The sequence below is a fragment of the Buchnera aphidicola (Mindarus japonicus) genome (assembly GCF_039393905.1).
GTDB classification, from domain to species: domain Bacteria; phylum Pseudomonadota; class Gammaproteobacteria; order Enterobacterales; family Enterobacteriaceae; genus Buchnera_A; species Buchnera_A aphidicola_B.
On sequence record NZ_CP135030.1, the window covers coordinates 115,344 to 230,686 of the forward strand.

92 protein-coding genes, 1 tRNA gene, 1 rRNA gene and 1 other RNA gene (2 of these 95 cut by a window edge) are annotated in these 115,343 nt (G+C 23.5%); 58 read left to right on the plus strand and 37 right to left on the minus strand.

Annotation, left to right across the window (positions count from 1 at the left end):
• From RJT65_RS00570 to tgt, 9 genes are all read left to right on the plus strand, one after another.
• On the plus strand, window positions 1-1,032 hold the 3' portion of the coding sequence (locus RJT65_RS00570) for a 3-deoxy-7-phosphoheptulonate synthase (protein ID WP_343152926.1). The gene continues 15 nt to the left of window position 1, outside the view; the window shows 1,032 of its 1,047 coding nt (coding positions 16-1,047); its start codon lies off the left edge, out of view; it ends in the stop codon at window positions 1,030-1,032.
• A gap of 167 nt (window positions 1,033-1,199) precedes the next feature.
• Entirely contained in the window at window positions 1,200-3,125 is a 1,926-nt protein-coding gene (gene thrS, locus RJT65_RS00575) for a threonine--tRNA ligase (protein WP_343152928.1), read from the plus strand.
• A gap of 3 nt (window positions 3,126-3,128) precedes the next feature.
• Window positions 3,129-3,671 carry a translation initiation factor IF-3 gene (gene infC, locus RJT65_RS00580; protein WP_343153166.1) on the plus strand — a complete coding sequence of 181 codons (543 nt, stop codon included), beginning with the start codon at window positions 3,129-3,131 and terminating at the stop codon, window positions 3,669-3,671.
• 61 nt (window positions 3,672-3,732) lie between these two features.
• Window positions 3,733-3,930 carry a 50S ribosomal protein L35 gene (gene rpmI / locus RJT65_RS00585; RefSeq protein WP_343152929.1) on the plus strand — a complete coding sequence of 66 codons (198 nt, stop codon included), beginning with the start codon at window positions 3,733-3,735 and terminating at the stop codon, window positions 3,928-3,930.
• Between the two features lie 63 nt (window positions 3,931-3,993).
• Window positions 3,994-4,362, plus strand: coding sequence for a 50S ribosomal protein L20 (rplT, locus tag RJT65_RS00590; protein WP_343152931.1), 369 nt, complete (start codon window positions 3,994-3,996; stop codon window positions 4,360-4,362).
• 26 nt (window positions 4,363-4,388) lie between these two features.
• A complete protein-coding gene (pheS, locus tag RJT65_RS00595) occupies window positions 4,389-5,489 on the plus strand; it encodes a phenylalanine--tRNA ligase subunit alpha (protein ID WP_343152933.1) in 1,101 nt (366 codons plus the stop codon).
• Between the two features lie 19 nt (window positions 5,490-5,508).
• Window positions 5,509-7,911, plus strand: coding sequence for a phenylalanine--tRNA ligase subunit beta (gene pheT, locus RJT65_RS00600; RefSeq protein WP_343152934.1), 2,403 nt, complete (start codon window positions 5,509-5,511; stop codon window positions 7,909-7,911).
• 109 nt (window positions 7,912-8,020) lie between these two features.
• A complete protein-coding gene (gene queA, locus RJT65_RS00605; protein ID WP_343152936.1) occupies window positions 8,021-9,106 on the plus strand; it encodes a tRNA preQ1(34) S-adenosylmethionine ribosyltransferase-isomerase QueA in 1,086 nt (361 codons plus the stop codon).
• Window positions 9,107-9,152: 46 nt separating this feature from the next.
• Window positions 9,153-10,247: a tRNA guanosine(34) transglycosylase Tgt gene (gene tgt, locus RJT65_RS00610; protein WP_343152939.1), complete on the plus strand. Its 1,095-nt coding sequence runs from the start codon at window positions 9,153-9,155 to the stop codon at window positions 10,245-10,247.
• Window positions 10,248-10,562: 315 nt separating this feature from the next.
• On the opposite strand, the gene glyS is transcribed toward tgt, so the two are convergent.
• Both glyS and glyQ read right to left on the minus strand, forming a co-directional pair.
• Window positions 10,563-12,515 (minus strand): glycine--tRNA ligase subunit beta, encoded by a 1,953-nt coding sequence (gene glyS, locus RJT65_RS00615; protein WP_343152940.1) that lies wholly within the window; start codon window positions 12,513-12,515, stop codon window positions 10,563-10,565.
• Between the two features lie 18 nt (window positions 12,516-12,533).
• Window positions 12,534-13,409: a glycine--tRNA ligase subunit alpha gene (gene glyQ / locus RJT65_RS00620; RefSeq protein ID WP_343152941.1), complete on the minus strand. Its 876-nt coding sequence runs from the start codon at window positions 13,407-13,409 to the stop codon at window positions 12,534-12,536.
• A gap of 282 nt (window positions 13,410-13,691) precedes the next feature.
• Here glyQ and nfo point away from each other — a divergent pair, with 282 nt between their 5' ends.
• The 3 genes from nfo to RJT65_RS00635 all read left to right on the plus strand — a co-directional run bounded on the left by nfo (window position 13,692) and on the right by RJT65_RS00635 (window position 15,037).
• Window positions 13,692-14,528, plus strand: a complete 837-nt coding sequence (gene nfo / locus RJT65_RS00625; protein ID WP_343152943.1) for a deoxyribonuclease IV — start codon at window positions 13,692-13,694, stop codon at window positions 14,526-14,528.
• A gap of 79 nt (window positions 14,529-14,607) precedes the next feature.
• Complete coding sequence (gene rplY / locus RJT65_RS00630) at window positions 14,608-14,901, plus strand: 50S ribosomal protein L25 (RefSeq protein ID WP_343152946.1); 294 nt, start codon at window positions 14,608-14,610, stop codon at window positions 14,899-14,901.
• Window positions 14,902-14,963: 62 nt separating this feature from the next.
• Window positions 14,964-15,037 (plus strand) — tRNA-Pro (locus tag RJT65_RS00635).
• A 56-nt stretch (window positions 15,038-15,093) separates the two neighbouring features.
• On the opposite strand, the gene RJT65_RS00640 is transcribed toward RJT65_RS00635, so the two are convergent.
• Window positions 15,094-15,858, minus strand: coding sequence for a DedA family protein (locus RJT65_RS00640; protein ID WP_343153168.1), 765 nt, complete (start codon window positions 15,856-15,858; stop codon window positions 15,094-15,096).
• A gap of 157 nt (window positions 15,859-16,015) precedes the next feature.
• Between RJT65_RS00640 and rsmA the strand changes: the two genes are divergently transcribed.
• Entirely contained in the window at window positions 16,016-16,831 is an 816-nt protein-coding gene (gene rsmA / locus RJT65_RS00645) for a 16S rRNA (adenine(1518)-N(6)/adenine(1519)-N(6))-dimethyltransferase RsmA (protein ID WP_343152948.1), read from the plus strand.
• Window positions 16,832-16,928: 97 nt separating this feature from the next.
• Window positions 16,929-17,735 carry a symmetrical bis(5'-nucleosyl)-tetraphosphatase gene (locus RJT65_RS00650; protein WP_343152949.1) on the plus strand — a complete coding sequence of 269 codons (807 nt, stop codon included), beginning with the start codon at window positions 16,929-16,931 and terminating at the stop codon, window positions 17,733-17,735.
• A 14-nt stretch (window positions 17,736-17,749) separates the two neighbouring features.
• On the opposite strand, the gene RJT65_RS00655 is transcribed toward RJT65_RS00650, so the two are convergent.
• From RJT65_RS00655 to ileS, 5 genes are all read right to left on the minus strand, one after another.
• Window positions 17,750-18,247 (minus strand): dihydrofolate reductase, encoded by a 498-nt coding sequence (locus tag RJT65_RS00655; protein ID WP_343152950.1) that lies wholly within the window; start codon window positions 18,245-18,247, stop codon window positions 17,750-17,752.
• A complete protein-coding gene (gene carB, locus RJT65_RS00660) occupies window positions 18,237-21,470 on the minus strand; it encodes a carbamoyl-phosphate synthase large subunit (RefSeq protein WP_343152951.1) in 3,234 nt (1,077 codons plus the stop codon). Before carB ends, RJT65_RS00655 begins: the two co-directional genes overlap by 11 nt.
• Before the next feature lie 2 nt (window positions 21,471-21,472).
• Window positions 21,473-22,639, minus strand: coding sequence for a glutamine-hydrolyzing carbamoyl-phosphate synthase small subunit (carA, locus tag RJT65_RS00665; RefSeq protein WP_343152953.1), 1,167 nt, complete (start codon window positions 22,637-22,639; stop codon window positions 21,473-21,475).
• Window positions 22,640-22,743: 104 nt separating this feature from the next.
• Window positions 22,744-23,553 carry a 4-hydroxy-tetrahydrodipicolinate reductase gene (dapB, locus tag RJT65_RS00670; RefSeq protein ID WP_343152955.1) on the minus strand — a complete coding sequence of 270 codons (810 nt, stop codon included), beginning with the start codon at window positions 23,551-23,553 and terminating at the stop codon, window positions 22,744-22,746.
• 472 nt (window positions 23,554-24,025) lie between these two features.
• Window positions 24,026-26,857: an isoleucine--tRNA ligase gene (ileS, locus tag RJT65_RS00675; protein ID WP_343152957.1), complete on the minus strand. Its 2,832-nt coding sequence runs from the start codon at window positions 26,855-26,857 to the stop codon at window positions 24,026-24,028.
• Window positions 26,858-27,456: 599 nt separating this feature from the next.
• Between ileS and rpsT the strand changes: the two genes are divergently transcribed.
• On the plus strand, window positions 27,457-27,744 hold the full coding sequence (rpsT, locus tag RJT65_RS00680) for a 30S ribosomal protein S20 (RefSeq protein ID WP_343152959.1): 288 nt from the start codon (window positions 27,457-27,459) through the stop codon (window positions 27,742-27,744).
• Window positions 27,745-27,865: 121 nt separating this feature from the next.
• Here the strand turns inward: rpsT and dnaJ are convergent, their stop codons facing one another.
• A complete protein-coding gene (dnaJ, locus tag RJT65_RS00685; RefSeq protein WP_343152961.1) occupies window positions 27,866-29,002 on the minus strand; it encodes a molecular chaperone DnaJ in 1,137 nt (378 codons plus the stop codon).
• Window positions 29,003-29,117: 115 nt separating this feature from the next.
• Window positions 29,118-31,034, minus strand: a complete 1,917-nt coding sequence (gene dnaK, locus RJT65_RS00690; protein ID WP_343152963.1) for a molecular chaperone DnaK — start codon at window positions 31,032-31,034, stop codon at window positions 29,118-29,120.
• Between the two features lie 424 nt (window positions 31,035-31,458).
• Between dnaK and RJT65_RS00695 the strand changes: the two genes are divergently transcribed.
• From RJT65_RS00695 to folC, 14 genes are all read left to right on the plus strand, one after another.
• On the plus strand, window positions 31,459-31,830 hold the full coding sequence (locus RJT65_RS00695; protein WP_343152965.1) for an NADH-quinone oxidoreductase subunit A: 372 nt from the start codon (window positions 31,459-31,461) through the stop codon (window positions 31,828-31,830).
• Between the two features lie 98 nt (window positions 31,831-31,928).
• On the plus strand, window positions 31,929-32,546 hold the full coding sequence (locus tag RJT65_RS00700; protein ID WP_343152967.1) for an NADH-quinone oxidoreductase subunit B: 618 nt from the start codon (window positions 31,929-31,931) through the stop codon (window positions 32,544-32,546).
• Between the two features lie 104 nt (window positions 32,547-32,650).
• The gene (gene nuoC, locus RJT65_RS00705; RefSeq protein WP_343152968.1) at window positions 32,651-34,435 is read left to right on the plus strand and encodes an NADH-quinone oxidoreductase subunit C/D; all 1,785 of its coding nucleotides are present in this window, start codon (window positions 32,651-32,653) and stop codon (window positions 34,433-34,435) included.
• A 3-nt stretch (window positions 34,436-34,438) separates the two neighbouring features.
• On the plus strand, window positions 34,439-34,927 hold the full coding sequence (gene nuoE / locus RJT65_RS00710; protein ID WP_343152970.1) for an NADH-quinone oxidoreductase subunit NuoE: 489 nt from the start codon (window positions 34,439-34,441) through the stop codon (window positions 34,925-34,927).
• The gene (gene nuoF / locus RJT65_RS00715) at window positions 34,924-36,204 is read left to right on the plus strand and encodes an NADH-quinone oxidoreductase subunit NuoF (protein ID WP_343152973.1); all 1,281 of its coding nucleotides are present in this window, start codon (window positions 34,924-34,926) and stop codon (window positions 36,202-36,204) included. The genes nuoE and nuoF overlap by 4 nt, the downstream gene beginning before the upstream one ends.
• Before the next feature lie 144 nt (window positions 36,205-36,348).
• Window positions 36,349-39,063: an NADH-quinone oxidoreductase subunit NuoG gene (nuoG, locus tag RJT65_RS00720; protein WP_343152975.1), complete on the plus strand. Its 2,715-nt coding sequence runs from the start codon at window positions 36,349-36,351 to the stop codon at window positions 39,061-39,063.
• Window positions 39,064-39,100: 37 nt separating this feature from the next.
• The gene (gene nuoH, locus RJT65_RS00725; RefSeq protein ID WP_343152977.1) at window positions 39,101-40,027 is read left to right on the plus strand and encodes an NADH-quinone oxidoreductase subunit NuoH; all 927 of its coding nucleotides are present in this window, start codon (window positions 39,101-39,103) and stop codon (window positions 40,025-40,027) included.
• A 33-nt stretch (window positions 40,028-40,060) separates the two neighbouring features.
• Window positions 40,061-40,600, plus strand: a complete 540-nt coding sequence (gene nuoI / locus RJT65_RS00730; RefSeq protein ID WP_343152979.1) for an NADH-quinone oxidoreductase subunit NuoI — start codon at window positions 40,061-40,063, stop codon at window positions 40,598-40,600.
• Between the two features lie 24 nt (window positions 40,601-40,624).
• Window positions 40,625-41,137 carry an NADH-quinone oxidoreductase subunit J family protein gene (locus RJT65_RS00735; RefSeq protein ID WP_343152981.1) on the plus strand — a complete coding sequence of 171 codons (513 nt, stop codon included), beginning with the start codon at window positions 40,625-40,627 and terminating at the stop codon, window positions 41,135-41,137.
• 37 nt (window positions 41,138-41,174) lie between these two features.
• A complete protein-coding gene (gene nuoK, locus RJT65_RS00740; RefSeq protein WP_343152983.1) occupies window positions 41,175-41,477 on the plus strand; it encodes an NADH-quinone oxidoreductase subunit NuoK in 303 nt (100 codons plus the stop codon).
• Window positions 41,474-43,309 (plus strand): NADH-quinone oxidoreductase subunit L, encoded by a 1,836-nt coding sequence (nuoL, locus tag RJT65_RS00745; protein ID WP_343152984.1) that lies wholly within the window; start codon window positions 41,474-41,476, stop codon window positions 43,307-43,309. The genes nuoK and nuoL overlap by 4 nt, the downstream gene beginning before the upstream one ends.
• Before the next feature lie 91 nt (window positions 43,310-43,400).
• On the plus strand, window positions 43,401-44,897 hold the full coding sequence (locus RJT65_RS00750; RefSeq protein WP_343152986.1) for a complex I subunit 4 family protein: 1,497 nt from the start codon (window positions 43,401-43,403) through the stop codon (window positions 44,895-44,897).
• A gap of 44 nt (window positions 44,898-44,941) precedes the next feature.
• Complete coding sequence (locus RJT65_RS00755) at window positions 44,942-46,402, plus strand: NADH-quinone oxidoreductase subunit N (protein ID WP_343152988.1); 1,461 nt, start codon at window positions 44,942-44,944, stop codon at window positions 46,400-46,402.
• A gap of 21 nt (window positions 46,403-46,423) precedes the next feature.
• Window positions 46,424-47,692 (plus strand): bifunctional tetrahydrofolate synthase/dihydrofolate synthase, encoded by a 1,269-nt coding sequence (folC, locus tag RJT65_RS00760; RefSeq protein ID WP_343152991.1) that lies wholly within the window; start codon window positions 46,424-46,426, stop codon window positions 47,690-47,692.
• 20 nt (window positions 47,693-47,712) lie between these two features.
• Here the strand turns inward: folC and RJT65_RS00765 are convergent, their stop codons facing one another.
• Window positions 47,713-48,660, minus strand: a complete 948-nt coding sequence (locus tag RJT65_RS00765) for a ribose-phosphate pyrophosphokinase (RefSeq protein WP_343152993.1) — start codon at window positions 48,658-48,660, stop codon at window positions 47,713-47,715.
• 304 nt (window positions 48,661-48,964) lie between these two features.
• Between RJT65_RS00765 and prfA the strand changes: the two genes are divergently transcribed.
• From prfA to pta, 6 genes are all read left to right on the plus strand, one after another.
• A complete protein-coding gene (gene prfA / locus RJT65_RS00770; RefSeq protein ID WP_343152995.1) occupies window positions 48,965-50,056 on the plus strand; it encodes a peptide chain release factor 1 in 1,092 nt (363 codons plus the stop codon).
• A complete protein-coding gene (locus RJT65_RS00775; RefSeq protein WP_343152997.1) occupies window positions 50,046-50,210 on the plus strand; it encodes a hypothetical protein in 165 nt (54 codons plus the stop codon). Before prfA ends, RJT65_RS00775 begins: the two co-directional genes overlap by 11 nt.
• 5 nt (window positions 50,211-50,215) lie before the next feature.
• A complete protein-coding gene (gene prmC, locus RJT65_RS00780) occupies window positions 50,216-50,878 on the plus strand; it encodes a peptide chain release factor N(5)-glutamine methyltransferase (protein WP_343152999.1) in 663 nt (220 codons plus the stop codon).
• A gap of 202 nt (window positions 50,879-51,080) precedes the next feature.
• Window positions 51,081-51,890: an invasion regulator SirB1 gene (gene sirB1, locus RJT65_RS00785; protein ID WP_343153001.1), complete on the plus strand. Its 810-nt coding sequence runs from the start codon at window positions 51,081-51,083 to the stop codon at window positions 51,888-51,890.
• A 172-nt stretch (window positions 51,891-52,062) separates the two neighbouring features.
• Window positions 52,063-53,268, plus strand: a complete 1,206-nt coding sequence (locus tag RJT65_RS00790; RefSeq protein ID WP_343153003.1) for an acetate/propionate family kinase — start codon at window positions 52,063-52,065, stop codon at window positions 53,266-53,268.
• Window positions 53,269-53,301: 33 nt separating this feature from the next.
• The gene (pta, locus tag RJT65_RS00795; protein ID WP_343153005.1) at window positions 53,302-55,407 is read left to right on the plus strand and encodes a phosphate acetyltransferase; all 2,106 of its coding nucleotides are present in this window, start codon (window positions 53,302-53,304) and stop codon (window positions 55,405-55,407) included.
• Between the two features lie 32 nt (window positions 55,408-55,439).
• Here pta and yfaE read toward each other — a convergent pair whose 3' ends face one another.
• The 4 genes from yfaE to gyrA all read right to left on the minus strand — a co-directional run bounded on the left by yfaE (window position 55,440) and on the right by gyrA (window position 61,914).
• Window positions 55,440-55,703, minus strand: coding sequence for a class I ribonucleotide reductase maintenance protein YfaE (gene yfaE / locus RJT65_RS00800; RefSeq protein WP_343153007.1), 264 nt, complete (start codon window positions 55,701-55,703; stop codon window positions 55,440-55,442).
• Window positions 55,704-55,708: 5 nt separating this feature from the next.
• A complete protein-coding gene (gene nrdB, locus RJT65_RS00805; RefSeq protein WP_343153009.1) occupies window positions 55,709-56,839 on the minus strand; it encodes a class Ia ribonucleoside-diphosphate reductase subunit beta in 1,131 nt (376 codons plus the stop codon).
• A gap of 43 nt (window positions 56,840-56,882) precedes the next feature.
• On the minus strand, window positions 56,883-59,168 hold the full coding sequence (gene nrdA, locus RJT65_RS00810) for a class 1a ribonucleoside-diphosphate reductase subunit alpha (protein ID WP_343153011.1): 2,286 nt from the start codon (window positions 59,166-59,168) through the stop codon (window positions 56,883-56,885).
• A 214-nt stretch (window positions 59,169-59,382) separates the two neighbouring features.
• On the minus strand, window positions 59,383-61,914 hold the full coding sequence (gyrA, locus tag RJT65_RS00815; protein ID WP_343153013.1) for a DNA gyrase subunit A: 2,532 nt from the start codon (window positions 61,912-61,914) through the stop codon (window positions 59,383-59,385).
• Window positions 61,915-62,200: 286 nt separating this feature from the next.
• Here gyrA and RJT65_RS00820 point away from each other — a divergent pair, with 286 nt between their 5' ends.
• Window positions 62,201-62,986 (plus strand): DUF2076 domain-containing protein, encoded by a 786-nt coding sequence (locus RJT65_RS00820; RefSeq protein WP_343153015.1) that lies wholly within the window; start codon window positions 62,201-62,203, stop codon window positions 62,984-62,986.
• 148 nt (window positions 62,987-63,134) lie between these two features.
• On the opposite strand, the gene RJT65_RS00825 is transcribed toward RJT65_RS00820, so the two are convergent.
• Entirely contained in the window at window positions 63,135-63,737 is a 603-nt protein-coding gene (locus tag RJT65_RS00825) for a peroxiredoxin C (protein WP_343153017.1), read from the minus strand.
• Window positions 63,738-64,005: 268 nt separating this feature from the next.
• On the opposite strand from RJT65_RS00825, the gene ung reads away from it, so the two are divergent.
• Window positions 64,006-64,665 (plus strand): uracil-DNA glycosylase, encoded by a 660-nt coding sequence (gene ung / locus RJT65_RS00830; protein ID WP_343153019.1) that lies wholly within the window; start codon window positions 64,006-64,008, stop codon window positions 64,663-64,665.
• Between the two features lie 55 nt (window positions 64,666-64,720).
• Here ung and RJT65_RS00835 read toward each other — a convergent pair whose 3' ends face one another.
• Both RJT65_RS00835 and ssrA read right to left on the minus strand, forming a co-directional pair.
• Window positions 64,721-65,257, minus strand: a complete 537-nt coding sequence (locus RJT65_RS00835; RefSeq protein ID WP_343153021.1) for a nucleotide exchange factor GrpE — start codon at window positions 65,255-65,257, stop codon at window positions 64,721-64,723.
• Window positions 65,258-65,577: 320 nt separating this feature from the next.
• Window positions 65,578-65,943, minus strand: a transfer-messenger RNA (tmRNA) gene (gene ssrA, locus RJT65_RS00840).
• A gap of 154 nt (window positions 65,944-66,097) precedes the next feature.
• On the opposite strand from ssrA, the gene grxD reads away from it, so the two are divergent.
• Window positions 66,098-66,412, plus strand: coding sequence for a Grx4 family monothiol glutaredoxin (gene grxD, locus RJT65_RS00845; protein WP_343153170.1), 315 nt, complete (start codon window positions 66,098-66,100; stop codon window positions 66,410-66,412).
• A gap of 60 nt (window positions 66,413-66,472) precedes the next feature.
• Here grxD and rnt read toward each other — a convergent pair whose 3' ends face one another.
• Window positions 66,473-67,144: a ribonuclease T gene (gene rnt, locus RJT65_RS00850; protein WP_343153023.1), complete on the minus strand. Its 672-nt coding sequence runs from the start codon at window positions 67,142-67,144 to the stop codon at window positions 66,473-66,475.
• 243 nt (window positions 67,145-67,387) lie between these two features.
• Here rnt and RJT65_RS00855 point away from each other — a divergent pair, with 243 nt between their 5' ends.
• The 4 genes from RJT65_RS00855 to ychF all read left to right on the plus strand — a co-directional run bounded on the left by RJT65_RS00855 (window position 67,388) and on the right by ychF (window position 69,828).
• The gene (locus RJT65_RS00855) at window positions 67,388-68,008 is read left to right on the plus strand and encodes a Fe-Mn family superoxide dismutase (RefSeq protein ID WP_343153026.1); all 621 of its coding nucleotides are present in this window, start codon (window positions 67,388-67,390) and stop codon (window positions 68,006-68,008) included.
• Window positions 68,009-68,096: 88 nt separating this feature from the next.
• Window positions 68,097-68,243: a hypothetical protein gene (locus RJT65_RS00860; protein WP_343153028.1), complete on the plus strand. Its 147-nt coding sequence runs from the start codon at window positions 68,097-68,099 to the stop codon at window positions 68,241-68,243.
• A 14-nt stretch (window positions 68,244-68,257) separates the two neighbouring features.
• The gene (gene pth, locus RJT65_RS00865) at window positions 68,258-68,653 is read left to right on the plus strand and encodes an aminoacyl-tRNA hydrolase (protein ID WP_343153029.1); all 396 of its coding nucleotides are present in this window, start codon (window positions 68,258-68,260) and stop codon (window positions 68,651-68,653) included.
• Window positions 68,654-68,730: 77 nt separating this feature from the next.
• Window positions 68,731-69,828: a redox-regulated ATPase YchF gene (gene ychF / locus RJT65_RS00870; protein ID WP_343153031.1), complete on the plus strand. Its 1,098-nt coding sequence runs from the start codon at window positions 68,731-68,733 to the stop codon at window positions 69,826-69,828.
• Window positions 69,829-69,895: 67 nt separating this feature from the next.
• Here ychF and thrC read toward each other — a convergent pair whose 3' ends face one another.
• The 3 genes from thrC to thrA are packed head-to-tail and all read right to left on the minus strand — an operon-like array spanning window position 69,896 to window position 74,582.
• Complete coding sequence (gene thrC, locus RJT65_RS00875; protein WP_343153033.1) at window positions 69,896-71,185, minus strand: threonine synthase; 1,290 nt, start codon at window positions 71,183-71,185, stop codon at window positions 69,896-69,898.
• A 3-nt stretch (window positions 71,186-71,188) separates the two neighbouring features.
• The gene (thrB, locus tag RJT65_RS00880; RefSeq protein ID WP_343153036.1) at window positions 71,189-72,118 is read right to left on the minus strand and encodes a homoserine kinase; all 930 of its coding nucleotides are present in this window, start codon (window positions 72,116-72,118) and stop codon (window positions 71,189-71,191) included.
• A gap of 1 nt (window position 72,119) precedes the next feature.
• The gene (gene thrA, locus RJT65_RS00885) at window positions 72,120-74,582 is read right to left on the minus strand and encodes a bifunctional aspartate kinase/homoserine dehydrogenase I (RefSeq protein ID WP_343153038.1); all 2,463 of its coding nucleotides are present in this window, start codon (window positions 74,580-74,582) and stop codon (window positions 72,120-72,122) included.
• Window positions 74,583-74,990: 408 nt separating this feature from the next.
• Here thrA and hpt point away from each other — a divergent pair, with 408 nt between their 5' ends.
• Entirely contained in the window at window positions 74,991-75,521 is a 531-nt protein-coding gene (gene hpt / locus RJT65_RS00890) for a hypoxanthine phosphoribosyltransferase (protein WP_343153040.1), read from the plus strand.
• A gap of 89 nt (window positions 75,522-75,610) precedes the next feature.
• Here the strand turns inward: hpt and pcnB are convergent, their stop codons facing one another.
• Together pcnB and dksA are read right to left on the minus strand one after the other, a co-directional pair.
• Window positions 75,611-76,777 carry a polynucleotide adenylyltransferase PcnB gene (gene pcnB, locus RJT65_RS00895; RefSeq protein WP_343153042.1) on the minus strand — a complete coding sequence of 389 codons (1,167 nt, stop codon included), beginning with the start codon at window positions 76,775-76,777 and terminating at the stop codon, window positions 75,611-75,613.
• Between the two features lie 138 nt (window positions 76,778-76,915).
• Entirely contained in the window at window positions 76,916-77,368 is a 453-nt protein-coding gene (gene dksA / locus RJT65_RS00900) for an RNA polymerase-binding protein DksA (RefSeq protein ID WP_343153044.1), read from the minus strand.
• 276 nt (window positions 77,369-77,644) lie between these two features.
• On the opposite strand from dksA, the gene truA reads away from it, so the two are divergent.
• The 5 genes from truA (at window position 77,645) to lpdA (ending at window position 87,389) form a co-directional block, all read left to right on the plus strand.
• The gene (gene truA, locus RJT65_RS00905; protein ID WP_343153046.1) at window positions 77,645-78,463 is read left to right on the plus strand and encodes a tRNA pseudouridine(38-40) synthase TruA; all 819 of its coding nucleotides are present in this window, start codon (window positions 77,645-77,647) and stop codon (window positions 78,461-78,463) included.
• A gap of 554 nt (window positions 78,464-79,017) precedes the next feature.
• A complete protein-coding gene (gene secA, locus RJT65_RS00910) occupies window positions 79,018-81,501 on the plus strand; it encodes a preprotein translocase subunit SecA (protein ID WP_343153048.1) in 2,484 nt (827 codons plus the stop codon).
• Window positions 81,502-81,913: 412 nt separating this feature from the next.
• Window positions 81,914-84,577, plus strand: a complete 2,664-nt coding sequence (aceE, locus tag RJT65_RS00915; protein ID WP_343153050.1) for a pyruvate dehydrogenase (acetyl-transferring), homodimeric type — start codon at window positions 81,914-81,916, stop codon at window positions 84,575-84,577.
• 23 nt (window positions 84,578-84,600) lie between these two features.
• On the plus strand, window positions 84,601-85,836 hold the full coding sequence (locus RJT65_RS00920; protein ID WP_343153053.1) for a 2-oxo acid dehydrogenase subunit E2: 1,236 nt from the start codon (window positions 84,601-84,603) through the stop codon (window positions 85,834-85,836).
• Between the two features lie 143 nt (window positions 85,837-85,979).
• Window positions 85,980-87,389 carry a dihydrolipoyl dehydrogenase gene (lpdA, locus tag RJT65_RS00925; protein ID WP_343153055.1) on the plus strand — a complete coding sequence of 470 codons (1,410 nt, stop codon included), beginning with the start codon at window positions 85,980-85,982 and terminating at the stop codon, window positions 87,387-87,389.
• Window positions 87,390-87,547: 158 nt separating this feature from the next.
• On the opposite strand, the gene RJT65_RS00930 is transcribed toward lpdA, so the two are convergent.
• The 9 genes from RJT65_RS00930 to RJT65_RS00970 all read right to left on the minus strand — a co-directional run bounded on the left by RJT65_RS00930 (window position 87,548) and on the right by RJT65_RS00970 (window position 96,398).
• On the minus strand, window positions 87,548-87,880 hold the full coding sequence (locus tag RJT65_RS00930; RefSeq protein ID WP_343153173.1) for a hypothetical protein: 333 nt from the start codon (window positions 87,878-87,880) through the stop codon (window positions 87,548-87,550).
• A gap of 5 nt (window positions 87,881-87,885) precedes the next feature.
• The gene (gene mtnN / locus RJT65_RS00935) at window positions 87,886-88,263 is read right to left on the minus strand and encodes a 5'-methylthioadenosine/S-adenosylhomocysteine nucleosidase (RefSeq protein ID WP_343153057.1); all 378 of its coding nucleotides are present in this window, start codon (window positions 88,261-88,263) and stop codon (window positions 87,886-87,888) included.
• Window positions 88,264-88,367: 104 nt separating this feature from the next.
• Window positions 88,368-88,712: an iron-sulfur cluster insertion protein ErpA gene (gene erpA / locus RJT65_RS00940; protein ID WP_343153059.1), complete on the minus strand. Its 345-nt coding sequence runs from the start codon at window positions 88,710-88,712 to the stop codon at window positions 88,368-88,370.
• Window positions 88,713-88,919: 207 nt separating this feature from the next.
• Entirely contained in the window at window positions 88,920-90,071 is a 1,152-nt protein-coding gene (gene ftsZ, locus RJT65_RS00945) for a cell division protein FtsZ (protein ID WP_343153060.1), read from the minus strand.
• Window positions 90,072-90,130: 59 nt separating this feature from the next.
• Window positions 90,131-91,387, minus strand: coding sequence for a cell division protein FtsA (gene ftsA, locus RJT65_RS00950; RefSeq protein ID WP_343153062.1), 1,257 nt, complete (start codon window positions 91,385-91,387; stop codon window positions 90,131-90,133).
• 682 nt (window positions 91,388-92,069) lie between these two features.
• The gene (gene rsmH, locus RJT65_RS00955; RefSeq protein WP_343153175.1) at window positions 92,070-93,011 is read right to left on the minus strand and encodes a 16S rRNA (cytosine(1402)-N(4))-methyltransferase RsmH; all 942 of its coding nucleotides are present in this window, start codon (window positions 93,009-93,011) and stop codon (window positions 92,070-92,072) included.
• 59 nt (window positions 93,012-93,070) lie between these two features.
• Window positions 93,071-93,547 (minus strand): acetolactate synthase small subunit, encoded by a 477-nt coding sequence (gene ilvN / locus RJT65_RS00960; RefSeq protein WP_343153064.1) that lies wholly within the window; start codon window positions 93,545-93,547, stop codon window positions 93,071-93,073.
• A gap of 1 nt (window position 93,548) precedes the next feature.
• Entirely contained in the window at window positions 93,549-95,276 is a 1,728-nt protein-coding gene (gene ilvB, locus RJT65_RS00965; protein WP_343153066.1) for a biosynthetic-type acetolactate synthase large subunit, read from the minus strand.
• 171 nt (window positions 95,277-95,447) lie between these two features.
• Window positions 95,448-96,398 carry an FAD:protein FMN transferase gene (locus RJT65_RS00970; RefSeq protein ID WP_343153068.1) on the minus strand — a complete coding sequence of 317 codons (951 nt, stop codon included), beginning with the start codon at window positions 96,396-96,398 and terminating at the stop codon, window positions 95,448-95,450.
• Between the two features lie 438 nt (window positions 96,399-96,836).
• Between RJT65_RS00970 and RJT65_RS00975 the strand changes: the two genes are divergently transcribed.
• Window positions 96,837-98,261, plus strand: a complete 1,425-nt coding sequence (locus RJT65_RS00975) for a Do family serine endopeptidase (RefSeq protein WP_343153070.1) — start codon at window positions 96,837-96,839, stop codon at window positions 98,259-98,261.
• A 90-nt stretch (window positions 98,262-98,351) separates the two neighbouring features.
• Here the strand turns inward: RJT65_RS00975 and dapD are convergent, their stop codons facing one another.
• Both dapD and map read right to left on the minus strand, forming a co-directional pair.
• Window positions 98,352-99,176, minus strand: a complete 825-nt coding sequence (gene dapD, locus RJT65_RS00980; protein WP_343153072.1) for a 2,3,4,5-tetrahydropyridine-2,6-dicarboxylate N-succinyltransferase — start codon at window positions 99,174-99,176, stop codon at window positions 98,352-98,354.
• A 141-nt stretch (window positions 99,177-99,317) separates the two neighbouring features.
• Complete coding sequence (gene map, locus RJT65_RS00985) at window positions 99,318-100,073, minus strand: type I methionyl aminopeptidase (protein ID WP_343153075.1); 756 nt, start codon at window positions 100,071-100,073, stop codon at window positions 99,318-99,320.
• Between the two features lie 259 nt (window positions 100,074-100,332).
• On the opposite strand from map, the gene rpsB reads away from it, so the two are divergent.
• The 6 genes from rpsB (at window position 100,333) to dnaE (ending at window position 107,762) form a co-directional block, all read left to right on the plus strand.
• Window positions 100,333-101,052 carry a 30S ribosomal protein S2 gene (rpsB, locus tag RJT65_RS00990; RefSeq protein ID WP_343153077.1) on the plus strand — a complete coding sequence of 240 codons (720 nt, stop codon included), beginning with the start codon at window positions 100,333-100,335 and terminating at the stop codon, window positions 101,050-101,052.
• A gap of 106 nt (window positions 101,053-101,158) precedes the next feature.
• A complete protein-coding gene (gene tsf / locus RJT65_RS00995; protein WP_343153078.1) occupies window positions 101,159-101,965 on the plus strand; it encodes a translation elongation factor Ts in 807 nt (268 codons plus the stop codon).
• A 199-nt stretch (window positions 101,966-102,164) separates the two neighbouring features.
• Window positions 102,165-102,722 (plus strand): ribosome recycling factor, encoded by a 558-nt coding sequence (gene frr, locus RJT65_RS01000; protein WP_343153080.1) that lies wholly within the window; start codon window positions 102,165-102,167, stop codon window positions 102,720-102,722.
• Between the two features lie 123 nt (window positions 102,723-102,845).
• A complete protein-coding gene (uppS, locus tag RJT65_RS01005; RefSeq protein ID WP_343153082.1) occupies window positions 102,846-103,556 on the plus strand; it encodes a polyprenyl diphosphate synthase in 711 nt (236 codons plus the stop codon).
• A gap of 70 nt (window positions 103,557-103,626) precedes the next feature.
• Window positions 103,627-104,088 carry a 3-hydroxyacyl-ACP dehydratase FabZ gene (gene fabZ / locus RJT65_RS01010; protein ID WP_343153084.1) on the plus strand — a complete coding sequence of 154 codons (462 nt, stop codon included), beginning with the start codon at window positions 103,627-103,629 and terminating at the stop codon, window positions 104,086-104,088.
• Window positions 104,089-104,237: 149 nt separating this feature from the next.
• Window positions 104,238-107,762 (plus strand): DNA polymerase III subunit alpha, encoded by a 3,525-nt coding sequence (gene dnaE / locus RJT65_RS01015; protein ID WP_343153086.1) that lies wholly within the window; start codon window positions 104,238-104,240, stop codon window positions 107,760-107,762.
• A gap of 79 nt (window positions 107,763-107,841) precedes the next feature.
• Here the strand turns inward: dnaE and RJT65_RS01020 are convergent, their stop codons facing one another.
• Window positions 107,842-109,563 (minus strand): proline--tRNA ligase, encoded by a 1,722-nt coding sequence (locus RJT65_RS01020; RefSeq protein WP_343153088.1) that lies wholly within the window; start codon window positions 109,561-109,563, stop codon window positions 107,842-107,844.
• Between the two features lie 185 nt (window positions 109,564-109,748).
• Here RJT65_RS01020 and RJT65_RS01025 point away from each other — a divergent pair, with 185 nt between their 5' ends.
• Entirely contained in the window at window positions 109,749-110,870 is a 1,122-nt protein-coding gene (locus RJT65_RS01025; protein ID WP_343153090.1) for an EscU/YscU/HrcU family type III secretion system export apparatus switch protein, read from the plus strand.
• A gap of 26 nt (window positions 110,871-110,896) precedes the next feature.
• Window positions 110,897-112,975 (plus strand): flagellar biosynthesis protein FlhA, encoded by a 2,079-nt coding sequence (gene flhA, locus RJT65_RS01030; protein WP_428994325.1) that lies wholly within the window; start codon window positions 110,897-110,899, stop codon window positions 112,973-112,975.
• A 29-nt stretch (window positions 112,976-113,004) separates the two neighbouring features.
• Here the strand turns inward: flhA and argS are convergent, their stop codons facing one another.
• Window positions 113,005-114,738 (minus strand): arginine--tRNA ligase, encoded by a 1,734-nt coding sequence (argS, locus tag RJT65_RS01035; RefSeq protein WP_343153094.1) that lies wholly within the window; start codon window positions 114,736-114,738, stop codon window positions 113,005-113,007.
• A 320-nt stretch (window positions 114,739-115,058) separates the two neighbouring features.
• Between argS and RJT65_RS01040 the strand changes: the two genes are divergently transcribed.
• Window positions 115,059-115,343, plus strand: a 16S ribosomal RNA gene (locus RJT65_RS01040); it runs 1,266 nt beyond the window's last position.

Sequence of the window (115,343 nt, forward strand, 5' to 3'; positions counted from 1 at the left end):
GAATTACGTACAATAAGAATTGATCCATTAATTACTCCTTCGGAATTAGCTAAACGTCATTCTATTACTTCTGAAATTATGGATAATGTTATTAATGCTAGAAAAAATGTTTCTAATATTATTACCGGTAAGGACTTACGGTTATTAGTAATTGTAGGACCATGTTCAGTACATGATCCTATAGCAGCAGTTGAATATGCTAATAGGTTAAATGTCTTAAGAAAGAAATATTCTTCTACTCTTGAAATTATTATGAGAACTTATTTTGAAAAACCTAGAACAGTAGTAGGTTGGAAAGGATTAATTTCAGATCCTAATTTAGATAGTTCTTTTGATGTAAATTATGGATTGTCAATAGCTAGAAAACTATTACTGGATATTAATAAATTAGGTATGCCCGCAGCAACTGAATTTTTAGATATGGTTATAGGTCAGTTTATAGCAGATCTTATTAGTTGGGGAGCAATTGGAGCGAGAACAACAGAAAGCCAAATCCATAGAGAAATGGCTTCTGCTTTATCTTGCCCTGTTGGATTTAAAAACGGAACAGATGGAAATATTAGAATAGCAATAGATGCAATTCGAGCTGCTCAAGCAAGACATTTGTTTTTAGCACCTAATAAACATGGAAAAATGACAATTAATCATACCAGTGGAAATCCTTTTTCTCATGTTATTATGAGAGGAGGTAAATCTCCCAATTATCATTCAGAAGATATTAGATCTGCAGTTAAACATCTAAAAGAGTTCAATCTTTTAGAATATTTGATGGTTGATTTTAGTCATGGAAATTGTTTAAAAGAACATAAGCGTCAATGTTTAGTATCAGATTCAATTTGCAAACAAATAAAAGATGGAACTAAAGCTATCTCTGGAGTTATGATTGAAAGTTTTTTAAAAGAAGGATCACAAGAGGTTATAGAAGGTCAAATTTTAAATTATGGTCAATCTATTACTGATCCTTGCTTAGGTTGGGATGATACTATAATTATATTAAAAAATTTATCTAAAGCGGTAAGTAGTAGATTTTAATTTTTTAATGCTAGTCAAAAAAATAGACTAGCATTTTTTAGTTTAATTTATATAAGTTAATAATTAACTTATTATTTTAACCTAATTTAATATTTTAAATATTTATTTAAGATATTTTTTTAAAAAAAAATTTCTTTTAATAAAAAAATAAAATTAAGGATTTTAAGATGCCCATTATCACGTTTTTTGATGGTCGTCATCAAGTTTATGATAAATCTGTTTCACTGTTAGAAATTGCTAATGATATTAGATTTAATGTTTCTGAAACTATTATAGCAGCTGTTGTTAACAATAATTTTGTAGATATAGAAACAATAATTAAAAAAGATAGCAAAGTAAAATTTATAACAGTTGTAGATAAATTGGCTTTGAATCTTATTCGATTTTCTAGCATGCAGCTTTTGGCCTACGCTGTAAAAAAAATTTGGCCAGATGTAAAAATAGCAACTGGATCTATTACAGAAAACGGTTTTTATTATGACTTTGATTTAAATCGATCTTTAACATTACAAGATATGCTATTGATTCAAAAAAAAATGAAGGAATTATGTAAAAAAAAATATAAAATAATAAAAAAGAAAGTTCAATGGAATGAAGCTTATAAATTATATAAGAAAAATGAGGAATGGTATAAAGTTGAAGAACTTAAAAAAAAGTTTAAAAATATAGAAACATTATTTCTATATAATCATGAAAAAAACATTGATTTTTATGGCCCTCAAGTATCAAATATTAGGTTTTGTAAATTTTTTAGTTTATTGAATATTTCCGGAGCTTATTGGAAAAAAAATAAAAATAATAAAATGTTACAACGTGTTTATGGTACTGCATGGGTTAGTGAAAAAGAACTAAAAAAATATTTGTTAGAGCGTAAAGAAGCAGAAGAACGTGATCATAGAAAAATTTCTAAAAAATTAAATTTATTTCATATTCAAAAAGATTCTCCAGGAATGGTTTTTTGGCATAATAATGGATGGATTATTTTTAGGGAGTTAGAAGATTTAATTCGATCAAAATTAATTAGTTATAAATATGAAGAAGTAAAAAGTCCATTAATGATGGATAGAAATTTATGGGAAAAAAGTGGACATTTAGAAAATTATTTTGAAAATATATTTAGTACAACTTCCGAAAATAAAATATACTGTATTAAGCCTATGAATTGTCCTGGACATATACAAATATTTAATACTGGAATAAAATCGTATAAAGATCTTCCAATTAGAATGGCGGAATTCGGAGTTTGTCATAGAAACGAATCATCTGGTTCTTTACATGGTTTAATGAGAGTTAGGTCATTTACACAAGATGATGGACATGTATTTTGTACATCCAGTCAAGTTCGTAGTGAAATTACTTATTGTATAAAAATGATATATGAAATATATCATTTTTTTGGATTTAAAAAAATTCAAGTCAAGTTATCTACTCGACCAAAACAAAGAATTGGTAGTAATATTATTTGGGATCAAGCGGAGTTAGATTTATCAGAAGTATTAAGAAAAAGTAATATAAAATTTACGTATCAAGTAGGAGAAGGAGCATTTTATGGGCCAAAAATAGAATTTTCTTTTCTTGATAATTTAAAGCGAATTTGGCAATGTGGAACTATTCAGTTGGATTTTTATTTACCAGAAAGATTAAATGCTTTTTATATAGATGAAAAAAATAAAAAAAAACCTGTGGTATTAATTCATAGAGCAATTTTAGGTTCAATGGAAAGATTTATTGGAATTTTAATAGAAGAATATAAAGGAAAATTTCCTACTTGGTTATCTCCTATACAAGTAGTAATAATAAATGTTAATGAAGTTCATATTAATTATATAAGGAAATTAGCTAAAAAAATGTTAGAATTAGGAATTCGTGTTAAATTAGATTTAAGAAAAGAATCTATTGGTTTTAAAATTAGATATTATTCAATGCAATATATTCCTTATATTATAATTTGTGGAGATAAGGAAGTTAAAGAGAATTTAGTTTCTATTCGAACTAGTAAAGGAAAGGATATAAATAACATTGAATATAAAGTCTTTCTTAAAAAAATAAAAGATGAAATTTTTACTCGTAGTTTTTCTCAAATGGAGGAATAAAGTATTAAAGGCGGAAAAAGAATAAATTCATCAAAAATGAATCGAATAAATCAAGAAATTCGAGCATCAGAGGTTCGTTTAACAGATGTTAAAGGCGATCAAATAGGTATTTTTAGTTTAAAAGATGCTTTAAAAAAAGCTGAAATTTTAGGAGTAGATTTAGTTGAAATAAGTCCTAATGCTACTCCTCCAGTATGTAAGATGATGAATTATGGAAAATTTTTATATGAAAAAACTAAATTACTTAAAGAACAAAGAAAAAAACAAAAAATTATTCAAATTAAAGAAATAAAATTTAGACCTAGTACTGAAGTTGGAGATTATCAAGTAAAATTAAAAAAATTAATACGATTTTTAAAAAATGGAGATAAAGTTAAAATTACATTACGTTTTAGAGGAAGAGAAATGGCACATCAGGAAATAGGAATTAATATGTTAAAAAGAATAAAAAATGATTTATTTCAATTTTCTACTATAGAATACTTTCCTCGTAAAATAGAAGGCCGTCAAATGGTAATGATTTTATCACCTAAAAAAAATAAATAATTGAATAGATAATCATTTCTAAAAAACATAATTTTTTTATTAACTGAGAATAATTATTTTAATGCCAAAAATTAAAACTTTAAAAAGTGCAGCAAAGCGCTTTAAAAAAACCGAATCAGGTAAATTTAAACGAAAACAAGCGAATTTAAGACATCTTTTAACAAAAAAAACAACTAATAGAAAACGTCATCTACGATCTAAGATAGTTGTTTCTAAAAGTGATATAAATCGAATTATATCTTTTTTACCTTATGCATAATAATATCATAAACTAAAATATTAATACAAGCATGTTTCATCGAGCATGTAGGGAGTTAAAAAAATGGCTCGTATAAAACGAGGAACAGTTGCTCGAGCTCGTCATAAAAAAGTTTTAAAAGAAGCAAAAGGTTATTATGGAGCTCGATCTCGAGCATATAGAGTAGCAGCTCAAGCTGTCATTAAAGCTGGTCAATATGCATATAGAGATAGACGTCAAAAAAAACGAAAATTTCGTCAACTTTGGATTATAAGAATTAATGCTGCTGTTCGATATCATCAAATATCATATAGTAATTTTATGTTTGGTTTAAAAAAATCATTAATTAATATTAATCGAAAAGTTTTATCAGATATCGCGATTTCTGATAAAACAACTTTTGGTCAATTAGTTGAACAATCACGGCTAGCTTTACAAAAAATATCTGCATAATTTTTTTTTTTAATTTATATAACTAAATGAAAAACAAGAGGAGAGTAAAAAACATTTCCTCTTGTTATTTTTTTATTTTTTTTAATAAAAAAGCATATAAAAAAATAATAAAGGTAATAAAATTGAGTATATATGACGAAATTATATTGGTTTTAAAGAAAAGTAAATTATTTAAAACTAGTATTAAAAAAATAACTAGTATTAAAGAATTAGAATTAAAAAAATTAAATTTTTTTGGTAAAAAGGGAGTTTTTGCTAAAATTTTTAAAAAAATATCTTTTTTATCGTTATTAGAAAGAAAAAAATGGAGTGCAGAAGTTAATACAATTAAGAAAGAAATTCAATATTTAATTGAATCTAAAAAAAATGAAATTTTAAAGTTAAGTTTAAAAAATAAAATTAATTCAGAAAAAATAGACGTTACGTTACCTAGTAAACGTTTTAATATAGGCTCTATACATCCAATAAATAAAACTATATATGAAATAGAAGATTATTTTTCTCAAATGGGTTTTAATTTAATTGCTAGTAATTTTGAAATAGAAGATGAATATCATAATTTTGATGCTCTTAATATTCCTAAAGATCATCCAGCTCGAGAATCTCATGATACTTTTTGGATTAATAATAATTATTTATTACGAACTCAAATGTCTAGCATGCAAATTAGAATATTAAAAAAAAATAAATTTCCTGCAAAGATATTAGTATCTGGAAAAGCATATCGTAATGATTATGATACTAAGCATACTCCTATGTTTCACCAAATAGAAGGGATAGTTATTGATAAAAAAATAAATTTTTCTAATTTAAAATGGATAATAAACTCATTTATTGATTATTTTTTTAAAGAAAAGGTAACTAAACGTTTTAGAAATTCTTTTTTTCCATTTACCGTTCCTTCAATGGAAGTGGACATTTTAAAAAAAGAAAAATATTGGATAGAAATATTAGGCTGTGGAATGATACATCCTGTAATTTTAAAAAAAATCAATGTTAGTTCTGAGGATTATCAAGGATTTGCTTTTGGAATGGGAGTTGAAAGATTAGTAATGTTGCGTAATAAAATTACTGATATTCGTTTATTTTTTGAAAATGATTTACGTTTTTTAAAACAATTTAAATAAAAATTAGGTGATATTTGTAATGAAATTTAGCAAAAAATGGTTGTTTGAATGGATTGATCCTGCAATTAATAAAATAAACATTTGTGGTCAAATGACTCAAGCTGGATTAGAGGCTGAAATATCAATTGATAAATTGAACAAATTTAAAAAAGTAATAGTAGGAAATATTGTAGAGTGTACAGCACATCCTAAATCTAAAAAATTAAAAATTTTGCAAGTTGAAATTAGAAAAGAAAAAATTATTCAAATTATCAGCAATGCTAAAAATTGTAAAATAGGAAAAAAAGTTGCTGTAGCTGTTGAAGGTAGTACAGTCTTTAAAAATAAAAAAGTTGTTTCTAAATTATTAAAGAATGAATTATCCGAAGGAATGTTATGTTCTTTTCAAGAGTTAGGAATGTTTGATAATTATATTAATAATGTAGTGGAATTACCTCATAATGCTTTAATTGGGGAAAATATACAAAAATATTTTTCTTTGAAAGATTCTACTATAACTATTAGTGTTCCTTCTAATCGTGCTGACGTATTAGGAATTATTGGTATAGCGAGAGAGGTTTCTGTTTTAAATAATTTAAACTTTTCTAAATTAGAAGAATTTCCATTAACTTCTAAAATAAAAAATTTAGATGATATTAAAATATTAACTTATAAAGAATCTCCAAAATATGTAGGAAGAATTATTAGAAATGTTGATTTAACGAGAGAAACTCCTTTTTGGATGAAAGAAAAATTAAGGTCTTCTGAGATTTTTCTAGAAAAAAATATTATTTCTAATATTATTAACTATGTATTAATTGAATTAAATCAACCAATACATATATGTCCTTGGGATTCAGATGATATTAATTTAACATTTAGATATTCTAAAAGAAATGAGATATTTAAAATAGAAGAAAAAAATTCGATTGTTTTAAATGAAAAAACAGTAGTTGTTGAAAATAAAAATTCAGAAATAATTTTTATTCCTTCTAGTAAAAATTCAATAAATAATAAATCTTATTTAAATAAAAGTAATATTCTTGTCAGTAGTATATTTTTAACTCCTAAATATGCTAAAAATTTATCAAATCAAGATTGGATTTCTTACAAAATTTTAGAAACGTATAAAAGAGGAATGGATTTTGAGCTGCAAGTTTATGCTATAGAATATGTAACTAAATTAGTATTAAAAATATGTGGAGGATTGCCAGATCCTATTTTTGAACAAAAAATATCATCTAATTATTTTAAAAAAATAAAAATTTTTTTACATTTTGAAAAAATAAAAAAAGTTTTAGGTTGTAAAATAAATATTATTGAAATAAAAAGAATCTTAATTGGTTTGGGATTTAAATGTTTAGAGTATAAAAATAATATATGGAAAATCATTGTCCCTACATGGCGTTATGACATTGCTTTTGAAGAAGATATTATTTCTGAGATAGTTCGAATAGTTGGATGTGATCATATTAAATTAATTCCAATAAAATCAAAAAATTTTGTTAACAAAAAAAATGAGTTTTTATCTTCTTTAAAAGAAATAAAAAATATGTTTTTTTATAAAAGTTATAATGAAATAATTAGTTATTCTTTTATAAATCCTTTGCAACAAAATTTTTTTATCGACAACAAAAAAACAATTTCTTTATTAAATCCTATTTCAATAGAAATGTCTTCTATGAGGCAAACATTATTTGTTGGTTTATTAAATGCTATTTCATATAATCAAAATAGACAAGAAACTTCTATTCGATTATTTGAAACAGGATTATGTTTTAAAGTAAATAAAAAAGAAAAATTTAAAATACAACAAGAGTTGTTTATTTCTGGAGCAATAAGTGGAATTTCAACAGAAAAACATTGGAATGTATTATATAAAAAATTAGATTTTTTTGATTTAAAGGATGACTTAGAATCTATGTTTTTTTTAACAGGTTATCATTCTGATATTTCTTTTTTCCCTAAAGTTTTTCCTGGATTACATTGTAAGCAAAGCGCAGAAATATTATTGAATAATATTTCAATTGGAAAAATTGGAACTTTAAGTCCTGTTCTAGTTAAGAAATTTAATTTAAAAGATACTGTTTTTTTATTTGAGATATCAGTTAAAAATTTATTTCCTTTTAACGTTTTTAGTATTAATAATGTTTCTATTTTTCCAAGTAGTAAAAAAGATATATCTTTTTTAATATCTGAAAAATTTTTATCTTGTGATATCATCAAAGAATGCGAATTAATATCTTCTGAAAATATTAAAAAAGTTTCTTTAATAGATATATATAGTGATAAAAAATTTTTTAAGGGAATGAAAAGTATGACAATTAGTTTATTTTTTCAAAATCAACACAAAACGTTAATGGAAGATGAAATACTAAAGTTAGTGGAAAAATGTATTTTTCAACTAAAAGAAAAGTTTAATATTATTTTAAGAAATAAGTAATTTTTTATTAAGAATTAAATTTTTAAATATGTATTTTTTATACATTTCAAAAAAAATGTGATAAATTATTAAAATAAATAAAAATTTTTATAAAAATTATAAAATAGATATGTATCATTTTTCTGATTTTGATTTTTTTTTACCTAAATCTTTAATACCTTATTATCCGATTTTATCTAGGAGTAAAAGCCGATTATTATTAATCGATGGTGAATGTGGAAAAATCAAACATTCTTTTTTTAAAAATATTGTTAACTATTTTAATTCTAAAGACTTGTTAATATTCAATAATACCAAGGTTATTCCAGCTAGAATTTTTGGAGTAAAAGAAAAAACTGGTGGAAAAGTAGAAATTTTTGTTTTAGAAATAAAAAATGATACTAAAGTAATAGCAAAAATTCGGTCTTCTAATTCTTGTAAAATAGGAGATATTTTCATATGTGGAAATAAAAAAAAATTTTATTGTTCAATTATATCAATAAAAGAAAAATGTTTTGAAATAAAATTTCATAATGTAAAAAAAGTGTTGGATATGTTATATATTTTAGGACATATTCCCTTACCTCCTTATATTCATCGAAAAGATAATGTTCATGATAAAATTTTTTATCAAACAGTATATGGAAATCAACCAGGATCTGTAGCAGCTCCGACTGCCGGTTTACATTTTGACTACTTGCTATTAAATGAATTAAAAAAAAGAAATGTTCAATTTTCTTTTATTACTTTGCATATTGGTTTAGGAACGTTTCAAACTATTACGACAAATAGTATCAAAGATCACATCATGCATTCAGAGTATGTACAAGTGACTTCAGAAGTTATTAATAACATATCAAAGTGTAAAAAAAGAGGAAACAGAGTTATAGCTGTTGGAACAAGCACAATTAGAGCGCTTGAAACGGTTCAAAACTATAATAGAAAAGAAAAAAAAAATATAACTTCTTTTTTTGGAAAAACAAATATTTTTATTTATCCTGGTTACAAGCATACCGTTGCTGATGGATTAATTACAAATTTTCATCTTCCAAAATCTACATTAATATTATTAGTAGCATCTTTTTTGGGTTGCAAAAACACCATTAACGTTTATAAAGAAGCTATTAAAAAAAAATATAGATTTTTAAGTTATGGAGATGCAATGTTTATTACTAAAAAAAAACAGAATGAAAAGAAAAATATTTTTTTTTCTTAAAAAACAGATTTTTTATCATATATAATTTTTTTTAAAAGGTGAAAATTTGAAATTTCAAGTTTTAAATAAAGATGGTTTAGCAAGATATGGACGTTTAAACCTAGGAGGAGCAATAATAGAAACTCCGGTATTTATGCCAGTAGGTACTTATGGTTGTGTAAAAGGAGTTTCTTCTAAAGATTTAGAAAAAATTGGTATAGATATAATATTAGGAAATGCTTTTCATTTATACTTTCGACCTGGAGAAAATATTATAAATTTTTTTGGTAGTTTGCATAATTTTATGAATTGGAAAGGAAAAATATTAACTGATTCTGGAGGGTATCAAGTTTTTAGCTTGTCTAACTTTTGTAAAGTTTCAGAAGAAGGAGTAAATTTTAGAAATCCAGAGAATGGAAATTTATTATTTCTAACTCCAGAAAAGTCAATTGATATTCAACATTGTTTACAATCAGATATCGTAATGTGTTTTGATGAATGTGTTTCATATCCAAATAGTTGGGATAAAGTAAAAAATTCCGTTGAACGATCTTTAAGATGGGCTAAAAGAAGCAAGGAACAATTTAATAAAAAAAATAGTAAAAATGCATTATTTGGAATTATCCAAGGAGGAATATTTAAGGATTTAAGAGATTTTTCAATGCTTGAAATGTTGAAGATTGGATTTGATGGATATGCTTTGGGAGGTTTTGCAGTAGGAGAACCAAAAAGAATAATGTATTCTTTGATAGAAAAAATTTCTTTGAAGTTACCTGAAGAAAAACCAAGGTATTTAATGGGTATAGGAAAACCAATTGACATTATAGAAGCTGTAAGTAAAGGGATTGATATGTTTGATTGTGTTATTCCAACTAGAAATGCTAGAAATGGTTTTTTATTTACAAAAAAACAAATAGTTAGAATTCGGAATTCAAAATATAAAAATGATGGTTTTCCTGTAGATTCCGAATGTAAGTGTTATACATGTAAAAATTATAGTAGAGCATATTTGCATCATTTAGATAAATGCAATGAAACGTTAGGAATTAGATTAAATTCTATACATAATATTTTTTATTATCAAACTCTTATGAGTGACTTAAGGAAATCGATAAAAAAAAATGAATTAAAGAAATTTATTCAAAATTTTTATTATCAGTAATAATATTAATGATAAAATTAAATACTAAAATTTTTTAAAAAAATAATAAAAATCATATTATGATCATAATAAATCATCAATTAAAAAATTTAATTTTTATATATTAATTTTTATAGTATAAATATATTTTCTAAAAAAAATATTATATTTTTAAGTAAAATTTTTATTTTTTATATTATATATATAATATATATTATATATATCGTATAGATATATATAACATATACAAATATGAATCTACTTTTATAAAAAAATACTAAATAATACATTTTATGTAATGTAGAGTTATATTAAAATAACTAACATAATTTTTAGTTAAATTAACAAAGAAAAATTTGTAATTTTTAAAAAAATTTTTTTTATGAAATATAATAATGATAAACGATTTAAACGAATATTATCATTTTTATGAAAAATAGTTGTCTTTTTAAAAAAATTTTCTATAAAACTTTGTAAATTAATTACTTCCAGTAATGAATCTTTATATTTTTTTTTATCTAAAAACTTTTTTATTATTTTTTTTGATTTTTTAAAAGCAAAAAATAATTCTATTTCATTTGTATCAATTAAAAAATTTTCATTAATGGCAGTATTAATTTTTTCGCTGTTTTTTTTCAGTATATTTTGAATTCTTTTATACATTTTAACTAATAAATTTAACTTCTCATTCAAAGATGAGATTTGGATTATTCTATTGTTAATTTCTATTAATTCATCTAATTCTAGATAGAAAACAGATTTAACTATTTTAACGGAAAAACCTTGATCTTTGTAAAAGCTAAATAATCGGTTTAAAATAAATTTTTTTATTTGAAATGTTATTTTCAAATCATTATTTGAAGACATATTTTTAATAGAATTTTTAATTAATTCAGTTAAATTTATATTAATTTGATTAAATAAAATTATTTTAATTATTCCTAATGCTGCTCTTCTTAATGAAAAAGGATCTTTGTCTCCTGAAGGAATTTTATTAATTAGAAATATACTAGAAATAGTATCGATTTTATCTGCTATTAGCAAAGTGCAGGAAACTGGATGAAAAAGAATTTTTTTCTTTTTTTTAAATAAATAATATTGATCTTGAATAGCATGAATTACGGAAGAAGATTCGTTATTACATGAAGCATAATAACTTCCTATAGTACCTTGCAATTCTGGAAATTCGAATACCATATTGGTAACAAGGTCACATTTTGATAACAGAGCAGCTCGAATTGAATCTTTTAAGTTTGCTTTAGTAAACTTAGAAATCCATTTTGATAATTTTTTTAATCTCATAGTTTTATCAAATAAAGTTCCTATTTTTTCTTGGAAAATTATGTTTTTTAAAGCAGGAAGATAGTTTTCTAATGCTATTGCAGTATCTTTTTTTAAAAAAAATTGAATATCTAATAATCTTGAATGTATTACTGTTTCATTTCCAAAAATTATTTTTTTATAATCTTTTACTATTATGTTAGCAACAATTAAAAAATGGTTTTTTAATTTACTAGATGTTTTATATATTGGAAAACATTTTTGAATATTTTGTATAACATGAATTAGTATTTTTACTGGAATTTTTAAAAATTTTTCTTCAAATTTTCCCATTAATATACTAGGCCATTCTACTAATGATGTTGTTTCTTCTAATAGATTTTTATTAATTTTAGGAATTCCGTTTATTTTTTTTATTTTTTTTAATATTTTTTCATATATTATTTTTTTTCTTTCTTCATAATTTGATATTACTTTTCCTATATTTTTTAGTAGTAAAGGATATTCATTAGCATGATTAATAGTAATTTTTTGATTATGCATTAATAAATGCCCTATAGTTTTTCGATCAGCTGAAATATTAAATAATTTAATATTAACAATTTCTTTATTTAGTAAAGCTAAAACATTTCTAACTGGTCTATAAAATCTATATTCATTACTATCCCATTTCATTAATTTAGAAGAAATAATTTTTTTAATAGAAAAATTGATAATTTTTGATAAAAAGTAGATAATGTTTTTAGGATCATTTTTTTTTTTAATACTAGTGTCTAACGAATCAATTAATTTTTTTTCTTCAGAGAAACTATAATAATTTTCATTATTTAATAAATATAATTTTATAGCTATTCTTCTTGGTGTTGTAAATAAAAATATTTTTTCGTATTTTATGTGATATACAGTTAACAATTTTTTAAAATTATTAAAAAAAGATTCCGATAGATTTTGAAGTATATTTGATGGAAGTTCTTCTGTTCCTAATTCAAATAAAAATATTTTTTCCATAAGTCCTCTAGATAAAAATTATGATAAGTTTTTATATTTAGTAGCTATTTCTTTAGTTAATGTACGTATAAAAAGAATTTTTTTTTGTCTTTCAGAAGAAGACATAGTTTTTTTAGCATCTAATAAATTAAAATTATGTATAGCATATAAAACATGTTCATATGATGGAATAAATAAAGGAGGATTGAGAGAAAATAATCTTTTTGATTCTAGTATATGATTTTCAAAAAGATTTGATAATAATTGAATATTAGAATGTTGAAAATTGTAAGAGGATTGTTCTATTTCATTTTGAAGAAATAAATCTTTGTAAGAGACACTATTTTTTTTATTTTTGCTCCAGATTAATTTATATACATTTGTTACATTTTGTATATGCATAGATATTCGTTCTATTCCATAAGTAATTTCAACAGTTACAGGATTACATTGCACGCCTCCCATTTGTTGAAAATATGTAAACTGAGTAATTTCCATTCCATTTAGCCAGACTTCCCATCCCATTCCCCAAGCTCCTAAAGTGGTATTTTCCCAATTATCTTCTACGAAACGTATATCGTTTTTTGTAGTATCAATAAAAATATATTTTAAAGATTCTAAATACAAATCTTGAATATTTGATGGAACCGGATTAATTATAATTTGAAATTGATAATAATGTTGTAAACGATTATTATTTTTTCCATATCTTCCATCATAAGGTCTTCTAGAAGGTTGAATATATCCAAATTTAGCAGCTGTACCAGCTATGGTTGTAAAAAATGTTTTATGATGAAATGTTCCTGCTCCAACTGAAATATCTAGTGGTTGAATTATGTGACATCCTTTTTTTGTCCAAAAATTTTCTAATTTATGAATTGTCTCGAAAATAGTTAGATAATTTTTTTTTTTCATTTTTTTTCTTATAAAGTTAATTACATTATTATAATATGATTTATATCATAAATTATTAAAATAATATTTTGTAAAAATATTTGATATTTAATTCATCAAATATTGCCTAAGAAGTATTAATAACATAATCGTTTACAAATTACATTTTAATAAAAAATAATTGTATTTATTAAATGTTTTTTTGATTATAAAAAAATTATAAATTAAAAAAAATATGTTGTTCTTTAACATATAGTAATATACATATATATAACATTATTATTTTTTGGATTAACTTAAAATATGAAATATATTGGAGCACATGTAAGTGCTGCTGGTGGAATAAAAATGGCAGTTATTAGAGCTTATGAATTAGGAGCAACTGCCTTTGCATTTTTTACTAAAAATCAAAGAAGATGGAAATCTATCCCCTTAACTGAAATAGAAATATTAGATTTTAAATCTACATGCATTAAGTATAAATTTAGTAATTCTCAAATATTACCTCATAGTAGTTATTTAATTAATTTATGCCATCCTGAAAAAGAATTATTAAAAAAATCTAGAGAAGCATTTATAGACGAATTACATCGTTGTCAACAATTGGGATTGTCATATTTAAATTTTCATCCAGGTAGTTTTCTACAAAAATTTAACGAAGATAAGTCTTTACAACTTGTTTCAGATTCGATTAATATAGCTTTAGAAAAAGTTAAAAATATATGTGTAGTAATAGAAAATACTTCTGGACAAGGTACTAACGTAGGATATTGTTTTGAACAATTATCTAAAATAATACAAAAAGTTGATGATAAATCAAGAGTGGGAGTTTGTATTGATACTTGTCATTTGTTTTCTTCTGGATACGATTTACGAACAAAAAAAGATTGTGAGAATACGTTTAAATTATTTGAAAATATTATAGGATTTAATTACTTAAAAGGAATGCATTTAAATGACTCCAAAGCAACATTTAATAGCCGTTTAGATCGTCATCATAATTTAGGAAAAGGAAATATAGGAATAATTCCATTTGATTGGATTATGAAACAAAAAGAATTTGAAAATATTCCGTTAATTTTAGAAACTATCGATTCTAGTTTATGGAAAAAAGAAATTTCTTTACTACAGTCTATTTAGACTGTATTTTAAATTTTAAAAAAATAATAAATTTTTATAAAAATATATAAAATTTATATTCGTATTTAATAGGAAAAAAATGATGTTAACTATTCACGCCGTACAAAGAAATAAAACAGGAAAAAGTGCTAGTAGAGCTTTACGAGTAAACAATAAATTTCCAGCTATAGTATATGGAATAAAAAAACCAACATTACATATTGAAATAGATGATAAAATTATTATTAATTCTAAATTTTATAAAAAAAAAGTAAAATTAATTGTTTGTAGTAAAAAATATGTTGTTACAATTAAAGAAATTCATTACCATCCATTTAAACCTAAGATAATACATATGGATTTTATTTATACAAACCAAATTAAACAGCAATAGTTTTTATTTTATAAATAGTAGTTTTAATAAATATTTTTTTAAAAAACTGTTCAAATAAATTTCGGCACGTAGCGCAGTTTGGTAGCGCACTGTCATGGGGTGTCAGTGGTCGAGGGTTCAAATCCCTCCGTGCCGATTGTTTAGAAATAAGATATATAAATTATTTAAAACAATTTAAATATATGATTTTTCTTAAAAAGAAATAATTTTTATTATAGCATGTCTAAGAAACGATATTTTTGGATGAAATTGAAGTAAAATAAATCCAACAATTCCAAAAGAAATTAGGAAAAATCCAATATAGTTAATTTTTTTTATTGATAATGAAAATGTTAATAGTTGATTAACGTTTTTATTTCTATTTATCCATAAAAACCATATTCCAATAGAAAACGTTAAAAATATAATTGATAAAATCCATTTAAGATAATTTTCATTTTCATTATATTTTGGAGTATTTAATACTATTCCCGTTATAATACCGGGAAAAAAATAAACAGGAGGCCATAGTAAGCAACCAATTATATCAGGAATTATAAATTTTCTAAAAGATAATTTCAACATTCCTGAAACCATTGGAATTAAAGATCTAGTAGGACCAATGAAACGACCAATAAGTATTGTAGCCATACTATGCGTACGAATAGTATTTTTTATTTTCGAAAGAATAGATTCATATTTTTTTATATTTTTTAAAAAATATAACCAGTTTTTAAATTTTAGTCCTAAGAAATAAGATAGCCAATCTCCAAGTAAACATCCTATGCTACTAGCGATCCATGCTGCATAGAAGTTTAAATTTTGATTTCCTATTAATGTACCTATCATAGACATAAAAACAATGCCTGGTAAAAATAAACCAATGATTGCTAATGATTCTAAAAAAGAAATTATAATTATAATTATATAAGAATAAGTTAAAGATTGCAAAAGTAGTAATTTTAACCATGATTCCATAAATTCTCGTTTCATTTATATTGATTTATGTTTTATATATTTTATACTTTATCAAAAAAAATAAAATTTATATTTTTTATTATTTTAGAAAAAACATTTTTTATGAAATAAAAATTAAAAAAAATAAATATTTAAAAAAATAAATAAGTTGTATAATATGAAAAAAAACTTTAATTTATTCAAACCTTCTAAAAAATTCGGACAAAATTTTTTAATTGATAAAATTGTTATTAGTAATATTGTTGATAACCTTAATCCAAAATCAGGTGAAGTTTTACTAGAAATTGGACCAGGATTTGGTTCTTTGACTTTTCCTATATTAAAACGTATAGATAAACTTTATGCTGTAGAAATTGATAAAAATTTATCAGAAAAATTAAAAAATTTTTTTTCTCCAGAAAAATTGACAATTTTTTCTGAAAATATTATTAAATTCAATTTTTTAAAGTTTTATAAAAAAAAAGCTAAACGGATACGAATCTTTGGAAATTTACCGTATAATATTTCAGTATTTTTAATGATAAAATTATTAAAATTTAGTTATCTTATAGAAGATATGCATTTTATGTTTCAAAAAGAGGTCGCTGATCGTATTCAAGCTAATCCTAGTGAAAAAAGTTATGGAAAACTAAGCATTATTATTCAGTACTTTTTCAAAGTAACATTATTATTAGATATTTCTAAAGAATCATTTTCCCCTATTCCTAAAGTTAATTCTTCTTTTATTCGTTTACAACCACATGTTTGTTCTCCTTATCATGTAAAAGATATTACGATGTTATCGTATGTTACTAACGTAGCATTTTCTCAAAGAAGAAAAATAGTTAAGCATAGTTTATCAAAATTATTTTCTGAAAAAAAATTATGTGATTTAGGTATTAATCCTTTACTAAGAGCTGAAAATATATCAATATCTGAATATTGTCGTCTAACTGAATATTTAGTTAAAAAAAATTTTTTAATTCCAAAATAAAAAAAAATTTTTATATTTAGTTTTAAAAATATATTAAAAAAATTTATTAAAAATATTTTTTGTTGGTTATGTTTTTAATTATTTAGGAAAAAAATAAATGAGTAATTATTTTGTAGGAGATGTGCATGGTTGTTATAGAGAATTAAAACTATTATTACAGCAAGTTAAATTCAACCCCGTTAAAGACATGCTTTGGTTAAGCGGAGATTTAGTTTCAAGAGGACCTGATTCATTAAGTGTACTTCAATATATTGTTTCATTGGAAAAATCAGTAAAGATAGTTTTAGGAAATCATGATTTGAATTTATTATTAATACATTCCGGATTAAGAAAAAGTAGTAAAAAAAATAATTTAGATAAATTGTTAGCAGCTAGAGATATTGATAAACTAATTAATTGGTTGCGAGATCAACCATTATTAAGAGTGGATGAAGAAAAAAAAATACTAATATCTCATGCTGGTATTTCTCCACAATGGGATATTCAAACAGCAAAGAAATGTGCTAAAGAATGCAAGTCGTTATTAAAAAAAGAAAATTATTCTAATATTTTAAATTCTATTAGAGGAGATTATCCAAATTATTGGAAAGATGAATTAACTGGAATCTCTCGCTTTAGATTTTCTGTAAATGTTTTAACAAGAATGAGATACTGTTTTTTGGATGGCAGTTTAGAAATGAATTCTAAAGAAAATCCATCGTTAATTACAAAGAATATTAAACCTTGGTATGAGATTAAAAATTCTTTTAGTAATAACAATTATAAAGTTTTTTTTGGACATTGGTCAACTTTAGTAGGTAGTAAAACCCCGGATTGGCTTATTCCATTAGACACAGGTTGTTGTTGGGGAGGTGGATTGACAATGTTTCGATTAGAAGATCAAAAAAAATTTGTTCAATTTTAATATCTATATCTTATTTATTTTTTAATTAATATACTAAAACAAAATTTTATTTTCTTTAAATTATAAAAATAATATTTTTTTTGGTGAAAAATCATTTTCCACATGTTTTTTTTAAAACAATTAGGAAAATAAGTATCACCTATGATATTAAAATCAATGTTTGTAATATATAATTTGTCAATATAGGGAAACATTTGGAAGTATATATGTGATCCACCTATAATCATAATTTCTTTTTTTTTATTTTTTTTTTCAAATTCAAGCAACTCTTTAATGGAAAAAAAAGATATAATTCCCTTAGTAGTAATTGGATTACTACTAATGATGATATTTTTTCGCATAGGCAAAGGATTACAATTTAAAGATTCCCAAGTTTTTCGACCCATTACAACAAACTTATTAATAGTATTTTTTTTAAACCAAATTAAATCTTCTGGTATGTGCCAGGGTATTTTTTGTTTGAATCCAATTACCAAATTTTTACTTATGGCAGTTATTAAACTAAAAGTCATATTTTTTTTCTTGATGTATTTTTTGTAAAGAACATATATTTTTTACAGGATCATTGTTAAGTGCCATAATAGTTGCAAATGCTCCATTTAAAGTAGAATCATAATGTATTTTATATTCTAAAGCGTTAGAACATATTAATTTAGATTCTTCAATTTCTTTATAAGAATTGGAAATATTAATAATATATGAATATTCTTTATTTTTTAATCTATCTTGTATATTTGGACGTCCTTCATTAAGGTTATTAACAAATCTTGAATAGATTCCAGCTTTTTTTAAAATTTTAAATGTTTCGTTAGTAGAATCTAATTTAAAACCTATTTTCTTTAATTTAATAGCTAAATTAATAATACTTGTTATATTATTTTCTTTTGTTGCAGAGAGTAAAACTCTACCTGGTAATTTTACATTTATTTGGGCACCTAATAATGCTTTTGAAAAAGCAGCAGAAAAATTCTTACCTATTCCCATAACTTCTCCTGTTGATCTCATTTCAGGGCCTAATAATGGATTGACTTTATCAAATTTATTAAATGGAAGCACTACTTCTTTTACAGAATAGTAAGAAGGAATTATTTCTGTTACGAAACCTTGTGAAATTAAACTTTTTCCAACTATAGTTAAAGCAGAAATTTTTGCTAATGCTATTCCTATGGCTTTTGAAACAAAAGGTACAGTTCTTGCAGCTCTTGGATTGACTTCTAATACGTATAATTCTTTATTTTTTATAGCAAATTGAATATTGATTAATCCTAAAACTGATAGTTCAAAAGCTATTTTTTTTACTTGAGTTCGAATTTTATCTAGTATTTTTTGTTCTAAAGTATATGTTGGCAAAGAACAGGCAGAGTCTCCAGAATGAATCCCAGCTTGTTCAATATGTTCCATAATACCCCCGATAACAACATTTTTTCCATCGCATATAGCATCTACATCAACTTCGATAGCTCCCTGTAAATAATGATCAAGCAAAATAGGAACATTTTTTAACTCAATGGCTTTATTTTGAAAATATTTTTTTAAGTAATCAGAATTATATATTATTTCCATTGAACTCCCGCCTATTACATAAGATGGGCGTACTATAATAGGATAACCAATTTTTTTTGCTTCATCTAAAGCTTCTTTTAAATCAATAACAGTTGAATTTTTAGGTTGTTTTAATCCTAATTTTTTAATCATTAATTGAAATTTATCTCGATCTTCAGCTCGATCTATATTTTCTGGACTAGTTCCGAGAATTTTAACATTCTCTTTTTGAAGAAGTTTAGCTAATTTTAAGGGCGTTTGTCCTCCATATTGAATAATTACTCCATATGGATTTTCTATCCTAATAATTTCTAATACATTTTCTAATGTAACAGGTTCAAAATATAGTCGGTCAGAAATATCATAATCTGTAGAGACTGTCTCTGGATTGCAATTAATCATAATTATTTCAAATCCAGAATTTCGTAATGATAAAGCAGCATGAACACAACAATAATCAAACTCAATACCTTGTCCTATTCTATTTGGCCCTCCTCCTAATATTATAATTTTATGATCATTATTATTTGGATGGGATTCGCATTCTTCCTCCCATGTTGAATACATATATGCTGTTTCTGTAGCAAATTCAGCTGCACAAGTATCTACACGTTTGTAAACAGGATAAAGATTGTATAGTTTTCTTTTTTCTCTAATTTCTTTTTCTGTAGATTTTGTAATAAAAGCAATTCTTTCGTCAGAAAATCCTTTTCTTTTTAAAAAATATAAATAATTTTTTTTAATTTTAGAAATTTTTATTTTTTTTAGTTTTTCTTCTATCTCAATTAATTCTTTTATTTGTATTAAAAACCATGGATCTATTGAACTTAATTTGTAAACACTATGAATGGACATTCCCATTCTAAAAGCATCTCCAATATACCATAATCGTTCAGAACCTGGATTTTTTAATTCAAATTTAATTCGAGTTAAATTGCTTTCATGGTTTTTTGAAAATTTAGAGTTAAATCCAGCAGTATTAGTTTCTAATCCTCGGATAGCTTTTTGAATAGATTCTTGAAAAGTTCTACCTATTGCCATAACTTCACCAACTGATTTCATCTGAGTAGTTAATCGATCATTACAACCTTTAAATTTTTCAAAATTGAATCTAGGTATTTTTGTAACAATATAATCAATCGAAGGTTCAAAAGAAGCAGGAGAAGATTGACTAGTGATATCATTTCTTAATTCATCAAGAGTATAGCCTACAGCTAATTTAGCAGCTATTTTAGCAATAGGAAAACCTGTTGCTTTAGATGCTAAAGCAGAAGACCTAGAAACTCTAGGATTCATCTCAATGACAATCATTTTTCCATTTTTTGGGTTTACTGCAAATTGAACATTAGATCCACCTGTTTTTAATCCAATTTCTCTTAATATTTTTATAGAAGCATCACGCATTAATTGATATTCTTTATCTGTTAAAGTTTGAGCTGGAGCTACAGTAATAGAATCTCCTGTATGTATACCCATAGGATCTAAGTTTTCTATGGAACATACGATAATACAATTATCATTTTGGTCTCTTACAACTTCCATTTCGTATTCTTTCCATCCAATTAATGATTCATCAATTAAAAGTTCATGAGTTGGAGAAAGTTCAAGTCCTTTTTCACAAATTTCTTTGAATTCCTCATGGTTATAAGCAATTCCTCCTCCAGATCCACCCATTGTAAATGAAGGTCTTATAATACAAGGAAAACCAATTTTTTTAGATGTTTGGTAGGCATCTTTCATATTATGAGCAATCCCTGATTTAGCTGTTTTTAATCCTATTTTATTTATTAATTTTTCAAATAATTTTCTATTTTCAGCTTTTTCTATTGCATCAGCAGTTGCTCCTAGCATTAATACATTGTTAGTTGACAATATTCCTTTATTTTCTAATTCTAAAGCACAATTAAGAGCAGTTTGTCCACCCATAGTTGGTAACAAAGCATCTGGTTTTTCTTTGCAAATAATTTTTTCAATAATTTTCCAATGAATTGGTTCGATATAAGTAACGTCCGCCATATCGGGATCGGTCATTATAGTAGCAGGATTAGAATTAACTAAAATAGTTTTGTATCCCTCTTCTCGCAACGCTTTACAAGCTTGAGCACCAGAATAATCAAATTCACATGCTTGTCCAATGATTATTGGACCTGCTCCCAGAATTAAAATAGATTTAATGTCGGTTCTTTTGGGCATTTTTATTTTTTTCCTGATTTTTTTTGGTTAGAATATATTTTTATTAAATCAATAAAGTTATTAAATAGTGATGAGGAGTCATGAGGTCCTGGACTAGCTTCGGGATGTCCTTGAAAACTAAATACAGGTTTTGTATTCCATTGTAACCCTTGAATAGAATTATCGAATAATGACTTATGTGTTATCCCAACATTTTTAGGAATTGAATTAATATCTACTGTAAATCCATGGTTTTGAGAGGTAATCATAACAGAGTTAGAAACTAAATTTTTTACAGGGTGATTAGCTCCATGATGTCCAAATTTCATTTTAATTATTTTAGCTCCGCTAGCTAATGCTAAAAGTTGATGTCCTAAACAAATTCCAAACATAGGAATGTTTATTTCTAAAAATTTTTTTATAGTGTTTATAATATAGTTACATGGTCTAGGGTCTCCAGGACCATTTGATAAAAAAATTCCATCTGGAGATAGTAGCATTGCTTCTTCAAAGCTAGTTTTGGCCGGTACAATTGTAAGAAAGCAATTTCTATCAACTAACATTTTTAGCATGCTTTTCTTTACACCAAAGTCATAAACAATTATATGAAAAGATGTTTTTTTTTTATTTAAAAAAATATTATTTTTATTTTTTTGTAAAAAATTTAAATTTTTTCCTTTTTTATAAGGAAAACAAGTAGAAACAGTTTTAACTAAATCTAGTCCTTGTAAACCTGGAAATTTTTTAATTTCAAGTGTTGCTTTTTTTACATTTGTATATTCTTCTCCAGAAATAATACATGCATTTTGAGATCCTTTTGTTCGTATGATTCGAGTTAGTTTTCTTGTATCTATATCAGAAATAGCTACAATATTATTTTTTTTCAAATACTCTGGAAAAGTACCAAGACTTCGATAATTACTGGAAATGAGAGAAATTTCTCTAACGATTAATCCTTTAGCATGTATTTTTTTTGATTCCTCATCTTCTAAATTAACACCAACGTTTCCAATATGAGGATGAGTTAAAACAATTAACTGATGAGAATAAGAAGGATCAGTAAGTATTTCTTGATAACCAGTAATAGAAGTATTGAATACAATTTCCCCTACAGTAGAACCTATTTTTCCTATAGATTTTCCATAAAATATAGTTCCGTCTTCTAGAACTAATATTGCCGATTTTCTCAAATGAAACTCCAATTATTAAAATTAATTATTTAAAAATACTTTTAAAAAAAATATTTTTTATACGAATAAAATTAAAAATTACTAAATTTATTTATTTTTAAAATTTATATTTTAAGTACATCTTCCATATTAAAATATCCGATATCTTTTTTTTTGATCCATAGTAACGCTTTTATAACTCCATTGACAAAAAGAGTTCTATTAGTTGCTTTATGTGTTATTTCGACTCTTTCTCCTAAACTTGCAAACATAATAGTATGTTCTCCTATAATATCTCCTCCTCTAATTGTAGAAAATCCAATTTTTTTTGATGGTCTTTCTCCAATTTTTCCATTTCTTTCATATATAGAATAATCTTCTAATTTCCAGTTCATTGTATCAGTAATTTTCTTTCCTAACATTAAAGCAGTTCCGGATGGAGCGTCTATTTTTTTATTATGATGATATTCTATAATTTCAATATCAGAAGTAGAAATTAATGTTTTTGTAATTTTTTCTAGCATATTTAAAATTAAATTAATTCCTATGCTAAAGTTAGCTGAAAAAACTATTGCTATTTCTTTAGAACTTTTTTTTATTTCTTGTATTTCTAATTTATTAAATCCAGTTGTACCAATAATCATTTTTTTTTTGTATTTTTTACAAAGAAAAAGATTGTGTAATGTTGAAGATGTATTGCTGAAATCAATTAAAATATCAAAAAAATCCATTTTTTTTTCTAAGTTACAATCAATTAAAACATTAGTTTTTCCAATACCTAGAATTTTTCCTATATCTTTTCCAATTCTTGAGTCATTTTTTTTTACAATAGCAACAGTTATATTAAAATTTAAGTTTTTATAAATTTCTTTAGTTATTATTCTTCCCATTCTTCCTAATGCACCAAAAATTGCAATTTTTACAGGTTTTTTCAAAATTTTTTCTCTTTTTTTAATTGTTAATATTTAAAAAAAGTTTTACAAGAAAAAGATAATTTTTTTGTAAAATTTTTTTAAGTAAAAAATATTACTACTAATAAAGAATATAATTTCACTAAATTAGTAATTATTTTTTTTAAATAAAGAATAATATTTTTTTAATAGCTTTATTATACCTATAAAAAAATTAATGTCATAAATATTCTAGATAGTAAAATAATAATTTTTAATATTGTTTTAAATGTAGATTTAATTTAAAAAATATTAAAGATATTGTTTTAAATTTTTTTTAACTTGTATAATATGCAAACAATTTATAGAGTATTTTTTGATTTTTAATTAAAGATGTAATGATATTTAATAAATTTTAAATTTAATTGCATTAAATATTTCAAAATGTATTTTGTAATATTTTTTTGAAATATTTAATTTTAAAGAAGCATAGTGTTGTTTTGAGAAACATTATTTTTTATACAAAGAATCTTTTTTCTCCATCTCCGAAAATGTTTTCTTTGCATCTATTACAAATTTCTTCTATTTTACTTTCTTTTTTTATTTTTTTGTCTAAAACAAAATAATTCCAACAGCGAAGACATTTTTCTCCTTTTACTTTTTCTAGAAATATTTTTAAAGATTTTATCTTACTGCTTTGATATGCGTTTTTAGGAGCTTTACAGTATTCTTTAACTTTTGCTTTAGAAGTTAAAAATATAAATTTTAATTCATTATTTAATGTTTTTAGTAAAAAAACATCTTTTTTTTCTAAGTAAATAGTTACAGAAATTTCTAATGAAGTTTTTATGATTTTTTTTAGTCTCCATTCTTCTAAAATTTTGTTAACTTCATTCTTTATTTTTATAATTTTTTCCCAAAAAAAATTATTAATTTTACTATCTTTAGGAAGGTTAAATAATTTATCAAACCAATTTTCTGTAAATATGTATTTTGCATTATTTCCTGGAAGATAATTCCAGCATTCATCTGCAGTAAATGGTAATATAGGCGCAATCCATCTATTGATAGTTTGTAAAATGTAATACAAACTTGTTTGCGCACTTCTTCTAGAAATTCCATTTTTTTGAGTAGTGTATAATCTATCTTTAATAATATCAAAATAAAAAGAACTTAAATATACTGAACAAAAATATAATATGTTTTGAAAAACATCGTGTATTTTATAAGTATTATACAAAAAAATTATTTTTTTTTGAATAGATTTTGTTTTTTCAATAATCCATTGGTCTAATAATAACATTATATCAGAAGATATTAGATTTTTTTTAGTATCAAAATCATATAAATTAGAAATACAAAATCGAATAGTATTTCTTATTTTCCTATAGTGATCACTAGTTTGTCGTAATATTTCATTAGAAATTGAAATATTTTCAGATATATCAGTAGAAGCTACCCATAACCTTAAAATATCAGCTCCTAATGTTTTAATAATTTCTTTGGGTTTTACCGTATTTCCTATTGATTTAGACATTTTATATCCATTTTTATCAACAGTAAAACCATGAGTTAAAACTGTTTTAAATGGATGTTTTTTTGCAGTAGCACCAGATAGCAAAATAGAAGACATAAACCAACCTCGATATTGATCTGACCCTTCTAAACATATGTCTGATACTTCTTTATTTGTAGCATCATGTATATATGTATCAGAAATTTCCATTGATCCTGACTCAAACCAAACATCTAATATATCTGTGCTTTTTGTATAGAGATGAGAATCTTTTTTTATTATTTCTTTTAAATTTATATCCCACCATATTTCTATTCCTGAATTAGCTACTTTTTTACATATTTTTTCTAATATAAATACAGTTTCAGGATGTAATTCTTTTGTTTTTTTATGTATAAAAAAAGGTATAGGAACTCCCCACGTTCTTTGTCTGGAAATACACCAATCTGGACGATTTAACAACATAGATTCCATTCTTTTTTTTCCCCATTCTGGGAACCAATTTATTTTTTTTATGAAATTTAAAGCAATATTTCTTAATTTATTTTGATCTAATCCGATAAACCATTGAGGCGTAGTTCGAAAAATAACTGCTTTTTTATGTCTCCAACAGTGAGGATAATTATGTTTTATTTTTTCTATGAATAATAGAGAATTATTTTCTTTGAGTAATTGAAAAATAATATCTATGCTTTTAAATATATGTATATTAGTTAATGAATCGTGAATATTTGGTAAAAAAAATCCATTTTCATTAATATAATTAGATATTTTAATTTTATATTTTTTGCATACGTCGTAATCTTCTGGTCCATGATCGGGAGCAATATGTACAGAACCGGTTCCTGTGTTTGCAGTCACATGTTTTGATAAGATAATAGGTACGCTAAAATTTAAAAAAGGATGAAAGAAATATAAATTTTCTAATTTTTTTCCTGATGTATTACTAATAATTTTCCAATTTAAAATTCCTATTTTTTTCATTGTTATGTTAGTTAATTCTTTTTCTAAAATTAAAAAATTATTTTTAGTTTGAATAAGTTGATAGTTAAAATTAGGATGTACAGCAATTGCTTTATTAGATGGTAAACTCCAGATGGTTGTAGTCCAAATAGGAATATAAATAGGATTGGAATTTGTACAAATATTAGTTTGAAAGATATTGTTAATAGTAGGTATACTAACGGATTTAAATAATATTATAGCTGAATTTGAAATTTTTTCTTCATGTTCAATTTCAGCTTCTGATAAAGAAGATTGACATTCAAAACACCAATGAACAGGTCGAAATCCGCGATATAAATGATTATTTTTTATTAATTGTAAAAGTTTTTTTAAAATGTTTGCCTCAGATTGAGGGTTCATCGTTAAAAATGGATTTTTCCATTCCCCTAATATTCCTAATTTTACAAAATCTTTTTTTTGATTCTCAACTTGTTGTAAAGCATAATTTCGACATAATGATCTAAATTTTTTTTTTGGAATATCTTTTTTTAATTTTCCAATTTTTTTTTCTATTTCATGTTCAATTGGCAATCCATGACAATCCCAAGTAGGGATAAATGGAACATCAAATCCTGACATTATTTTAGATTTAATAATAATATCTTTTAAAATTTTATTTAGAGCATGACCAAGATGAATATCTCCATTAGCATAAGGGGGACCATCTTGAATAAAAAATTTTTTTTTACCTTTTCTAGAGAAACGAATATGATTATATAAATTATCTGTTTCCCATTTTTTCAAAATTAAAGGTTCTTTTTTAAATAAATTTCCTTTCATAGAAAATTTTGTTTTAGGTAAATTTAAAGTAGATTTATAGTCACTCATAGAAAACCTCACACAACTAAGAAATAGAAAAAATATTTTTTATAGTATAGATAATTAATAATTTATACTTTTTTTTTAAAAAAATTTTATTTTTATCCAACTTTTTATAGTTTTGGATAAAAAATATAGATTTACTTTATTTCAATAAGTATAATATAAATATATTTATTGCAATATTTAATATTTTTTAAAAAAAAAATAATTTTTAAAAAATTATTTTTTAAAATTTTCTTAGAATTTTTTTTTACTTAGTATAATCTATTATTAACTAAAAAAGTCATTTCTTTTAAAAAAGAAAATATTTTTTATAAAAAATTATAAATAAATATTGCTAATATTAATATGAATTTAACGATAAATATATTTTTTTTAAAATAATTTATTAAGTTTAAATTTTTGATTTGTTAAATTAAAAAAACAAAATTATTTGAATAAAAAAGAAAAAACAATATTTTTACTAATTAATAAAATTTGTTAATAATTTTTTTTAAAAAATATTTAAATCTTAAATTTAAAATTAAATATAAAAAAATAGAAATAATACTAATTATTGAACAATTAAATTATATATTTTTAATATACATATGGAGTAGTTGAAATTGGCTAATCTTAAATCTTCTAAAAAAGATTCTATTTCTTCAAAAAAAAGAAGAATTTTTAATATGAGTAGACGTTCTATCATTAAAACGTTTATTAAAAAAGTACATGCTGCACTTATTTCAAAAAAAAAGGAAAATATTGAAGCATCTTTTAAAAATATGCAATCTGTAGTGGATAAATACTCAAATAAAGGACTAATACATAAAAATAAAGCAGCAAGATTAAAATCAAGGCTGAATGATAAAATCAAAAAATTTTTTGAAATGGAAGTAAAGATCTCATCGTAATAGTCAAAAAATACTTTTAAAATAAACGTTTATTTTTAATATTTATTTTGTATTATCAATACAATAGTATTGTTTCCTTTTTTTAGTAATTAGAAAACAATACTATTATTATATTAGATAATTATCCTGTTAAATCATCAAAAAATTTTTTTACTCCATCAAAAAATCTTTTTGATTTCGGACTATTTTTTTTTTCTTTACAACTATCAAAGCTTTTTCCTAATTGATCTAAAAGATGTTTTTGTTTTTCATTTAAATTAATAGGCGTTTCTACTATAACTCGACAAAGTAGATCTCCTTGATATCCACTTCTAATAGATTTTACACCTTTTCCTCTCATTCTAAATAATTTTCCTGATTGCGTTTCAGAAGGAATTTTTAATTTTATTTTTCCTTCTAATATAGGAACTTCAACCTCTCCTCCTAGTGCAGCCATTGAAAAATTTATAGGTACTTCACAATATAAATCATTTTCTTTTCTTTGAAAGATTAGATGTTTTTTTACTATTATTTCAACATATAAATCTCCATTGGGAGCACCTTGATCTCCAGGTTGTCCTTCATTATTTAGACGAATGCGATCATTATTATCTATACCAGCTGGAATTTTAACTGATAGTTTTTTATGTTTGTTTATTTTTCCTTTTCCTCTGCAGGAATTACATGGAATTTTAATGATAGTTCCTTTTCCATAGCAAGTTGGACATGTTTGTTGAACTGTAAAAAATCCTTTTTTCATTTGAATTTGTCCATATCCGTTACAACTTAAACATTTTTTAGGTTTAATTCCATTTTTAGAACCTGTACCATAACAAAAAGAACAATTTTGCAAAGAAGGTATTCTTATTTTTTTTACTGTACCACGAACAGCTTCTTCTAAAGTTAATTCCATTTGATACTCTAAATCAGCACCTTTAGAAACTCTTTGTTTTTTATTGCTTCCAAAAATATCCCCAAAAACATCTCCAAAAATATCACTAAAATCAGCAGTTGTGCTAAAACTACCATGAAAATTATTTCCTGAATTTCCCTGTTCAAAAGCTGAATGACCATATTGATCATAAGCAGTTCTTTTTTGATGATTAGAAAGAATTTCATATGCTTCTTTTATTTCTTTAAATTTTATTTCAGCAATTTTGTCGCCTTGATTTCGATCAGGATGATATTTCATAGCTAAACGTCTATAAGCTTTTTTTATATCTCGATCTTCTGCTGATTTCGATACTCCTAAAACTTGATAATAATCTTTTTTTCCCATGCTTTTTTTTTACTCCTAAAATATATATTTACGGGCGTAGGAATTTTTCCTCGCCCGTGCTGGGTATCGATTAATTAATTTTAATTATGATTTAGTTGATATGTTTAAAAAAACATTATTTTTTAGGATCTTTTACTTCTTCAAATTCTGCGTCGACAATATCGGGTTCTTTTTCTTTTTTAGACGTAGTGTTTTCTTCTTGCTTATTTGAATTAGCTTCTTCTGAATTATATTTAGATAAATTAGCTGATATTTTTAGTAGATTTTGAATTTTACTTTCAATATTGCTTTTATCTTCTCCTTTTAAAGAAAGATCTAAATCATCAATTGCTGACTGAATAGTTTGTTTTTCTTTTAAATCTATTTTATCTTTACATTCTTCAAGTTTCTTTTTAGTACTATGAGAGATTTGATCTCCTTGGTTTCTTGTTTGGATTAAACTTTCAAATTTTTGATCTGCTTCTGCATTAGCTTCAGCATCAGAAATCATTTTTTTAATTTCATTTTCATTTAATCCGGAAGATGCTTTTATAGTAATTTTCTGTTCTTTTCCTGTTTTTTTATCTTTTGCAGAGACATGTAATATTCCATCAGCATCAATATCAAAAGTAACTTCAATTTGAGGAATACCTCTAGGAGCTGCTTCAATTCCATCTAGATTAAATTGTCCTAAAGATTTATTTGCTGAAGCTTGTTTTCTTTCACCTTGTAAAATATGAATTGTTACTGCAGATTGATTATCTTCTGCGGTAGAAAAAACCTGACTATGTTTTGTTGGAATAGTTGTATTTTTATTTATTAATGATGTCATTACTCCACCCATTGTTTCTATTCCTAGGGATAATGGTGTAACATCTAATAATAAGACATCTTTTACATCTCCTGAAAGAACTCCTCCTTGTACAGCCGCGCCTACTGCAACAGCTTCATCTGGATTAACATCTTTTCTTGGTTCTTTTCCGAAAAATTCAGCTACTTTTTTTTGAACCATGGGCATTCTAGTTTGTCCACCAACTAAAATAACATCATTAATTTTTTCAGCTGTTAAATTAGCATCTTTTAATGCCATTTTTAATGGTTTTATTGATCTTATTACTAAATCTTCTACTAAGGATTCTAATTTAGAACGAGTTACTTTTATATTTAAATGTTTTGGACCAGTAGAATCAGCAGTAATATAAGGAAGATTGACTTCTGTTTGTTGAGCGGAAGATAATTCTATTTTTGCCTTTTCAGCTGTTTCTTTCAATCTTTGCATAGCTAGTGAATCATTTCGTAAATCTATTCCCTGTTCTTTTTTAAAGATATCGACTAAATAATTAATAAGACGATTATCAAAATCTTCCCCACCTAAATGAGTGTCCCCATTTGTTGCTAAAACTTCAAAAGTTTTTTCTTTATCAACGTCATCTATTTCAATTATAGAAATGTCAAATGTTCCTCCCCCTAAATCATAAACAGCAATGGTTCTATTTCCTTTTCCTTTATCTAAACCATAAGCTAATGCGGCAGCAGTTGGCTCATTAATAATTCGTTTGACTTCTAATCCAGCAATTTTTCCTGCATCTTTAGTTGCTTGTCTTTGAGCATCATTAAAATATGCTGGTACAGTAATAACTGCTTGAGTTATTTTTTCACCTAAATAATCTTCTGCTGTTTTTTTCATTTTTTTTAAGACTTCAGCAGATATTTGAGGCGGAGCCATTTTTTTGTTTTTAACATCTAACCATGCATCACCATTATTTGATTGTATAATTTTGTAAGGCATAATTTCAATGTCTTTTTGTACTTCATTATCTTTAAATTTTCTTCCAATTAATCTTTTTATTGCAAATAATGTGTTTTCGGGATTAGTAATAGCTTGTCTTTTAGCTGGTTGACCAACTAACACCTCTCCTTCTTTGGTATATGCTATTACAGAAGGAGTGGTTCGATCTCCTTCAGAATTTTCTAGTACTCTTGTTTGTTTTCCATCCATGATGGCAACACAGGAATTAGTTGTTCCTAAATCTATTCCTATAATTTTACTCATTTAAATTACTCCTAAATTTAGTTTATTTGTAAAAGAATAACATGAAATTGTCGCATAGATAGTAAAAATAATAACTTAACTAATTAATTTTTTTTTGTAAAAATATTAAATTTTAATACGGTTTTTCTAAAAATAGAATATTTATATTGTTTAATAGTAACTACATGGGGTCTATTTAGATCTGATCAAGGGTAAACTAATAAAATATTATCTTATTTTTTCTAAAAAAATCTTAAAAAAGTAATTAGTTTTAAAAAAATTAAGAATTTTTTGAAATTTTAGCTGAATAAAAGTAAAAAAAAATTTTAAAAAATATAAATATTTTTTATTTTTAGTGGAAATATTTTATTTTTTAAAATCAATGATTTTTTAAAATTGGTGTTATTATTCTCTAAATATAAATTTAATTTTTATTAATGTTAAAATGTCTAATTCAATATTTTTTTCCGATTCATTTTTATTTTTTATTTTTGTTTTTTTAGTTTTTTTTATTTGTTTTTTTATTTTATCTCTTAGTTTTATTTTAGGAGAAAGGAAATCTTGTAAAAATAAAAATCTTCCTTTTGAGTCCGGTATTGATTCTGTTGGTAGCACATCAATGAAATTTTCAGTTAAATTTTATTTAATAGGAATTATTTTTGTAATATTCGATATAGAGGCATTATATATATATATATGGTCGGTTAATGCAATTAAGATAGGAATTTTCGGATTATTAGAAATATCTTCATTTATTTTAATGCTTTTATTTTCTTTATTTTATGTAATAAAAATGAAAATATTAGATAGAACATGAATATTTTTTATGACAAATAGTTTTATTTATTATTTTAGTAATACTTGTTTTTTTAAATAATTTAAATGTATTTAATTAAAAAATTGAGAGGTATTTTTATGAAATATACTTTAACAAAAGCAATAGATTTAAATACAAAAAATCTATTGAAAGAAAAAAAACAAAATTCTCTTAAAGATAAAGAATATATTAATAAAAATGTTTTTTTAGGAAAGTTAAAAACAGTGGTTCAAAAATTAGTTAATTGGGGAAGGAAAAATTCTCTTTGGCCTTATAATTTCGGACTTTCTTGTTGCTATGTAGAAATGGTTACTGCATTTACATCAGTGCATGATGTAGCTAGATTTGGATCGGAAGTATTAAGAGCATCACCTCGTCAAGCAGATTTTATAGTTATAGCAGGAACTCCTTTTATTAAAATGGTGCCTGTTATTAAAAGGTTATATGATCAAATGCTAGAGCCTAAATGGGTCATTTCTATGGGAGCATGTGCCAATTCAGGAGGAATGTACGACATTTATTCAGTAGTTCAGGGAGTAGATAAGTTTTTACCAGTAGATGTATATATTCCGGGATGCCCTCCCCGTCCAGAAGCATATTTACAGGCATTAATGTTATTACAAAAATGCATTGATAAAGAACGTCGTCCTTTATCCTGGATAATTGGGGATGGGAAAATATATAAAAATAATGAAAATTATAAGAAAAAAATATAAATATAGTAAAAGAAATAATTTTATTTACTTTAACTTAAAAATAGAAAAAGTACATTTAAAAGTAAATTCATATTAAAAATAACAAGTTTTTCATAGGAAATGCAATGGTTGGTAATTCTATTATGAAATTTAAAAATAAAAAAAATTATGATAATTTAATTATAGAAAAATTATATAAAAATTTTAGTCCTGATATTTTTATACCTCAATTAACTTTGATTGATTTTCCAGTATTATGGATAGAATTAAAAGATTTATTGAGTATAGCTTCTTATCTTTCTACTTTATTAGATCCATATATAACATTATTAGACTTACATGGAATAGATGAACGATTACGAAAAAATAGAAAAAATATTCCTATTATGGATTTTTCAGTATTTTATCATTTTATTTCATTTGAAAAAAATGTAGATCTTTTAATAAAAGTTCCTTTAACTCAGAAAAAATTATCAGTTCCTTCATTAACTAAATTGTTTATTAATGCTAATTGGTACGAACGAGAAACATGGGAAATGTTTGGAATTAATTTTGAAAATCATCCTAATTTAACAAGAATACTTATGCCAGTTACTTGGAAAGGTCATCCTTTAAGAAAAGATTATCCTGCAAGAGCCACAGAATTTAAAGATTATTGTTTAACTGAAGAAAAAGAAGAGAAAGAATCGAAAGCACTATGTTTTTCTCCAGAACTTTGGGGAATGAAAAGAAAAAATAGTCGTTCAGATTTTATGTTTTTAAATCTTGGTCCAAATCATCCATCTTCTCATGGAGCTTTTCGAATAGTTTTACAGTTAGATGGGGAAGAAATTATTGATTGTGTACCGGATATAGGGTACCACCATCGTGGGGCAGAAAAAATGGCTGAACGTCAAACATGGCATAACTATATACCTTATACAGACAGAATTGAATATTTAGGAGGTTGTGTTAATGAAATGCCTTATATTTTAGCAGTAGAAAAATTAGCTGATATTCGAGTTCCAAATAGAGTAAAATTTATTCGAGTCATGTTATCTGAATTATTTAGAATAAATAGTCATTTATTATATATTTCTACTTTTATTCAAGATGTCGGGTCTATGACACCTGTTTTTTTAGCTTTTACCGATAGACAAAAAATTTATGATATTATCGAAGAAATTACAGGTGCTAGAATGCACCCAGCTTGGTTTAGAATAGGAGGAGTTGCTTCTGATCTTCCAAAAGGATGGGAAAAATTACTGAAAAAATTTCTTATTTGGTTGCCAATAAGATTAAAGTTTTATTCCGATATAGCACTAAAAAATTCAATTTTAATAAATCGTTCAAAGGGAGTTGCTTCTTATAGTAAAAAACAAGCATTAAATTGGGGGGTAACTGGAGCAGGATTACGAGCTACAGGAGTAGATTTTGATGTTCGAAAAAAAAGACCTTATTCAGGTTATTCAGATTTTGATTTTGAAATACCAATAGGAAATGGAACGAGTGATTGCTACTCTAGAGTAATGTTAAAAATGGAAGAAATTTTCCAAAGTTTGCGTATATTAAAACAATGTTTAAATAATATGCCATCTGGTCCTTTTAAAGCTGATCATCCTTTAACCACCCCACCTATTAAAAAAAATACTCTTGAAGATATTGAATCGATGATTACACATTTTTTACAAATGTCATGGGGACCAATTATGCCACCTAATGAAAGTTTCCAAATGATAGAAGCAACTAAAGGAATAAATAGTTATTATTTAATTAGTGATGGAAGTACGATGAGTTATCGAACACGAATTAGAACACCTAGTTTTGCACATTTACAACAGATACCTTCCGTTATTAGAGGAAGTTTACTATCAGACCTGATTACATATTTAGGAAGCATTGATTTTGTTATGTCAGACGTGGATCGTTAAAAAATGAAAAAACAATATATTAATTTTGAATTAACAGTAGAAGAACAGGAAAAAATTAAAGAGGAAAAAAAACATTATAAGTATCCTCATGCAGCAATAATAGAAGCATTAAAAATAGTGCAAAAAAAAAGAAAGTGGATTTCTAAAAATGTTATTTATGCAATTTCAGAAATTTTAAATGTTCCTGCCGTGCATATAGAAGAGGTAGCTACTTTTTATAGTCAAATTTATCTAGAACCGGTAGGAAGAAATATTATTCGTTATTGTGATAGTGTCGTATGTTATGTTGTTGGATATAAAAAGATATTAACGGTTTTAGAAAAGTATTTAAAAATTAAATCAGGAGAAACAACATCAGATAATAGATTTACATTATTACCAGTGTGTTGTTTAGGATGTTGTGATAAAGCACCAAGTATGATGATTAATGATGATACATATTTTAATATATCTGATAAAAATATTCTTTCTATATTGGAATCTTATTCATGAATAATAAATTGCTAAAAGCAGAAAGTCATCCTTTAACATGGAGATTAAATAAAAATAATAATCCTATTTGGATTGATGAATATAAATTAAAAAATGGATATTCGGCGTTAAAAAAGAGTCTAATTGAAATGTGTCCAAAAAAAATAATAGATGAAATTAAAAAATCTGAATTAAAAGGAAGGGGGGGTGCAGGATTTAGTACAGGAATAAAATGGAATATAGTTGCAACATCTAAAGTTTCAAAAACAAAATATTTAGTTTGCAATGCAGATGAAATGGAACCAGGAACATTTAAAGATCGTTTATTGATGGAAAAAATTCCACATCAGTTAATAGAAGGAATGATAATAGCTGCTTTCGCATTGCAGGTTAGTTGTGCTTACATTTTTTTAAGAGGAGAATACATTCAAGCATTTATAAACTTAAAAAAGTCTATTTTTGAAGCTTATCAAATGGGTTATTTAGGAAAAAATATTTTAAAAACAAGTTTTAGTTTAGATATTTATATACACACCGGTGCTGGTCGTTATATTTGTGGAGAGGAAACTGCATTATTAAATTCTTTAGAAGGAAAAAGAGCTAATCCAAGATCTAAACCACCCTTTCCTGTTGAAATCGGTTTATGGGGAAAACCAACTTGCGTTAATAATGTAGAAACATTATCGAATGTACCTGCTATCATATTAAACGGTTTTCTTTGGTACAAAAAATTATCAAAAAGTAAAGATACTGGAACAAAAATGATGGGATTTTCAGGGAATGTTAATACTCCAGGAGTTTGGGAACTTCCATTTGGAACTACAGCTAGAGAAATATTAGAAGATTATGCACATGGAATGAAAGCAGGTTTTTCATTAAAAGCATGGCAACCAGGAGGAGCAGGAACTGATTTTTTAACTTCAGAACATATTGATGTTCCTATGGATTTTGAAAATATTAGCAAACTAGGTAGTAGATTAGGTACTGCAGTTGCTATGGCAGTAGACAATTCTGTGAATATAGTTTCACTAGTGTATAATATTGAAAAATTTTTTTCCAGAGAGTCTTGTGGATGGTGTACACCTTGCAGAGAAGGCTTGCCATGGATAGTAAAAATTTTAAAATCATTAATACAAAAAAAAGGTAAAAAAGGGGATGTTGAATTATTAGAAGAATTAAGTAAAAATTTAGAATTTGGAAAGACTTTTTGTGCACATGCACCAGGAGCAATGGAACCTTTAGTAAGTGCTATTAAATATTTTCGAATAGAGTTTGAGAACGGTATTAGACTAATATAATTAAATTTTTTAAAACAGTTGTAAACAATAGATATAAGTTAAAAAATTTAAAATTTTATTTCTTTTATTATTACAAATCAAAGAACTCATATTTTAATATATAATAGTAAAATATTCAATGTATTAGGCAATTCGGAAATACTTATGTTTAAACTTCGTATAGATAATGTGCAATACTTTATAAAGAAATCTACTAATATTTTAGAAGCTTGTTTATCAGTAGGAGTAGATATACCTTATTTTTGCTGGCATCCTATGTTAGGTAGCATAGGAGCATGTAGACAATGTGCAATTAAACAATACAGTAGCGATAGCGATAAGTCGGGCAAAGTTGTGATGGCTTGTATGACTCCATTAAGTAAAAAAACAATTATTTCAGTAAAAGATGGTGAAGTAAAAAAATTTAGAAAACAAATAATTGAATTTTTAATGATTAATCATCCTCATGATTGTCCTATTTGTGAGGAAGCGGGAAGTTGTCATTTGCAAGATATGACAGTTATGACAAAGCATAATATACGTCGATATAGATATGAAAAAAAAACACATTTAAATCAATATTTAGGACCTTTTATACAACATGAGATGAATAGATGTATCAAATGTTATCGTTGTGTTAGATACTATCAAGATTATTTAGATGGAACTGATTTAGGAGTTTTTGGAAGTGCAGATAATATTTATTTTGGACGTTTAAAGGAAGGTATGCTTAACGATGAACATTCTGGAAATTTAGTAGAAATTTGCCCTACAGGAGTTTTTACTGATAAAATATATTCTCATAATTATAGTAGAAAATGGGATATGCAATATGCACCTAGTGTTTGCCAATATTGTAGTGTTGGATGTAATACTGTAATAGGAGAACGTTTAGGAAAAATAAGAAAAATAGATAATAGATACAATAAAGAAATAAATCATCATTTAATATGTGATTTAGGTCGTTTTGGATTTGGATATTCTAATTTAGAAAATAGGCCTAAATATTCACAAGAAAAAATTCAAGAAAAATTTATTAATTTAAATAAAGAAAATATTTTAAAAAAAATAAAAAATATTTTTAATAATTCTAGTCAAATTATTGGCATAGGTTCATCAAGAGCTAGTGTGGAAAGTAATTTTACATTACAAGAATTGGTAGGAAAAGAAAACTTCTCTATAGGAGTATCTAAAAATGAAAAAATTTTATTAAATTTTATTTTTGATTTAGTAAAAAATAGAAATTTTTCCGTTCCTTCTTTATCAGAAATAGAAAATTGTGATGTTATTTTAATAATTGGTGAAGATTTAACTCAGGTTGCTCCTAGAATGGCATTAGCAGTAAGACAAGCAGTTAAAAAAAGACATGAAAAAATAGCAAAAAAATTAGATATTCCATTGTGGAATAGTAAATCAATTTTAAATGCTTCTCAAAAAAAAAGAAATAAATTATTTATAACAAGTATAGATACAACAAAGTTAGATGATATTTCTTCATGGAATTATTATGCTTCTTGTGAAAAACAATCGGAATTTTGTTTTTTATTAGCTGAAAAAATAAAGAATTTATCTTTTTCTGAAAAAAAAACAGATTATTTTTATGCAGAAAAAGTATCTTTAATTGCTAAAGTTTTACTAGATGCAAAAAATCCATTAATCATTTCAGGTTCTCATTCTGGAAGTCTAGAACTTATTAAATCAGCTTCTAATATTACCCAGGCATTAATAAAACATAGTAAAAATGTAAATTTAATATTTGTAACTCCAAATGCCAATAGCCTAGGAATAGCATGTTTAGGAGGAATGTCAATTGATACAGCTTTAAAAAAAGCTATGACTAAAAAAGATAGTTCTTTGATAATTCTAGAAAATGACTTATATCGACATATCTTAAAATCAAAAATTAATAAAGTGTTAAAGTTTGTAAAAAATATTATAACAATAGATCATATTTCTACTTCTACCATTAAGAAAAGCACGGTAATTATACCATGCACAAATTTTTTTGAAAGTTCTGGTACAATTGTTAATTATGAAAGTCGTGCTCAAAGGTTTTTTAAAGTTTATGATCCTAACTATTATAAAAAAAATTTTTTTATACTAGAAAGTTGGAGATGGTTAACTTTATTTAAAAATATATTTTTAAATAAAAAAGATGAAAATTTTGTATTCGATGACATTGTACATGATTGTAGCAATAAAATCCCAGAATTTAAAAAAATTACTTTGATTTCTCCCAAATCAGATTTTCGGGTTTTTGGGCAAAAAATAGCACGTTCTCCTCATAGATACAGTGGCAGAACAGCTATTTTTTCAGATAAAAATATTCATGAACGTCAACAACCTGAAGATAAAGATACGATGTTTTCATTTTCTATGGAAGGAAATCAACCTTTTAATCGAGATATATCACATATTCCGTTTATTTGGCTTCCAGGTTGGAATTCCGTTCAAGCATGGAATAAAGTTAAAATTGAGGAAAAAAATAAGATTTCTTTTGATGCTCATTTATTTTCAAAAAATATTTATAATAAAATTCCTTTTTTTAAAAATGATCAGATTGTTAAAAACATAGATGAAAGTTGGAAAATATCACCGTATTATTTATTATATGGAAGTGAAGAAGTAACTCAAAAAAATCCAACTATATTAAAATTAATAGATCCTATTTATATTAAAATAAACAAATCAGAAGCAATAGCTCTAAATTTAAAAGAAAATAGCATTGTTACGTTTTTTTATTTAAAGGAAAAATTTACTTTTAAGGTAAAATTTTCTATTTTTTTAGATAAAAAAATACTTGGTTTACCTATAGGTTTTCCTAAAGTTCCTCTTTTTCTTTCTGGAAAAAATATTAAAAATTTAAAAATAGAAAAATAATGTATATTTAATTAGATAAGTAAATAGGAATTTTTTCATGCTTAAAACTATAATTTTATTGTTAATAACAATTTTATTTGCTGCTACATTGAGTGTAATTGAAAGAAGATTATTAGGGTTGTTTCAAAATCGTTATGGTCCAAATAGGGTAGGATGGCAAGGATCGCTTCAGTTAGTAGCGGATATGATTAAAATTTTTTTTAAAGAAGATTGGATTCCTCCTTTTAGCAAAAAAATAACATTTATATTAGCTCCTATTATTTCATTTTCTTCATTATTATTGGTTGCACCTATTATTCCTATTAGCGAAAAATTATTAGTTGTCAATCTTAATATAGGTATCTTATTTTTTTTAATGATGGCTAGTTTATCAATTTATGCTATATTGCTTGCCGGATGGTCAAGCAATAATAAATATGCTTTATTAGGTGCTTTACGAGCTTCAGCACAAACTTTAAGCTACGAAATTTTTTTAGGATTATCTTTAATGGGTGTTGTTATCCGTGCAGAATCCTTTAATATGTTTGATATTTTAAATAGTCAAAAACATTTATGGAATATTGTTCCTCAGTTTTTTTCTTTTATAACTTTTTTTATATCTAGTTTAGGAATTTCTCATAGACATCCTTTAGATCAACCTGAATCTGAACAAGAATTAGCTGATGGTTATCATATTGAATATTCAGGAATGAAATTCGGACTATTTTTTATAGGAGAATATGTTTCAGTAATAATTTTATCTGCTTTGATGACTATTATGTTTTTAGGAGGATTTTACGGTCCTTTTTTTTCTTCCGTAATATGGTTTTTAATTAAAATGATAATTTTAATTTTTGTTTTTATTTTAATACGTGCTTCCTTGCCTCGCCCTAAATATAATCAAATAATTTATTTTAGTTGGAAATATTGCTTTCCAATTTCTTTGTTGAATACATTTTTTACGGCTATATGGTTAATATGTTAATAAATTATTAAAAAAGTAAGGTTTAATATAATTATGAAAAAAAGTATAAAAAATATTTACAGCCAGATTCGAAGCATTTGGATAGTTTTTAAAAACATCTTTTCCAAACGAGAAACTAAATTATATCCTGAAGAAAAAGTTAATTTATCTTTTCGTTACAGAGGAAAAATAGTTCTTACAAAAACAAAAAAAGGTGAAGAAAGGTGTGTAGCATGCAACTTATGTTCTGCTGTTTGCCCTGTAGATTGTATTTCTTTACAAAAAAAAACTAATAAAAAAAATAAACGTTGGTATGCAAAATTTTTTAGAATTAATTTTTCTAGATGTATTTTTTGTGGATTATGTGAAGAAGCTTGTCCAACTGCAGCAATTCAGTTAACTCCTGATTTTGAATTAGGAGAATTTAAACGTCATAATTTAATTTATGAAAAAGAGGACTTGTTAATATCTGGACCGGGAAAATATTCAGACTATGATTTCTATAATCATACAGGTGTAGCTATTAAAGGGAAAAAAAAAGGAGAACTTAAGAATGAATCCAAACCAATTAATAGAACTACTTTACTACCTTAATATCATTCATAGAGAATATATTCAATGGAACTAATAATTTTTTATTTTTTTGGAATTATTACAATTATTGCAACTTTATTATTAATTTTTCAAAAAAATGCAATGTATGCTTTATTTTATTTAATTATTTCTATTTTATCTATCGCAGGAGTTTTTTTTTCTTTGGGTGCTTATTTTTCAGCTGCATTAGAAATTATTATTTATGCAGGTGCTATTATGGTTCTTTTTATTTTTGTAATTATGATGTTAAATCATAAAAGCATTTTAAATATTAGAAAAAAAAGAAATATAGTAGAATTAATAGGTTTATTTTTTTTATTTTTTTCATTATTAAAAATAATATTTGACTTAAATGATATATTTTTTGAAAAAAAAATATATTTTGAAGTAATCAGTACAAGAATTACTGGAATTAAACTATACAATTTATATGGAATAATAATAGAATTAATTTCTTTTCTTTTATTAGCAGTTTTACTGACTATTTTTCATTTCGGAAAAGATCATTATCGATCAAAAGGATATAAAAAATTTTAAATTAAAAAATATTTAAGTTAATAAAAAAGGATTATTTATGATTCCTATTGCACATGGTTTAATGCTTTCTTTTCTTTTATTTTTTTTAGGAATTTGTTCTCTTGTTTTTCGCCGGAATTTTTTATTTATATTAATTTCTTTAGAAATAATAATAAATGCTATTACAATAGCTTTTATTGTTGCAAGTAGCTATTGGCATCAAGTAGAAGGACAAATTATGTATATTTTTTTGATTACTATTGCTGCTTCAGAAGTTAGTATTGGTTTAGCTTTATTATTACGTTTATATAAATATTCTAAAGAATTAGATACTGATAGATTAAGTGAGATAAATCAATGAGTATAAGCATTATATGTTCTATATTTTTGATTCCTTTGATAGGATTTTTTTTATTGACATTTTTCCCTAAAAAATTTTTAGATACTTATTCTTCTTTAATAGGGAGTGGATCGATTGGGTTTTCATTTTTAATTACTATATATATAAGTTGTATTTTTTTTCTTGGAAAAAAAATAGAAGAAGTTAAACATTTATGGAGAATTATTTCTTTAGAAAATTTTGATGTTAGTTTAAATTTAATTGTAGATAAATTATCCTTAACAATGTTAATTATGGTTCTGGGTGTAGGTTTTCTTATACATATATTTAGTATTTGGTATATGAGTTTTGAGAAAAATAATTCTCGTTTTTTTTCTTATACTAATTTATTTATTTTTAGTATGTGTATATTAGTATTATCAGGAAATTTAATTTTTATGTATATGGGATGGGAACTAGTTGGAATTTGTTCTTATTTTCTTATAGGATACTACTTTAATGATGTTAAAAATATCCAATCAGCAATGAAATCATTTATTACTACTAGATTTGGAGATATTTTTCTATTATTAGCTATAGTTATGGTTTATTATCAATTCGGAACATTTGAATTTCAAAAAATTAATTATTTATTAAAATGTAATTTATATTCTCAATATTCATTAGAATTAATTGCTTTATTTTTTTTATTAGGATCGATTGGAAAATCAGCTCAAATTCCACTACATACTTGGTTGCCAGATGCAATGAAAGGTCCTGCTCCGGTATCGGCATTAATACATGCAGCTACAATGGTAACAGCAGGAGTATATTTAATATTAAGAATGCATCATTTGTTCTTTTTGACTCCAAAAATATCGTATCTTTCAGGGATTATAGGATCTATAACTTTATTATTAGGAAGCGTATTAGCAATTTATCAAACTGATATAAAAAAAATATTAGCTTATTCAACAATAAGTCAATTGGGATATATGTTTGTAGCTATAAGTATAAATGCTTGGAATGCTGTTATCATTCATTTAATTACACATTCGATTTTTAAAGCTTTATTATTTCTTTCTGCAGGATCTTTAACCATAGCTTCAAAAAATGAACAAAATATATTTAAGATTCCTGGATTTCGAAAAACTTTACCAATTACTTATTGGAGTTTTATTATAGGTGGATTGTCTTTATTATCTTTTCCTATCATTACATCTGGATTTTATAGTAAAGAGTTAATTATTTTATATTTATTTTATAATGGATCTTACATATTTTTTATATCTAGTATAGTAGGTGTATTTTTAACATCAATTTATATTTCCAGGTTAATTTTTATACTTTTTTTTAATAAAAAAAATGTTAGTATGAGATTTTCTTTTAATTTTTTTAAAATAATACCTTTAATCATATTAGCAATATTTTCTACATATATAGGACATGTATTATTCATTCCTTTATCAAAACTATTTATAGAAATAAATTTTTTAGGAAAGAAAAAAATTTTACTAGAATTATTAAGCAGTCTACTTATATTTTTTGGTCTGTGTACGTCATATTATAAATATTATTTAAAGAAAAATTTTTTTTCCTATTTGTTCAAAAATATTTGTAATTGTAAATATTACTATTCAATATTCAAATTTTTAAATTTTGATTATATATATAATTTTTTTATTATAAGTCCGTATTTATTTATTGTTAAATTGATTTCATTGGATCCATTAAAAAAATGTATTAGTTTATTTAAAGTGCTAATTGTAAATATAAATAAAATATTGTTTTTAAACTCAGATACTTATTTACATCGATATATATCATCTATAATAATAGGATTATTAATGATATTTTTATTTTTAATAATATAAAAAAATATAATAATAAATTTTTATTAAATATAAACATTTTAAAAAACTAACTTGTTAAATAATATTTTTATCAAATAGGATTATAATACCAATGTTACTTTTTTTATTAATTATAATTCCCTTATTAGGAGGGTTTTTAAGTTGGACATCGGAATATTATAGTATTAAGTTTCCCCGTTGGGTTGCTTTAATAACAGTAAGTATTGTATTGATTATATCTTTATATATATGGACGAGTAATATACATAACTTTTATTATCAAACTTCTTATTCTCATTGGATAGTTGAATTTATATATCCTTGGATCCCTAGATTTGGAATATTTTTTCATTTAGCTATAGATGGTTTTTCATTATTAATGGTTATATTAAGTTCGATATTAAGTATAATATCAGTATTGTGTTCATGGAATTTATACAAACAGCGTTATCAAGGAATATTTTTTCTTTCATTATTACATATTTTTTCAGCAACATTAGGTATTTTTTTATCGATCGATTTATTTTTATTTTTTTGTTTTTGGGAAGTTATATTAATTCCAATTTATTTATTAATTATATTTTTTGATAGTAAAGATCATGAAAAAAATAACAGAATTTCTGCTGCCAATACTTTTTTTATGTATTCTCAATTATCAAGTTTTATAATGTTATTAGTTATTATTGGATTATCTATTTTATATTATTTAAAATTTAATATTTGGACGTTTGATTACAATTTATTAATTAAACTTTATAATGAAAATGCAGACTTTTCTGTTTTAGAATATATTTTAATGATTGGATTTTTTATTGGATTTGCCATAAAAATTCCAATAGTACCTTTTCAGGGATGGTTGCCTAACGTTCATCGATATCTTCCTATGATAGGATCTATTGATATAATTGGATTTTTACTAAAAACAGGAATTTATGGAATTTTAAGATTTGTAATTCCATTTTTTCCTAATTCATCACATAATGTTTCTAACTTTTTTATTTTTTTAGGAATTATGAATTTTTTTTATGGAGCATTTCTTGCTTTTTCACAAAAAGATTTGAAAAATTTAATTTCATATGGATCTATATCGCATGTAGGAATAATTTTAGTAGCAATTTACACTTATAATAAAATTTCTTATCAAGGAGCTATTTTATATATAATTTCTCATGCACTTTCTACTTCTGCTTTATTCATTGTATCTGGTTTAATAAAAAAACATTTTTATACTAGAAATATATATAAAATAAATGGTTTGTTAGAAAAAGTTGGTTGGTTACCAGGATTCTTTTTATTTTTCTGTTTATCCACTATAGGCTTACCAGGAACCGGTTCTTTTATTGGAGAACTTATGATATTAATTGGTGTATTTAATAGAAATCCAATATTTTTTGGAATTTTAATTATTGGCTTAATATGTTCTATATCATATACACTAAAAATGATGCAAAATGTTTGCTATGGTAATTACAATAATATATCGAAAAATATTTCAATTTCTATTATTGATATTTTAGTAATGTTAATTATTTTAATTTCTTTATTTTTTGTAGGATTAAATTCGAAAATTATTATTGATACTTTATATTTAACAAAATCATTTATTTAGAATTTTTTTTAAATTTTTTTATCTAAAAGGTATAATTTTTGATTATGATAGTTTCTAAACAATTTATTGGATTATTGCCATTATTAATTTTAATGTTAAATAGTAGTATTTTGTTTCTTTTTATTTCATTAAAAAAAGATTTAATTTTGATAAAAAATGTAAATATATTAGGGTATGTATTATCTTTTTTATCTTTATTTTTAATGAATAAAGATGTTTTTATAAATATAGGAACAATATTTTCTATTAATTTTTTTTCTATTATATATTTTAGTATTTTTTTATTAGTAGGATTATGTTCTTCTATATTTTTTTCAGATCATAAAAAACAGTGTGTTCAAAATCCAGAAAATTTTTATTTGTTAATAAATTTATCTGTTATAGGTTCTATGTTTGCAATTATTTCTAATCATATGATATCCATGTTTGTAGGTATAGAATTAATGTCGTTACCGATGTTAGCGTTATCTGGTTATTTTATAAACGAAAAGACATCAATTGAAAGTGCTTTAAAATATTTAGTTTTATCTACATTATCTTCATGTTTTCTTTTATTTGGAATGGCATTAATTTATTGTATTTCTGGACATTTAAATTTTTTTCATTTTAATGAATTATCTATTTTTAATTTTTATAATAATAACAAAATTATATTATTTTCTTGGTGTTTTATATTAACTGGATTTGGTATTAAAACAGCTATTTTTCCATTTCATTTATGGAGCCCAAATATTTATAAAGGAGTTTCTTTTCCTTCATTACTATTTTTTTCTACTATCAGTAAAATAGTACTATTTATTATTTTAATAAATTTTGCTATATTTTTCCCTAAAAAAATTTTTTATGACTTATTACTAATAATAAAAATGTTTTCATTTTTTTCAATTGTATTAGGAAGCATAATGGCATTATTTGAAAAAAATATTAGAAAATTAATAGCATATTCTTCTATAGCATATTTTGGTTCTTTATTAATTTCTGTTATTACCGTACTTAGTAGTAAACACGCTCTAATAGCTTTTGGAGTGAACATCATTAATTATATATTTTCTAGTATAGTTTTTTTAGGAGTTTTAAATATTATTTCAGCAAATGATAAGAATCATTATCATGATGATGATTTTTTTTATAAAGGTTTATTTTGGAGAAATCGAATTCTTGCTATATTAATAACAACTTCAATTTTTTCTCTTGCTGGAATTCCTCTTACGATAGGATTTTTTAGTAAGTTTTATTTATTTTTTCTGATAATACAACAAAAATTATGGTTTTTAGGATTTAGCTTGCTTTTAGCAAGTACATTAGGAATGTACTACTATTTACGTATTTTAGTAAATATTTTTTCTAGAAAAAATATTTTTAATAAAAATATTTTATTAAAGGAAAATAAAATTTCTAATAATTGGGCATTTACTTTTTCTGGAATTTTGATAGTGATTTCTACTATTATAATTTTATTTTTTGGAATTAATCCAAATTTTTTAATCAATATTTTTTCAATATAAAATTTTAAAAAAATATAAAATATGTTAAAAAAAATAATATATAAAAAAAAATTATCTTTTTTTGAATGGATAAAATATCTTAAATTTTTTAAAAGAAAAAATTTTTTTGATATAAAGAATGTAATAAACATAGCTAAAAAGTTAGGTTTATTACATTGTTTTACTTTTATTTTTGTTGTTGCAGGTACAAATGGAAAAGGAAGCGTTTGTTATATTTTAGAAAAAATTTTGTTAAATTCTAATTATAAAGTAGGTTTATATACTTCCCCTCATTTAGTTAGTCACTTAGAACGTATTCGTATTAACGGAAATTTTTTAAATGAAAAATTTCATATTCTAGCTTTTAAAAAAATTGAAGCAGTTAGAAAAAATCTAAAAATTAGTTATTTTGATTTTATAACATTATCTGCTTTGTTTTTATTTAAATATTTTAAGGTAGATATTATTATTCTTGAAGCAGGATTAGGGGGAAGATTAGATGCTACTAATATTATGCCTAATGATATAAGTATTATTACTAATATTGGTTTTGATCATAAAGAAATTTTAGGAAATACTCGTTTTAAAATAGCTTACGAAAAAGCAGGAATATTTAAAAAAAATAAAATAGCGATAATAGGAGAAGAAAAAGATATTCCAAATAGTATTAATTTACTTGCAAAAAAAAGAAATACTTTATTAAAGAAAGTTAATTCTGAATGGTTTTATCAAAAAAAAGAAAAGAATTGGAATTTTATAAGCAAAAAATGGAAGTTTTATGATTTAGAGTATTCAAATATTTCATTAATAAATATTTCAATGGCTTTTTCAGCATTATCAGAATCTAATTTAGATATTAATATTGATTTTTTAAAAACAAAATTATTTCCTATTAACATTCCAGGTCGTTTTTCTATAGTACAAAAAAAACCTTGTGTGATTTTGGATGTCGCGCATAATTCGCATGCTTCCTTATATTTAGCTAAAAAAATAAAAAAAATTTCTAAAAAATATTCAAAAATACATGCTGTAATCGGAATTTTAGAAAAAAAAGATTTTATCGGAATTATTTCAAATTTTCTAGGAATAATTAAAAAATGGAATTTTTCTTTGTTAAATCAAAATAAAGAAGTATATACAACTTATATAAATAGTGTTTTATCAATGCAAGAAGATTATACTATTTTTAATAGTGTTCAAGAGTCCTGGGAAAAAGCATATTTTTCAGCATCTAAAGAAGATTTAATATTAGTTTTTGGATCATTTGTAACAGTATCTGAAGTTATGAAAATTTTAAATATCAGTGTATAAACATTTAAAATAGTATAAATTTAATGTTCAAACATAGCAGAAATAGATTCTTCATTACTAATTCTTCTAATAGCTTCAGCTAACATCCCTGATAATGTTAGGGTGCGTATGTTTGGAAGAGATTTTATTGAACTAGATAAAGGAATTGTATCACAAACTATTACTTCATCAATAACGGAATTTCTTAAGTTTTTTTTGGCATTCCCTGAAAAGATAGGATGAGTAGCATAAGCAAAAACTTTTCTAGCTCCTCTTTCTTTTAGTGCTTCTGCGGCTTTGCATAATGTTCCTGCAGTATCTATTATATCATCTACTAAAACACAATCTCTTTTTTCTACATCTCCAATAATATGCATCACTTGAGAAACATTTGCATGAGGTCTTCTTTTATCGATTATAGCCATATCAGTATCATGTAATAATTTAGCTATCGCTCTCGCTCTAATTACCCCTCCTATATCTGGAGAAACAACAATAGGATTTTTAAATTTTTTCTTCAACATATCTTCAAACAAAACTAAACTACCAAAAACATTATCTACAGGAATATCAAAAAATCCTTGAATTTGTTCAGCATGAAGATCAACTGTTAATACCCGATCTACTCCAACTATAGATAAAAAATCTGCTACTATTTTCGCAGTAATAGGAACTCTAGCGGATCGAACTCTTCTATCTTGTCTAGCATAGCCAAAATAAGGAATAACAGTTGTAATTCTACCAGCCGAAGCTCTCCTTAAAGCATCTACTATAACAACTAATTCCATTAAGTTATCATTTGTTGGAAAACAAGTAGATTGAATAATAAATATATCTCCTCCTCTTACATTTTCATTAATTTGAACGCTTATTTCTCCATCGCTAAATCTTTCAACAGTAGCATTACTTAAATGTAAAAATAGTCTTTCAGCAATACTTTTAGCTAATTCTGGAACAGAATTTCCAGAAAATAATTTTATGTCATGCATATAATTTCTCTTATAAAAATTATTTAAGATAATAGAAGCTTAGATAGTGAACAATAAATGGTTTTTTAAAAAAGGTTAAATTATTTTTTTAATAAAATTAATTTGAAATATGTTTTTAAAGCATTTAGATTTTTAGGAAAATTTTATACTTTTTTATTAAAAAATAATATGACTACTATTATATACTAAAAAAAAAAATTTAAAATATTTTATTATTGGCATGTATAATGTTTAAAATAAATAGATAAATTTTTTTTTAAATTTAATTTTTAATAATGAAAATTAAAAAAATAAACGGTGATTTATGAAACCTTCTATTATTTCTAAATTAGAAATTTTATATACTAGATATAAGAAAATAGAATTTACTTTATCAAATATTAATAAGATTTCAAATAAAACAGAATTAAAAGATTTGTCGAAAGAATATCTAAAAATTTCTAAAATAGTAAAATATTTTATCAATTGGAAAAAATATAAAAAAGATATTCAAGTAACAAAACAATTGTTAGAAGATATAGAAATAAAAAAAGTTGCAGAAGAAGAGATAAGAAAATTAGAATCTTATAAATTTTCTCTAGAAAAAAAAATAAAAATTTTATTATTACCTAACGATCCTTATGATAGAAAAAGTTGTTTTGTTGAAATTAGAGCCGCCACGGGGGGTGATGAAGCAGCGATATTTGCTGGAGATTTATTTAGAATGTATAGTAGATATTCGGAAATAAATCGTTGGAAAATTAACATTATTAATATGAGCGAAAGTGAAAAAGGAGGATTTAAGGAAATTATTATTAAAATAACAGGTAAAGAAGCATGTAAAAAGTTAAAATTTGAGTCAGGAGGACATCGTGTTCAAAGAGTACCTGAAACAGAATCACAAGGAAGAATTCATACCTCTACGTGTACAGTAGCTATTATGCCTGTTTTACCAATATCAGAAGAATTTAAAATTAATCCTTCTGACTTAAAAATTGACACTTTTCGTTCTTCAGGAGCAGGAGGACAACATGTAAATACTACTGATTCTGCAATTCGAATAACTCATATTCCTACTGGACATGTAGTAGAATGTCAAGATGAACGATCACAACATAAAAATAAAGCAAAAGCATTATCAATATTATCAGCTCGTATTCATGCTGCTGAATTAGCAAAAAATAACGCTAAAAATGCTTCTATGAGAAAAAGTTTATTAGGCAGTGGAGAGCGATCTGACAGAAAAAGAACGTATAATTTTCCTCAAAATAGAGTAACTGAACATCGTATTAATTTAACAGTATATCGTTTAAATGAAATATTAGATGGAAAATTAGACATTTTAATAAATCCTATGCTTGAAAAATATCAATCAGATATTCTTTCTTCTTCATTAAAGAAAAAAAATGAAAATTAAAAATTGGTTAAATTTAGCAGAAAAGAAATTGATACATAGTAATAGTCCTAGATTAGATGCTTTGTTAATAATGTCTCATGGAATAAAACGATCTTTTACCTGGATTATATGTTTTTATGAAAAAAAAATTAAAGATAAAGAAAAAAAAAAATAAATATTTTGTTAAATCGTAGAATTTTATGTGAACCAATAGCATATTTAATAAAAAAAAAAGAATTTTGGTCTTTACCACTTACTGTATCTCCCTTTACTTTTATTCCTAGACCAGAAACTGAAATTCTAATTGAGATTATTCAATCTATGTTTAATAATAATTCTAAATTCCAAATTTTAGATTTAGGAACAGGTTCTGGAGCAGTTGCTTTATCTTTAGCAAGTATATTACCAAATTCTTATATAATAGGAGTAGATAATAGCCATGAAGCTATAAAGATAGCGAAGATAAATGCAGAAAAATTATTAATAAAAAATGTATTTTTCAAGTTTAGTAATTGGTTTTCTTCGTTAAAAAACATAAGTTTTAATATTATAGTTAGTAATCCACCTTATATTGATGTTGAAGACTTTCAAAATCTAGAATCGGATATTTTCTTTGAACCTTATTCAGCCTTAGTATCTTCTGAAAAAGGATATTTTGATATTAAAAATATCATACAAAATTCTCAAAAGCATTTATTAAATGAAGGATGGTTATTAATAGAACATGGTTCTACTCAGAAAAAATTTATAAATGAATTTATGAAATTTAATAATTTTAAAAATGTTCATAGTTATAAAGATTATCAAGGATTTTATCGTGTTACAATAGGACAGAAAAAGTAATTTTTTTTTAATAAATATAAGCAGTTCAACTCTTTTTAAAAATTCGGTATAATATTTTTATATATAAAAACTAAATATTTTATTTAATATTTAATAGGTATTAAATTTATTTAATTTAACCAAAAAATTAAAAATAATTTATGAATAAAAATATATTTTTTTTAAAAAAATACTAATTTAAATAAATATTATTGAGAGTAATATGAAAATTTTTTCTAATATTGATTTTTCTAAACAATCCATTTTTGAATCTATGTTAGTAGCTTTTAAGCTGATAAGAAAAAACTTTCCTACTGAAGAAGTAAAAAAAGAGTTAAAATTCCGATTAGAAGAAGTAAAATTCTTAATTAGAGATGAAAAAAATGAAATTAATAAACTAAAAAAAATGTTGAAGATATTTTATTCAAAATGGGGATTTGGAGGGGCAAAAAAAAAATATAAGTTATCTGATGTTTTATGGATTGATAAAGTTTTAAAGACACGTCAAGGAACAGCTGTTTCATTGGGAATAATCTTACTTTATATGGCAAAAGAATTGAGTTTATCGTTAACTCCTATAATTTTTCCAACTCAGCTTATTTTAAAATCTGATTTAAAAAATAAAAAATCATGGTTAATTAACCCTTTTAATGGAGAAACTTTAAATGAACATATATTAGAAGTTTGGTTAAAAGGAAATATTAGTCCTACAGCTACATTGTATAAAAATGATTTAAATCAAGCAAAGTCGTTAACAGTTATTAGAAAAGTGTTAAATACTTTAAAAGCAGCATTAATGGAAGAAAAAAAAATGGAATTAGCTTTAAATGTAAGTAATTTGTTAATTCAATTAAATCCAAATGATCCCTATGAAATTAGAGATAGAGGATTAATTTACGCTCAACTTGAATGTGGAAAAGTAGCACTAAGTGATTTAACATATTTTATTGAGCATTGTCCCGAAGATCCAATTAGTGAAATTATAAAAGTTAAGATACATTCTATAGAGCAAAAAAGAACAACTTTTCATTAATAATAAATTTAATAAAAAGTTTACTTAGATTTAATTAATTATTTTTATAAATAAATTCTTTGAATATTAGTTAAATTATTAGTAATTTAGTTATAAATTAAAATAAATATATTTTGTTTATTAAGATAAATGTATAATTAATAAAATATTTTTTTGATAAATTAGGAATTATATGTCTAAGAAATTAGTATTTGTTATTAATTCTGGAAGTTCTTCATTGAAGTTTTCATTAATCGATTCTAAAAGTTACAAAAGATTTTTAACAGGAATTGTAGAATGTTTGTATTTAATAAATACAAACATTTCTTGGAAAACAAAAAATATTTCTATTAAAAATTTTTTTTTGAAATCGTATTCTACTCATGAAAACGCTCTTGAATTTATTATTAATAATATTATTAAAAAAAAAATAGACATTTTTAACGATATAATTTCCGTAGGTCATAGAGTAGTGCATGGTGGAAAAAAAATAAAATCTTCAGTGATAATAAATGAATCAATAATGGATATTATAAAAAAAGCATCTTGTTTTGCTCCTTTGCATAATTCTGTTAATTTATTAGGAATAAAATTACTTATAAAAATTTTACCATTTCTTAGAAAAAAAAATGTAGCAGTATTTGATACTTCTTTTTATCAAAGGCTACCGGAAAAAGCATATTTATATGGAATTCCATATATTTTTTATAAAAAATATGGAATTCGAAGATATGGAGCACATGGAATTAGTCATTCATATATAATGAAAAAAACAGCTGAAATAATATGTAAAGATATAATGTCTATTAATATTATTTCTTGTCATTTAGGAAATGGTGCCTCTGTATCAGTTATAAAGAATGGAATTTGTATTGATACTTCTATGGGTTTAACTCCTTTAGAAGGTTTGGTTATGGGTACACGTAGTGGAGATATAGATCCATCGTTTATTTTTTATTTGTATGAAAATATGAACATGGAAATAAAAGAAATTAAAAATTTATTAACTAAAAAATCAGGTATTTTAGGTTTAAGTGAAGAAACTAGTGATTTTAGATTTTCTGAAAAAAAATATTTTTCTAATAAAAAAGCAAAGCGTGCAGTGGATATTTTTTCTTATAAATTAGTGAAATATATTTCATCTTATTTTTTTTTAATAGCAAAAGAAATAGATGCTTTAGTTTTTACAGGTGGAATTGGACAAAATTCTGTTTTAGTAAGAAAACTAACAGTTTCTCAATTATCCAGTTTAGGATTTGAATTAAGTGAAAAATTTAATAATGAAAATGGTTTTAAAAATAATTTTTGTATTAGTTCAAAAAAAAGTATTCCTATCTTAGTCGTTTCAACAGATGAGGAAATAGAAATTGCCAAAGAAACAATTCGTTTAATTAATTAAAATTATAAACATATGAAATTATGAGGTGTTTCTATGTCAAAAGTAATTATGTTAATTCCTATTGAAAAAAATGTAGGTTTAACCACTATTAGTTTAGGGGTAATTTCTACAATTAAAAAGGAAAATTTAGTTACCAACTTTTTTAAACCTATTATTAACAGCAATAATCAAAAAAGAATAGATCATACTTCTCAATTACTTAAAAATAATTCCTCTGTTTTTATTATAAAATCTATTTATCAAAAAATATATAATATAGAATATAAAAAAATTTTTTTTTCTAATCTAATAGAAAAAATTATAGATAGATATGAAACTTATAAAGACAATTCAGAAATTACTTTAATTGAAGGATTAAATATAAAAAGTAATTGTATATGGAATAAATTAAATTTTAAAATAGCTAGAATTTTAAATGCAAATATTGTGTTTGTAGCAACATATAAAAACAAATCTTATTTAAGTCAATTTGAAAAAAAAAATTCAATTTTTTATTTAAATGAAAATGTTAAAGGAATTATTTTTAATAAAAAAGATGAACCATGTTTTTTAAAGAAAGTAAAAAATATTAAAGAATTTGATTTTTTTTACCAAGAAAAATTTTTTTTAAAAAAAAATTTTTCTAAAAAAATAACATGTTTTAATAATGTTGTGTCTATTTCTTGGAATATGAAGTTATTAGAAATTCCAATACTAAATATTATTAATTATATTAATGCTTTTATAGTTTACAAAAAAAATAAAATAAATAACCTTTTAATTAAAAAAATAAAAATTTTAAAAAATAATTTTAATTTTCTAAAAAAAGAAAATATTTCAAATTCATTAATTATAATTGAAAATAGTTTGTTAAATAATTTTAAATATCATATAAATTATTTTCTTAAAAAAAATATTAATTTTTCTATATTAGTAACTTCTGGAAATATAAAAAAGTATTCTTTATATTTAAGTTTTCTTGAAATGAATATTCCAATATTTTTTACTTATCTTGATAATTATGAAATTTTAATTTTATTAAAAAATTTTCATTTCAAATGTTCTTCGAAAGATGTAGAAAGAATTCAAAAAATACAAAAATATATAAAATCATTTTTTAGTAAAACATGGATAAAAAAAATATTAGAAAAAAAAATAAATAGTTCCTTTACAATTTCATCTGAATTATTTAAGTATAACTTAAAAAAAACTGCGATTTCATTAAAAAAAACAATTCTTCTTCCTGAAGGAAATGATATTAGGATTATAAAATCTGCTATTCAATGTAATCGATTGAAAATAGCTAATTGTATTTTATTAGGAAATATAAATGAAATTAATAATATTGCTTTAAGTAATAATATTTTTTTAAATAATAATGTTCAAATTATAGATCCAGATACTATCAGGGAGAAATATAAAAAAGACTTAATTAGTATATATAAGAAAAAAAAAATAGACATAAAAAATGTTAAAGATGATATTAAAAAAAATGTTGTTTTAGGAATGTTGCTACTACTAAATAATGTAGTAGATGGTGTAGTAGTAGGCGCTACAAATACTACTGCTGAAGTAATTCGTTCTGCATTAAGAATTATTAAGATGTCTAATAAATGTAAACTTATTTCTTCCGTATTTTTCATGTTATTAAGAAAAAATACTTTAATTTATTCTGATTGTGCGATCAATCCTAACCCTACTTCCGAGCAATTAGCAGAAATTGCTATTCAATCATTCAATACAGCTAAAATTTTTGGAATAGTTCCAAAAATAGCAATGCTTTCATATTCTACAGATTTTTCAGGAGGAAAAAATTTTCTTACTGATAAAATCATGATAGCAAAAAAAATTTTAAATAAAAAAAGACCAGATATTCCTGTAGAGGGTCCTATTCAATATGATGCAGCAATAGAACCTAAAATCTCAAAGTTAAAATTTCCTAAATCTTCTTTAAAAGGAGAGTCGACAATTTTTATTTTTCCAGATTTAAACAGTGGTAACATAGCTTATAAAGCAGTTCAAAATTCTACCAATTCTACTTGTATAGGTCCTATTTTACAGGGAATGAAAAAACCTGTTAATGATTTGTCTAGAGGTTCATCAGTTGATGATATTATTTACACAATAGCAGCAACTGTTATTCAATCAAGAAAAAATTAAAGCCTAATTTATTTATCTTAATAATAAAAGTTTTAAATTTTTATTTCTACATTACTATAAATAATACAACAACAAGGTAGTATTTCTTTTGGTCTTAAAAAAGCTAATGGAATACAATCTTGATATAAAATTTTACCTTTTATAAGTATAACTCGGCATGTACCGCAGTATCCTTTTTGACATTGATATTCAATATTAATATTATTAATAAGTAATGTTTTTAATAAAGAAATATTTTTTTTATTGACATAAATTTTTTTACTTTTATTTATTAATACAATTCGTTTATTAAACATATAATTTATAGTTCAAAAGAATCTAGATCATCATCTAGTAATTCGGAATTTATTTGACCAACTAGATAAGAACTAACTTCTGTTTCTTGAGGAGCCATTTGTACATTATCAGAAGATAACCATTGATTAATCCAAGGTATAGGATTTGATCGTTTTTCAAAAGGTCGTTTCAAGCCTACAGCTTGCATTCTAATATTTGTAATATATTCAATGTATTGACATAAAATTTCTTTATTTAATCCTAACATAGAACCATCTGAAAAGAGATAATCAGCCCATTTTTTTTCTTGTTCAGCAGCTTTTAAAAAAATGTTAAAACATTCTTCTTTACATTCATAAGCAATATGAGCCATATTTTCATTATTTTTTTTATTTTGTATAATATTAATTATATGTTGAGTACTAGTTAAATGTAGAGATTCATCTCTAGCTATTAAACGAATAATTTTTGCATTTCCTTCCATAATTTCTCTTTCAGCAAAAGCAAATGAGCAAGCAAAACTTACATAAAACCTAATAGCTTCTAAAGCATTTACACTCATTAAACATAAATATAATTTCTTTTTTAAAGAATTTAAATTAACGTTTTTTTTTTGATTATTAATAGATTGCACGCCCTCTCCTAATAAATGCCAGTAGCTTGTATATTGAATAAAATCATCATAATAAAAAGAAATATCTTTTGCTCTATTAGATATGGATTGGTTAGTGATAATATCTTCAAATATTATTGAAGGATCATTTGTTATATTTCGAATTATATGAGTATAAGATCGAGAATGTATAGTTTCAGAAAATGACCAAGTTTCGATCCATGTTTCTAACTCAGGTATTGAAACAACAGGTAAAAAAGCTATATTAGGGCTTCTTCCTTGGATCGAATCTAGTAAAGTTTGGTATTTTAAATTACTCAAAAAAATATGTTTTTCATGTTTTGGTAAATTATTAAAATCTATTCGGTCCTTGGATAAATCTATTTCTTCTGGTCTCCAAAAAAAAGAAAGTTGTTTTTCTATTAATTTTTCAAAAATTATATATTTTTGTTGATCATATCTAGAAATATTAACTGATTGTCCAAAAAACATTGGTTCTTGTAAAGGATCATTTTTTTTTTTTGAAAAAGTTGTATATGTCATATGGATACTCCATAAAATAATTAATATTTTATTAATAATATTTTTATAAATTACATGCTCCACTTTCGCAATTTTCTTGTTGAATACAATAAGTGAAATTATTTGTTTTATTTATATTTCCTTCTCGAGTATTTTGATAATATAAAGTTTTTATTCCTAATTTATAAGCAGTTAATAAATCTTTTAATAACAATTTCATAGGAATTTTTCCATCTGGAAATTTTGAAGGATCATAGTTAGTATTAGTTGAAATAGATTGATCTACAAATTTCTGCATAATTCCAACTAACTTAAGATATCCAATATTATCAGGTATATTCCATAATAATTCATATTTTGATTTTAACTTCTTATATTCTGGAACAACTTGCTTAAGCATTCCATCTTTAGATGCCTTAATACTAATAAATCCTCTAGGAGGTTCTATGCCATTAGTGGCATTTGATATTTGAGAAGATGTTTCAGAAGGCATAATAGCAGATAATGTAGAGTTTCTTAAACCATATTTTGATATTTTTTTTCTTAAAAATTCCCAATTTAAGTGTAACGGTTCATTACATATTACATCAATTTCATTTTTATAAGTATCAATTGGAAGTATACCTAACGAATATTTTGTTTCATTGTATAATGAACAAGTTCCTTTTTCTTTTGCAAGGTCACAAGATGCATTTAATAAATAATATTGAATTGCCTCAAATGTTTGATGTGTTAATTTATTAGCGCTTCCATCAGAATATTTAACATTATTCTTTGCTAGATAATAAGCGAAATTGGTAACTCCTACTCCAATGGCTCTTCTTCCTAATGCACCAATTTTAGCACTAATTATGGGATATTCTTGATAATCTAATAAAGCATCAAGGGCACGTACAATTAAATTAGATAATTCATTTAATTCTTTAATATTTTTAATTTTTCCTAAATTTAATGCTGATAAAGTGCATAATGCTATTTCTCCATTTTCATCCAAAATATTAGATAATGGTTTAGTAGGTAAAGTTATTTCTAAACATAAATTAGATTGTCTAATAGGAGCAATTTTTGGATTGAAGGAGCTATGAGTATTACAATGATCTACGTTTTGTATATAAATTCTTCCTGTAGATGTTCTTTCTTGCATTAGTAAAGAAAATAAATCTATAGATTTAATTTCTTTTTTTTTAATTTTCTTATCTTTTTCATATTTTGTATATAGTTCTTCAAACTTTTCTTGATCAGAAAAAAAACAATCATATAACAAAGGAACGTCAGAAGGGCTAAATAAACTAATTTTTTTTCGAGATAACAGTCTCTGATATAATAGTTTATTGATTTGTATAGCATAATCGACATGTCTTACTCGATTATCTTCTATTCCTCGATTATTTTTTAAAACTAATAAGTTTTCTACTTCTAAATGCCAAATAGGATAAAATAGAGTAGCCGCTCCTCCTCTAACACCTCCTTGAGAGCAAGATTTAACTGCAGTTTGAAAATATTTATAAAAAGGTATACAACCAGTATGAAATGCTTCTCCACCTCTAATAGGACTACCAACAGCTCGAATTTGACCAACATTAATACCTATTCCAGCCCTTTGAGAAACATATTTTACTATTGAACTGGCTGTTGCATTAATCGAATCTAAGTTATCGGCACATTCAATTAAAACACATGAACTAAATTGTCTAGTGGGGGTTCTTACGCCTGCCATAATAGGTGTTGGTAACGAAATTCTAAAAGTGGAAATAGCATCATAAAATTTTTTAATATAATCTAATCTATTTTTTTGAGAATATTTTGAAAACAAACATGCTGAAATAAGAATATATAAAAATTGAGGGCTTTCATATATTTCTCCTGTAACTCGATTTTGAACTAAATATTTTCCTTCTAATTGTTTTACTGCTGCATAAGAAAAATTCATATCTCTATTATGATTGATAAATGTATTCATAATTTGATATTCTTTTTTAGAAAATTCATTTAATAAATGTTTATCGTATTTTTTTAATACAACATTTTTTTTTACATGTTGATATAATTTAGGTGGGGTAAATTTTCCATATGCTTTTTTTCGAAGATGGAAAATAGATAATCTAGCAGCCATGTATTGATAATCAGGAACCTCTTTAGAAATTAGATCTGCTGCTGCTTTAATAATTGTTTCATGAATATGAATTGTTTTAATTCCGTTATAGAATTGAATTCTGGAACGTAATTCCACTTGGGAAATTGAAATGTTATGCAATCCTTTTGAAGCCCAATTCAATACTTTATGAATTTTATCTAAATTAAGAACTTCTTTTTGACCATCTCTTTTAGTAACCAACAGATTTGAATTCATATTAAATATGCCTATTATTAATAGTAATTTATATATTTTTTTTGATAATATGAAATATTTTTTTTAAAATATTAAAATTTTATTGATTTAATGCTATAAAATGAAAATAACTTTTGATTAAAAATATTTAGTATATACATATAAACGAAAAAGTAGCATTACTATATAAATAATAAAAAGATTGTAATGCTACTTATAGATAAATTATTTATTTTTAGATTTTATAAAAAGACTCATCAATTCTTTGTAAAGCAACTACCTTTTCCTGTTTGTTTGTTCGAATCAAAATTACTCCTTGAGTATTTCTCTTTAGATTACTAATCTCTGAAACTCTAGTTCTAACAAGTGTTCCTGCATTGGTGATCATCATAATTTGATCATTTTCAGAAACTTGAATAGCTGCAATCATTGCTCCATTTTTTTTTGTAATTTTTATAGCTATGATACCTTTTGTAGAACGTGATTTTATTGGAAAATCAGAAATTTTGGTTCTTTTTCCATATCCGTTTTTTGTTACCATAAGAATATTTCCCTTTCCTTTAGGAACAATTAAAGAAACGATGTGATCTTCGTTTTTAATTTTAATTCCTTTAACGCCTGATGCAGTTCTACCCATTTTACGAACAAATTGTTCAGAAAAATGAACAATTTTTCCAGAAGCAGTAAATAACATAATGTTATCTTTTCCATTAGTTAAAGCAGCTCCTATAAGTTCATCCTCTTTTTTTAAGTTTACAGCAATAATTCCTGAGTTTCTAGGTTTGCTAAATTCTTTTAGGGAAGTTTTTTTTACTATTCCTTTAAGAGTAGCCATAAATACATTAATATTATCTTTATAGTTAGAAACTGGTAAAATTGCAGTTATCCTTTCTTTTGAACTTAAGGGTAAAATATTTATTATAGGCCTTCCTCGAGCATGTCTGCTAGTTTCAGGAAGTTGATATACTTTCATCCAATATAATATTCCTGTACTAGAAAAACATAAAATTGTATCGTGTGTATTTGCTATTAACAAAATTTCAATGAAATCTTCCTCTTTAATGCGGGCAGCTAATTTTCCCTTTCCACCTCTTTTTTGTGCTTCATAATCGGAAATAGGTTGATATTTTACATATCCAGAATGTGAAAGAGTAACAATTACCTTTTCTTGAGTGATAATATCTTCAATATTTATATTTTTATGATTTTTATAAATAATTGTTTTTCTTTTATCATTAAAAGATTCCTGAATATTAATTAACTCTTTTTTTATTATATTAGTTAATTTTTCTGGTTTTTCTAAAATAAGATTTATTGATTTTATTTTTTTTGTTAAATTATAATGCTCTTCAAAAATTTTTTTTTGTTCTAAAGAAGTTAATTTCTGCAAACGAAGTTCTAAAACTGCTTGAATTTGTTTTTCAGTAAAAAAAACTTTTGAATTTTTAATTTCATTATTTTTTTTAGTTAGTTTGAATGCTTTTTTTAATTTTTGATGAAGATTATCTTTTTTAGATAATAAGAATTCTTTTGAAATTAATAGTTTTTTTGCTTCTATTGGTGTTTTTACGCTTTTAATTAATTTAATTATTTCATTAATATTAATTAGTGCTAAATTTAATCCTTCTAAAATATGAGTTCTTTTTTGATATTTTTTTAATTTAAATAAACATTTTTTTGTAACTATTTTTTTTCTATGGAGAATAAATTGTTTTAAAATTTCTTTTAAATTCATTGTTTTCGGTTGCCCGTCGCATAGTGCAACCATATTAATTCCAAAAGAAATTTGCAAAGATGTCAAAATATATAATTGATTTAGAATAATTTCTATAATTGAATCTTTTTTAGTCTCAATAACAATTCTCATTCCATCTTTGTCTGATTCATCTCTTAAGGCAACGATTCCCTCTATTTTCTTTTCTTTTACTAATTCTGATATTTTTTCAATTAACTTTGCTTTGTTAACTTGATAAGGTAATTCATAAATAATAATAGATTTTTTTTTTAATTTTTCGTTAATTTCAATTTTACTCTGAGCACGAATAAAAATTTTTCCCTTTCCAGTTTCATACGCTTCTTTTATACCCGAAGAACCATTTATAACACCTGCTGTAGGAAAGTCAGGTCCAGGTATGTATTCCATTAAAGTGCTTACATCAATATTCTTATTTTTAAGATAGGCTAAACAACCGTTAATAACTTCTTTTAAATTATGTGGAGGAATATTAGTAGCCATTCCTACAGCGATCCCAGATGTTCCGTTAATTAACAAGTTTGGTATTTTAGTGGGTAAAATTTCCGGGACAACTTCTGTTCCATCGTAATTGGGAATAAATTTAACAGTATTTTGATCTAAGTCGCTTAAAAGTTCATGAGCAATTTTTGACATTCTAACTTCAGTATAACGCATGGCAGCAGCAGTATCACCATCGATTGAACCAAAATTTCCTTGTCCATCAACTAACATATATCTTAAAGAAAATGGTTGTGCCATTCGGACTAAAGCATCATAAACAGAAGAATCTCCATGAGGATGATATTTTCCTATTACATCTCCAACAATTCTAGCTGATTTTTTATAGCCTTTATTCCAGTCGTTATTTAAAACTTTCATAGCAAATAATATTCTTCTATGAACTGGTTTTAGCCCGTCTCTAACATCAGGTAGAGCTCGTCCAATTATTACAGACATTGCATAATCTAAATATGATTGTTTTAGTTCTTGTTCAATATCGACCTGTTTAATTTCTTTAGCAAGGTCTTTCATAAATTTTTTTTCTCTTTATATTTTATTCCTTGTTTTGAAAGTATAAAATTATACCATAATGCAATTGTTCGGTGAATCTAAAGAAAACTATTCTTTTTATAAAAGTTAATAGTTATTTATTAATTTTTAAAGATTAATGCTTTTTATTTTTCTAAAAAAATATTTTTTTAAAAAAATAAATTTTTTTGTTAAAAACAATTAACATTATAAGTATATGTGATACTGTTTATTAATTTTTAATTTTAGTTTTATTTACATTATCAATACTAAATAGAGAACTAATTTTATGCAAAAAGAAGAAAAAATATTAATTGAAAATTTGTTTAAAAAAATAAAAAAAGTAGAAAGTCAATCTAGTCAAAAAGATTTATCAGCCGAAAAGTTGATAAAAAATATGTTAGAAAAACAGCCGAATTCTATTTATTACCTAACACAAATAGTTTTAATACAGGAATTAGCTATTGAAAAAATGAATCAAAAAATACAATTATTAAATGATAAACTTCAAAAGAAAGAAAAAGAAAATAACTATAATTCTAAAAGTTTTTTGTTTGGATGTTTTGATTTTTTAAAAAATAAAAAAGATAATTTCAAGAAAAAAAATGAAAATTTTTTATCGGATACTGTAGATAAACAAAAAAAATTTTCTGCAATAGAGAAAGAGAAAAAAGATTTTTCTCAATCTACAAAAAATATAGGTACAAATAGTTTCCTTGCAAATGCCTTGCAAACAGCAGTTGGTGTTGCTAGTGGAATTGTAATAGGAAATGTTTTAACTAATTTATTTCAACACGAAACAATAAAAGATGAAACAATTAATGATATTAATGTTTCAGAATCAGTATTAGGTCCAGATGTCTCTAGTAATTATATCAATAATAGTAGTGAGGAAAAAAATCAAGATTATTATGATGTGAATCAAAATTATGATAACTCTGAAGAAGAATTTTTAGATAACGATGATGAAAAAGATAGAAGAAATAGTCATGATGTTGAAAAACATAAAGACTATGGTTATGAAGAAAATAGTTATGAAAACGATGATTATGAAGATGATGATAATTTTATTTAATAATAAGATATTGATCTAAATTCTCTTTAAAGAACTTCAGAATACACTTTTTTTAAATTGTTATTAATATAGTGTATTCTGAATTAGTAATAAATTAAAATTTTTTTTGATTTATCTCAATAAGAATAATTTTAATTATTTAATTAAATTATAAATCTTCTAAATGGTTTTGAAAGTAATTTCGAACACCGTCAGGAGAAGGTGTCATTGCAGATTTTCCTTTTTTCCAATTAGCAGGACATACTTCCCCGTTTATTTCGTGAAATTGTAAGGCATCTATAGTTCTAATCATTTCTTTTACATTTCTTCCTAGAGGAAGATCGTTAACAACTTGATGTCGTACACAAAACTTTTTATCGATTAAAAAAGATGCTCTTAATGCTACTCCAAGAGTAGGATGTACTATTCCATAAGATTTTTGTATTTCTTGTTTTACATCTGAAACCATAATGAATTTTATATTACCAATTCCACCTTCATTAACAGGAGTTTTTCTCCATGCATTATGTACAAAAACAGAATCTATTGAAACACCAATTAATTCGACTTTTCTTTTTTTAAAAGAGTCATATAGATTGTTAAATGCAATAATTTCAGAAGGACATACAAAAGTAAAATCCATAGGCCAAAAAAACAATACTGTTATTTTACCAGAAACGTAATTTTGAAAATTAAAATTTTCAATTATTTCATCATTTTTTAAAATTGCTGGAGCAATAAAATTCGGTGCTGGTAAGCTTACTAAAACCATTCATTTCTCCTAAATTTGGTATAAAATTATTTAATGATTTTAAATAGTTTAAAATATAATTAATAATTATTAATTCAGTATTATTTAAAGTAATTAATTACAAAAAATTAATTTGATCGAATAAAAATTATTATTACTAATAATAATTATTATTATATAATAGAAGCTATAATGTTTCATAAACAAAATTTTTTTTAGTATGAAATAGATAACTTATAATTGCAAGATATATATTAGGAAAGAAAATGAAAAAAAATAAAAAAATTGTTTGGAAAGACTTTTTACATCAAGAAAAAAAAAAGAATATTTTATAAAATTAATGCAGTTTATTTCTAAAGAAAGAGAAAAAAAAAATATCTTTCCTAAAAAAAAAGAAGTATTCAAATCGTTTTTTTTAACATCCTTTAAAAAATTAAAAGTAGTTATTTTAGGGCAAGATCCATATCATAATAAAAATCAAGCAGATGGGCTTGCTTTTTCTGTTCCTCAAGGTAGTAAAATCCCTCCTTCTTTAAGAAATATATTAAAAGAATTATCTTTTGATTTAAAAAAAGTATTTTTTACTAAAAATAATGGTTCTTTAGATCATTGGGCTAAACAAGGAGTGTTATTGTTAAACACAATTTTAACTGTAGAAGAAAATAAACCTAGTTCTCATAAAGGAATAGGATGGGAAAAATTTACTGATTTAGTAATTTCAATTATTAGTAAGTATAAAAAAGAAGTAATTTTTTTACTTTGGGGCGCGTATGCACAAAAAAAAATTTCTCGAATTAATCTACGAAAACATTATGTATTGTGTGCTTCACATCCTTCTCCTTTTTCTGCAAATAAAGGATTTTTTGGTTGTAAACATTTTTCGAAAACTAATAAGATATTAGTTTCTATAGGAGAAAAACCTATTGATTGGTGTATTCTCCCATCTTAATGCTTAAATCAAATATTTAATTAAATTAATTAATAAGTTAAATTTTTAATTATTATTAATTTTTTGAAACTTCAACTAACGGTTTTCTCAATTTTTTTCCGTTTAAGGTATAACCTTTTTTAATGATAGAAGTTATAAACCCATCTTTTTTTGATTCGCTTTTTTTTTCGGAGATTTTAGCATGAAAATTAGGATCAAATTTTTGATCAAGTTTTCCTTCTTCTTTAATTCCAAATTTATTTATTGTTTTTAAAAAAGATTTTAAAGTTATGACAATTCCTTCAGTGATATTTTTATTATTTAACAAATTTAAATCATTTAATATTTTTTCTACTTTATCTATGACTGGAAGTAATTTAAGAGAAAATTCTTTTTTTATTTCTGATTGAATAACATTTATTTCTTTTTTAGAATTTTTTTTAAAGTTTTCTATTTCAGCTTGCTTGCGTAATTGAATATCAATGTTTTTTTTCTGTATTTCTAATATTTTTTTTTTAAAATTATCAATAATTTCTTTTTTTATTTTTTTATTTTCTTTAATTAAGTTATTAATATCTTCAATATTAAAATTATTTTTATTTAAGGTTTTCATTTTTTTTATCTTTAATCTTTTAGTTTTTTAGCATTTTTTTTATATAATAAATATATAGTTTTTTATTTTATAAAAAAATTCTTGAAAATAAAATTTAAAAAAAATTAAATGATGTTTTAAATTTATTACAGATAAAAATTATTTTTTTTAAATTGAGTATTTTTTTAAAATTTTTAACTTTCAATTAAATGATTAACGTTTTTTTAGCAGTAAGATATTTTTTAAACAATCAATTAATTAATTTTTTATTTATTTTTTTTATTGATCAAGAAAATACTTTCATTATTTTTTTTAGAAAAAAAATTTTTAATAAAATTTTTTTTTGGAGCTGGCGGGATTCGAACCCGCGTCCAAAATCTTTACGACATCAGAACTACATGTTTATTCTATTTATAAAATAATTTTTAATTTTGAATAGACACAAAATTAAAATTTTGCTTAATTAAGTAATACATAAAAGTACTAAGCAAAACTTTTTATGTAATCCCTTTTAAGTTAGCTTTCTGTTTATCAAAATATAAAGAGAATAAAAATTTTGAAAGAAAGGCTTTAAAACAGTTTATTAAGCTGCTAAAGCGTAATTTTCTTTTTTTGCAACTATTTTTTTTGGTTTTTTAACGAGGCAAACCAACCCTCGACATGCTCATCAGTTTTCAATAATTTTGTCAAATCCATAAATCAGCCCCTATTTATAAGTGAAATATAATACTTGATTTTAATATAAAAGTCGAAATATTTTTTCAAAAAATATTCTATTTTTTTTATAAAAAAACTAGTTTTAATATTTTGTTAATAGTATAATGATTAAAAAGTACTTATATGTTAAATAGGAGAGAAATTATGGATGCAATTAAAAAAATTAAGTCTCAAATTGAAGAAAATGATATTGTATTATACATGAAAGGAACTCCTACTAAGCCTAGTTGTGGATTTTCTTCTAAAGCTGCAGAAATTTTAACAAAATGTAAAAAAAAATTTTTTTATGTGGATGTATTAGAAAATCCAGATATTAGAACAGCTTTACCAGAATTTTCTAATTGGCCAACTTTTCCCCAATTATGGGTTAATAAAACTTTAGTTGGAGGTTGTAGTATTATTGTAAAAATGTTTGAAAGTGGTGAATTGCAAAATTTAGTTAATAATATTAATAAATAGTAAAAGTTATTTTTCTAACTATTTTGTAAAATAAAATTTATTGATTTTATAAGTTTTTGTTTACTTTTCTATTTTAGTGTTAAGAACGTTGATTTCACTAGTTATAGGAGGCCAACCTCCTAATCGTTTCCAACGATTAACTAATTCACAAAATAAATTAGCTGTTTGAGTAGTATCATACAATGCAGAATGTGCTTGATTATTATCAAAATTTATTCCTGCTATTTTACAAGCTTTAGCAAGTACAGTTTGTCCTAATACTAATCCACTTAATGCAGCGGTATCAAATGTCACAAATGGATGGAATGGATTTGTTTCAAAGTTAGTTCTTTTTGCAGCAGCCATTAAAAAGTTATGATCAAAATTAGCATTATGAGCAACGATGATAGCTCTCGAACAATTCTTTGCTTCTATTCCTTTTTGAACTACTTTAAATATTTTTTTAAGAGCTATTTTTTCGGTTACAGCAGCTCTTAAGGGATTAAAAGGATCAATTTTATTGAAAGCCAACGCTTCTGATTGAATATTAGAACCGATGAAAGGTTGAATGTTAAAATGAAAAGTCTTTTCTTTTTTCAGCCATCCTTTTTCATCCATAGATAGAGTAACCATGGCAATTTCTAATATAGCATCTTTTTTAGGATTAAATCCTGCTGTTTCTAAATCTATAACTACAGGATAAAAACTTCTAAATCGATCGTGAAGAGCATTCATTTCTTGAGTTACAGACATATGTTATTTATCTCGTTATTAAAAAAATATATTTGTATATATAAATTAAAAAAAAATTTGTATTGCTGTTTTTAACAGTAACATTTTTTCATATTATATCAATAGTATTTTTTTTGAAAGATCAATTTTAAAAGAAAAAAAATTATTTAAAATTTTTTAATAGAAGTAGTTTATGAACTATGTTACAATTTTTTTAAAAAAATAGTTTAATTTCTTATAATTTAGTTTTTAATGGTGAAAAAAATGAGTTATAAATTACCAAAATTATTGTATTCATATGATAGTTTAGAGCCTTATATAGATAAAGAAACAATGGAAATACACTATACTAAACATCATCAGACTTATGTAGACAATGTAAATAAAATATTAAATAATACACATTATTCAACCTATTCAGAAAATAAATTAATTAAAGATTTAGATAAAATAGATATAAAAGATAAAGAAAGTTTAAAAAATAATTTAGGCGGACATGTTAATCATAGTTTATTTTGGCTAAATTTAAAATTAGGAACTAAACTTAAAGGAAGTCTTAAATTAGCTATAGAAAAACAATTTTTCTCATTTGAAAATTTTGTTAGGTTATTTGAAGAAGTTGCTTTAAAACATTTCGGATCTGGATGGGTATGGTTAATAAATGATTTAGGAAAATTAAAAATAGTGTCTACTATAAATCAAAATAATCCTTTAATGGGAAAAGAAATTAATGGATTTTTAGGAAATCCTATAATTTGTTTAGATATATGGGAACATGCATATTATTTAAAATATAAGAATAAAAGAATAGAATATATTAAATCATTTTGGAATATTGTTAATTGGGAAGAAGCAGAACGTCGTTTTTTATTAAAAAATAGTTAAAAAAATTTTAAAAAATAAGTGTTCTAATATGTATATTATTTCAATAATATAAATATTTTAAAATCAAGTTAAATTTTAAGGATATGTTTTGAAGAATTATAAAATGTTAATTGGTTTAGGTAATCCAATATCTAAGTATAACGGTACTAGGCATAATATAGGTTCTCAATGCATTCAGTGGATAGCTAATTATTATTCTGTAAAATTAAAATTAAAAAAAAAATTGGTTATTTAGGTTTGTTTAATCAGATGTATTTATTAATTCCGAATACATTTATAAATATTTGTGGAAACTCAATTCTTACAGCTTTGCATCAGTATAATGTTAAAGTTGAAGATATTTTAATATTTCATGATGAATTAGATTTGCCATTAGGGAGTATTCGATTTAAAAAAGGAATTGGACATAATGGACATAATGGTCTTAGAAATATTATTAATAACATAGGAATAGGTAATTCGTTTAAACGAATATCTATTGGTATAGGAAGACCTATAGAAAAATCAGAAGTAGTAAGATATGTGTTGTCAAAATTTAGTCATGAAGAAAAAAGTAAAATTTATGAATCCATTAAATTAATTGTTTATGATTTAAAGCAATTAAAAGAGAATTGGGAAAATTTTTCTATTAAAAAAAGTAATTAAAAATTTTTTACGTTATTTTTTTAAAAAAATAAGAATAAAAAACATATTTTTTAAATAAATATTTAAATAGAGGAAAAATGAGTGTTAAATGTGGTCTTGTTGGTCTTCCTAATGTAGGGAAATCTACATTATTTAACCTTTTAACTAAGTCGGATATCCCAGCAGAAAACTATCCTTTCTGTACTATTCATCCAAATATAGGAGTTTCTCCTGTTATTGATAACAGATTACTTAAAATTGCAAAAATAGCAAATTCAAAAAAAATAATTTATACATATATAAAGTTTGTTGATATTGCAGGATTAGTTAAAGGAGCTTCAAAAGGAGAAGGTTTGGGAAATCAATTTCTCAGTAATATAAAAGAAATTGATGCAATCATACATGTTGTTCGTTGTTTTGAAAATAAAAAAGTTATTCATGTGCACAATTTTATTGATCCTATTCAAGATATAGAAATAATTAATATGGAATTAGCTTTTTCGGATTTAGATTTTTGTGAAAAGAGTATATTAAGAATTAAAAAGCAGGAAAAAAAAAATAATTATAAACATACAAAAAAAATATTTTTTTTAAAGAAATGCATTCAACATCTAGAAAAGTTTTCTACTTTAACGAATATAAATTTAAATGCAGAAGAAAAAGAATATGTTAAAGAATTTAAATTCCTTACTTTAAAGCCAACTGTATATATTGCAAATATAGATAGTAGTTCTAAAAGTAAAGATATATATGAAAGAATGAAAAATTATTTAAAAAAAGAAAAATTTTTTTCTATTCCAATATCTCTAGATAAAAATCTAAACATAGAAAATAAAGAATTTCTACCAAATAATTTAGAAGATAACATTATAAATTCTTCAAATCAGAAAAAAAACTCTTTAAATCAAATTGTAGAAGCTAGCTTAAATTTATTGAATTTACATACATTTTTTACTGTCGGTCCAAAAGAGTCAAGAGCGTGGAATATTAAGAAAAATACTACTGTTGTTAATGCTGCTAAAAAAATTCATTCTGATTTAAAAAAAGGATTTATTAGAGCACAAGTTATGTCTTATTTTGATTTTTTAAGATATAAAGGAGAGAAAAATGTAAAATCTGCAGGAAAATTCAGAAGTGAAGGAAAAAATTATATTGTTAACGATGCAGATATTTTACAAATATTATTTAAAGTATAAAAATTTTTATTTAAAATTAAAAGTTTTTATTAGAGGAATTTTCCCCTCTAATAAAATCATAAAGAAATTATTTTTCTAATAAAAATTTTCTTAATTTAAAAAAATTTGGACGCATATTATGTGATAATAAAGGAAGTTTATATCTATTTTCTAATACTTTAGGAAGTAAAATCTCTTTTTTTAATATTTTTTCAATAGTTTTTTTAAATTTTGCCGGATGAGCTGTTCCTAAAAATAATCCAAATTCATTAGGTTTTATATTTTTTTTCAACAACTTATAGGCGATAGCTGCATGAGGTTCGGAATCGTAACCTAATTTTGATAACTCTTGTAAAGTATTAACAGTTTCATCATCAGAAACACTTCCAAATCCTAATTCTTTTAAATCCCATTTTTTTCTTTTAAATAATTCTTCTACTCTAGGCCAATTATTAGGTCTACTAATATCCATAGCATTAGATATAGTTGAAATAGTATTTTTTGGTTCCCAAATTCCATTTTTTAGGAATCTAGGTACAGTATCATTAGAATTAGTAGCTGCTATAAATGATTTTATAGGTAGTCCTAAAGATTTTGCTAACAGTCCAGCTGTCAAATTCCCAAAATTTCCACAAGGCACAGAAATAACTAATTTAATATCTTTTTGTTTTGGAATTAAGGCAAATGCTTCAAAATAATAACAAATTTGTGCTAATAATCTACTTATATTTATTGAATTAGCTGAATTTAATCCTGTAATTGTTTTTAGTTCTTGATCATTAAAAGCTTGTTTTACTAAAGCTTGACATTCATCAAAACTACCATTTATAGCAATAGTTGTAATATTTTCTCCAAGAGTACAGAATAATTTTTCTTGTAGTTCGCTTATTTTCCCTTTTGGGTAGAGAATTACTACTTTCACATTTTTCATTTTATAAAAAGCATGAGCTACAGCTGCACCAGTATCTCCTGATGTTGCTGTTAAAATTGTAACTATTTCATTTTCATTATTTAAATGAGATAGCATTTGTGCCATAAAGCGAGCACCAAAATCTTTAAATGCTAAAGTTGGTCCATGAAATAATTCTAAACAAGCTATATTTTCAGTAACTCTTACTATTTTGGGACCTGAAAATGAGAATGCTTTCTTTATTCTTTTTTCTAATTCTATTGGTTTTATTTCATTTTTAATAAATTTAGAAAGAATTTTACTACTTCTAGAAATAAAGTCCATTTTTAGTAACGCGGATAATTTTTCTTTTTTAATAATTGGCAAATCTTTAGGGAAAAATAAACCTTGTTGACTACCTAATCCTAATTTTACTGCTTTTGAAAATTTTACTGTTTCATTATGATCTTTTAGATTGTATAGTTTCATGTCTTACCTTATTATTCTAGTTCCTTTCTGGTCTAATTTACAAATGTGTACAAAACCTTGATCATTTTTTAGATAATTTTTAGATAACCAATAAGCTATTTTTTTAGCAATAGAAACATTTTTAGAAATTGCAAATAATGTAGGTCCAGATCCGGAAATTCCAAAACTAATAGCACCTATTTTTTTTATAGTTTTTTTTATATATAAAAAATTAGGTAATGAATTAATTCGATATGGTTCAGCAATAAGATCAATCATTAGTTTTGCTGCTAATTCTTCTTGTTTGCTATGAGATGCATGAATAAATCCTGCAAGATTTTGACTATGTTTTATACATATTTTTTTTTCATACACTTTAGGTAAAATTTTTCTTGCTTTTTCAGTGGGAATTTTAATTCCTGGCCATGCGATAATCCAAAACCATTCTTGAAAATAAGGTATTGATTGACTAATGATATTATTATTTTCAATAATTAATTGCAACCCACCCAAATAACAGGGTGCTACGTTATCGTAATGTATACTACCTGAAATTTTACCTTCTAATCTTCCCATTAATATTAATAATTCTTTAGAAGTTAATGGATCATTACAAAATTTATTCATAGCAACTAATGTTGATACAATAGAACAGGCACTAGATCCTAAACCTGAACCAATAGGCATATTCTTTTCTAATGTAATGCTAAAAGAAATTTTTAAATTAGTTATTTTTTTAAAATAATTCCAACACTTCCATACTATATTATCTTCTATATTTTTAGGTAATTGATTAGAAAATCTTCCTTTATTTATTAATTCAAAATTTTCAGAAGATTTTATAATTACACAATCTCCAAGTAAAGTACCATCTATTGGTGCTAGAGCTGCGCCTAATATATCAAAACCTACTCCTACGTTACCAATAGAAGCAGGAGAATAAATTTTTATCATTTTATGTTCCTAAATTATATGATAATGTTCGTAATAAATCAGAAAACACTCCAGCTGCAGTAACATTATTCCCAGCACCATATCCTTTTAACACTAATGGATTTGGTTGATAATATTTAGTATAAAAAGCAAGTGCATTTTCTCCATTTTTAATGGAATATAACGGATCACTTTTTTCTATTTTTTCTATTTTAACTTTACATTTTCCATTTTTTTCTATTATACCAACAAAACGAAGAATTTTATTTTCTTTTTTTGCTTCTAGTATTCGATTTAAAAATTGAGTGTCTATTTTTTTTAGTTCAAGAAAAAAATCTTTTGTATTTAAATTTAAATTAAATTCTTTTGGTAAAAGAGAATCAATTTCAATATCAGACAATTCTAAATCATAACCAGCTTCTCGAGCTAAAATTAATAATTTTCTTGCTACATCAATTCCTAATAAATCATCTTGGGGATTAGGTTCAGTAAATCCTAATTCTTTTGCCATCATAGTAGCTTTAGATAAAGAAATACCTTGTTCTAATTTTCCAAATATAAATGATAATGAACCAGATAAAATACCTCTAAATTGAATTAGTTTATCTCCAGAATTAATTAAATTTTGAAAGTTTTCTATAACTGGTAATCCTGCTCCAATATTTGTTTCATATAAAAATTTTAAGTCATATTTTTTAGTAATCAAACGAATGTTTCGATAAAGTTTATTGCAAGAAGTATTAGCCTTTTTATTTGAAGCTACTATATGCATGTGGTGTGAAAGGATATCAACATATTTTTCTGCAATTTTTTCACTTGATGTACAATCTATAAAGACAGGATTTATAAATTTATTACTTTTTATTTTTTTTAATAAGTCTTCTAAACTAAATGTATTTTTACTGTTTTCAAATTCTTTCATCCAGTTATTTAAAACTATTCCTTTTTCATTAAAAATTGTTTTTTTACTATTAGAAATTGAGCATATTTTTATGTCTATATTTTTATGTTGTAATATTTTTTGCTGTTTTTTTAATTGATTTAATAAAGTACTTCCTACGCCACCAATTCCTACTAGGAAAACTTCAATAATTTTATAATTCTGATTAAATAAAGCAGAATGTATATTTTGAATAGTTTCAATAACATCACATTTTTTTATTACTATAGAAATAGAATTTTGTGATAAATTTTTTGAAATAGCTAAAATATTTACATTGTTTTTTTGTAATCCTAAAAATAAATTTAAATAGATATTTTTTTTTAACTGAAATTTGTTTCCTATTATAGAAACAATTGATGTATTTTTTATTATTTTAATAGGATGAATTAATTTGTTTTTTAATTCAGTAAAAAGTTCATTTTTTAAAACTTCAAAAGTTTTTTCTGTTTCGTTATCAGAAATGCAAAAATCAAGATTTCCATTGGAAGAATTTTGTAATATTAAAATAGGAGATAGTTCTTTTTGAGATATTTTTGAAAAAATTCTTCCTGTTAAATTATGTATTTCTTTTTTTTCTAATCCAGAAATACTGAACATCGTTATATCATCAAGAGACGTTACTCCTTTTACGGTAGGAGAATTTTCTTTTGAAAAGTTTTTAATTATCGTTCCGCTTGCATTTTTATTTAAAGTATTTTTAATAAGACATGGAATATTAAATTTAGCTAAAGGAGAGATGGTTTTTGGATGTAAGACTTTAGCACCTAAATATGATAATTCCATAGCTTCTGAATATGTTAAAAAATTTAATAATTTAGCATCTTTTACGATTTTAGGATCTGCAGTAAAAACTCCATCAACATCAGTCCAGATTTCGCAATATCTTGCTTCTAAACAAACAGATAAAATAGCAGCAGAGTAATCTGATCCATTTCTCCCTAATGCAACTAATTTTTTTTCTTTATTTCCAGCTATAAAACCAGGCATAAGAATTACATTTTTTTTAGGAATTTTTAATTTTTTGATTTTATTCTTTGAGAGATTAATATCAATTGTTGCGTTTAAGTAATCTCCTATTCCTATTAAAGTTTTAATGGGATTAATAATCGTAATTTGATAACCTTTAGATTTTAAAATGGCATTCATTATAAAAATAGAAAATATTTCTCCACGACTAATAATAGTCGCGTTTAGATTTTTAGGACATTTTTCTAGTAATGATACTGTTTGTAATAAATCTTTTAATTTTAATATCTCTGCATTTATTTCTTCTTTAAGTTTTTCTAAAATTTTTGAAGGCAAAGTTTTCTCTAATTCAGATAAAAATTTTTTTATAATATTTTCAATGAAATTCAATTGAATTAATCTTTTTTTTGTTATAGCGGTTTTAATTGATTCAACTAGGTAGTTAGTTATTTTTTCTGGAGCTGATAATACAATGCTTATTTGTTCATGTTTAATTTTATCTTTAATGATTTCTTCAACAATTAAAAATTTTTTTACGTTACTTAACGACGTTCCACCAAACTTTAATATTCTCATAATTTAAACTCTCCCAAATTTGTGCAATAAATTTACACTGAATTAAGGTAAAATATTATACAAATAAGTTATTTTAAGACATATGTGCTTATGTAGTAATAAGTAGTTAATTTTTATTAAAATTAAAAAAAAATAATTCAGCTAGAATATTTTTTTTAGTTTTTTATTAATATATATAGTATAGCATATGTTTTTATTTCAGACTTTATAGTCTATTTATGAATCAATAAAAAAGGTAAATAAGTAATTAATATTTTTAGAAAAATAAAGTTTTTGCATAAATTTTAACTAAATTTTTTCCTAGATATATAAATAATAATATATTTAATATTTTATGCAAAAATCTATTCATATTTTTTAATAAAAGATGATAAAGTATTGTTTTTATTTCAACTTTTAAAGAGTTTTATGAAACATAGTATTGAAATGATTATTTCTGAATATCAAATTCGTTCTCGTATAAATGAATTAGGTAAAGAAATTAGTTTTTTTTATAAAAATAGCAATAAAAATATGATATTAATAGGTTTATTAAGAGGTTCTTTTATTTTCATGGCAGATTTATGTAGAAGAATAACTTTATCTCATGAAGTAGATTTCATGACAATTTCTAGTTACGGTAAAAGAACGTTTTCAAGTAAAGAAATTAAAATATTGAAGGATCTAGACGAGAATATTTTTAACAAAGATGTATTAATCATAGAAGATATAATAGATTCTGGACATACTTTAAGTAAAGTTTTAGAGATTTTAAATTTACGTCATCCAAAATCTTTATCAATATGCACTTTATTAGATAAACCGGAATGTAGAGAGGTAAATATTCCTATTAATTATGTAGGATTTTCTATTCCAGATGAATTTATAGCAGGATATGGAATTGATTATGCACAATGTTATCGTCATTTACCTTATATAGGAAAAATTATATTTTTATAAGTTTATTTATATAAATAAAATTTTTTAATACAATTGTATATAAATATTAATTTATATATTAAAAAAAATTTTAAGCAAATTAAAACAATCTAATTATTTATTCTTGTATTTACTGCTTTTTTTCTTAAAAAGAAAAAATTTTTTATTAAAAAATATTTATTTTTGTTTAATTTTTTTTTAATTAATTTTTTTTTTAGAATAAATTTAAGTTGATATTTCCAAATATTATTAATTATTAAAAAGTTATTTTGGGATATGTATAAATAGATTAATTTTTTATTACTAATTTTTTTTATTGATTTTTTAAAGGCTATAGAAAAAGAAGTTTTTTTTTGTTTTTTAATTTTTAAAGCAAAATCTAATAATGGGTACCAAAGAATTGCTGAAAATAAAAAAGAAATTTTAAGTTTTTTTTCTTTTAAACTTAATTTTTCTGATCTTTTTATTGCTTCAATAGTGATTATATGAATTATTTTTAGCATTTTTTCATTATAGTATGAATATGGAAATAATATTATTTTTTTAAAAAAATTATATTTTTCTAATTTTTTATAAACTTGCTCTCCATGTTTATTAAGTAATATTTTAATAACTTCATTTAATAATCTATCAGTTGAAACATTTTTTAATAAAATTATTAATTTTTTTATGGGTTTTTCTGTTTTTTTTTCTATTTTCATGTTCAGTTTAACTGAAAAGTATATGATTCTTAATATTCTTATAGGATCTTCTTGGTATCTTTTTTCTGGATTTCCAATAATTCGAATAATTTTTTTTTTTAAATCATAAAATCCATTTACATAATCTTGTAAATTTCGATTAAAAATATTGTAATATAGAGAATTAATTGTTAGGTCTCTTCTTTTAGCATCTTCTTCTATTTTACCAAAATTGTTATCTCTTAATAACATTTGATCATTGTTTTCTTTTTTTTTAAAAAATATACTTTTTTTATTTTTATAATCTTTTCGAAAAGTAGAAACTTCTATAATTTCAGAAAAAAAATATATGTGAACAATTAAAAATCTTTTTCCTATCAATCTGCAGTTATTAAATATTTTTTTTAATTCTTTTGGTGTTGCATTAGTGGCAATGTCAAAATCTTTTGGCTTTTTTTTAAGTAATAAATCTCGTATACTGCCTCCAACTAAATAAGCTTGATATCCTAAATTATTTAATCTAAAAAGAACTTTTATTGCATTTTTACTAATTTTTTTATGAGACAGATTATATCTGTTTTTTTTTATTATAATCATAGTATGATTTGTTTTTTATTTATATAAATTAAAAAATATAATGAATTATGGATATCTAATGATTTCTTTTTATTTTTCAAACAGTAGAATTAGTAAAACGAATTGTTCGTTTTACTAATTCTTTATAAAGTTCATTAATTAACCAATCATTTGTTTTTCTCGAATTTCTTCTAGTGTTTTACAATCAATGCATAAACTAGCTGTAGGGTAAACTTCTAATCTACGTATTCCAATTTCAACACCACAGGTTTCGCAATATCCAAAATCATTTGAAACAATTTTTTTTATAGTTATTTCTATTTTCTTTAATAGTTTATGCTCTCTATGCCTATTTCTTAAAACAAGATTAAATTCTTCTTCTTGAGTAGCTCTATCAATTGGATCGGGAAAATTAGTATTTTCGTTGCACATATTATAAATAGTGGATTGAACTTCTTTTTTTAATGAATCTCTGCATGCATTAAGAATTTTTTTAAAGTGGTTTATTTGATTAATATTCATGTATATTTCATTTTTTTTTTTTTGATATGGTTTAATTTTAGAAAAATTTAAAATGTTTAGATTTAATTTTGTTTTTTTTTCTTTATTCATAGTATTTCCATTATGCTGCTTTACAGTTTATTCCTTAGTTAAAATATTAATTTTATAAAATTAAAAAACTTATAATTTTAATTGCTAGTTGAAATTTTATTTGTGAAATAAATAAAATTTATGTTTATTTTTTAAATTTTAAATTTTTTATTAAAATAATTAAATATTTTTATATATTTACTTTTAGAATTTGAAATATAGTAACAAATTATAATTTATTGATATTATTAATCAAGAAATTATATTAAAATTTTTTAATTACTATATATTTAAATTATGTATTTTTTTTTAAAAGAAAATAGGAGGAAACATTTTATAAATTTTGCAATGGGAATAGAATATAATGGAAAAATGTTTCATGGATGGCAAATTCAAAAAAAAATAACTACTGTTCAGGAAATAGTAGAAAGAGCATTAAGTCAGTTTGCTAATCATTCAATATCTGTTATTGCTGCAGGAAGGACCGATTCCGGAGTTCATAGTATAGGTCAAGTTATTAACTTTCATACTTCAGCAATTAGAGAAAAATTTTCTTGGATTTTAGGAGTAAATTCATATCTTCCAAAAGATATCAGTGTTCGATGGATTAAAGTAGTCCCTGATTTTTTTAATGCTAGACATCATGCTATATCTCGTTTGTATAGATATGTAATTTTAAATACCAAATTTCGATCGGCTTTATTTTTTGATTTTTTTACGCATATACATCAACATATAAATACTAAAAAAATGAATAATGCTAGTCAATATTTATTAGGAGAACATGATTTCTCTTCTTTTAGATCTAGCTTATGTCAGTCATTAGTTCCTATTAGAAAAATATTTAGTATAAAAGTTTTTAGAAAAAATCTTTTTGTAATAATTGAAATAAAAGCTAATTCTTTTTTACACCACATGGTTCGAAATATAGCTGGTTCTTTGTTAGAAGTTGGAATTTCTAAAAGAAAAGAAAATTGGGTATATGAGCTATTACAAAAAAAAGATAGAAAGTTTTGTGCAGCTATGTTACCTGCCAAAGGGTTATATTTAGTTAATGTTGAGTATCCTATCTTTTTTAAAATACCAAAAACTATTGATGAAAGTTTTTTAATTTAATTTTTATAATTATATAATTTAGTTTTTTTAAGAATTAAATTAATTAGTTAGATCTTATTTTTAATAAAAATTATTTTTGAAAAATAATTATTAATTAAATTTTTTGAAAAAAATTAATGAATTATTAAGTTATTTTTCATTAAATTTTATTGAATAATTTATTTTATATATTTTTTTGAAATATTTTGTAAATTTATTTCAAAAAATATTAATTTAATTAATATTCCGTTTAAAAAATATTAATATAATATTAAAATTTTTATAATTTATTATAATTTTAACTAGTAAAAGCGTCAAGCATAGTACATTTATTTATATTTAATTTAGGTTAAAAATTATTTAAAGAAATTAAAATAACTGAATATTTTTTTAAAAAGTTTTGGTTTTTTAAATGACGTTTTTATAGCTATATAAAATTATTTATAGTTATTTTTTTTTGAAATAAAAATTTTTTTAAAAAATAAATTCTTAAATTTGATATTTTTTAATAAAAAATTTTGATGATAGAATATTTAAATATAATAGTAATATTATTTATATAAGAGATCTTTAGAATGTTAATTAATTTATTCAAAAAAATATTTAGTACTCAGAGTGATAAAATCTTAAATTCAATGCAAAAAACAGTGAAAGTTATTAATTCAATGGAGCCAAAATTTAAAAATTTTTCCGATAAAAGATTGAAACAGAAAACAGATGAATTTAGAAAATATTTAAATCAAAATGGAAATTTAGAAAATTTAATTCCAGAAGCATTTGCAACTGTACGAGAAGCTAGTAGACGTATTTTAAACATGAGACATTATGACGTTCAAATTTTAGGAGGATTAATATTACATAAACAGTGTATTGCTGAAATGCAAACAGGAGAAGGAAAAACATTAACTTCTACTTTACCTATATACTTAAATGCTTTAAAAGGAAAAGGATGTCATTTAGTTACAATGAATGACTATCTTTCTCAAAGAGATGGAAAAAAAAATAAATTTTTATTTGAATTTTTAGGTTTAAGTGTAGGAATAAATTTTTCCGGAATATCTACAGAATTAAAAAGAAAAGCATACTTATCAGATATCACTTATGGAACCAATAATGAGTTTGGGTTTGATTATCTTAGAGATAACATGGTCTTTAGTTCTAAAGAACGAGTACAACGTGAATTATATTATGCCTTAATAGATGAAGTAGATTCAATTCTAATTGATGAAGCAAGAACTCCGTTAATTATATCTGGAGTAGAAAAAGAAAATTTAGACATATATTCTAAAATTAATAAAATTATTTTTCACATGAAAGAAAAGAAAAAAAAAGAATCTATATTTTTTAAAGGAAATAAATATTTTTCGGTAGATGAAAAATCAAAACAGATACATTTAACTGAAATAGGATTAACAAAAGTTGAGAATTTATTGGTTAATCATAATTTAATTGATAAAAAGTCATTATTATACACAGTAAAAAATATAACTTTAATAGAATATATTAATAATGCATTAAAAGCAAATATATTATTTAAAAAAAATGTTGATTATATTATTAAAAATAAAAAAATTATAATAGTAGATGAACATACAGGTAGAATAATGAAAGGTAGAAGATGGTCAGATGGTTTGCATCAGGCAATAGAAGCAAAAGAGAATGTAAAAATTCAAAATGAAAATCAGACGTTAGCATCTATTACTTTTCAAAACTATTTTAGATTATATAAAAAATTATCAGGTATGACAGGAACAGCAGCAACAGAAGCTTCTGAATTTAATTCTATTTATAACTTAAAAACAGTAGTTATTCCAACTAATAAACCTATGATTAGAAAAGATTATTCTGATTTAGTATACATAACTGAAAAAGAAAAAATTAATTCTATAATTCTTGATATACAACAAAATATTATGAAAAAAAAACCAGTATTAGTAGGAACTACTTCTATTGAAAAATCTGAAATTATTTCCAATAAATTAAAAAATTTAGGAATTAAACATAATGTTTTAAATGCTAAATTTCATTCTCAAGAAGCAAATATCATAGCAGAGGCAGGAAGACCAGGAGTTGTAACTATTGCAACAAATATGGCAGGAAGAGGAACAGATATTGTTTTAGGAGGAAGTTTTAAAAAAAAATATTGTAAAAATAAAAAAAATTTTTTGTATAAAAATAACTGGAAAAAATTAAATCAAACAGTAGTTGAAGCAGGTGGTTTACATGTTATTGGTACAGAAAGACATGAATCTAGAAGAGTAGATAATCAATTAAGAGGAAGATCGGGGAGACAAGGGGATCCAGGTTCTTCACAGTTTTATTTATCTATGGAAGATTCTTTAATACGTATTTTTTCTTCAAAAAGAATTATTAATACTTTAAAAAAATTAGGAATAAAAAAAGATGAAGCAATTCAGCATAAGTGGATAACCATAGCTATTTCTAATGCTCAAAAACGAGTTGAATATAGAAACTTTGAGATTAGAAAACAGTTATTAGAATATGATGATATAGCAAACAATCAACGTAAATCAATCTATTTTCAAAGAAATATATTATTAACTGTTAAAGAGGTTAGTAAAAATATTTTTTTATTTATAGAAGATGTATTAAAAAAGGTTATTAAAAATTATATTTCTGGAAAATTTTTTTCTAAGTCTTGGGATTTAGTGGGATTGGAAAAACGATTAAAAACAGATTTTAACGTAAAATTTTCGCTTATAAATAAAGTAAATTTAACAAAAGAATTACAACAACATAAAAAATTAACTGAGTATATAACAAATAAAGTTAAAGGTTATTATATATCTAAAAAAAAAATTTTTGGTATAAAAAAAATACAAGAAATAGAAAAATCAGTATTATTGCATAATTTAGATTTTTTTTGGAAAGAACACTTATTAAATATGGAATATTTAAGAAAAGGAATACATCTTAGAGGATATGCACAAAAAGATCCTAAATTAGAATATAAAAAAGAATCTTTTAAAATGTTTTTTAAAATGATTCAGATTGTTAAATATGAAGTTGTTATTAATTTAATGAATTTTAATTCATAAATTGTTTTTTTATTTTTTGTCAAAAAAAATTTTTAAAAAATATTTTTAATATTTTTTTAAAAAAAATAATTTATATAAATAAACTTTTTTAGTATTAAAATTTTTAAAAGTATAATTTTTAATTAAATGTATATATTTTAAAAAAATATGTTTTTTATAAATATATTTTTTTAAAAATTAATTTTAGTTAGTTAAAATTAATTTTTTAAAAAATATTTTTAATAAGTTAAAATCAATTTTTGGTAAAATCAAATTACGATTTTTTTATAACAATTTTATTATTAATAACCTTTAAAAAATAAAAAAATGTTAATTATTAAAATTAATTTAACAAAATTTATTATAGAAATATAAATATATCAATTTTTTTAACATTAAAACAAACATGTTCTGTATATAAAGGATTTTATTTATGCGAAAACATTTAAGTAAAGATATAGATCCTATTGAAACTAAAGATTGGATAGAAGCAATTGAATCAGTAATTGATTATGAAGGTATAGAAAGAGCAGAATTTCTTATATCAGTAGTATTAAAAAAAATTTGTAAAAAAAAACCAAATTTTTTAAATTTTAGCTATTTTCAGAATTATATAAATAGTATTTCAGCAGAAAAAGAACCAGATTATCCTGGAAATTTAGCATTAGAAAAAAAAATATGTTCATTTGTTCGATGGAATGCAATAATCATGGTTTTGAGAGCTTCTAAAAAAAATTTAGATTTAGGAGGACATTTATCATCTTTTCAATCGTTTGCTACAGTCTATGAAGTTTGTTTTAACCATTTTTTTAAAGCAAAAAATGATTATCATCCAGGAGATTTGATATATTTTCAAGGTCATGCATCTCCAGGGATTTATGCTCGTGCTTTTTTAGAAGGTCGTATTTCAAAAGAGCAAATGAATAATTTTAGACAAGAAATAGATGGAATAGGATTATCTTCTTATCCTCATCCTAAGTTAATGCCTAATTTTTGGCAATTTCCTACTGTTTCTATGGGTTTGGGTCCAGTTTCAGCAATATATCAAGCTAAATTTTTACGATATTTAAATGATAGAAATTTAAAAGATACTAGCAATCAAACAGTATATGCTTTTTTAGGTGATGGAGAAATGGACGAACCTGAATCAAAAGGAGCAATAACAATAGCAACCAGGGAAAAATTAGACAATTTAATTTTTATTATTAATTGTAACTTACAAAGATTAGATGGTCCAGTTATGGGTAATGGGAAAATTATACATGAGTTAGAAAATGTTTTTTCAGGAGCCGGTTGGAAGGTAATAAAAGTAATATGGGGTAGTAGATGGGATCAACTCTTAAAAAAAGATTTTTCTGGAAAATTAGTTCAATTGATGAATGAAACTGTTGATGGAAATTATCAAACTTTTAAATCAAAAAATGGAGAATATATAAGAAAAAATTTTTTTGAAAGATATAAGGAGACTAAAGAATTAGTAAAAAATATGACAGATGAAGATATTTGGTCATTAAATAGAGGTGGACATGATCCTAAAAAAATTTATGCTGCTTTAAATTTAGCGAAAGAAAAAGATGGTAGACCAACGGTTGTTTTATTCCATACTATTAAAGGTTATGGAATGGGAAAAATAGCAGAAGGAAAGAATATTGCTCATCAGATAAAAAAAATGACAATTTCAGACTTACAATATATTAGAGATAGGTTTAGTATACCTGTTAATGACGAACAAATTTCAAAGTTGCCTTATGTTACTTTAAAAAAATTTTCAGAAGAGTATAATTATTTACATAATAAACGAAAAAAATTAGGAGGATATTTACCTGCAAGAAGTTCAAAATTTGATAAAATGTTTGAAATTCCTTTATTAAGTGATTTTTCTTCATTATTAGAAAAACAAAATAAAAAAATTTCTACTACAATCACTTTTGTTAGATTTTTAAACATTATGTTAAGAAATATTAAAATAAAAGATTTTTTAGTTCCTATAGTTGCAGATGAAGCAAGAACTTTTGGAATGGAAAGTTTATTTAGAAAAATAGGTATCTACAATACTAAAGGTCAAAAATATATTCCTCAAGATTTAGAGCAACTTTTATATTACAAAGAAGAAGAAAATGGTCAAATTTTACAAGAAGGAATTAATGAATTAGGAGCTGGAGCAATATGGTTAGCAGCAGCTACTTCATATAGTAGTAATAATTTTCCAATGATTCCATTTTATATTTTTTATTCTATGTTTGGTTTTCAGAGAATAGGGGATTTGTTTTGGGCAGCTGGAGATCAGCAAGCAAGAGGATTTTTAATCGGTGCAACATCAGGTAGAACCACATTAAATGGGGAGGGATTGCAACATGAAGATGGACATAGTCATATTTATTCTCTAACAGTTCCTAATTGTATTTCTTATGATCCTGCTTATGCTTATGAAATAACTGTTATTCTTCAAAATGGATTAAATAGAATGTATGGTAAAAAACAAGAAAATGTTTATTATTATATAACTACAACAAACGAAAATTATTCTATGCCAGCTATGCCTAAAAATTCTGAAATAGGTATTATAAAAGGAATTTATCAGCTAAAAAAATCTGAAAATAAAAAGTATAAGGTTCAATTAATGGGATCTGGAGCTCTTTTACAAAGTGTTTGGGAAGCTGCTAAAATTCTTTCTTCTAAATACTCAATATCATCAGATATTTATAGTGTTACTTCTTTTACTGAATTAGCAAGAGATGGTCAGGATTGTAAAAGATGGAATTTATTGCATCCAATGGAAAAACCTAAAACCCCTTATATTTATCAAGTTATGAATTCCTCCCCGGCTGTTGCTTCCACTGATTATATGAAATTATTTGCGGAGCAGGTTAGAGCTTACATTCCTACAAAACATTATTTTGTATTAGGTACAGATGGTTATGGTCGTTCAGATAGTAGAGAAAAATTACGTTATTATTTTGAAGTAGACGCTCATTATATAGTAGTGGCAGCTTTAGGATTATTAGTTGAATGTGGATATTTAGAGTCTACAATAGTAAAACAAGCTATTTCTAAATTTAATCTTAATGTTAACAAAATTAATCCTCGTTTAGCATAAAAGAATTAAAAAGGATAATAAAAGTGAGTATCGAAGTTAAAATTCCAGATATTGGTTCAGATTTAGTAGAAGTTATTGAAATTTTAGTTAAAAAAAATGATAAAGTAAAAAAAGAACAAAGTTTAATTTTAGTAGAAGGACAAAAAGCTTCCATGGAAATTCCTTCTCCAGATTCAGGTGTAATAAAAAAGATTTCTGTTAATGTAGGTCAGAAAGTAAAACATAACGATGTAATTTTAATTATGGAAAAAGTTAATGATAAAATAAGTTCTAATCCTAAAGATTTTTTTAATATTGTTAAGGAGGATAAAGAAGTAAATACTATTTTAAATGCTGATGATTTAAAAAAAAAATCATCTTTTCATGCTACTCCATTAGTTCGTCGTTTAGCAAGATTATTACAGATAGATTTAAAAAACTTGTCTGGATCAGGAAGAAAAGGAAGAATTTTAAAAGAAGATCTTGAATTGTATAAAAATAGAAAAAATAAAGAAGAAAAATTTTTAAATTCTAATAAAGAAAATATTAATTATAACATTTATGAGATAGAACAAGAGGATAAAAAAAGTAATCGAGTTATATTTACTAAAATTCAAACAGCATCAAGTTACAATTTGCAAAAAAGTTGGAATACTATTCCACATGTTACTCAATTTTATGAATCGGATATTACAGAACTAGAAAAATTTAGAAAAGAAGTAAATATTATTAAAAACTATAAAGTAAATGAACAAATAACACTGCTTTCTATCATTACTAAAGTAGTAGCAAAGTCTTTAAAAAAATTTCCTTTATTAAATAGTTTTTTTTCTAATAAAAAAAATGGTTTTATTTTTAATGAAGATATTAATATAGGAATAGCAGTAAATACTAGTGAAGGTTTATTAGTTCCTGTTATAAAAGAAGTTAATAAAAAAGAATTGTTTCAGTTATCTTGTGAAATAAATAAAAAATGCAGAGATGCAAGAAATAATACATTAACATTACTTGATTTTCAAGGAGGAAGTTTTACTATTTCAAGTTTAGGAAAATTAGGAGGTAAAGGATTTACACCTATAATAAATGCACCCCAAGTAGGAATTTTAGGAGTTTCAAAAACAATAGTTAAGCCTATATGGAAAAATAAAAATTTTTCTCCTTGTTTGGTATTACCTTTTTCTTTATCGTATGATCATCGCATTATTGATGGTGTATATGGTGCTAATTTTATGGAATATGTTAGTCAATTTTTATCTGATATTAGGTTATTAACCTTATAAATATAAGACTTTATTTTAAAGTTAGTTATATATTATATATATAAATAATAGTTATTATAATTTGAATATTTATATTTAAGAAAAAATAATATTTTTTTTAAAAAATTTACATTATTTAAAAATATTTAGGAAATAAAATAAAAATGTGTATTAAAAGCAATAAAAATATTGTCATAATAGGAGCTGGACCAGCTGGATATACAGCTGCTTTTCGTTGTGCAGATCTAGGTATGAAAACTACTTTAATAGAACGTTATCAAAATTTAGGAGGAGTTTGCTTAAATGTAGGTTGTATTCCTTCTAAAAGTCTATTGCATGTAGCTAAAACTATTAATCAAAGTAAAGCTTTATCGAAATGTGGGGTTATGTTTGCTTCTCCAATAATAAACATAAAAAAATTGATAAATTGGAAAGAAGAAAATATAAATAAATTAACTTTTGCTTTAAGTCATATGGCAAAAAAAAGAGGTATTAAGGTCATAAAGGGTACTGCAAGATTCATTTCGAAAAATGAACTAATGATTTCTTCAAAAAAAGAAAACCATAAAGTTAAATTTAGTGATGTAATTATTGCAACAGGTTCAAAATCAGTAAAATTACCTTTTATTTCTTATAAAAATAAAAGAATTTGGACTTCTACAGAAGCATTATCTATTCCTTTTATTCCTAAAAATTTGTTAATTATTGGTGGAGGTATAATTGGATTAGAAATGGCAACAATATATCATTCATTAGGAACAACGATTGATATTACAGAAAATCATAATCAAATTCTTTCAACTGTTGATACAGATATTATAAAAATATTTTTAAAATCTATTAAAAATAAATTTAATGTAATGTTAGAAACAAATATTTTAGATATAAAAGAAGTAGAAGATGGATTATTAGCAACAATAGATTACAGAGGAACAGGAAAAAAAACAATAGTATATGATGCTATTTTAGTGGCAGTAGGTCGAATTCCTGCAATTAATGAATTAGAAATAGAAAAAATTGGTGTTGAAATAAATAATAAAGGATATATAAAAGTTAACAAACAATTACAAACTAACATTGAAAATATTTATGCTGTTGGTGATGTTATAGGGCAACCTATGTTAGCACATAAAGGAATACATCAAGCAAAAATAGCAGCAGAAGTAATATCAGGAAAAAAACATTTTTTTGACCCCCAGGTTATTCCAAATGTAGCATATACAGATCCAGAAATAGCTTGGACTGGTATTACTGAAAAAGATGCTAAAAAATTAAATATAAATTATAAAATAGCTACATTTCCTTGGAGTGCTTCAGGAAGGGCAATAGCATCTGATTGTTCTTCTTTAGGATTAACAAAATTAATTTTTGACAAAGATACTAAAAGATTAATAGGAGGTATTATAATAGGTAGAAATGCAGGAGAATTATTATCTGAAGTTAGTTTAGCTATTGAAATGGGATGTGATGCACAAGATATTGCATTAACAATTCATGCACATCCAACTTTATCAGAAACAATTTCTTTAGCAGCTGAAGTTTATGAAGGAACGATAACCGATTTAATGAATTAATTCTATTAAACAGTAGTAATTATAAGATTTTACAAATTTTTTTTTAATACGAGCTATTTGACATATAGTTCTATTTATTTTAAGAAAAGAACTATATGTTTTTTAAAAAAAAATCTAAAAAAATGGATAAATAAAAAAATATTTTTATGATTTTATATCTAAAAAGTAGATAATTTTATTTTTTTGTAGCTTAAATTTGTTAAAATTTCTACAATAATTAAATAAGACTTAATGGAAATTAAATGTATATTTTTTTTAAATTCTTTTTTAGAGTTTTGATTAGAACAATCAGATATTATTTTGATGCTAAGAAAAGGTATTTTGAATATAAAACAAACATGAGCAATAGCACAAGCTTCCATATCTATAGCTATAGCTAAAGGAAAATTATTTTTAATAGAGTATGTTTTTTCTTTTAAAAAAGTATCTCCAGTTACCAGCATTCCTAAAAAAAAAGAGAATTTTTTATTTAAACATGACTGAATAGAAATTTTTTTTAAATAAGAATTAGAAAAAAAAAATTTGGTAAATTAGGTATTTTTCCAATAGGATAATCAAAAGCGGTTAAATCAACATCATGATAACATGTTTTTTGCGAAATTATTATGTCAAATATTTGTATATTTTTTTTTAAAGAACCACAAGAACCTATATTAATAACATAATTAATTTTATATTTTTCTAATAATAAGGTGGTAGCACAACTAGCATTAGTTTTTCCAATATCACATTGCAATAAAAAAAAATTAATTTTTTTAAAAATTCCTATATATAAAATATATTTTCTTAAATTAATTTTTTTATATACATGTAATTTTTTTTTGATTTCATTTAACTCTTTTTTTATGGCAACTATAATTCCTATATTAAGCATAATTTTTTTAAAAAAGATGTATGTTTAAGCTATTATTTATAATAACAGTTTTTTTTAAAATTAAAAATTTAATAATATGTATTAATAAAAAATATTTAGAAAAATTATATACTAAATGATAATCCACAACCGCATGTAATTTTTGCATTTGGATTGGAAATAAAGAATTTAGATCCTTCTAAATTTTCTATGAAATCTAAAGTTCCTCCTATAAGGTATTGAAAACTTATGTAATCTATGATTATAGGAATATTAATTTTTTTAATACAGATATCATCTATATTCATTTTTTTATCAAAAACAAAACCATATTTAAAACCGGTACATCCTCCTCCCGAAATATAAATTCTAAAATTTAAATTTAAATTTTGTTTTTTCTTTGATAATTCATTTATTTTTTTTTTAGCTGTTTTAGAAACAAAAAATTTTTCTTTATTTATTTCGGACATAATATTTTTATATTTTTTATATAAGATGTTTAATTGATTTTAATTAAACTTTTATTAATAATTTATATAATAACAATTAATTTAAATAATCTCTATATTTTTTATTTTTAGAAAAAATATTTTTTAAATATTTTAATTTATAAATTATTTTTTTTTTATAAAAAAGTTAAATAAACTATTTTTTTTTTTTTTTTATTTAGTAAAAATTTATTTTTTTCTTAAAAATGCAGGTATATCTAAATAATCTATGTTTTTTTTAGTAATGTATTCTGAATTTATTAAATCTTCTTTTTTTTTATTATCCTCTTCTAAAAAAATAGATTTTTCTAGGTTATTTTGTTTATAATTTAAAATATTTTCTTGAATAGGTTGTTGAATAGAAACATTTCTTTCGTAATGATTGCAAGTTATATTTATTCCTGTTGCTATAACAGTAACTCGGATCGTATTTTTCATTTTTGGATCTAAAGAAGTTCCGATAACTAAAGTTGTATGATCAGAAGTAAATGATCGAACGATATTTCCAACAGTTTGAAATTCATTTAGTTTAAAATCTGAACTGGCAGTTATGTTTACTAATACTCCTTTAGCATTTGATAGATCAATGTCTTCCAATAAAGGACTAGAAATGGCTATTTTTATTGCGACTTCAGCTCTGTTTTCCCCTGAAGATGATCCTGTTCCCATCATAGCATATCCCATTTCTGACATTACAGTTTTAATATCAGCAAAATCTACATTTATTAATCCAGGGCGAGTTATAAGTTCAGAAATTCCTTGTATTGCTCCATTTAAAACATTGTTAGCTTCGCTAAAAGCATCTAATAAGGAAATTTCTTTATTTAATACCTCAATTAACTTATCATTCGGTATAATAATTAATGAATCAACATTTTTTGATAATTCAAGTATTCCTTTTTTTGAAAATTCTATTCTTTTTTTTCCTTCGAAATTAAAAGGTTTAGTAACAATAGAAACAGTTAATATACCCATTTCTTTTGCTAATTTAGCAATAATAGGAGTTGCTCCTGTGCCTGTTCCTCCCCCCATTCCAGTAGCAATAAAAATTATATCAGCTCCTTTTAAGATAGTTTTTAGAATATCTCGATCTTCTTCTGCTGAACGTTTTCCTATTTCTGGATTTGCGCCTGCTCCTAATCCTTTAGTGATTCGTTTTCCAATTTGTATCTTTTTTTTTACTTCCACTTTTTCCAATGCTTGAGCATCAGTATTTATAGCAAAAAAATCTACTCCTTCTATTTTTTCTTTGATCATGTATTCTACAGCATTACACCCCCCTCCTCCTACACCTATGACTTTAATAACAGCGTGAATATTATTTTTATTTTCTTCAGACATAGTTACTCCAATTGTTATTGTATTAAATATTTTTAAAAATTTTTAAAAAAATCTTGTATTTAATTTTTTTTGTTAATCCAACAATTAATTTTTTTAAACCATTTTTGAAAAAATTTTTTATTCTTAACATTTTTTGTTTCTTTTAAAATTTTATTTTTTCCATATTTTAATAATCCGATTACTGTTGAATAGTTTTCAGTGTTAAAATTTTCTGTTAATCCTTCTATTTTTTTAGATTTTTTTATTTCTATATTTGTTTTAAATATTTTTTTAGCGAGAGCATCTAAATTTTTTATTTTTGATGCACCTCCTGTTAATATTATCCCTGCAAATAGTTTTTTTCTAATCTTTTTTTCATTGATAGTTTTAAAAAATATTTGTAGTTTATTTTTTGCCAAATTTAACAGTTCAATGTATCTAGCATCAATAACATGATGTAACAATTTTTTTTCAACATATATTATTTTATTTTCATTAAATGTAGTTATTTCAATTCTTTTTGTTTTATTATCATTTTGTTCATCAGAACATCCATGCTCTATTTTAATTTTTTCAGCATCTTTTTTTGAAATAGAAAAAATAGAAGAAATGTCATTAGTAACCATATTCCCTGCATATGGAATAACAGAACTGTAACAAATAAATCCATTTATATGTATAGTTATATCCATGGTTCCACCACCGATATCAATCATACAAACTCCTAATTTTTTTTGTTCTCTAGTAATTATAGCTTTATTAGAAGCTAATCCTGAAAAAACAACTTCATTTACCTTTAATCTGCAGTTATTAACTGATTTTATAAAGTTCTTTAATATTTCATTGTTACATGTAACTAGGTGTACTTCCACTTGCATTCTAATCCCAGATAAACCTAAAGGATTTTTTATTCCAAATTTTTGATCAATTGAAAATTCTTTTGGAATAATATGTAAGATTTTATGTTCATTATTAATTTTTACAGATTGAGCAGTATATATAGCATTTTTTATATCTTTTTTTGTTACTTCCTTTTCAGAGAGCGGAACTATTCCTATTTCATTTTGATAATGAATATATTTTCCAGATATAGCTAGATAAACAGAAGAAATATTAAATCCAGCCATATCTTCAGCTTTTTTAATAGAATTCTTAATTGCTTTAGAAACAGATTTCAAATCATTTATTTCTCCATTTTTAATTCCATGAGATTTATGACTACCCATTCCAATTATGTTCATTAAATTATTTGGTAAAATTTCTCCTATTAAAGTAACGACTTTTGTCGTTCCTATTTCAAGCCCAACTATTATTTTTTTTTCTGTTAATTGAGTCATTTTTAATCCAAATTAAAGTGTTTATATATAATTTATAATTATTAATTATGTGTAATTGGATTATATTTTAATATAAAAATTAAATTAATTTAAATACGATTTAATATTTAGTATTGTTTTAATAAAACTGTGTAATATCTATTTATTATAAAAAAAATTTTTTGTTTATTTTTTTTATTTTTTAATTTTAATAAAAAAATATGTTTAATTTTATTAAATAATTTTTTAGTTAAACTAATTATAAAAATATATTTTTATTTTTACGTTTATATGTAGAAATAATTAATTTTTAATTGATAAAAAAACTTTTTTTAAGAAATATTTTTTATATATATTTTAAGAAAATTTTCTTTATAGAAATATTTTATTATTTATATTTTTCTTAAAGTAAAAAAATAATATTAAAATTTTTTATATTAATTTTTATAGTTTGAAAAAAAATTTTTTTTAAATTTTTTCAGCATTTTCTACATTATTAAGTAATTCCTTATTTTATTTTTATTATTCAATACTTTTAATAGTATAAAAATAATTTTATAAGTTCACTCTTACTATAAAAAAAGTTATTATTTTTTTAATAGATAAATTACTAAATTTTTTAGGATTTTAAAAATTATTTAAATAAGATTAAGTTTTTATAGTTTTTTTCTTGATATATTTTTAAAAAATAATCTTTCATTTTTTAAATTCTTTCAGCAACTCTGAGAATCGCACTTCTAGATCTTCTATTTTTTATTATTTCATTGATATTTGGAAAAATTCTACTAATTATTTTAAAATTATTTTTTTTTATTTTTTTTATTTGATTTTCTGTTATCGGTAAATTTTTTGGAATAAAAAAATGTTGTTTACTATGATTTATAAAAAACTTTTTCACAATTCGATCTTCTAAAGAATGAAATGATATTATTGACAACCTGCCTTTATGCGATAGTATTTTTAAAGAATCATTTAATATTTTCTTTAGTTCAGTTAACTCTTGATTTAAATAAATACGAATTGCTTGAAAACTGCATCTAGCAGGATGTTTGGATTTGTTAAAAGGTGTATTTTTTTTTATTAAATCAGATAATTCAGTTGTTCTTGTAATTGGAGATATTTTATTTGTTTTTATAATAGCATTTGCAATTTTTTTAGCGTATTTTTCCTCTCCGAATTTTTTTAACACATCGGAAATTTTTTTTTCTTTATTTTCTAAAAGCCATTTTGAAGCGGTAATTCCAGAAGTTGGATTCATTCTCATGTCTAAAGGCCCGTCTAACCTAAAAGAAAATCCTCGTTCTGGATTATTTAGTTGTATAGACGATACACCTAAGTCTAATAGTATTCCATCTACTTTTTTGATTATATTTTCTTTTCTTAAAAGAAAAATGATGTTTGAAAATGATCCATGAAAAAATTTAAAACGAGAGTCAGTTATTTTCTTTGCCTCTTGAACAGCAAAAGGATCAACATCTATAGCATATAACTTTCCTTTTTCACCTATTTTTTTTAATATTTCATTTGAATGCCCGCCACATCCAAAAGTACCATCTATATAAATTCCATTTTTTTTAATATTTAATGATTGCACTACTTCCTGTAACAATACTGGAATATGTTTTTTTTTTTCATATTTTTTAATTTGTATTAAATGTTTTTTAAAAAAAAATTTATTAATTACTGAGTTTATAAAATAAAAAACTAATTTCTGTAAATTCCAATGATTCCAGATCTAGATGTATCAATAATATCAACATATTTTCGAATTAATTCGAGAAAAGAGTTTATTTTTTTATTAGAACCAGTGATTTGTATAATATAACCTTTAGTAGTTAAACTAATTATTTTTCCTCTAAATATATCAACAATATCTTTTATTTTTTCTTTTTTTTTGCAAATATTTCCTATTTTTATTAATATTATTTCTCTTTCAATATAATCATTATCATTAACTTCTGAAACTTTTAGAACGTCAATTAGTTTATGTAATTGCTTTCCAATTTGTTCTATAACTTTTTCATCTCCAACAGTTTGTATCGTTAGTTGAGATAAGGAAGGATCTTCTGTCGGTGCTACAGTTAAACTTTCTATATTATAACCTCTTTGAGAAAAAAGCCCTATAACTCTGGATAGCGAACCAGATTCATTTTCTAATAATATTGATAAAATTCTTCTCATTTTAAAAATCTCTCTTTTTTTCTAATATCATTTCGTTCATCCCCCCCCCTTTAATTTGCATTGGATAAACATGTTCGGAATCACTAGTTAAAATGTCTAAAAATACTAATTTTCCTTGATTTAATTGTTTTAATGCTATTTCCATTTTTTCATTTAGTTCTAAAGGATGAGTTATAGCTATCCCGACATGTCCATACGATTCTGATAATTTAACAAAATTAGGCAAAGCTTGCATGTAGGAATGAGAATGACGTCCAGAATATATCATATCCTGCCATTGTTTGACCATCCCTAATGACTTATTATTAAGGTTAACAATTAAAATAGGTAATTGATATTGCAAAGCAGTAGATAATTCTTGAATATTCATTTGAATACTGCCATCTCCTGTGATACAAATTACCATTTTTTTAGGAAAAGCCAATTTTACCCCCAGTGCTGCAGGTAATCCAAATCCCATAGTGCCTAATCCTCCTGAATTAATCCATTGACGAGGGCGATCAAAAGGGTAATGTAAAGCAGTAAACATTTGATGCTGTCCTACATCTGATGTAATAAAAGCTTTACCTAATGTTTTTTTCCAAATAAGTTCAATAACTTTTTGTGGTTTAATTACATTTTTATTGTTTTTAGTTTTTTTACTTTTATTTTTTTCTTTCCAGGTATTAATACATTTCCACCAACTTTTAAAAGAATCATTTTCTGTTTTTGTGTCAGTACTATTTAATTCTTTAATAATTTCTTTTAATACTTTTTTAGCATCTCCAACAATAGGAATATCAGCTAAAACAGTTTTAGAAATTGAAGTAGGATCAATATCTACATGTAAAATCTTAGCATAAGGACAGTATTTTTTTAAATTATTAGTAGTTCGGTCATCAAATCTTACTCCGATAGCAAAAATTACATCCGAATTATGCATAGCCATATTAGCATGATAAGTTCCATGCATTCCTAACATACCTAAACTTTGTTCATGAGTTCCTGGAAATGCTCCTAGTCCCATTAAGGATGTTGTAACAGGAAAATTCAAATTTTCTGCTAAAATTTTTAATTCATTATGACTATTAGAGGTAATAACCCCTCCTCCAGCATAAATAATTGGTTTTTTTGCTTTTAATAAAGTATGTAACACTCTTTTTATTTGTCTAGTATTTCCTTTAGTTATTGGATTATAAGATCGAATATTAATAGAATTAGGCCAAATATATGGTTTTTTGCATTTTTCACCTAGAATATTTTTAGGTATATCGATTACAATGGGTCCTGGTCTTCCACTAGATGCTAGCCAAAATGCTTTTTTAAAAATTATGGGAATATCGGAAGTTTTTTGAACTAAAAAACTATGTTTAACAATTGGTCTGGATATTCCTATCATATCGCATTCTTGAAAAGCATCATATCCTATCAAGTTAGAAGCAACTTGACCAGATATAATGACCATTGGTATTGAATCCATGTAAGCAGTTGCAATACCAGTAATAGCATTAGTAGCTCCTGGTCCAGAGGTGACTAAAACAACACCTACTTTTCCAGTTGCTCTAGCATAACCATCAGCCATATGAGTTGCACCTTGTTCATGTCTTACTAAAATATGTTCAACACCACCAATTGTTTTTAAAGCGTCATAAATATCAAGAACTGCTCCACCAGGATAACCAAAAATAAATTTGATATTTTGATCTATCAAAGATCGTATAACCATTTCTGCCCCTGATAAAACTGGCATTTTAAACCTCCAAAATTTTTAATCGAAATTTAAAAAAAAAATTAAGAAATTTTATTTTTCTTGCAAAGATTACATCTTTTTATATGTTATTTTAAATTTAATAATTTTGTTATTAATACAAAAAAAATTTTTTTATTTTATTAAAAAAATTTATTTTTTACAATATATAAATTATTTGTTAGTAATTTTCAAAGATGATTTAATTAAGAACTTTTTAAATTTAGGAGAAATCCAAGTATAAAAACCTTTTTTTCTTTTTTGTATTAAACAAACAGCAAGTTTTTCTTTTAGTATCAATTTTCTAGCCTTTTTAAAACCTAATATTTCAAGTGCTGTATCCCAAGCATCAGCATCTAATGCGTTTTTAGAGATTACAGTTACTGATGCTAAATTATTAACAACAGGCATTCCATTAAACGGATTGATTAAATGAGAAATTTTTTTTCTATTAAAGTAATAATAATTTCTGTAATTTCCCGAGGTACTTATTGATTGGTTTTTTAGTTTAACTAAAATATGAACAGAATTTTTCTTATTGGTTGGTTTTTGAATAGCTATAACTGAAAATTTTTTATGTAAGCAGTTTTTTCTAGATCTAATGGCTCCACCAACGGAAATTGTATAGTCGGTAATTTTTTTTTTATTTAGTAATTCAGAAATATGATCTACGGTGAAACCTTCTCCTAAAGTGGAAACGTTTATTTCTAAATTTTTTAAATCTTTGTATAAATATTGATTATTTTTATGATTTATTAGATAAATATGGTTTATACCAGTTTTTGAAAGAGCAACTTTTATTGCTTTAAATGAAGGAAATTTAAAAGTTGTATTTATACCATTAAATCCCCAAATTTTTATTAATGCACCAATTGTAATATCTAAAGCACCATATGTTTTTTTACTTATTAAAATTGCTTTTGAAATAATAGTTTTAAAATTTTTAGTAATTAATATGGGTTTATTATGTAAATTAAAATTAAATTTTGAAATTACTGAATTTTTACTCCATGTAGATAATTCTTTTTCATCATGATTTAACAAAAGTTGGATATTTTTTTTTAAAATCAGGAAATTTATTTTTTTTTTATTCTTAAATAGTTGAACTTTCCATGTTGTACCCATGGTATGACCATGTAAGAAAAATAAGCTTTTTTGATTTAAAAAAAAACTTTTTTTTATATATATAAAAAAAATAAAAAAAAATAAAAAAAAAAGAACTAGATTACTTATTTTCATATTAAAAAACCAAAATAAATATTTTTTGGTATTATCCTAATGCATTACAGATATATTTAAATATGTAGATTAATTATAAATCATTTTTGTCTTTAAAACTTTAATTTTTTTAAAAAAAATAATTTTTTTTTAAAAGAAAAATATAAATTTAAAATAAAAAAAATAATATTTAATTTTTTATTTATATGTTAATAACTCTTTAAATATCTTTCCAAAAGTGTAGGAAAATAATTTTTTAAAAGTAATATGTGAAATTAAGGAGAGCAAATTTACTTTATTAAAAAGAATTAAAAAGAATTTAAAAATAAAATTTGAGAATAAAATATGAAAAAAATAGCTATTACAATGATGATAATAAGTTTTTTATTTCCTAGATTTGGTATGTCTTCAAATAAAAGTTTTTCTTTAATTAAAAAGAATAACATTTCTTCAATTAACGTTCCTAACTTATCTTCTATATTAGATAAAGTTATACCTTCAGTAGTAAGTATAGATTCTGAAGTAAAAGCAACAACATTTGATACTGAAAAAAATCAAAACGATAAATCTTTATTAAATGATGATGCCTCGTTTTGTCGAAATAAATCTTTATTTTATGAAACACCATTATGTCATGAATGGATAAAAAAAAATCAATTTCCCAAAATGATTAAAGTTATAGGTTCAGGAGTAATAATTGATTCTGAAAATAAATATATAGTTACTAATAATCATGTAATTCAAAATACAAATAAGATTCAAGTTAAATTAAATGATGGACGTGTATATGATGCTCAACTAATTGGACAAGACAATCTTTCGGATATAGCTTTACTTAAGATAAATGATGCCAACAATTTAGTAGCTATTAAAATGATAGATTCAGATACTTTAAAAATAGGAGATTATACTTTAGCAATTGGAAATCCTTATGGATTAGGAGAAACAGTTACATCCGGAATTATTTCCGCTTTAGGAAGAAGTGGACTAAATAATAATCATTATGAAAATTTTATTCAAACTGATGCGGCTATAAATAGAGGAAATTCAGGAGGAGCATTAGTAAATTTAGAGGGGAAATTAGTTGGAATTAATACCGCTATTTTATCTCCAGATGGAGGAAATATAGGAATTGGTTTTTCTATTCCAACGAATATCATAAAGAATATCACAGATCAACTTATTAAATATGGTCATGTCACTCAAGGAGAACTAGGAATAATAGGAACTGAATTAACATTCAATTTAGCAAAGGCAATGAAATTAAAATTACAAAGAGGAGCTTTTATTAATCAAGTATTTAAAAATTCTTCAGCTGATCAATCAGGAATTAAACCAGGAGATGTTATTATTTCTTTAAATAAAAAACCAATTTTTACTTTTTCTTCTTTACGTGCTGAAATAGCTTCGTTTCCCGCAAATAGCTTAGTTAAAATAGGTTTAGTGCGTGATGAAAAAATAAAGATTATATCAGTTATGTTAAAACCGCATCCAAAAGAAAGAACAGATTCTAAAATTACTAAAAATTTAATTGAAGGTATTGATTTTAGTAATTTTATTATTAATAATGAAAAGAGAGTAAAAGTCAGTTTTGTAAAAGTAAATTCTATTGCTTTTCAATTAGGTTTTAAAAAAAATGATATTATTTTATCTATAAATAAAGAAAAAATTTTTAATCTAATTGATTTAAAAAATATTTTTAAAAAAAATTTTTCAACGTTAGTTTTTGATATTAAAAGAGGAAATAGCAGAATTTATTTGATAGTTTAGAAAAAAAATATTTCTCCCCTAATTTATTTCTAAATTAGGGGAAGTTTCTTTTTTATTTTTTTTATTCTGATATCTTCTGTATAAATTTATTTAATCTAAATTTCGTAATAATTCGTTAATTTGTACTTTTTTTCTAGTTTTAGAATCTACCTTTTTTACAATTATAGCAGAATATAAACTATATTTATTATCTAATGAAGGTAAATTCCCAGGAACTACAACAGATCCTGATGGAATTCTCCCATAAAAAAATTTTCCTGTTTCTCTATCGTATATTTTAGTACTTTGTCCAATATATACTCCCATTGAAATTACAGAATTTTTTTCTACTATAACACCTTCTACTATTTCAGAACGTGCTCCAATAAAGCAGTTGTCTTCAATAATTGTAGGATTATTTTGTAAAGGTTCTAAAACACCTCCAATCCCGACACCACCAGATAAATGCACATTTTTTCCTATTTGAGCACATGATCCGACTGTTGCCCAAGTATCAATCATTGAATTTTCTCCTATATATGAACCTATATTTATATAGCAAGGCATTAATATTACATTTTTTTCTATAAATGAACCATATCTAACAGTAGCGTTAGGAACCACCCTTACTTTTTCTTTTTGAAATTTTTCTAAAGAATAATTATGATATCTTAGAGGAATTTTATCGTAATAATTACTATTTGTATTAGGTATTATTTTATTTTTTTGAGTGTACAAATATAATAAGACTGCTTTTTTTAACCATTGGTGAGTAATCCATACACCTTCTTTTTTTTCGGAAATTCGAAGTTTTCCGATATTAAGTAATTCAATAACACTGTTAATAACATTAATAACTGAGTTTTCTTTTTTTAAAAGTTCGATTTTTTTTTTGTTTTCAAATGTTTCTGTGATAATTTTTTCTAGATTTTTCATTTTTTAATAAACCTTAAGATATATATATGAACATAAATTTTTTAAAAGTTTTAAAATTTTATAAAAAATATATTTTTCAAAAAAATATATTTTTATAACATAAATTGCAAAGATAATTTTTTTGAAATATATTTCATTTTTTTATAAAGTTAAAATTTCACATCCTTTATTAGTTACCAAAATAGTATGCTCATATTGAGCCGATAAATTTCTATCTTTTGTTTTTACAGTCCATCCATCTTTCATTAATTTTATATTAGGGGAACCAGCATTTACCATCGGTTCAATTGTAAAAGTCATATTTTCTTTTAATAAAAATTTATAATTTTTATTATAGTAATGAAGGATTTGTGGATCTTCATGAAATTTTTTTCCAATTCCATGTCCACAGTAGTCCTTAACTATTGAAAAATCTTTTTTTTCAACATAAGATTGAATAATCTTTCCTATTTTATTTATACATATTTCTGGTTTAACTATTTTAATAGCTAAATCTAGGCTTTTTTTAGTAACATAACATAATCTCTTTCCTAAAATAGTTGGAGTTCCAACAAAAAACATTTTAGATGCATCTGCATGATAAGAATTTTTTATCACAGTTACATCAACATTTACAATATCTCCATCTTTCAATTTTTTTTTATCATTAGGAATTCCATGACATACAACATCATTTACGGAAATGCAAGTTGATTTTGGAAATCCATTATAACCTAAACAAGCAGGGAATGCTTTCTCTTCATATACTATATAATCATGGCAGATTCGATCTAATTCTCCTGTAGTTATATTAGGTACAATATATTCTGAAATCATTTTCAAAACATTAGACACTATTTTTCCAGCCTCTTTCATTTTCTTTATTTCTACATTTGTTTTTATAAGATTTTTATACATAAATTTTCCTAATTTTTTTATTATAGAAATTTTTAAATTTACGGTTTTTTTGATATATATAGATTATACTATTAAAAAATAGTAAAAATTTTAATTTTCTAAAAAGTAAAGAAAGTTTATAAAAACTATAATTTATTTTTTTATTAATAAAAAAATATGTTTAAATGTTTTTAATTTTTATGTATTTGTACAATATAAATAAAAAATAAATAGTAAAAAATTATTATTTTTTAGTAAAAAATTTTAAATTGAGGTGATTATGTCAATAGTTTCTATGCGAGATATGTTAAAAGCAGGAGTGCATTTTGGTCATCAAACTAGATATTGGAATCCTAAGATGAAACCGTTTATTTTTGGAATACGAAATAAAGTGCACATCATTAATTTAGAAAAAACGCTTCCTATGTTTAACACTGTTTTGTTTGAATTAAAAAAAATTGTTTCTAGAAAAGGAAAAATTTTATTTGTTGGAACAAAAAAAGCAGCTAGTAAAATAGTAAAAGAATCAGCTAATGCTTGCAAGCATTTTTATGTAAATCATCGTTGGTTAGGGGGAATGTTAACTAATTGGAAAACTGTTCGTCAGTCTATTAAAAATTTAAAAAATTTAGAGATACAATCTAAGGATGGAACTTTTGAAAAATTAACGAAAAAAGAAGTATTAATTAGAAAAAAACAATTAAAAAAATTAGAAAATAGCTTAGGTGGAATAAAAAATATGGGAGGATTACCCGATTGTTTGTTTGTTATTGATGCTCAACATGAACAAATTTCTATAAAGGAAGCTAATCACTTAGGTATTCCAGTTTTTGCGATTGTAGATACAAATTCTAGTCCTGATGGAATAAATTTTATTATTCCTGGTAACGATGATGCTATTAGATCAATTAAGTTATATTTAGATGCTATTACTACTTTAATTAATGGAATTAACGTTAAAAATAATAAAAATATACGATTTTTTAATAAAGCAAAATAAAATTTTTTTAATACCAACGTAATAATAAAAAATTTTTATTTTTAAAAAATGTTTTTGATTAATTAAATCAATATTATTTAATTTATCAATTAATAAAGGAATAAATATGAATAAGGTGGTAGTGAATGCTTCTCTTGTAAAAAAATTAAGAGATAGAACTGGAGCAGGTATTATGGAATGTAAAAATGCTTTAGTTAAAATGGAGGGAAATTTAGAAAAATCGATTGATTTCCTTAAAACAATTGGTGAAATTAAAGCAGAAAAAAGATCTTTTCATGGAACAAAACAAGGGAAAATTTTTTTAAAAGTAGAAAATAAAAAAGCTGCAATTTTAGAGCTAAATTGTGAAACTGATTTTGTAGCAAAAGAAAAAAGTTTTCTTTTATTTGGGAGAAAAGTTGTTAATGAAATTTTGTTAAAAGAAACAAATGATGTTAATCATATTAATTCGATTTTTCAAAAAGAAATAAAAGAAATGATTTCCAAAGTTGGGGAAAATATTAAAATTTATAGAATACATTTTTTAATAGGAAAAAATATAATTAGCTATATGCATCATAATAATACAATAGGAGTAATTTTAAATATTATTTCAGATGAAAGTACATTTTCGAAGAATTTAGCAATGCATATTGCTGCTAGCAAACCAAAATATTTAAGTCCGAATATTATTCCTGAAATGATAATTAATAGAGAAAAAAAAATTTTTTTAAATTCTTTAAAAAAAATAAATAAGTCAAATGAAATAATTAATAAAATTATACAAGGAAAGATAAATAAATTTAAAAATGAAATTTCTTTAACAGGACAAAATTTTATTTTTGAACCTAAAAAAACTGTTTCTCAATTACTAAAATCATATAATTCTCAAGTAATTTCTTTTGTAAGGTTTGAAGTTGGAGAAATTTTATAATTTTAGTAAAATTTTAAAAATTAAAATAATAAAATTTTTTAGAAATTAAAAGGAACTATTAAAGAGCTATAAACAAAAGTTCTTTAATGGTTTTAAATTTAGTTATTTATATTTTAAATAAAGTTTATATAAATAATTTTTTTTATAAAAAAATATTTTTTAAAAAATATTATATATAAGAAATATATAAGGAAAAGTTATGATTGAAAATATTCAAAAATATGTTAATAAAAAAATGGAAGAATGTATTATAAACTTCAAAAAAAATTTAAGTAAAATAAGAACAGGTAGAGCATCATCCGACATATTAAATGGAATTTTTATTGAATATTATGGAAATAAAACAGAACTAAAAAAAGTGGCTAATATTACATTAGAAAATTCTCAAACATTAAAAGTAACTCCTTTTGAAAATAGCATTCAAAAATTAATAGAAAAAAAGATTATTAGCTCTAATTTGGGACTAAATCCTATTTCTAAAGGAAACACCATTTTAGTAAAAATTCCTTTTTTAACTGAAGATAGAAGAAAAGAATTAGTTAAAATTATAAAAAGTGATGGTGAAAAAGTTCGAATTAGCATTAGAAATATTCGAAGAGATGCAAAAGATAAAATAAAAAAATTATTAAATGAAAAAGTCATTACTAAAGATAAAGATTATTTGTTTCAAAGTGAATTGCAAACAAAAACAAATTTTTTTATAAAAAAAATAGATACTATTTTAAAAAATAAAGAATTAGAATTAATGAAATTTTAGTTGTAGATTTTATATCCCTTAACTAAAATTAAATTTTTTATAAATAAAAAATTTTTAATAAAATGTAGAAATTAAATAAAAAATATAGTTTGTAACAACTATTAAGTAGTTTTATTACATATTATGAATATAAAAAAAAGAAATTTTCCTTCTCATATCGCTATTATTATGGATGGAAATGGTAGATGGGCAAAGAAAAGAGGTCAACCTAAAATTTTTGGTCATAAAGAAGGAATAAAAGCTGTTTATCGTTCTCTTCAATTTGCTTTATTTAATAATATTAAAGTTTTGACTTTATATGCATTTAGCAGCGAAAATTGGAGACGTTCTTCAATAGAAGTTGAAAATCTAATGTTTTTATTTGAATATATTTTAAAAAAAGATATTTTTAATTTAAATAAATATAATGTTAAGTTAAAAATTTTAGGAAATAAAAGAAAACTACATTGTACTTTACAAAAACAAATAAAAATTTCTGAATTATTAACTAGTAAAAATAAAGGATTAAAGCTTAATATAGCTATTAATTATGGAGGTAGACAGGATATTTTATATGGAATAAAAAATATTATAAATGAAATTTTATCAGGAAAATTAAAAATGAGTGATATAAAAGAAGATACTTTTTCTTCTGTATTATCTACAAGATTTTTACCTCCAGTAGATTTGTTAATTAGAACTGGAGGAAATATTCGAATTAGTAACTTTTTGCTTTGGGAAATTGCTTATTCAGAGTTATATTTTACTAATATATTTTGGCCTGACTTCGATAATAATTCATTTATAGCAGCTATTAACCAATTTAAAAAAAGAAAAAGAAATTTCGGAAAATAAAGATATTTATATAAAAAAAAATACTTAGGATCATATAAGTAATTTTTTTTTAATAACAGGAAGAATTAAATTGTCAACTATTAATGTTATTTTTAATAAAAATGAAATAATAACAGTATTACCTCATAGGCATCCTTTTTTATTAGTAGATAAAATTTTAGAATTAGTAAAAAATAAATATGTAAAGACTAGTAAATTAATTAAAAAGAATGATTTTTTTTTAAAAGGTCATTTTCCTGGATTTCCTATTCTTCCAGGTGTATATATTATGGAGATGATGGCACAATCTAGTTGTTTTTTATTGTTAAAAAGTCAAGAAAAAATATTTCCAAAAGATTTTTATTGTTTATCTAGTATAGAAAAATGTTATTTAAAATCATTTGTTTTTCCTACACAAAAAGTTGTTATAAACATATTTATAAAAAAAAAAAAAAATCTTACAAAATTAAAAGGAATTGCTAAAGTAAATAATAAAATTGTATGTATAGCATATTTTTCTTGTATGAAAATAAATAAAGATTTTATTAGTTAATAAAAACTATTATATTTCTTTAAATTATTTTTTAAAATTTAGTTTTTTAAAACTACTTTAATATTATCTAATAATATAAAAAATATTTTATTAAAAAAATTAACTATGGATTAATTTTTAATTAAAAAGAATTTAGGCATAATAGAGATATGAAAGAACCAAAATTTATTCATCTTCGTTCCCATAGCGATTATTCTATGATAAATGGGTTAGCAAAACCAGAAAATTTAATAAATTCAGCATTAAAACTAAATATGCCAGCATTAGGTTTAACTGATTTTTCGAATTTATACGGAACTATAAAGTTTTATAAATCAGCTTATAAAAAGGGAATTAAACCTATTATTGGTGTTGATTTTAATTTTTTTTCTAAATTTGTAGAGGATGAAGTTTGTAGTATCACTGTATTAGCTAAAAATGAAACAGGATATAAAAATTTGATAACTTTAGCTTCTAAAGCTCATCAAAATAAAACTTTTTCAGAAACAGGACCTATTATTAACACAGATTGGTTATGTAAATATAATAAAGGTTTAATAGTATTATCAGGAGGATGTTTAGGAGATATAGGACAACTTATACTAAAAAAAAAAGAAAAAAAGATAAAAGATTGTTTGATTTTTTATAAAACATTTTTTCCTAATTCTTATTATTTAGAGTTAACAAGAATAAATTTAAAGTATGAAAATTATTACATTGATAAAGCTGTGGAAATATCGATTAAAAATAATCTTCCAATAGTTGCTACAAATCCAGTTTTTTTTATTAAAAAAAAAGATTTTGATATTCATCAAATTAAAGTTGCTATTAATAAAGGATTAACATTAAATAGTATTAAAAAAATAAATAATATTACTGATAATCAATTTATGCGCTCTTCGGAAGAAATGGAGAAAATATTTTCTGATTTACCTATAGCTTTAAAAAATAGCGTAGAAATTGCAAAAAGATGTAATATAAAAATTATCTTTGGTAAGTATTTTTTACCTAAATTTTTTACTGGAAATATAAATACTGAAGATTATTTAATAAAAATAGCTAAAATAGGATTAAAAAAAAGATTTGAAAAATTATTTTTAGAAGGAAAAATTTCTAAAAATATTATACCAAAAGAGTATAAAATTCGTTTGTTTAAAGAATTAAAAGTAATTAATAAAATGGGATTTCCAGGTTATTTTTTAATAGTTATGGAATTTATTCAGTGGGCAAAAAACAATAGAATTCCTGTCGGTCCTGGAAGAGGTTCAGGAGCTGGATCTCTTGTTGCATATGTTTTAAACATTACGGAAATAGACCCATTACAGTTTAATCTTCTATTTGAACGTTTTCTTAATTTAGAACGAATATCTATGCCTGATTTTGATATAGATTTTTGCATGTACAAACGAGATAAAGTAATTGAGCATGTTGCAGAAAAATATGGAAAATCTGCTGTTTCACAAATTATTACATTCGGAACTATGACAGCTAGAGCTGTTATTAGGGATGTTGGTAGGGTATTAGGTTATCCATACGGATTCATTAATGCAATTTCTAAACTAGTTCCTTTAGATCCTGGTATTACATTAGATGTTGCTTTATCTAAACAAACAGAATTATTAGATTTATATAATCATAAAAAAGATGTAAAAATATTAATTGATATGGCAAAACATCTTGAAGGTGTTGTGCGAAATGTAGGTAAGCATGCCGGAGGAGTAGTTATTGCACCTACTAAAATTACTGATTTTTCTCCTTTATGTAGAGATATTAATTCTAAAAATTTATTAACTCAGTTTGATAAAAATGATATTGAAGAAATTGGATTAGTAAAATTTGATTTTTTAGGGTTAAAAACATTAACAACGATTAGTTTAGCTTTAAATATGATTAATGGTCAACGTTCCAAAAAAGGAAAAAAATTAATAGAAATTTTATCTATTCCTCTCAATGATTTCAAGAGTTTTAAACTATTGCAAAATTCGGAAACTACAGCTATTTTCCAGTTAGAGTCTCCTGGAATGAAAGATTTAATTAGAAGAATGCATCCTGATTCATTTGAGGATTTGATAGCTTTAGTTGCCTTATTCCGTCCAGGACCATTACAATCTGGAATGGTGGATAATTTCATTAATCGAAAACATGGGAAAGAAGTAATCGCATATCCCGATAAAAAATGGCAGCATAAATTGCTAAAGCCTGTTTTACTTTCTACTTATGGAATAATTTTATATCAGGAACAGGTAATAAGTATTGCACAAGTATTTGCAGGATATACTTTATCTAGTGCTGATATATTACGAAGAGCTATGGCTAAAAAAAATCCAGTAGAAATGAATCAACAAAGAATTTTGTTTAAACAAGGAGCTAAAAAAAAATCTATAAATTCAAAATTATCAATGAAAATATTTGATTTGGTTGAAAAATTTTCAGGGTATGGATTTAATAAATCTCATTCTGTAGCTTATGCTTTAGTTTCATATCAAACATTATGGTTAAAATCACATTATCCCGCCCAATTTATGGCGGCTGCAATGACAGTAGATATGGACAATACAGAAAAAATTGTAATTTTATTTTATGAATGTATAAGATTAAAATTAATTATTAATGCGCCGAATATTAATATAAGTAAATATGAGTTTCATGTTAATTCTAACTATAGTATAGAATATGGATTAGGAGCTATAAAAGGAATTGGGAAAAGTTCTATTAATGAGATTATTAAAGAAAGAAAAAAAAATGGAAATTTTTTGAGTTTATTAAATATTTGCATAAGAGTAACTCTTTCAAAACTTTCCCGTCGAATAATAGAAAAATTGATTATGTCAGGTGCTTTTGATTGTTTTCAAAAAAGTAGATATGAATTAATTTGTTCAGTTCCTGAAGTTATAAAATCAGCTAAACAATATTTAAAAAGCAAAAGCGAATATCAAGAAAATATATTTGGTCCGTTATTAACAGAATTAGAAAAAGTGGCACCATTATCTTTAAATTTTAAAAATAATTTTTCAGAAGTAACGAAATTAAATTGGGAAAAAGAAGTTTTGGGATTTTATTTAACTGGTCATCCAATTGTTCAATATGAAGAAGAAATTAATTTTTATATACGAAACGAAAACAAAATATCTAATAAAAAATATAAAAGAATAAAAGAAAAAATAACAGTAAAAGGAATAGTTATTTCAATAAAAATTTTATTTTCGAAAAATAAAAAGAGGTTTGCTTCCATTGTAATAGATAATAATTTAGGTCGTTTAGAGGTAATTATTTTTGAGAAAACATTGACTATCTTTGAATTTTTATTAAAAAAAAATGAAATATTAATAATAGAAGGTGAATTAAAATTTAGTTATTTTAATAAAGAAAAAATATTAATCGCTAATCATATTAGTAATATAAATTTTTTTAGAAAAAAATATGTATCTAAACTAATTTTTAAATTAAATGAAGATAACGATGATACATTATTTCTTAATTCATTAAAAGAAATTTTTAAAAAGCATTCTAATGGAAAAGTTCCAGTATACATGCATTATATAAGTCGAGATTTTAAAAAAAATCTTTATTTTGATACAAAATGTTATATTTCAGTTTCTGATGATTTACTTGATGAACTAAAAGAAATACTAGGAGAAAAAAAGGTTCAATTAAAGTTAGAAAGTAATTTAGAAAAAATACTAATTTGTTATTAGAATATTTTTTATATGTACAATATTAAACATAAAAATAATATTTTTTATATTTAATATTGAATTTATAAATATGTATTTTTTACAATAATTTGTTTTTAACAAAATTAAAAATTTCATTTATAGCAATAATACGAGTAGTATTAGTTAATCTGTTTCTATATTCAATGCTTTTATTTTTTAAGTACCGTGTACTAATTACGATAAAATAAGGAATTCCTATTAGTTCCATGTCTTTAAACATTACTCCAACTTGTTCTTTTCTATCATCTAAAAGTACGTTTATATTTTCTGATTTAAATTTTTTATAAATAAAAGATGTTATTTTTTGAACTTCAGAAGATTTTTTTAAGTTTATAGGTATAATTGCTATTTGAAAGGGGGCTATATTTTTGTTCCAAATCATACCCTTATCATCATAATTTTGTTCAATAAAAGCTGCAATTATTCTACTAACTCCAATTCCGTAACATCCCATTTTTAAAAAAGTAGAGGAACCATTTTTTTTCTTTACTTTAGCCTTAATAATACGAGAATATTTTTTTTCTAATTTAAATATATGAGCGATTTCTATACTTTTGTGTAACTTAAATTCTTTTTTTTCTTTTAAATATTTAATTTGATTAACATTTTTAATATTTATAAATACAGGTTTAATTAGATCTTTTTTTAAATTTATTAGAGTAAAAAATTTATTTTTATTATTTAATTGAGTTAAAAGATATTTTTCAGAAATAAATGAATCGTCAATAATTAATTTAATTAATAAAGAATTGTTTATTTCTTTAAAGTCTAAATCTTTTCCTAATATTTCAAATATTTCTTTTTGATTTAAAAATATGATGGGGTCAGTTAATAAATTTGTTATTTTAGCTTTAGAAATATCAATTTCGTTGTTGTTTTCTATTACAAAGCAAACTATTTTAAACAAATTATTTTTTTTAGCTTTTAATAAAATTAACTTTGCTAATTTAACTTTATCTAAATTAACATTTTTATTTTTTTTTAACAAAGAAAATTTTTTAGTTGAATGCGGTATTTTTTGTTTAATATTTTCATGTTTATCTAATTGTTTTGTTATAGAAAAAACTTTTTTTACAGTTTTAATATTACTTTTATAATTTGATTTATTGGAAATTGCTAAAGTGTCTTCTCCTGATTTTGATAAAACTTGAAATTCATGAGACAAAGTTCCTCCCATAGATTCACAATCTGCTTCCACAATAACAACCTTTAATCCTATTCGTTTAAAAATAGAAATGTAAGTTTTATATAAAATATTGTAAGTTTTTTCTAATGAGGAAGAAGTTGTGTGAAATGAATAAGCATCTTTCATTATAAATTCTCTTGATCGAACTACTCCAGAGCGAGGACGTATTTCATCTCTAAACTTTGTTTGAATTTGAAATAAGGTAATGGGTAATTGTTTATAAGAATGTATTTCTTTTTTGACTATTTCTGTAATTAACTCTTCATGAGTAGGACCTAAAATAAAAGTATTTTTATTTCTATCAATAGTTTTTAAAAGTTCTTTTCCATATTGATTATATCTTCCACTATTATTCCATAATTCTACAGGTTGTAGTATTGGCATACTAAATTCTATTCCATCAATTTTAAGCATTTCTTCTCTTATAATTTTTTCTATTCTTTGTACTACCCGTAAACCTATTGGAAGCCATGTATATATTCCCGAGGAGATCTTTCGAATCATACCAGATTTCAACATTAGTTGATGGCTAATTGTATCAGATTCACTTGGTTTTTCTCTCATAGTAGATAAAATATATTTTGTAGTTCGCATAATTCAATTTTTCTTTTTAGTTTAAAATTATCATTTTTATATTTTATATGTATAGAATATAATATTTTATTTATAAACTAAAAATATATTTTTTTATTAAAGGAAAAATAAGAAATAAATTTTATTTAAATTATTTTAAAAAAATAATTAATTATAAATATTCTTAATTTTTTTGAGGATAAAAAATGAATGATGAATTAGATAATAATGAAAAAACTGAGAATCCAACTCTTCATCGGATTAAAAAAGAAAAAAAGTACGGGAATATAAAACAATGTTCTAAGGAATTAAATTCTTTAATAATTTTATTTTCTATTTTTTTAATGATTTGGTTTTTTAAACTTAACATTTTTTTTCAATTTAAAAATATATTAATTAATAATTTAATGTTTGATCAATCTATAGTGCATAATTTTCCAAAAATAAAAAAAATTTTTATTTCATCCATTTTAAACATATCAATATTTTTTTTCTTGTTTATGGCTATAGTTGTATTAAAAATAATATTTTTTTCATTTTTATTTGGAAGTATAGGATTTACAACTAATTTTTTTAAAAAAAATATACAAAAAATAAACATATTAAATGGTATAAAACAAATTTTTTCTTTCCAATCAATTGCTGAGTTTTTTAAAATAATAATAAAAATATTTATTATTTCTTTTTTTTCTGAATGTTATATAGTTTATATATCAAACAAATTATTTATCTTAATGAAATACCCTTTTAATCAAGCTTTTTTATTCGGAATAAACATTATTTATGAGTGTTATTTATTATTAATAATCGTTTTTTTACCAACTGTTTTTTTTGACATTTTTTCTAAAAATTTTCATTTTTATAAAAGTATGAAAATGTCTCCTCAAGAAATAAAACAAGAAATAAAAGAAATAGAAGGAAACGTTGTTATTAAAAATAAAATTCGTCATGAAATGAAAAAAATGTTAGGTAAAAAAGAAATTTTTGATACAAAAAGAGCAGACTTAATTATTGTAGATAATATTTTTTATTCAGTAGTATTGCATATTGATTCAATTAGTAAAAAAAATCCAACGTTATTAGCAAAAGGAAAAGATAAAATTTCGTTTTTAATTATTCAATTAGCTAAGGAAAATAATATTCCAATATTATATAATTCTTCTTTAGCTATTTTTTTTTATAAAAATGCTTCCATAGGAAATGAAATTCCTGAAAAATTATATAATTTAATATACGATGCTATATTATGGATTAATAAGATGAAAAGATGGAAAAGAACAGGAGGTGTATTTCCTAAAAAGCCTAAAAATATATTTATTTCTAATTAATACTTATATTAAGGAAATTAAAAATGATAAAAAATTTTATTTCGATTGAAAATATCAAAAAAATTTTAAAGGAAACAGAATGGATATCTTTTATCGGACCAATTTTAGTATTGATGATACTATCAATGATGATTTTACCTTTATCTGCGTTTTTTTTAGATATTTTTTTTACATTTAATATAGCTATATCCATAACAATTTTACTAGTAGCAATGCTTGTTAAGGAAACTCTAGAATTTTCAGCTTTTCCGATAATATTATTATTTTCAACTTTGTTGAGATTAGCATTAAACATTGCTTCTACCAGAATCATTTTATTAAAAGGACATAATGGTATTTTTTCAGCAGGTCGTGTTATTGAAGCGTTTGGACATTTTTTAGTGGGTAGTAATTTTACAATTGGAATTATTATTTTTTCTATTTTCATTATTATTAATTTTATAGTAATAACAAAAGGAGCTGGAAGAATTGCAGAAGTTAGTGCTAGATTTATGTTAGATGGTATGCCAGGAAAACAAATGGCAATTGATGCTGATCTTAATGCTGGATTAATTAAGGAAAAAGTAGCTAGAAAACGTAGATTGGAAGTGATTAGAGAAGCTGATTTCTATGGTTCTATGGACGGAGCTAGTAAATTTGTTAGAGGAGATGCAATTGCGGGTGTGCTTATTATGATAATAAATATTTTAGGAGGATTGATAATAGGTATTATTCAACATAGCATGCACTTTAAAACCGCTATACAAACATATACATTATTAACAATAGGAGATGGTTTAGTAGCGCAAGTGCCTGCCTTAGTTCTATCAATAGCATCTGGAGTTATTGTAACTAAAGTTAATACTTCTCAAAATGTTGGAGAACAGATAGTTAATCAATTGTTTTCTGATCCAAAAGTATTTTTACTTAGTGGATTTGTATTAGGAATACTAGGACTAATACCTGGAATGCCTAATTTAATTTTTTTAATATTTACTATGTTTTTTTTATTTTTTTCAAAATATCTTTTTTATAAAATAAAAAAAAGTAAAAATTTATCTAAAGTGAAAATTAAAAATGAAAAAATAATAGAAGCTTCCTGGAACGATGTGTATATAGAAGATGTAATCAGTATAGAAATAGGAGATAGTTTATTACCTTTACTTGACTCCGAAAAAAAAGAAAATTTATTAAATAAAATTACTGAGGTTAGAAAAATATCTGCTAAGAAATTTGGTTTTTTACCTTCACACGTGCATATAAAACAAAATATAACTTTATCTTCTAATTCTTATAAAATCTTTATTAAGGGTATTAAAATTGATGAATGGACTGTTTTTCCAAAAAAATATTTAGCTATCGATGCTAAGAAAAATATTCTTAAAATAAAGGGAGATAGTACGGTAGAACCAGCTTTTGGTTTTTCTGCTATCTGGATTGATAAAGATATATTAAATACAGCTAAAGCATATGGTTATTCTGTAGTTGATTCTAGTTCTATTATAGCCACTCATTTAAGTGTTTTAATTGCTAAAAATTTAAGTAATTTATTAGGATTTCAAGAAACGCAAAATTTATTAAATCGAGTAGGACAAGAAGTTCCTAAATTAATAGAAAACTTAATACCTGATAGCATATCATTTATAAAATTACATACTATTTTAAAAAATTTATTATCAGAAAATGTTTTTATTAAAGATATGAGAACAATTTTGGAAACAATTATAGAATGCTCAAATATTTATAAAAATATAAATGATTTAACAAGAGAAGTTAGAATTTCTTTAAGAAATAGTATAGTACAAGAAATTTTTTCTGATTTAAATAATGCAAAAATAATAAAATTAGATTATGAAATAGAAAGGAAATTATTAGATTTGTTCCAAAGCAAAAAGAAAAATGATATTGAACCTATTTTTCTTTTAAAATTAATACATGCTACAAAAAAATCAATTAAAAAACAAAAAGAAATTAGTGATTATTCGGTTCTTGTAGTTCATGATTTTTTAAGAAGATTTTTATCTATTATTTTACGAAAACATTGTTCCGAATTAATAGTATTATCTAATGCGGAAATCAAAGATGTCGTTAAAATAACTACAATAAGTTTTATTCAATATGAATAAAGATATGTTTTTTATAAATTAAAAAAAATTTACATTTTTTTAATAGTTTTTATACCTAATAAATTTAGTCCTTTTTTTATTACTTTGGCAGTTAATAAAGATATTTTTATTCTACTAATAAATATTTTTCTTTTCTTTGAAAAAAGAATAGTACAAGTTTCATAAAAAGAAGAAAAAATAGAGGATAGTTCATATAAATACAAACACATAACATGAGGTTTTCCATATTTAGAAACATTAATAATGGTTTCTTCAAATTCAAGTAGTTTAATAACTAGTTTTTTTTCAATTTCTTTTTTTAAATAAATTTCTCCTAAAATATTTGAATTATCAAGTTTAGATTTTTCTATTATAGAAATAATTCTGGTATAAGCATATTGAATATAAGGTGCTGTATTTCCTTCAAAAGATAGCATTTGATCCCAATCAAATACATAATTATTACTTCTATTTTTTGATAAATCAAAATATTTAAGAGCACCTATTCCAATTATAGGGGCGTAAGTTTCTAGTTCAGTTTGAGACATATTTGAATTCTTTTCTTTTATTATTTTTATAGATTTTTTTACAGCTTTATCTAAAAGAGTTAATAACTTAATATTATTTCCAGTTCTTGTTTTAAAAGGTTGTTTATTTTTAGATAATACCATACCAAATATATGATGTTCTACTAATACGTTTTTTGGTATGTAACCAGCTTTTTTTGCAATAATAGTAATTTGTTTTAAATGTTGTTCTTGTCTGCTATCAGTGTAATAAACTACTCTATCTGCTTTTAAAACTTGACATCTATATTTTAAACAAGCAATATCAATGGTAGAATATAAAAAAGATCCATCTTGTTTCTTTATAACAACCCCCATAGTTTCTCCATTTCTATTTTTAAATTCTTTTAAATAGATTAAAGATAAACCATTATTTTTAATAGCTATTTTTTTTTGTATTAGATCTTTAACAATTGGATCTAACATATCGCTGTATTCACTTTCCCCTTTAATATCTTTTTGATGTAATGAAACATTTAGTTTTTTATATATTTTTTGATTATATTTTATTGTAATATTTACTATATTTTTCCAGATTTTCATACAAAAAGAATCTTTTTTTTGTAATAAAAAAGTGTAATTTTTTACTTTTTTGGAAAAATTTTTGTTTTCTTCATATTTTTTCTTAGCTTTTTGATAAATTAAATCTAAAATATTTAAGCTGATTTTTTTTTCATTATTAATTTTTTTTTCTATTAAATATGCAATAAGTAAACCGAATTGAACCCCCCAATCTCCAATATGATTCGCTCGAATAACTTTATGTCCTAAAAATTCTAATACTCTAGCTAATACATCTCCAATAATAGTTGATCTTAAATGTCCTACATGCATTTCTTTAGCTATATTTGGAGAGGAATAATCGATTACTATAGTTTTTGGTTTTGTAGTTTTATAAATATTTAATCTAGAACATGAAAACATTACTTCAATTTCTTTTTCCAGCCAATGTTTATTTAAATTAATAGTTATCAATCCTGATTCAATAATATTAATTTTTTCATAAAAATCTTTTTTTTTAATATTTTTAATTACTTTTTTTGAAAAGATATGGGGATCTATGTTCATTTTTTTTGCAATGCTAATTATTCCATTTACTTGATAATCACTAGTTTGATGTGAAGAACTTTTTTTTATTCCAGGATTACAATCTAAAGGGGCAGAAGAATCAATTAATGCTTTTTTTATTATTTTTGAAATTTTTAAATACAGACTCATTTATTATAATTTTCCTTTTATATAAAATATTACTATATAACATATTTCTTATTAAAATAATAATTTTTAAATTTTTTTATATTTTTTTAAAAGACTAAAAAAAATTTTAAAAAAAAATATGTAATTTTTATATTTTATAAATAAAAAAATATTTAAAATAATATAATAAATTTATTGACAAAATAAACATTTAATTATAGTATTATTCAAGTTAGTAAAAAAGCTCTTTAAAAATATCAGAAAATCTGTGTGGGTACATCAAATTTAATTACAAATTATTTTAAAAGAATATTGCTCTTTCGAGCAAAAAAAATTTTGTTAAATTGAAGAGTTTGATCATGGCTCAGATTGAACGCTGGCGGCAAGCTTAACACATGCAAGTCGAGCGGCAGCGAAAAGAAATTTATTTCTTTGTCGGCGAGCGGCAAACGGGTGAGTAATATCTGGGAATCTGCCTAAAAGAGGGGGATAACTACTGGAAACGGTAGCTAATACCGCATAATGTTGAAAAACCAAAGGGGGGGATCTTTTATTAGACCTTTCACTTTTAGATGAGCCCAGACGAGATTAGCTAGATGGTAAGGTAAAAGCTTACCATGGCCACG

Coding starts and splice junctions, on each gene's coding strand:
- ilvB (WP_343153066.1), bottom strand. CDS start 95,276: ATGCCAGTTTTATCAGGGGCAGAAATGGTTATACGATCTTTGATAGAT.
- queA (WP_343152936.1), top strand. CDS start 8,021: ATGTATCATTTTTCTGATTTTGATTTTTTTTTACCTAAATCTTTAATA.
- ychF (WP_343153031.1), top strand. CDS start 68,731: ATGAGTGTTAAATGTGGTCTTGTTGGTCTTCCTAATGTAGGGAAATCT.
- rplT (WP_343152931.1), top strand. CDS start 3,994: ATGGCTCGTATAAAACGAGGAACAGTTGCTCGAGCTCGTCATAAAAAA.
- RJT65_RS00790 (WP_343153003.1), top strand. CDS start 52,063: ATGTCTAAGAAATTAGTATTTGTTATTAATTCTGGAAGTTCTTCATTG.
- nuoI (WP_343152979.1), top strand. CDS start 40,061: ATGAAAAAAAGTATAAAAAATATTTACAGCCAGATTCGAAGCATTTGG.
- carB (WP_343152951.1), bottom strand. CDS start 21,470: ATGCCCAAAAGAACCGACATTAAATCTATTTTAATTCTGGGAGCAGGT.
- nuoL (WP_343152984.1), top strand. CDS start 41,474: ATGAGTATAAGCATTATATGTTCTATATTTTTGATTCCTTTGATAGGA.
- folC (WP_343152991.1), top strand. CDS start 46,424: ATGTTAAAAAAAATAATATATAAAAAAAAATTATCTTTTTTTGAATGG.
- thrS (WP_343152928.1), top strand. CDS start 1,200: ATGCCCATTATCACGTTTTTTGATGGTCGTCATCAAGTTTATGATAAA.
- pheT (WP_343152934.1), top strand. CDS start 5,509: ATGAAATTTAGCAAAAAATGGTTGTTTGAATGGATTGATCCTGCAATT.
- RJT65_RS00695 (WP_343152965.1), top strand. CDS start 31,459: ATGTCTAATTCAATATTTTTTTCCGATTCATTTTTATTTTTTATTTTT.
- pcnB (WP_343153042.1), bottom strand. CDS start 76,777: ATGATTATAATAAAAAAAAACAGATATAATCTGTCTCATAAAAAAATT.
- yfaE (WP_343153007.1), bottom strand. CDS start 55,703: ATGTTTAATAAACGAATTGTATTAATAAATAAAAGTAAAAAAATTTAT.
- rplY (WP_343152946.1), top strand. CDS start 14,608: ATGATGTTAACTATTCACGCCGTACAAAGAAATAAAACAGGAAAAAGT.
- nuoF (WP_343152973.1), top strand. CDS start 34,924: ATGAATAATAAATTGCTAAAAGCAGAAAGTCATCCTTTAACATGGAGA.
- lpdA (WP_343153055.1), top strand. CDS start 85,980: ATGTGTATTAAAAGCAATAAAAATATTGTCATAATAGGAGCTGGACCA.
- RJT65_RS00755 (WP_343152988.1), top strand. CDS start 44,942: ATGATAGTTTCTAAACAATTTATTGGATTATTGCCATTATTAATTTTA.
- ftsA (WP_343153062.1), bottom strand. CDS start 91,387: ATGACTCAATTAACAGAAAAAAAAATAATAGTTGGGCTTGAAATAGGA.
- argS (WP_343153094.1), bottom strand. CDS start 114,738: ATGAGTCTGTATTTAAAAATTTCAAAAATAATAAAAAAAGCATTAATT.
- uppS (WP_343153082.1), top strand. CDS start 102,846: ATGAATATAAAAAAAAGAAATTTTCCTTCTCATATCGCTATTATTATG.
- thrC (WP_343153033.1), bottom strand. CDS start 71,185: ATGAAACTATACAATCTAAAAGATCATAATGAAACAGTAAAATTTTCA.
- RJT65_RS01025 (WP_343153090.1), top strand. CDS start 109,749: ATGAATGATGAATTAGATAATAATGAAAAAACTGAGAATCCAACTCTT.
- map (WP_343153075.1), bottom strand. CDS start 100,073: ATGTATAAAAATCTTATAAAAACAAATGTAGAAATAAAGAAAATGAAA.
- nfo (WP_343152943.1), top strand. CDS start 13,692: ATGAAATATATTGGAGCACATGTAAGTGCTGCTGGTGGAATAAAAATG.
- RJT65_RS00640 (WP_343153168.1), bottom strand. CDS start 15,858: ATGGAATCATGGTTAAAATTACTACTTTTGCAATCTTTAACTTATTCT.
- nuoG (WP_343152975.1), top strand. CDS start 36,349: ATGTTTAAACTTCGTATAGATAATGTGCAATACTTTATAAAGAAATCT.
- nrdA (WP_343153011.1), bottom strand. CDS start 59,168: ATGAATTCAAATCTGTTGGTTACTAAAAGAGATGGTCAAAAAGAAGTT.
- rsmA (WP_343152948.1), top strand. CDS start 16,016: ATGAAAAAAAACTTTAATTTATTCAAACCTTCTAAAAAATTCGGACAA.
- pta (WP_343153005.1), top strand. CDS start 53,302: ATGTCAAAAGTAATTATGTTAATTCCTATTGAAAAAAATGTAGGTTTA.
- tsf (WP_343153078.1), top strand. CDS start 101,159: ATGAATAAGGTGGTAGTGAATGCTTCTCTTGTAAAAAAATTAAGAGAT.
- RJT65_RS00700 (WP_343152967.1), top strand. CDS start 31,929: ATGAAATATACTTTAACAAAAGCAATAGATTTAAATACAAAAAATCTA.
- thrA (WP_343153038.1), bottom strand. CDS start 74,582: ATGAGAATATTAAAGTTTGGTGGAACGTCGTTAAGTAACGTAAAAAAA.
- aceE (WP_343153050.1), top strand. CDS start 81,914: ATGCGAAAACATTTAAGTAAAGATATAGATCCTATTGAAACTAAAGAT.
- rpmI (WP_343152929.1), top strand. CDS start 3,733: ATGCCAAAAATTAAAACTTTAAAAAGTGCAGCAAAGCGCTTTAAAAAA.
- glyQ (WP_343152941.1), bottom strand. CDS start 13,409: ATGAAAAAAAAAAATTATCTAACTATTTTCGAGACAATTCATAAATTA.
- hpt (WP_343153040.1), top strand. CDS start 74,991: ATGAAACATAGTATTGAAATGATTATTTCTGAATATCAAATTCGTTCT.
- RJT65_RS00835 (WP_343153021.1), bottom strand. CDS start 65,257: ATGAAAACCTTAAATAAAAATAATTTTAATATTGAAGATATTAATAAC.
- frr (WP_343153080.1), top strand. CDS start 102,165: ATGATTGAAAATATTCAAAAATATGTTAATAAAAAAATGGAAGAATGT.
- mtnN (WP_343153057.1), bottom strand. CDS start 88,263: ATGCTTAATATAGGAATTATAGTTGCCATAAAAAAAGAGTTAAATGAA.
- glyS (WP_343152940.1), bottom strand. CDS start 12,515: ATGGAAAAAATATTTTTATTTGAATTAGGAACAGAAGAACTTCCATCA.
- RJT65_RS00650 (WP_343152949.1), top strand. CDS start 16,929: ATGAGTAATTATTTTGTAGGAGATGTGCATGGTTGTTATAGAGAATTA.
- nuoK (WP_343152983.1), top strand. CDS start 41,175: ATGATTCCTATTGCACATGGTTTAATGCTTTCTTTTCTTTTATTTTTT.
- nuoE (WP_343152970.1), top strand. CDS start 34,439: ATGAAAAAACAATATATTAATTTTGAATTAACAGTAGAAGAACAGGAA.
- gyrA (WP_343153013.1), bottom strand. CDS start 61,914: ATGAAAGACCTTGCTAAAGAAATTAAACAGGTCGATATTGAACAAGAA.
- RJT65_RS00820 (WP_343153015.1), top strand. CDS start 62,201: ATGCAAAAAGAAGAAAAAATATTAATTGAAAATTTGTTTAAAAAAATA.
- RJT65_RS01020 (WP_343153088.1), bottom strand. CDS start 109,563: ATGCGAACTACAAAATATATTTTATCTACTATGAGAGAAAAACCAAGT.
- RJT65_RS00825 (WP_343153017.1), bottom strand. CDS start 63,737: ATGGTTTTAGTAAGCTTACCAGCACCGAATTTTATTGCTCCAGCAATT.
- truA (WP_343153046.1), top strand. CDS start 77,645: ATGTATTTTTTTTTAAAAGAAAATAGGAGGAAACATTTTATAAATTTT.
- RJT65_RS00735 (WP_343152981.1), top strand. CDS start 40,625: ATGGAACTAATAATTTTTTATTTTTTTGGAATTATTACAATTATTGCA.
- pth (WP_343153029.1), top strand. CDS start 68,258: ATGTATTTATTAATTCCGAATACATTTATAAATATTTGTGGAAACTCA.
- pheS (WP_343152933.1), top strand. CDS start 4,389: ATGAAAAACAAGAGGAGAGTAAAAAACATTTCCTCTTGTTATTTTTTT.
- RJT65_RS00975 (WP_343153070.1), top strand. CDS start 96,837: ATGAAAAAAATAGCTATTACAATGATGATAATAAGTTTTTTATTTCCT.
- RJT65_RS00775 (WP_343152997.1), top strand. CDS start 50,046: ATGAAAATTAAAAATTGGTTAAATTTAGCAGAAAAGAAATTGATACAT.
- prfA (WP_343152995.1), top strand. CDS start 48,965: ATGAAACCTTCTATTATTTCTAAATTAGAAATTTTATATACTAGATAT.
- erpA (WP_343153059.1), bottom strand. CDS start 88,712: ATGTCCGAAATAAATAAAGAAAAATTTTTTGTTTCTAAAACAGCTAAA.
- nuoC (WP_343152968.1), top strand. CDS start 32,651: ATGGTTGGTAATTCTATTATGAAATTTAAAAATAAAAAAAATTATGAT.
- RJT65_RS00855 (WP_343153026.1), top strand. CDS start 67,388: ATGAGTTATAAATTACCAAAATTATTGTATTCATATGATAGTTTAGAG.
- nuoH (WP_343152977.1), top strand. CDS start 39,101: ATGCTTAAAACTATAATTTTATTGTTAATAACAATTTTATTTGCTGCT.
- sirB1 (WP_343153001.1), top strand. CDS start 51,081: ATGAAAATTTTTTCTAATATTGATTTTTCTAAACAATCCATTTTTGAA.
- rnt (WP_343153023.1), bottom strand. CDS start 67,144: ATGTCTGTAACTCAAGAAATGAATGCTCTTCACGATCGATTTAGAAGT.
- dnaK (WP_343152963.1), bottom strand. CDS start 31,034: ATGAGTAAAATTATAGGAATAGATTTAGGAACAACTAATTCCTGTGTT.
- ilvN (WP_343153064.1), bottom strand. CDS start 93,547: ATGAGAAGAATTTTATCAATATTATTAGAAAATGAATCTGGTTCGCTA.
- grxD (WP_343153170.1), top strand. CDS start 66,098: ATGGATGCAATTAAAAAAATTAAGTCTCAAATTGAAGAAAATGATATT.
- dnaE (WP_343153086.1), top strand. CDS start 104,238: ATGAAAGAACCAAAATTTATTCATCTTCGTTCCCATAGCGATTATTCT.
- ftsZ (WP_343153060.1), bottom strand. CDS start 90,071: ATGTCTGAAGAAAATAAAAATAATATTCACGCTGTTATTAAAGTCATA.
- rpsB (WP_343153077.1), top strand. CDS start 100,333: ATGTCAATAGTTTCTATGCGAGATATGTTAAAAGCAGGAGTGCATTTT.
- dapD (WP_343153072.1), bottom strand. CDS start 99,176: ATGAAAAATCTAGAAAAAATTATCACAGAAACATTTGAAAACAAAAAA.
- RJT65_RS00970 (WP_343153068.1), bottom strand. CDS start 96,398: ATGGGTACAACATGGAAAGTTCAACTATTTAAGAATAAAAAAAAAATA.
- ileS (WP_343152957.1), bottom strand. CDS start 26,857: ATGAGTGACTATAAATCTACTTTAAATTTACCTAAAACAAAATTTTCT.
- dksA (WP_343153044.1), bottom strand. CDS start 77,368: ATGAATAAAGAAAAAAAAACAAAATTAAATCTAAACATTTTAAATTTT.
- RJT65_RS00765 (WP_343152993.1), bottom strand. CDS start 48,660: ATGCATGACATAAAATTATTTTCTGGAAATTCTGTTCCAGAATTAGCT.
- RJT65_RS00655 (WP_343152950.1), bottom strand. CDS start 18,247: ATGACTTTTAGTTTAATAACTGCCATAAGTAAAAATTTGGTAATTGGA.
- thrB (WP_343153036.1), bottom strand. CDS start 72,118: ATGATAAAAATTTATTCTCCTGCTTCTATTGGTAACGTAGGAGTAGGT.
- RJT65_RS00750 (WP_343152986.1), top strand. CDS start 43,401: ATGTTACTTTTTTTATTAATTATAATTCCCTTATTAGGAGGGTTTTTA.
- secA (WP_343153048.1), top strand. CDS start 79,018: ATGTTAATTAATTTATTCAAAAAAATATTTAGTACTCAGAGTGATAAA.
- nrdB (WP_343153009.1), bottom strand. CDS start 56,839: ATGACATATACAACTTTTTCAAAAAAAAAAAATGATCCTTTACAAGAA.
- dnaJ (WP_343152961.1), bottom strand. CDS start 29,002: ATGGGAAAAAAAGATTATTATCAAGTTTTAGGAGTATCGAAATCAGCA.